Genomic DNA, 115,343 nt, shown 5'->3' with positions numbered 1-115,343 from the left:
CATCGAGCACGCGGGTTGCCGGGGTCAATCTCGCCGTAGGTGTGGAGGTCATCGGGGGTGAAGCGCGTCCGCAGGATCCCGCGCAGCAGTCCGCTGCCGGCGGTCAGCTCCTCGTCGATCCGGCGCTTGACGTGATAGCGCTCCATCATCTCCAGGACGTGGGGAGAGCTGCGCCAGTACTCCAGGCCCTCCGGGGAGTCCAGGGCCCGGGCGACTGCGGCCTGAGCAAGGTAGTCCGACACATCGGTCCGGGTAACGGTGAGCCGGTCCTGACGCGAGGTAAGCATGCCGTCCCGGTCCTTCGTGGCGGCCAGCCGCTCGGTGCGTGCCATGACTCGGCGCAGCTCGACCTGGGCCACGTCCTTGGCGTCAGTGGCAGCCGGCACATCACCGCGAAGCAGGGCGGCGCGCATCTCGCTCATCCTGTCCTGCACGATCTGAGCCCGTTCGGGGCCGGCCAGGACCCGCACGGTGTGTAGGAAGTCCCGGTAGTGGTCATCGCCCTCGGGCTCGTCGGGCAGGGTGTACATCTTGAAGGGCGTGGCCGACAGCAGGAGCGTGCGAGCGGTGCGCTGCTCACCGGGGCGTTCCACCTGTATCGGGCCCAGCAGGGACTGGACCAGGCGTGAGGCGTCATCGTCACCGCTGAGCAGCTGGCTGAAGCGCTGGAACTCGTCCAGGATCACCAGGTCGGGCTGCAGGTGAGAGACACAGATCCTTGCCAGCGCCTGGCGGAGCTGGCCGATCAGCCGGTAGCGGTGAGCCGAGACCTGCCAGGAAACCCTCCCACCCTCCCGCAGCCATCGGAAGTCGTCCGCACCCTCACCGAGGGCGTCGCACAGCCGTGGTCCGTCCGCGCTCGGCAGCAGCAGCGCCTCGCTGAAGGCGTGCATGAGCTGCGGGCTGATGGAGGTGCCACGTGCGCGGTCGATCTCCCGCCGCATCCGCTCCTCGCTCGCAGCTCCCTGGAAGAACCGGGACCACTTCCGCCCGCGGAGGGCCCCGGCGCCCCAAGCCCGTTCCAGCATGACGAAGAGCAGGGCCCGCTCGGGTGCCTGGCCCCCGCTGTTGCCGAGGTGGAAGGAGGTCCCGGGGGTGAAAGAGATGACGTTGACCCGCTGCCGGTCCAGGTCGTCAAGGACTGTTGGGAGCATGGTGAGCCGGTCGGCGTGCGGGATCTCGCCGTGCAGTCCGGCGTGCAAGCGGCGCAGGTTCTGCTGGGCGATCTGGCTGTTGGAGCAGATGTAGACGATGTCGATGCGATCGGCGTGGTCCCACAGGTGGTCCACGGTCTTGGCGAGCACCCCTCTGGCCACCAGGGTCTTGCCCAGCCCGACCTCGTCCGCTACCAGGAATCGGCTCGACGGGTCATCATCGCCCCACAGCCGCTCAAAGGCGGCGTCCACGGTGCGGCGCTGGAAGTCCTTGAGTCCGCTCAGCGCGGCCTCCAGGTCAGGCCGGTCGTCCGTCACGGTCGCCCCTCCCGCGTCGCATCCCAGACCGCCTGCCACAGCTGCAGGAACTCCTGCGGCACCACCCCGGGCTGGTCCGGTCTCACACCGAGGTCCCGCAGCAGCGCCTGGACGCGGTCCAACGCCTCGCTGCCGTCGGCCGCTGCCCGCAGCAGGGGCTCCAGGATGGCCAGGTCCTCGAAGGTCGGCCTCCGAGCCCCGGCACCATCGCCCTGGGCATCACCTAGCTCCAGGTCGTCCCAGACCGACCCGGCGTCAGCCTCGTCGAGAAGGAAGCGAAGGTAGCGCACCAGGCTCTCCTCGGAGCCCAGATAGCTGCGGAGCACCTCGGCTGCCCGCTCCTCGGGGGCGTCCACCAGCTCAGCCTTGAGCACGCTTGCCACCTCCATCCTCTCGGTGTCGGAGATGGGCACCGTGGTGACGACCTCAAGGTATGGGGTGAGCTGCAGCAGCGGGACCCCTTCCCACCGGGCCCGGTCGGGTGGACGCAGCTCGGTGCGGGGCCGGCTGACCAGCCGGACACTCGTGGTGCCCGGATCCCTGGGGAGCGTGTCCTCGAACTGCAGGGTGACCGCATACCCGCTCTCGTCCTGCTCACAGGAGAGTCGGGGGCCGGCCTGCAGAAGGCCCTCGTGGTGGAGTTCGATCTGGCGCTCCGTCTGCCGGGTAGTGTCCTCCTGCGGCTCGGGCTCGACCACATTGTGGTCCTGCAACACCTGGTCGAAGGTGACCCGGTCACGAGAAGGCGCCTCGTCGGGCAACAGCGCCTCAACCCCGCAGGATCGACGAGGGCCGGTGAGCAGCACGCCGAACTCCACGTTGCCGTGGAAGGCCGCGTGCGTGGCGTTCGCCGAACCGGTGAGCAGGTGACCGGTGCGGCCTTCGTCCCACACCAAGAGCTTGGCGTGCAGGCCGTCACGCACCTCGCCGGCACGGGTGGGGGAGTCCGTCCGCGGGTCGGCTACCTGCGTCTCGGCGTGCGGGCTGAGCACCTTGGTGCTGGTGTGGGCGACGGCCTCGGCGCCGACCAGGTCGTAGGACTCAGGGCGGGAGACGAGCACGGGGGTGCGGCGGGCCTTGACTCGAGACACGGTGTCGATGTCCAGGAAGGGAGAGACCACCACGGCGCGCGTCGGGTGCTCCGGCATGGGCCACGAGGCGGTGCCGGCGCGCAGGCCGAGCGGGAGGAGCTCGCCACCGGTGAACGGCGCGGGCAGGTCGAACCAGACATCCTCGAGGGTCGCGGCGAGCGTCTCCGCCTGCTCGGGTCGGCCGGGGGCGACCGGCCCCACGGTCAGGCTGGGCAGCGCTCGAACGAACTCGGCGGCCGGTGCGCCGGAGATGCCCTGGTCAGGCTCGCCCTCGTCGAGGACCAGCAGCGTGTCCCAGGAAGAGTCCTCGGTCAGGTTGCGGCTGCAGACCACGAGCCGGTGGATCAGGTCGTCGTCCTGGCGGAAGCGCAGAGCCCACATCTTGGGGTGGAAGATGTGCCCCGGAGTGCGAGGGAGCACTTGCACCACCGAGTCCTCGGAGAAGGCCAGCAGCCGCGGGTAGCGGCCGGGGGAGGCGATGCCGGAGGCGTGGCAGTAGACCGTCGTCCGGTCGGCATACCGCCGGACGGCCTCGAGCAGGGCGAGCGTGTCGGCGGGGGAGTGCTCGGTCTCCTCCGTGGGGTCGGTGCCGTCCCCGGAATCGCTGAGCTCGGACTCTCGGTCGTGGGCGGCCATGGCCAAGGGCGGCAGGAGCAACATGCGCAGGCTCAACGTGTAGGTGGTGCCGACAGCCAGATCGACGACGTGCCCCGTCGGCGGACGGAAGGCGTCGACGAAGAGGGTGCGGGTGCTCGGCTCAAGCATTGCTGGCCTCCAGTCCCTGCCGGATGTCGGTGACCAGTTGTCTGGCTTCCGACCAGCGGAACGTCATCCGGCCCATGCCGTTGCCACCCTCCCAGGCCTCGAGGGCGTCCGGGTTGACGAAGCGCGAGCGGCGGCCCTTGAGGTTGGTCTCGCGCTCGCGGATCAGTTGCTCGGCTGCCTGGCCGTGAACGAGGTCTGCACCGTGGTGGACGAGGTCGACCCAGGAGCGGACGAAGGACTGGGTGCGGACGTTGTGGCGCCAACCGGCGCGGGCGACGCAGCTCCAGAAGTCGTCCTCATCCCAGGTCGCGACGGCCTGGTGGGTCTCGTCGTCGTCGGCCCAGGCCTCGAGCTGGGCGGTATAGCGCTCGACACCCTCTTCCCAGTCTTTGAGCCGGGCGAGGAGCAGGTTGTAGAGGATCGGCGCGCCCTCATGCAGCCGGCTGAACCGCCGGGCGTGAGCGAGCACACCGGAGATCTCCGCCGGCAGGTCTGCGGTCAGGGCAGGATCCCAGGGCCTTTCCGGATTTCCTGGGAGGTCACGTTGCACCAGCCAGCCGAGGTAGCGCTCCGAGCAGGTGTCGAGGATCCGGTCCCGGAGGAACTCCGCCTCGGCGCGGCTGAGGGTGAAGTTGGCGGTCTGGAGCCAGTCGTCCGGGGGCACGGGGAGCTGGCGGAAGCACGGGTCCCGGTGCCGGACGTGGAGGATGTCCTCGTCCTCGTCGACCGAGGGCGGCGGACGCTCGGTCGAGAAGCGCAGGTGCTGGGCGATGCTGTGCCCGCAGCGTCGGATGTCGTAGGCGCCGAGGGCGCTCCAGTAGACGGTGCTCGGCAGGCGTTGCACGGTGGCGCCGGCGTCCCGACCAATGACCCCACCATCCAGGTCCCCGCTGCGCAACGCCTCGATGAGCTTGCCCTCGAGGCGACGTAGCTCCCGCTCGGCTCGATCGGCCGGCCAGCGATGGGGGGTGGTGCTGGTCACGGCCCAGGGGACGAAGAGCAGGTAGCGGGCGCGTGTGTGCAGGGTGGAGGTGCCCGGGAAGAGATGGTCGCTGAAGGTGTCGCGGAGGGTGCCGATGCCCAGCTCGTCGACAGTCCCTTTGTCGCGAAAGGCGTCCAGCAGTCGGTCCATCTGGTCACGGTGGGCCGACGAGTAGTCGACCCACGCCAGCACCGATGCCATGGCTCTAGCCTCCCTCAACCCGCACGGGAACGTCTGGCTGGGGTTGGCGCAGGCAAGACTCGGTCACGTGCTCTACGCGGTGCCTCCGGCTCGGGCATGCGCCCAGATGGCGTGGTCAAGCTGTGTGGCATCTACCTTGAGCTTCTGAGCGGCGCCCTGAACCAGGGCGTTGGCCCGGGCAGAGTTGATCGAATCCTCGCCGAGAGCCTGAGCCACCCACCGCATCACCCAGGTGTCGGCCTTGACGCCCTGATGACCCAGCAGCATGCAGAAGTACGCCCAGGTCACCTTGCCCAGTCCGTGGACGCGTGTGTACGCAGGTCGGTGGCGTGCGGGGTCCAGGTCCGCTGCGCGATGCACCCCGGCCTCGACGAGGTTGCGCGCAGCCTCCTGCACGGCCTCTGCCTTCGATCTGCCGCTCACCGCCTGCGCGTTCTGCAGGACGCGAGTCAGCCTGCCGGTGTCCATGGACGCGAGACGGTCCAATTGGTCGGGCTTGGGATCCCCGATCGCGTCGCAGTAGCGTCGAACGACCGCCCGGACTCCCGTGGTCTCGCTTCCGTATTTCGATCGGATCGAGAAGACTGCGTCGATCAGCGCCGCCTCGATCTGGTCCGGATAGCCGCCGGGAAACTTGTTCCAGGGCTTTGGGATGTGCTCTACCGCTGCGACAACCTTGTCGACCTCGTCCATTCGATGACCCTATCGGATCAAGCCCTCCGAAGACTTAACACCCCAGAGACCTGGTGTTATGCGGTCTAGGTGATGGTCTCTGCGGGCTGCAATCCGTGGAGCTCGGTAGGCGCCGCGTGATTGGCTGCGGTCCACCCGGGCTCACGAGACATCCGGGGGCACCGAGGGATGCCTTGGAGCACAGCACCCCATTGCGCCATAATGTCTGATGGGTCTCGCCATTGACACGACGTTCGACTTCCTCACGGAGACGCCCCCCGGCAAGGACGCGGACGCCGTTAGCCCCACCCTGAAGCGCTACCACCGACACCTGTGGACCAAGCCGCTGCCCTCAGGACCGGTTTTCGACCTCCAGGAGCGGCCAGGCGCCTACCTCACATACGAGACCGAGGGGCGGACGATCTACCCCGCCAGCGACGCCATCACGACCAACCTCTACGGCAAAGCGGCCCGCATCATCGACCAGATCCCCCCAGCCGAGATCCCTCCGGATCTGGGCTACACGATCGGCAGTTCGATCATCTTCCCGGGCGAGAGGATCGGTCGCCAGATGACGATCAACGGTGCGCGAGGTTTCCATCCTCAGATCGCGGACCGTTTCGACCTAACCCTTGAGTGCATCCGTCGACACTACGAAGGTGAGGAGAGCCCGCTGGCCGTAGTCCTGGGCCGCTACGGCTACTTCTTCGACCTGTTTGTCGACTTCGGCGGCTACGTGGAGTTCTTCCTGCTGCACGACCTCCTCCGAGGACCAGATAAGGTGAAGTTCTTCATGGAGTTCGACGAGTTCCAGCGTTCATCGATACCTCAGGACACCGCGGAGTACCTCTCCTACCGGGCAGCGAGCGACGACTTCATTCGCGCGCGGAATCGTCGTATGGGCGACTTCGTGAGCCAGCTTGGCTAGTGGCTGGCAGTGCTGGGTATGGCGCTGGCATCGATGGGCTGCGCGAAGGAGGCCTCGTGTGCTCGGGCTCTGGGGTACCCCGCTAGTTCTGGCGTCGCGTTAGGTGGCGGTTAGATCAGTCACGTCTGGGCCTGACGGCACGGCCCGCGATCGGAGACGGTGTCCGATCCCTCTTGAGGTGCATCCCGCCCCGTCGGAGGGGTTGTCGGGGGATGCAGGTAGGTTAGTTGGTCAAGAGAAAGCCGATGCCGCAGCGGAGCGCCTCGGGACCGGGCGTGAGGGAGATGGATGAGCCAACTGGCCAATTTCGTGTGGAGCATTGCCGATCAGCTGAGGGGGGTGTACAAGCCGAACCAGTACGGCAACGTCGTGCTGCCGATGACGATCCTGCGCCGGATGGAGTGTGTGCTGGCCCCGCACCGGGACACAATCCAGAAGCTGGCTGGGATGGCGCAGGGGGAGACGCTGGAGCTGTTGGTGCGTGACCGGACGGGTCTGTCGTTCTACAACACCTCCCCGTACACGCTGGCCAAGATTCTGGAGGAGCCGGAGAACCTGCGGAACAACCTGCGGGCCTACCTGGACGCGTTCTCGGGCAATGTGGCCGACCTGTTCGGCAACTACAAGTTCGACCAGGAGATCGACACCCTGGACACGAACGACCGGCTCTACCTGGTGCTGGACCGCTTCGCCAAGATCGACCTCGGGCCTGAGGCGCTGACGAACGCGCAGATGGGCACGATGTTCGAGGATCTCATCCGCCGCTTCGCTGCGGCGTCGAACGAGACCGCGGGAGAGCACTTCACCCCTCGGGACGCGGTCCGTCTGCTGGTGGACCTGCTCGTGGAACCCGATGGTGATGTGCTGACCGGTTCGGCCGTGCGGACCGTATACGACCCGACCGCGGGCACCGGGGGCATGTTGTCGGTGCTGGATGAACGGCTGACGGAGATGAACCCCAAGGCCCAGGTGGTCATGTACGGGCAGGAGCTGAACGCGCAGTCGTACGCGATCTGCAAGTCCGAACTCATCGGCAAGGGCCAAGACGCCAACAACATCGCGCTGGGCGACACCCTGGCCAACGACCACCACCTGGAACGCACCTTCGACTACGTGCTGTCCAACCCGCCCTACGGGGGCGACTGGAAAGCATCCCAGTCCGCCGTCCTGTCTGAGGCCGAGAACATGGCCGGGGGTGGTCGTTTCCCCGGGGGGCTGCCCGCGATCAGCGACGGGCAGATGCTGTTCCTGCAGGTAGTTTCCTCTAAGCTACGCCCGGCCTCCGAGGGTGGTGGCCGGGCCGGGATCGTCCTTAACGGGTCCCCGCTGTTCACCGGAGGGGCCGAGTCCGGACCGTCGAACATCCGCCGCTGGCTGCTGGAGTCGGACCTGGTCGACGTGATCGTCGCCCTGCCAACCGACATGTTCTACAACACCGGGATCTCCACCTTCATGTGGGTCTTGGACAACGCGAAGTCGGAAGAGCGTCGAGGCAAGGTCCAACTCATCGACGGTCGCGAATTCTTCACTAGGCTTCGGCGAAGCCTCGGCTCAAAAGGCAAGGAGATCGAAGACAGGAGCCGGGAGCGACTTCTGCGGATCTACGCAGCTTTCGACGAGCAGGCAGAGGAGGACGCGCCCTACTCGAAGGTCCTCGCTCCAGAAGATTTTGGCTACCGCGAGATCACCGTTGAGCAGCCGCTGCGTCGGCGGTTTGAGATCACCGACGAGACCCTCTCCAAGATGACGTCGGTGAAGCAGATCCAGAAACTTTCTGAAGAGAACCGTGCCAAGCTCAGTGCCGGATTAGAGACCCTGCGGGGTCGGGTGTGGATGGACCGTCAGGAGTTCCTGTCCGCACTGCGCATGGCGAGCAAAGCCGCAGGGTACGCACTTCCGACACCGATGGTAAAGGTGTTGTGGCAGAGCATTGGCGTGCACGACGATGAGGCGGTGATCTGTACGGACAGGGGAGGCAATTGGGAACCCGACCCTGCCTCGCGGAGCACCGAGATTGTTCCTTTTGAGCGCGACATCGAGAAGTACTTCCGAACCGAAGTTCAGCCGCATGCCCCGGACGCCTGGGTCGATCACAGCAAGACCAAGGTCGGCTACGAAATTCCGTTCACGCGCCTGTTCTACAGTGGCCGGCGACTCCGAGGCGCGGGTGTCGTCAGTGATGAAGCAGCGGACGTTATGGCGCAAATCCAGTCACATCAGAGGACGCTCGAGGAGATTCCAGGCTCGAAACTCAGGGAAACGTTTGCGGCCTCATTCGATGCCCCACTGGCCCCCAATTGGCGTCGTGTCCGGCTCGGTAGCATTCTCAAAGAGAGGCGTGAGGTTGGCAGTGAAGACGACTTTCCAGCACTATCGGTGACTCTTGACGGCGTCATCCCCCAGTTGAGTCACGTGGCGAAAACTGCCGACAGGGATGCTCGGCGTATTGTTCGGGCTGGCGACATCGTCATTAACAGTCGATCTGACAGACGTGGTAGTTCCGGTCTCGCGATCAGGGACGGAAGTGTGTCGATTATCTACACGGTTTTGCGCCCTGTTGGGATCCATCCGCGGTATGCGCATCACTTGATCCGATCGATTCCGTTCCAGGAAGAGTTTTATCGGTGGGGCCACGGTATCGTCGCTGACCTGTGGACTACTAGATACTCCGAAATGGCACGCATTCTCGTGCCGCTCCCCCCGCCCGAAGAGCAAGCCGAGATTGTGAGGCAACTAGATGCGTTGGATGAATTGTCCCGCCTGGCAGCTCGCTACGCGGCACTCGTGTCGGAGCAGGTCCGTGCGCTCTCAGCCGAATTGGTGAATCACGGCACAGGAGAGGTCTCTCCATGATGGCCCAGCACAACGAGATCGTGTTCGAAACCGAACTGTGCCAGTACCTATCAGCCCACGGCTGGCTGTACTCCTCCAGCGATGCCGGGTACGACCGGGCCAGGGCTCTCTTCCCGGAGGACCTGCTGGCGTGGCTGGAGCAGACACAGCCGGAGACGTACGAGTCGATCGTGAAGCCATCGATGTCGGACAGGGAGCAGACGGGGGCGCAGGAGAAGATCCTGGACCGGGTGGCCAAGGTTCTCGACACTCCTTTGACCAACGATGGCGGGACGTTGAACCTCCTGCGTGGTGGGTTCAAGGTCGGCACCTCCAAGCGGCTGGACATGTCCTACCCGCGGCCCGCGACGTCGTTGAACCCTCGGGCTGCAGAGCTGTACGGCATGACGCGGGTGCGGGTGATGCGGCAGGTCCACTTGTCGTCCCGAGGTAACGAGACTGTTGACCTGGTGCTCTTCGTCAACGGGGTTCCGGTGGCCACGGTGGAGCTGAAGACGGACTTCACCCAGAGCGTGCAGGACGCGATGGCCCAATACCGGTCCCGGGACCCGAAGTCGTCCCCGTTGTTCGGGTGGGGCTCCCGTGCCATCGTGCACTTCGCGGTGTCTAACGCCGAGGTGTGGATGACCACCAAGCTGGCAGGGAAGGACACCAGGTTCCTGCCGTTCAACAAGGGCGACCAGGGGCGGGCGGGCAACCCGGTCAACCCGCTCGGGTCGGACACGTCCTACCTGTGGGAGCAGGTGTGGGACAAGGACGCCTGGCTGGACATCATCTTGAGGTTCGCGCACGTCGAGACCTCCACCCAACTGGATGCCCAGGGCCGCCCCCGTAGGTCTTCGGCGTTGATCTTCCCGCGGTACCACCAGTGGGAGGCCGTCACGAAGGTCCTCGCTGATGCCAAGGCGCTTGGGGCGGGGCAGTCGTACCTGATCGAGCATTCGGCAGGGTCTGGCAAGACGCGCACGATCGCTTGGACCGCGCACCGGCTGCTGTCGCTGCATGACGAGAGCGACGAGAAGATCTTCGACTCGGTGATCGTCGTGTCGGACCGGACAGTGCTGAACAGTCAATTGCAAGACGCAGTCAAGGAGATTGAGCGCACGACCGGCACCGTGCTAGCCGTCGACGCCAGCAGCAAGTCGGCTCACGGTGTGACATCCAACTCTGAGTTGGTCCGGCAGGGTCTCCTCGGAGGCCGCAAGATCATCGTCGTCACGCTGCAGACGTTCCCCTGGGTACTCGAACTCTTGGAGGGTGATGTCTCGCTCGCGGGTCGTCGGTTCGCGGTGATCGCCGACGAGGCACACTCATCGCAGACCGGTTCGGCTGCGACTAAGTTGAAGAAGGTGCTGTCCCCGGCCGAGTTGGCTGCCCTGGACGACGGGGCCGAGGTCGACACCGAGACTTTGTTGGCGGCGGAGATGGAGGGCCGCGCCCGTCCGGAGCACATCAGTTTCTTGGCGTTCACCGCGACCCCCAAGGGCAAGACGCTGCAACTGTTCGGCCGTCCTGGGGAGGATCGGGACGAGAAGACGGGGGAGCCAATCCCGGTCTCGTTCCACCTGTACCCGATGCAGCAGGCCATCGAGGAGGGGTTCATCCTCGACGTGCTGCGCAACTTCACCAACTACGACACCGCGTTCGAGCTGGCGGTCAAGGTCGAGAAGAGCGGGCAGGAGCTGGTCGGGCAGGACCCGCAGGTCGAGGAGGTGCTGGTCGACCAGCACGCCGCGACCAAGGGCCTGATCCGGTGGGTCAAGCTGCACCCGACCAACATCGCCCAGAAGGTGCAGATCATCGTCGAGCACTACCGGGCCAACATCGCCCACCTACTCCAGGGCAAGGCCAAGGCCATGGTCGTCACCGACTCCCGCAAGGCCGCTGTCAGGTACAAGGTCGCCATGGACTCCTACATCACCAAGATGGGGTACGAGGGTCTGGCCACCTTGGTCGCTTTCTCCGGAGAGGTCAACGACCCCGAGACCGGACCGGAGAAGTTCACCGAGGCCAACATGAACCCCACCGTGAAGGGCAACCTGACCGCGGCGTTCGCTGGAGACGGCTACCAGGTGATGATCGTGGCGAACAAGTACCAGACCGGGTTCGACCAGCCGTTGCTGTGCGCGATGTACGTGGACCGGCAGCTGTCCGGGGTAACGGCGGTGCAGACCCTGTCCCGGCTGAACCGGACCTTTCCGGGCAAGACTGACACCTACGTCCTGGACTTCGTCAACACCGAGAAGGACATCCTGGACGCGTACAAGCCCTACTACGCCGGAGCCCGCCTGGAGGCGGTCACCGACCCCGACCTCATCCACGACCTCCAGAACAAGCTCGACACCACCGGCATCTACACCGCCGACGAGGTCAACACGGTGGTCGACGCGTGGGTGCACCAGAAGGGAAATAACGCCCTCAGCGGCGGACTGGGGCCAGTCGTGCACCGGTTCAGGTCGGACTACGCCTCGGCGATGCAGGGAGATGACCGGACCCGGCTGGACGAGCTGGACATGTTCCGCAAGGACGTCCGCTCGTTCATCAACCTGTACGACTTCCTCTCCCAGATCGTGGAGTTCGGCGACACCGAACCGTTCCGACGGTCCATCTTCTTCAGGCTGCTCGAGCCGCTGATCCACGTCAGCAATCACACACCGGCCACCGACCTGTCCGGGGTCGACCTGGTCGCGATCAAGCAGAAGCACCAGGGCACCACCGACCTGGCCATCGACGAGACCAAGCCTGTCAGGCCCACCGCCGCCGCAGGGTCAGGCAGCGTGCAGGAGATGAAGAAGGGACCACTGGCCGAGGTGGTTGCCCGCCTCAACGATCTGTTCGGGGATGAGGACTTCACCGTCGAGCAGCAGGAGACCTGGCTTGAAGGGTTGATCCGTACCCTGCTGGAGGACGAGCAGGTCCGGGAGCAGGCAGAGCACAACACTAAGGGACAGTTCCTGGCCAGCCCCACCCTGCGCACAAAGGTCCTGCTCGCGGTGCTGGACAACCAGCAGGCCCACGCCAAGATGAGCGACATCATCCACCAAGGCGGGCGACCAGAGAAGATCCTGGTCGAGATGACCGGAGAACTCGTCCACCACATGGTGAGGGAGGGTGCACAGTGACGACCCCAGGACCCTACGACTTGTTCATGTCTGCGTTCAACGACGTGGAGGCACACCTAAAATTTATGGTTTACGGTGGCAAAGACGTCGGCAGCGTCAGTTTCGCGAAACTTCTCGAGACGTTTAAGACTAAGCGGTCACGGGACATAACCCAGAAGCAGTACGACGACCTCCGAGTACTCGCTCAGGTGCGCAACAGTTTGACCCATGAGCGACAGTTTGACGACCAACGCCTAGCGGTCCCCACCGACACCGCCATCGCCGCGATGCGCCACATCCGAGACCGCCTCCTCGACCCGCCCACCGCCATCACAGTGCTCCGAAGCCAGAGGCCGTTGGTCGTTGAGCCAGGTCTCTCAGTGCGTGCAGCGTTGGACCTGATGTACGAGAACGACTTCTCGCAGTTGCCGGTGTATGACGACGACACCTATAAAGGTCTACTGACCACCAACACCGTCGCCCGGTGGGTAGCCGATCAGATGCGCCAGCACGACGGCCTCCTCGAAGACGCATCGATCGCAACAGCGCTGAGCTTCCAGGAGAACGAGCCTGTCCGGCATGTCCCCAAGAGTGTGACCAGCACCCGAGCCGTGCGCACGTTCGTCGAGGCAGCTGAGCGTGGAAGCCCGCTGGCAGCCCTCATCGTCACCGAGACGGGCAAGTCCCACCAGCGACCCGTGGCTGTCGTGACCCCGGCCGACATTCCCAAGCTGACCGATTCTTAGATCTTGCACCAAGAGGGGGAGTCAGCGATTGACGAGCAAAACCCCTGAAGGCTCGGAGCAACATCGGATTGCTTATCCGATCGGCGACGTCGTGACGACGAAGGAAGCCTCTCCGTCTCACTGTCCTCTCACGGGCGGGTAACCATGAGGTTCAGCAAAGTGAGCTAGGTGTCGAAGGCCTGCAGACCCCCGCGCGGTGTCTGCTTGGTGGTGCTGGTACGCCTACTCCTTGGGCAGCGCCGTACCGCGAGGGGTGGGCGTCCCATCTTAAGGGCGCGTCAGGGATAGACCGTAGGGGAACGTGGCGTCAGCGGTCGCGCAGACTGTCCAGCTTGTCTTGCCAGACCTGAGTTGTGACGCCTTAGTCACACCCCGGGGTTGATGTAGTTCAGCAGTTCGCGGGCCTCGTCGGAGATCTCGGGATCGGCGATGATCTGGTGGCCGCCGACGGTGATGGTGGCTGTGCGCAGCGGACGAAGGGTGTTCAGGATCTTCTTGATCGAGGCGCCGGTGCGTTGCTGGGCCTCGCGGGAGATCGCCAGGGCGGCGAAGACGATGGTCAGGTGCGCCTCGATGGAGTCACGCAGCTGGTGGAAGATCGGGCGGGCGCGCAGGTCGGACTTGACCATCCTGAAAGACCGTTCGACCTGGTAGAGGTCCTGGTAGGCGGCCACGACCGCTGGCCCGTCCATCTGCTCAGCGGCGATGTTGGTGACGTAGCCCTTTAGCCCGGTCATCGACCGGGCCCGTTCGACCAGGTCCCAGTCCACGCCCTTGGTCGCCCCGTCGATCCGCACGAACCGGTCACGCTTGAGGGGGCGTCGACCGGCGGCGACGTCCTCGGCCTTCTTGATCATCGCGTTGATCGCCCGGTCATCGTTCTTGGCCCGCTTGAAGGAGTACTGGTACACCACCCGCCGGGTGCGCCGGTCCTTCCCGGCGCCCATCGCCCGGGTCGTCTCCACGCTCTGTCCGTCGGTGAAGTGGTTGCCCTTCGTGGCGAAGTGGTCGGCCAGGTCATAGGGGGTCTTGGCCGCGCGGGAGCCGACGATGAAGCTGAACCCGGCCTCCTCCAGGGCCAGCAGGTTGGCCGCGGACAGCATCCCGGCGTCGGCGACCACGATCATGTCCTGCACGTCGTGCGCGTCCTGAAACTCGGTGAGCACGGGGATGAGGGTCTTGGTCTCTGCCTTGTTGCCCTCGAACAGGTGCACCGCCAGTGGGAACCCTCCGGGATCGCACAGCAGCCCGACCGTCACCTGAGGATCGACCCGCCGCTCCTTGCTCATCCCGACCTTGCGCAGCCGGTCCTCTTTCGGCGTCTCGAAGTGCAGTGTCGTCAGGTCGTACAGCACCGCGGCCAGGCGCCCGGTCGGGGCGGCGTGGGCATAGCAAGCGGCACCGATCTGCTCCCGGTAGTTGCGCTCGACCACGCGGGACAGGCAGCGCATGAACGTCTCCCTGGTCCGGGAGGGGACACCGATGTCTTCCAGCACCCGCACGGTGTCAGCCTTAGACGTCGGCTCCATGATCCGCGCCAGCACGAGCTGCTTGAACGCCTCATCACCCAGAGCATCGAAGCCCAGGTCGGTGTAGACCCGCTCCAGGGCCTGCCAGAGCACCAGCGAGGATGTGCCGGCGACCGTGGCCTGCATCCCCGTGGCCGCAGCCGGAGTGCTGGGCCCGCCGGGCTCGAGGGGAAGCTGTTCCTGGCCGGCGTGCAACCGCTCGTGCGCGATCGCTTCCAGCAGTGCGAGCTCGGCCTCCGTCCGGGCCGAGCCGATGTGATCGATCCCCAGGACCCGCCGACCGCGCTTGTGCATGATCTGTACTGCTGTCGCGCCCGAGGCGGTCTTCACCTTGCGCACGAACGAGCCCACCGGGTAAGGCTACCCACCACACGCCCCGATTAGTCACACCCTGCAGCGCGAATCCGCAGGTCAGCGACACCTCCACCCGCGGAATCCGGCCCAACGTCACAACTCAGGTCTGACGGCGTTGAGCGGATGGCTGCGTCCTAACCGTGGTTTGGGGCGCTGTCTGAACTCGCTGGCCAGGGCGTCCAGGTAGTCGTTCGCCGACTCGGGGGTGATCAGGTGCAGGCGTCGTGCTCGCATGACCATAGCGCTCGGCGTGACTTTGAACCGGTCCGCCAGCGCTCGGAGGTCCTCCATGCCTGAGACGCCGACCTCGGCCACCGTGTCCGCAGGCATAAGGACTTCTTCCGCGATCCTGTATTCGATGTCCTCGATAAGGTCATCGGTGTGATCGTCGAAAGTCAGGGGGAAAACCTCCCACGAGCAACGAATACCGTCAACAACACCAAGGTAAAAAGTCTGCGCCCGGTAGGTTCCAGTCTGATGTCGCCCTCGCCGCCGGTCAGGAAGATGTAGGGGACCTTCCTGTCCTTGATGCACAGGCCGCTGAATTTCACGTGCACCGGGATCCGCTGAGGCATGAAGTCCTGCTGGCTCTGGGACACCAGCACCTGGTTGTCTTCCAGTCGGCGAACAACGAGCTCCAGCGCAGCCTGCCTCGTCGATATCCGCTGTAGGTCGAGGCTGGAGATGCCCAGAAGTTCGTTGAGGCGTTCGGCAGACCTTCGTGGATCACCGCCACGGCGGCCCGCCAAGCATCCGACCAAGGTGTTCTCGACCAAGGACCGATCCAGTTCTTTCAGGGTCGCCTGCTTGCGCAGCAGGTCTTTCACGACGAGTTCGACGTCCCGTAGCTGCACCTGATTACGGGAGTTCATTGAGAAGGCATCCTTCGTCATGCCCGCGAGCAGCTTCTCCGTCTTGTCTTGAAGCTGCCTCTGCACCACTTCCGGTGGGGCGAAAAATAGGACGTAGGGAATCTGTGCCTTGCGAGCCAGCCGAACCAGATCGTCTAGGTGAATCTGCCCAGTTTTGACAGCCGTCCGATAGGCGGCATACTGGCTGACCCAAGAGTTGTCAAAAAGTGCAGTGAATACCGCTTTGCGGATGCTGACGCTCTCCGTGCCGACCTTCACTGCCACGCCAGACGTCGCATCATGGCTCTCGTCCGTCCCGTCGGGTGTAGCAGTCATGATCTGTGTATAGCAGCCTGCGACGACCGGGTAGGCAAAGTTGCCCATAGTCTTGAGAGGTCTGCGCCATCCAGCGGTGTCTTCGAGGGTCGCCCGGGCGTCGGCCTCGGGGGTGATCAATACAGCCCCTTGGGTAGGTTCGCCGATGCACGGTCTGTGCCCAGGGAGATGACGAGGAGACTAAGTGACGGACACTGCAAGGTCTGTGGCCGCTCATGCACGTCTGCGGCGGAGCTTGGCTCCAGGGGCGTCGTCGAGGGCCGCGGTCGAAGCGCACATCACCGACCTACCGGAGCACGAGCAAGATAAGTTCCGGCCCAAGCTCGACAAGCTCGTGGAGGAACTAGCGGAGCCCGACGAGCAGGTTCTTGGGCTCACAACCGTCCCCCAGTACGGCACCTCCAGCAGTAGCGTCCACAGCCTGGGTCCGCGGGTCTTGGCCAACCCAGCCCTGCTTGTCGCGACCACACGGGCTTGGCTGGTGTGGGACCGGCACGGCAGGTACAGGGCCAAGGTAAGGGAGCAGCAATGGGTTAGTGATCACTCGCTCTTCCCCTACAGATCGCTCTCCGATGGCTACGATCCGGCTGCGACTCTGAACATTCTCGATGCGCAGCGTCTCGCGCAGCAGGCTCCCGCGGCTGCGCCATGCGTACAGGCGAAGGAGCGAGCGACGGGCCGTCGACCGCCTTCACGCGCGATTCATGGTGCCGCCGATGCAGAGGTCTGTGCCCTAGAGTGGATGCACTTCATGGGGCACGCCGATGCAGAACTCCGGCACGCTCGGGGGAGGAGGTACGTGGAGTCCCGGCACGCGCTAGCACAGGCAGTTGCGGACAGGCTGCCGGTGGCCACGCCTGCGCTGAAGCAACTGTTCGAGGACGCTGAGGCCATCGGAAAGGTTCCCCACTTCTTCTCCATGTGCCAGTTCACCTCCGAGGCACTGAAGTGGGGCGACGCCGTTGGAATGTTCTTGTTCACCTTCAACCCTGGCGGCCACGTAGTTGGTCTGAACCGCCGAGCGGTCGCCGTGCTAAAGCGGCTCAGCTAGACACTTAGAGCACCGGCGACAGCACGGCACATTCGGCCGGGCAATGGGTGGTGACGCCACTGGAGGCCGCGGTGGCGGTCTACTTTCTCTGTGCTGCAGCCACGGTGCAGGCGCGTCTCCACGCGCCCACTGCGAGACAAGCGGCCAGAGCGCGGAGACGACGGGGAGGCTGGTCGCTCCAGGTAGTGACGTCGAGGGCGCTGTCAGGACAGTAGGTCCAGCGAGCAGTCAGGTCACCCACCCTCGTTACGGGTGCCATCTGCACTCCGCCCGCGCCGATGCGAGGCGGTCTCGAACGCGCTGGGAGGCTAGCCCTCACGGAGCTTGCGCGCCTACGCGGCTCCAGCGACGACGTCCCCGGGCGTTCTCTGGCCATCCTGTACCCATGGCCTGTTCGGCTGTGACCACGTGGGCTAGCCTCCTGAGAACTGCCACCCCAGGCCAACGCGACAAGGAGTACGCCGTGTCTCTCAAAATCGATTCACTCGACCCGAATACTACGGCTCTGCTGCTCATCGACCTGCAGAACGACTTCGTGGAGCCCGGTGCTCCGTTGGAGACGCCGATGGCGTACCAGAACCTGCCTCGGCTGAAAGAGCTCGTCTCCTTCTGCCGCGATCGCGGCATTCAGCTCATCTATACCCGGCATGCGCACGACGCAGACGGCTCGGACATGGGCTTGTTCGCACAGATCTATCCGGGCTTGGGGGAGGGGGCCGCGCTCATCGAGGGTCAGCGTGGGGCGCAGATCTTCGACGAGCTCGCTCCCCAAGAAGGTGACCTCATGGTCCGGAAGCAGCGTTACAGCGGCTTCTTCCAGACAAACCTGGATCTGACCCTGCGGAGCAACGGCATCAGGGACGTCGCCATAGCGGGTGCCACCTCCGAGGACTGCTGCCTGGCCACCGCGCGAGACGCGATGTACCGCGGCTACCGCGTCGCGTTCCTCTCCGACGCCACGGGCACCTACGACTACCCGGACATCGGGTACGGACCGGTGAAGGCTGAGGATCTGCACCGCACGATCCTGACGGTTGTCGGTGTCACCACGGGCCACGTCATGACCGTCGAGGAGTTCCAGGCGCTCGTCTCTGGTGACAGCCAGCCCTGAAAGCAGCGCGGGCACCTGCAGGATCAGCTTTTTTCCGTGTCGCCTGAAAGGACCCAATCGGGCCGGTAGCAGCACACGACGTGATGTGGTCCGCTGGACACCAAGTCGAAGCGTGTAAACAGGAGCATCTGCAGGCTGTCCGGTACCCGCCAAGACAAGATCTGTACGGCGTTGCGCAGGCGAAGTCGCACGGGGCTCACCGCGGATGTGGGAATGGGCTCTCTCCGCCTTGCAGCCCCCATGCGGTACGTTCAGGGCGCTCATCCCGACACGCAAGGAGAACTACCGGTGGCACAGAGGGTCCAGACCATTCTCGTGGACGACATCGAAGGCACGGACATCACTGATGGTGGCCAGACGGTGCAATTCGCGATCGACGGTGTTTCGTACGAGATCGACCTGAGCGACGAGAACGGGGCCAAGATGCGCGAGACGTTCAAGCTCTACACCGACCATGCCCGCCGGGTTGCACGCCGACGTCAGTCGGCTCCTGCTCGCGGCACCACCACCGCACGCACGGACAAGGCCCAACTGGATGCCATCCGTCGCTGGGCGCGGGACAACGGCCACCAGGTCAGCGATCGCGGTCGTATCAGAAAAGAGATCGTCGATGCGTTCGAAGCGGCCCACTGAATCTATCTCGCCTGACTGAACCACAATCACGGAGGTCACGAACGTATGCCGCTCTCAGAGAAGTTCGACGAAGCCTTGGTCTACGCCCACGAACTGCACCGGGATCAGTCTCGTAAAGGTGGTGAACGCCCCTACATCTCGCATCTGCTCGCCGTCTCCTCACTCGTGCTCGAGGGCGGGGGCGACGAGGAACAGGCCATCGCCGGCCTCTTGCACGATGCCCTGGAGGATCAGGGCGACAAGACCTCCTATGCGGAGCTGGAGGATCGCTTCGGGTCACGTGTGGCAGGTATCGTCCGCGCGTGCAGCGACACCGAGGTCCTACCGAAGCCCCCGTGGCGCGAACGTAAGCAGGCCTACCTGGACAGCCTCCAGCACGAAGGGGCCGACGTGCTCCTCGTGTCTGCCGCGGACAAGTTGCACAACGCCAGGGCGACCTTGACCGACACCCTCTACTCGGAGACCGATGTCTGGTCCCGGTTCAAGGCCGGACGGACCGAGCAGGAGTGGTACTACCGGGCTCTGGTGGAGGTCTTCGAGGAACGTCTTCCGCACAACCCCGTCGTGCGCGAACTGAGCCGCACCGTCGACGCCCTCTTCAGCGAGCCGCGCTAACGCCCTCTACCTGGGCGTGCCTGGGTAGGCGAATGCTTGCATGACAGGCCTTGGATCGGATGTCATCTCCGATCCTGGCCCGCTGACCAGCACCGATGGGAGCTTCTCTCACCGTAGACCGGCTGGATCTCACCGCACGAGTGCTGGCCTGGTTCGCGACCCAGTGAGAGGTCGGGGCCGAGGCGCACAGCTCTATCGGTGCGACTACGTCTGCCTGCCACGTTGCCGTCATGATAGGTACGACCTGTGGGGCAACGCCGCCGAAAGGACCGCCTTCGACGAGCTGGGCACACCAGTTCCTGCTCCGGTAGCAGATTCCACCGAGAAGGACGTGCCAGAGCCGGTGCCGTGAAAGACCTGATGAAGGGGCTAGGGAGCTCGAACATTAGGATCGCCTGCATGCGCAGGGTCGGTGTCGTGGGAGCAGTGATCGGGTTCGTCATGTTGAGCGGCTGCTCAGGAACGGACGATGCGGCCGTGCAGGCGGTGACGGAGACTGTCACCGAGACGGTGACTGCCACCGCAACGGTGACTGCCACCGCAGATCCAGTCGAGGTTACAGTCACCGTTGAGGCCGCTGCCACGTCACCGGCTGCAGAGGCGACTTCCACTGGGCCAGTGCCCACGACGTCGACCGAAACAGCGGTGGACTCGGTGACCGGGCAAGACATGGGTGACGGAATTCGGTTGCTGGACACCGGCCTAAGTTTCGAGAGTAGCAGTAACTTTTCCTATTGGGGCGCGACCCTGATCAATACGGGTGGCACGCGACATGGGTGGGTTGTGAGCGCCAAACTCTACGATCGAGAAGGTGCTCTATTGGACGACGGGCAGCATGGGATCACTACGTTGAGAGAAGGGCAAACCTTCCATGTGGGGGGCATTTTCCTTGACGGTGGCCTTCACGCTGACTATGTCGAGATCGACGTGAGGTGGGAGGACAACTTCCGGTCTCTCGACGTAGTGCGGGGGGATCTAGAGATGGCCGGTGAGATTCTGTTGAAGGATGGTGACATCGACGGACTACGACTTCACCTGAAGAACAACACCTTAAGCACGGTGTCGGACGCGGGTGAGGTTTGCTTTGTACTGCGAGATGGCTCGCAACAGAACATGGGTGGGGGTTGTCAGTACGTGTCGGATCCCGTACCTGCTGGGGCGACGTCTCAGGCGCTAATCGATGCTCCTCGGGTGCCCGCCGACGAGACATGGACGGTGGACTTCGCCATCGCTTACGACGAGTTCAACTTTGAACGGTGACATACTAGCCAGTTGATTCCTACGGTTCGGCCTGGAGCCGCACGGGTGCGTGTCACCCGTGTTATCGGGTCTGTTCTCCGATCTAGAGGTCGGCGAACAGGGCGGCGCGTCTTCTCTCTAACTGACATCTCACGAGGGGCCGGCAAATAACCGCGTGGCGCACGAGGTGCCGGACGTGGGCAGGCCGAGGGAGTGGGCACCACCCCCCATACCGGCGGAACTGCCCGGCCTGCAGGGGCAGGAGGCCTGGCACCACGTCATCGGAGCGCTCGCGACACGTCTGATGATTGGCGCCCAGTCCTGAAAGCACTGGGTCGCGGACGTGGCCGGCACCTAGCGGTTGCCTGCCTCGGGCCCGGCGACACTTTCGCGCACGCTATCGCCCCACCGCATAAATGCCCTTGCTCGTGCCCAGCACTGCCTCGACCCGGTCGTCCCTGACGGCGCGGCCCACGATCTGGGCATACGCCCGCAACTGCGGCGCGTAGAACCGCGCCCGCGCATCCCACGCCTCCTGTGGCACGTCGTCCGTCTTGTAGTCCACCACCACCAGGCGCCCATCGTCCTCGCGGTACAGCAGGTCGACGAACCCCTCCAGCACCGTGCCGTCGTTCTGCACCGTGCCCACGTACGACTCGCGCCAATACTCCCGCTGTGCCGCCCGACGGACCACGTCCGACTCCTGCAGCGATTGCGCCAGGTGCCGCACGACGTCCGAGTGGTCCATCACCCCCTCTGCCCAGCACTGCGCCGCCACGGCGTCGTCTAGACCGGCGCCGGTGGCAAGGTCGACCGTCTGCATCACCCCGTGCACGGCGCGACCGATCGCCGAGCCGTACCTGCCCTTGACCCAGGCCGGCCGCTCCACGTCGCGCCCGCCTTTAGCCTTGGATCTCGCCACCTCCTCATCGTCCGCCGTCTGAGCGTCCTGGCCTTGCGCATAGTCGGGCGTTGCTCCGACAGGCAGCCCCGACAGTTCGACTTCCGGGTCTGAGCCTTCCAGCCCGGATGCGCTGCGCGAACTGGCTCGGCGGGACGCGGTGACCGACTCGTCCAAGGCCTCCCGCCAGTCGGCCCACTCCGGCGGCGGCACTGGGGCTGTCCGCGGACGGCCCACCTGCACGGACGGGTCAGGCAGGGCATCCGGCGTCGGCCCGACGGCGCCTCCGGCGTCGGCGGCCCCGGCGCCGGCCAGCAAGTGGGCCAGGGTGCTCTGTGTCCGGTGCGTCGACCGGTGCAGGGAGACGACGAGGTGGTCCTTGGCGCGGGTGGTGGCGACGTAGAGCAGGCGCCGTCGCTCCAGGTCGCCCATCTGCTCGTCCATGGGCTGGGCGTCGGCGAAATCGCCGGTGGTCAGGTCCTTGCCCAGCGAGATCGCGAAGCCGTCGTCGGTCCACAGCAGCTGCACGCCTCGACGGTTGTTGGGCTGCGAGGACAGGCCGGAGACCACCACCATGGGGAACTGCAGCCCCTTGGCGGCGTGCACCGTCATGATCCGCACCGAGTCGACGTCCGACTCCGGCAGCACCGACTCTCCGGCCCGCGAGGTCTCCGACGCCTGCGCCTGCGCCCACGCCAGGTAGGCCCGCAGGCCGCCGTGCTCGGTCTCCGACCACGCCCGGGCCTGGTCCACGACATACCGAAGCCGCCGCCAGGTGTCCCGCGCCCGGGGACCGGCTGCCGCCACCTCGAGCATGCGCCGGTCCGTGACCAGCCGGGTCAGCACCTCGCTCGGGGTCAGCCAGCGCGCCTCGTCGTGCAGGCCGCGCAGGTATCCCGTAGCTCGCCCGACCGGGTGGTCGGCCAGGGTCTCCGGCACCGGCGCGAGGAGGTGGAAGGTGCCGCCGTCGCGGCGGAAGGTGAACAGGTCGTCGTCGCCGCAGCCGAACAGGCTCGAACGCAGGGCGGTGACGAGGGAGAAGCCGTCGGAGGTGTCCGCGATCGCCCGCAGGGCGGCGAAGAGGTCCCGCACCTCCTGTGCCTGGTAGAGGATCGAGCTGGAGTCGGTGCGGTAGTCCACCCCGGCCGCGTCCAGCGCCTCCTCCAGGTAGGGCACCGAGGTCCGGGCGGGCACCAGGATCGCGATGTCGTCCTCCCGCAGCGGCCGCCAGGCTCGGCGCCGTCTCCCGTGCTCGTCGCGCTCGTCGGTTTCCGCCTCGGTCGTCCACCCCTCGTCGAGCGCCCGCCGGATGCTCGCCGCCGCGTCCGCGGCCTCCCGGCGGCGCACCTCGTCGGCGGAGGGCTTGTCCTCGTGCGCGTCGGCACCCAGGACCGCCACGGCCGGACCCACGGTCGCGCCGCTACGGTGGGCGGCCAGCGCCTCGTAGGCCGGTTGACGGTCCGGCTCCTCGGTGATGAGCTGCGCGAAGACTGCGTTGACCCAGTCCAGGACGGGCTCGCCGCTGCGGAAGTTGGTGGTCAGTGACACCCGGCCACCGAGCGTCTCGCGTGCCTGCAGATACATCCGGATGTCGGCCCGGCGGAAGCGGTAGATCGACTGCTTGGGGTCGCCGACGACGAAGAGCGAACCCGGCGGCACCTCGACATCCCTCCAGTCGGGCTGGTCGGCACCGGCCCCGCCGGCAATGCGCACCGCGATCTCGATCTGGATCGGGTCGGTGTCCTGGAACTCGTCGAGCAGCAGCCGGCGGTAGCGCCGGTGCAGCGTGTCGCGCACGTCGGCGTTGCGCAGGAGCAGGTCGCGGGCGAGGACGAGCAGGTCGTGGAACACCAGCTGTCCGTCGCGCCGTCGGGCGTGCGCCGACTCCAGCACCCGCTGGCCGCACCAGTGCACGATGACCCGCAGGCACCGGTCCTTGAGCTCGGCGAGCACCTGCTTGATCTCGTCCTGCCAGTCCTTGCAGTGCTGTTTGAGCTCGGTATGCCGCCCGCGCCAGTTCTGCGCTGTCCCGTGGCGAAACTTGAGGTCGCCTGTGGAGGTGAGGGAGGCCGCGATGTCCGCGGGGTCGGCGCCCAGGGCCTCGTGTCGGTCGGCCCACTTCGTCAGCTCGGCCAGATCCGGCAGGAGCTTGTCGGCGGGGTCCAGGCAGGTCTCGGCCTCTCCCGCCAGCTCCAGCGCCCGCTCCACCAGGTGCCCGATGTCGGGCAGGCTCGGCGGTTCCGGTGCCTGCGCACCGACGACGTGCGACTCGACCAGGTCCCAGTCGGCGTTGAGCTTGGCCACGACCGCCCGCACCTGGTCCACCTTCACGCCGGTGGCCAGCGCGAGCTCGAGCGTCGTGGCGAGGTCGTCGTCATCGAGCAGCTGCCCCCGCAGCTCGGCCCACCGGGCCTCGAAGGCCACCGACGAGCCGACCTCGTCGAGCACCTCGACCAGGGGCGGGACGCCGGCCTCGATCGGGTGCTCCCCGAGGATCCGCTGGGCGAAGGAGTGCAGCGTGCCGATCGCGGCAAGGTCGAGGCCGTCCAGCGCCGCCTCGGCCCTTCCCCGCTCGGCCTCGTCCCCGGACCGGACCGCGTGCTCGAACGCGGCCCGCAGCCGGTCGCGCAGCTCGGCCGCGGCCCGCTCGGTGAAGGTCACCGCCGCCACCGCCTCGATGGGTATGCCGTCGCGCAGCACGAGCGTGGCCACCCGCTCGACCAGGGAGCGGGTCTTGCCCGACCCGGCCCCGGCCTCGACGAAGAGGGTCTGGTCGGTGCGTTGCCGGATCCGCTCGCGGGCGGCGTCGTCGGTCAGCTGCGTCATCGCTCGTCCTCCTCGCTCGCGTCGGCGGGCTCGACCAGGGCGTCCGGCTCGACCAGGGCGGTGTAGTCCCGCAGCTCCGGCGTGGCGCGGAGCATCTCCCACCGCTCGCGGATCGTGGCGTGGCCCCGGCCGTCAGGGTTGCAGGCGGAGCACTGCACCCAGTTGAAGTCGGCCGCCTTCGGCGCACGCTGGGGGAAAGAACCCCGTGCGATGCCGTCGACGAGCAGGCCGAGCGTCTCGGCATACCGCTCCATGACCGACGTGGTGAGCGGCAGCTGCACCCGGCCGGTGTCCCTGCCGGTGAACCAGTAGAGCGCCTCGACGGGGGTGTGCGCCTCGCCGTGGGCTGCCCGGACGGCCACGGCGTAGGCCGGCAACTGCAGCTTGCTGCCCCCGAGGACGGGGTCGTCCTCGTCAATGTCCTTGAACGAGTTCTTCCGACCGGTCTTGATGTCGGTGACCAGCAGCGTGCCGTCGCGGCGCCGGTCGACCTTGTCCGCTGACCCGCGCAGGTGCACTGTGCGCCCGTCGGCCAGGGTCACCTCCACCGGCGGCGCGCCACGGAGCCCGAACGTGAGCTCGCTGGCCACCACGGCGGCCTTGTGCTCGGCCCGCCAGGCGTCGTCGTCGGTCAGCATCCGGTCCAGGACCGTGCGGAGCCACTGCCGGTGTCGGGCCCACAGGCGGGGGTGGCCGGTGCGGCCCTCGGCCTCGTAGCGGGCGCCTACCTCATCGCCGAACTCGAGGAGCCGGGCGCGCTGAGCCGCGCTCCAGGGCTGGCCATATCCCGGGAGCTTCCCGCGCTCAGCCGCCTCCCGCACCAGCCCGTCCATCGCCTCGTGGACGAGCGAACCGAGGTCGCTGGCGCTGATCGTGATGATCTCCTCGGGGGTCTCCACCGGCTCCACCCGCAGCAGCCGCTGGACGAAGTAGGCGTGCGGGCAGGAGGCGTAGCTCTCCAGCGCGGTGGGGGACACGGCGCTGGTGCCTGCCCCGTGGTCGGGCAGGCCGGCGACGCCGGCGAGGTTGCCGTCGAACCGGCTGAAGGTGTCGCCGCGGCGGGCCTGCAGCAGCTCGGTCGTCGCCGTGACGACCGGATCGGCCGGGGCGACACCGGACAGGTGGGCGCGGACACGCCACTCCTGCTCGGTGGCGGGGTGCATCGTGGCGCTCAGGGTGCCGGCGAAGGAGGGGGAGCCCTGGATCGCCTCCCCGGCGGGTGCGGCGCCGCGTTCCCACTCCGTGGCCGGGAGGTCAGGCTGCCCGCTGAGCACGCGCAGGGAGGGCAGCAACCACCGTGAAGGCAGGCGGTGGGAGTGCCGCCGCAGGTCGCCGCGGGGGAAGCTGGCCGTCACCTGGGCCGCCGAGTGGAAGGCGGCCAGCAGGGCGCGGTGGGTGGTCTCGGGGCGGCGCCGGGTGCTGCGGAGGGCCCAGCCGGTGGCCTCGCGGGCGCGCTCGGGCAGCAGGGAGTCCTCCCGCAGCGTGCCGGGGCACAGGTCCTCGGCCAGGCCGAGCACGTGAACCACGTCCAGGTCGAGCCCGACCGCCTGCTCGACCGGAGCGACGAGCACGCCGCGGCCGAAGGTGCCGACCCGGGGGAGGGCCCCGTCGAGTTCGAGGCCCAGGATCTCCTCCACCCCGGTGAGCGAGGGGGTGGTCGGGGTGCCGTCGAGGGCGTGCAGCTGGGACAGCGCGCTCCTGACGGTGACCAGGGCGTGCTGCTCGGCCGGCGGCAGGCGCCGGTGGGTGGCGGGAGGCAGGACCGCGTCGACGATGCCGCGCAGGGTCTCCGCGGCCTCGGTCCAGGTCGCGGCGCGGTCCAGGCCGTCCAGCCGCTCGCGCAGGGTCGTCATGAAGGTCTGCATGGCCGCGGCTGCGTCACGGTGGCGGGTGAGCCGGTCGCGGGTGCTGTCGTAGACCTCGTCTTGGAGCCGGTGCTCCAGCGACTGCTGGTGGAAGGAGAGCCGGTCCTGCCAGTCATCCCCGGCCACGACGCCGGCCTCGCGGGTCAGGCGCTCCCAGAGGGGGAGCGGGACCGGGTCGGCCGAGCCGTCGGAAGCCGGGCTGAAGGTGACGACCGGCAGCTCGCCAATGGTGCGCAGGACGTCGGCCCGCCGGTAGCCGGTGCGGGCGATCTCCAGCAGGCCCAGGACCAGCCGCGCGACCGCGCGTTCGGCGACGGGGCGGACCCCTGGACCGTTGACCTCGATCCCCGCCGCGGCCAGGTGCTCGTGGAGCAGCCGCGCGTAGGGGTCGCGGGCGGCATACAGCACCGCGACCCGGTGGGCAGGCGTGGTGCGCAGGGCGCGGACTACCTCCCGGACGGCGCAGCGGACCTCGTCGTCGGAGTCCGAGGCGTGCGCGATGCGGTCCACCGTCCGCGGGGTGCGCGCCGGCGGCGGGGGAGCCCCGGGCACGACGGCATGTACCGTCTCGAGCACCGCGGAGTCGGCCCGAGGGTCGCCGGTGTGCCCCGCGACGACGTGGGTGTCGGTGAGCTGGGCCAGGACGGCGGCCAGACCGGCCTGGGCGTGCGTGAACTCCTGGGGGAGGTAGATGACGATGCTGCCCAGCTCGGCGGCTCGCCCGACGGTGAGCGTGGCGGCCGCGGTGTGAAGCAGGTCAGTCTCGTCGTAATGACCACCGGCCATGCGCTCCCGCGCCGCACGATGGACGCGGACGACGTCGGCGCACAGGTTGCTGGTGCCAGCGACCCCCTCGCAGGCCATGTCGTCCACGTCGCGCAGGTCGTGGTGGGCGCGGGCCAGGGCCCGGGCGGTGGACGGGTGGTCGGCGACCTCACGGAAGATGCCGGGCCGCTCCTGCAGCACCCCGCGGACCGTCGCGGCCACGAAGGCCCGGGTCGCGGGGCGGCGGCCGGCGCCGGTGAGCCGCGGAGCGGCGAGCTGCTCCGCCAGCCGGGGGAGGGTGGTGACCCACAACCCTGCGACCGCGGGCCGGTCGGGGTGGAAGCCATGGGCGAGGTGCCGCCGAGCGACGATGCCGGCGACGTTGCTCGGGACGACGAGGGTGACGGGATGGAGCGGGTCGTCCTGCTTGAGGTTAGCGACGACGGTTCTGAGCGCGTCCAGCGCGCGGCGGCCATAGGACGTCCATGTCACGTGTGCCGGCACTGGCCCTCCTTCAGCGTGGTGATGACACCGTACACAGGCGCTTTCCTCGTCTCACCCGGGCACCGTCCTTCGTTGCGGTAAGACACCATTCGCGTGACGCAAGACACTTGTGTGTTCGATCACAGGGAAGGAAAACAGGACGGTGCGCTGAGGTGCGGCTTCTATCATTGACGTGTCGCGACCGCATCTTCTGGCGCGCGCCATAGACAGGTGAGAAAGCACGTGAATGACGCAGGGGAGTGGCCGGCTAGCGGTCCAGGAAGCACCAAGCCGGGTTCGGGCCTCCGCACCTTCGGCTTGATCGTCATCGGGGCACTCATCGCGGTGCTCGTCGGCGGGGTGGGTCTCTTTCTCGGCCTGCGGCTGGGCAAGGACGATCCGGAACCGGTCGAGGACCTCGCTGCATCGACGATTCCGGTGGCGGCGACTGTCGAGCCGGCTGCTGTGACAGAGGAGCCACGGGACGAGGTACTCGGGAACGCTGAGCTGGCCGAGCGCTACGGCCGCTCCGTCTTCAAGGTGGAGACCGACGGCTGCGGGATGGAGGGCTGGGGGACTGCCTGGGTGCTGGACGACAAGCACCTCGTAACCAACTGGCATGTGGTCAGCAACGACCCGACGCCGGACCTGGTCAGCCGGGACGGGGTCATACGCTTCTCCGGCGAGGTGATCGGCGGGCAGACCGATCCCGACGTCGCGGTAATCCGGGTTGACGAGACGCTCCCCAACGCATTGCCCTGGGCGGACACGGATGATCTCCGGGAGGGGCAGGAAATCGTCTCGCTCGGGTTTCCTGCACCCGCCGGGGACTTCTCCGTGACCCCGTCCACGATCATCAGCTTCCAGCGGTCCGGTTCCACGCGGGAGGCCATCCGTGGTGACGGTGCTCTCGATCGCGGCAACTCCGGTGGCCCTGCCCTCACCCGAGACGGTGCCGTCGCGGGCGTCGCCACCGTGATGGTCCAGGAGAGGAACCAGCTGCAGATGGTGCCGTTGCTCTTCACCGCGAACGCCCTGCAGCGCTCGGTGGACGACATCGTTGCCAACCCCCAGCAGGTCGAAGCGGAGTGCGACCCGCAGTACGCCGTACTCCCGGACGGATGGGAGTCAGATTTCGACGACTGGTTCACTCATGGCCCGCAGGCCTACGGGGACGACGCGACCCTCGACCGGTTGTGGGACTCCTGCTCGGCCGGAGATCTCGGCGCGTGCGACGACCTCTACTGGGCGTCTGCCTTCGGCTCCGAGTACGAAGCCTTCGCGATCTCCTGCGGTGGCACCTCCGACGGTGCCTTTGGCTCCTGCGAGGCCTCGGCGGAGTGGGACGCCCAGGTGGCCGAGTGGGAGGCGGAGGAGCAACGGCAGGAGGAGGAGCGGCAGCAAGAGGAGCGACGTCAGGAGGAGGAGCGGCAGCAAGAGGAGCGAGCTCAGGCGCAACTTCTTACGGCCCTGCTCACTTCGTGCCAGAACGGCGACATGCAGGCGTGCGACGACCTGCAAGGGGAGGCCGGCTGGGGTACCACGGAGTATGAGGTCGCCTGGTCCTGCGGCGGTCACTACCCCGACGGCTACGGCGCTTGCGTCGACCGCGAGGCCGAGGCTGCTGAGTTGACCGTGCTCGTGGGTCAGTGCCAAGCGGGGGACATGCAGGCCTGCGACGACCTGTTCTGGGCCTCTGGTTACGAAACGCCGGAGGAGGCTGTTGCTGAGGACTGCGGCGGTTTCTACCCAGGACGGGGCGGCATGTGCGTCTACACCGAGGAGAATGGCTGATCGTCCCGTGGGCCGTTTGACGGTTCGAGCCCAGGGTTTGTGGCGTCAGCCTCAGCCTTCAGCCGGGTATGTCGCCGACGGAGACTACGATCGCGACATGGCAGATGCAGGGGAGACAGTCGCGGTCTACGAGGCTGAGGATGGGGTGCTTCTGTTCGGGAGCGAAACGGCTCTCGAACTTCTCGACAACGAGCTCGGTGCGGTGTCCAGGCCACTGTCGACCAAGCACCTGGCACGGGCTGTCGGATACACCGGTAGCGCCGGCGGGAAACTGATCGCGGAGAGCGGGCGGTGGGTCAAGATCACCGAAGAGACCGCCGCTATTGCCAAGGCGGCCGTGGGTGGAACTGAGAAGCTCAAGTCGGGCGTGGTGCGAAAGAATAATGGGCAGATCTTCAAGCACGTAAAGTTTGAGAACGTCTCGAAGGTCGGCGCGCTGACGCCAGCGTTGCCTGCCGTGCTCGGTGCCATGGCGACGCAGTACGCCATCGAATCGGCGCTGGACGACATCACCGCCTACCTCGAGGAGATCGACCGCAAGCTGGACCAGCTGCTCAAGCAGCACAAGACCAAGACGCTGGGGCAGATCGGTGGGGTCTCCCTCGCGATCGACGAGGCGGCCTCCATCTACGCCTCGACCGGGACGGTCTCGAGCACGACGTGGTCCAAGGTGCAAGGCACGTCGCTGGCCCTGCAGACGATGCAGGCCGAGTCGATCGAGCAGCTGCACGTCCTCAGCGAGGACGTCTCGGCAGCGGCCGGCGACGCGGACAAGGCTGCCAAGGTGCTCACCCGGGTCAGGGACGACGTCCAGTTCTGGTTGGGCGTGCTGGCCCGCACGATCGCTCTCCAGGACAGGCAGTACGTCCTCGAGCTGGCCCGGGTCGCCGACGAGGACGAGCTGCAGCTGCAGGCCCACCGCGAAGGGATCACGGTGGCCCGGGCAGAACGGGTCCGACGGATCGTGGCCGGCCTGGAGGTGATCGTGGAGTCGGTGACCGCATCGTCCACGCTGTCCAACGCCGCGAAGGTCGCCAACCCCATCTCCGCACCAAGGGTTACCCGCCAAGCCAATGCCATCACCGAGAGCATCTCGACCTTCGCTCAGCACGCCAACCTCGAGCTCGACGGCTCGGGACCGGTCGACCTGACCCCCTGGGCCAGGGCCGCCCGCGGGCTCCTGGACGAGGCGTCCACGGCCGTGACCACCGCCGGCTCCGGTGTGGCGGGGCGTGCCCGGTTGCTCGGACAGACGGTCGAGCAGCGCCGGGACGAGCGGATCCTGCGCAGAGCGAAGACGATCCAGGAGAAGCGTTCGCGCAACGACTAAGTGGAGCCCGACAGTCTGAGGGCCGGGCGGCGCCGATGCTCACATGCGAAACGACGGCAACACGCCTTGGCGCGCCCGTCATCATGAGTGGAGATCGATGAGCTTCAAGCCGGTGACGGTGCGCCGGGCTGCCGCAGCCCGTGGCACCGCATCACCGTGGCGACCAGGACGTCGTCGAGTCAATGTTGGAGCGCGCCACACACCAGCGCTACACCTCGGTCAGGAGCATCATTGCTCCCGAGGTCACCGGTCCTGTCGTATGCGTTCCAGTTGAAGCCCAAGGCACTCACAGCCACACGATGCGCGTTGCTAGCTCCTTGAGCGACTCCACCGCAACCGCGTTGTCATGGTCCGGCCCGAGTGCCCGCTCGTGTGCCCGTGCCGGGTCCTCGCCGTGCCGGACATGCCGCTCGACCAGACGCGCCTCACGCACCCGCGGGTCGAGGTCGAGGAACCACACCTCGTCCAGAGCGGCGCGCGCCTGGGGCCAGGCGCCGGTCCTGGCGAGCAGGTAGTTGCCCTCGGTGACTACGAGCGGCACCGCTGGCGAGATGGGCAGGGCCGAGCCGATCGAGGTCTCGAGGTCGCGGTCGTAGCGGGGGGCGTAGACGATCTCGTCCGGCGGCTGGAAGCGCAGCCGGGCGAGGAGAGCGGCATACCCGGCATCGTCGAAGGTGTCGATGGCGCCCTTGCGGCCGCGGGCCCCGCGCGCGTGCAGGATCGCGCCGTCGAGGTGGAAGCCGTCCATCGGCGCGAGGGCGACCAGCTCAGACCCGAGCGCGTCCGCCAGGGCGGCCGCGAGCGTCGACTTGCCGGCGCCGGGCGCCCCGGTGAGCCCGAGGATGGTGCGTCCCGGGCGTCCTGCCAGACGGCGGGCGTCCTCGACCAGGGCAGCGAGCGTGTCCGGTAGCGGCTCGGACGTCACGCCAACCCCGGTCGCCCCTGAGGAAACGACGTCACTGCCGCACCCCGTGCATGGTGGCGAGCAGCTCGGCATACCGTCCCTTGACCTCCTCGACCAACGGGTCGACGACCGGCTCCGCGCCGACGACGAGCTCCACGGCGGCCCACTCCGGGCAGGTGTCCTCGCCGGAGAGCACCCAGGCGGCCTGGCGCGCGGCGCCGCGGGCGACGTACTCGCCCGGAGCAGGCACGACGAGCGGGACGCCGATGAAGGTGGCGGCGATCTCCCGCACGGCCGCCGACCCGGTGGCGCCGCCGATGAGGAGGACCCGCTCGACGTCCACCCCCTCACGGCGGAGGGCGTCGACGCCGGCGGCCACGTTGAGCAGCATGCCCTCGACGAAGGCCCGTGCCACGTTGGCCGGGGTGAGGTTGTTGCGGGTCATGCCCGACAGGGTGCCGGTCGCCGTCGGCAGGTTCGGGGTCCGCTCGCCGTCGAGGTAGGGGAGCAGGGTCAGCCCGCCCGCGCCGGGCTCCGCCTCCAGCGCCAGGCGCTCCAGACCGGCTAGGTCGGTGCCGAGCGCCGCGGCCCCGGCCCCGAGCACGCGGGCGGCGTTGAGCGTGCACATGAGCGGCAGGTGGCCACCCGCGGCGTCCGCGAAACCCGCCACCTCGCCCGTGGGGTCCTGGGTGGGACGGGGATGCGAGGCGAAGGCGGTGCCGCTCGTGCCGAGCGAGACCGCCACATCTCCGCCCCTCAGGCCGAGCCCCAGCGCAGCGGCTGCGTTGTCGCCGGCGCCGGGGCCGACCATCCGGCCCGCGGGGCTGCGGCCGGCCGCCGTGGCAGGGCCGAGCACCTCGGGCAGCTCGAGGTCGCCGCGGCCGGTCGCCAGCCGCAAGAGGTCGTCGCGGTAGGTATCCGTCGTGGCGGAGAAGTAGCCGGTGCCGGACGCGTCGGACCGGTCGGTGACCCACCTCTGCACCGGTCCGTCACCGGCGAGCAGCCGGCTGGTCAGCCAGTCGTGCGGCAGCACGACGGTGCGGGTGCGGGCCAGGTGGTCCGGTTCGTTGCGGGCCAGCCAGCGCAGCTTGGTGACGGTGATCGCGGCCACCGGCACGACCCCGATCGCCTCGGCCCACGCCTGCGCTCCGCCGAGCTCGTCGATGAGGTCGAGCGCGTCCGGGGCCGACCGGGTGTCGTTCCACAGCAGCGCCGGGCGGACCACGCGCTGGTCCTCGTCAAGGCACACCATGCCGTGCTGCTGGCCGGCGACGGAGATCGCCGACACCCCCTCCAGCAGCCCACCGGAGGTCGCCTCCTGCAGCGCGGTCCACCAGTGATCCGGGTGCACCTCGGTGCCGTCGGGGTGGGCCGCGCGGCCGGTGCGCACCACCTCACCGGTCCGGGCGTCGCAGACCATCACCTTGCACGCCTGCGTGGAGCTGTCGATCCCGGCGACGAGGGTGGGTGCGTTCATCAGTTCTCAGTCCTCCAGTAGGCGTCGGTCTGTCAAATACTGTCAGTCCCTCCAGGAGACGTGGGTTGCGTCAATTGTGCGGGTGGATCATCGACTTGATGGCCCGCGGGTCGTCCATGGCGGCGGTGAGCGCCTCGGCGGTCTGGTCGAGTCGGAAGTGCCCGGTGACCAGGTCGTCGAGCCGCACCTGCCCGTTGGCGACCAGGGCGATCGCCGTCGGCCAGGTGTTGGCGTAGCGGAAGACCCCGGTGACCAGCAGCTCCCGCTCCTGGACCAGCGAGAGCGGAAGGTCGAGGGTGTCGCCGCCCATCCCGACCAGCACGGCCCGTCCGGCTGGGGCCAGTGACTGCAGGCCGGCCAGCGTCGAGCCGGGATGACCGCTGCACTCCAGCAGCACGTGGGGGGCGGGGCGTCCGCCGTGCCACTCATCCAGTGACACCTCGCGAGCGTCGACGGTGTCCGTAGCCCCGTGCGCGGCTGCCACCGCGAGCCGGTGCGGGTTGACGTCGACGACCACGACCTCGGCCGCCCCCGCCACGCGGGCCACCTGGGCACAGAGCAGCCCGACCGGCCCGGCCCCGGTGACGAGCACGCGGTCGCCGGGGCCCACGGCTGCCTTGCGGCAGGCCCACAGCGCCACCGAGAGCGGCTCGACCATCGCCGCGGCATCGTCACCCACCTCGTCCGGCACGGCATGGGCGAAGGCGTGGTGGTGCACGATGACCTCGCTGAGCGAGCCGTCGACCGGTGGAGTGGCGTGGAAGACCATGTCCGGGCACAGGTTGTAGCGACCGGACAGGCACTGCTCGCACTGGCGGCAGGGCACGCCGGGCTCGATCGAGACCCGCTGCCCGGCGCGGGCGGGGTCCACACCCTCGCCGACGCCGACGATGACCCCGGCCGACTCATGACCGAGGACGAGTGGCGCCGTGACGGCATACGAGCCGATCCGTCCGTGCGTGTAGTAGTGCGTGTCGGACCCGCACACGCCGACCGAGGTGACCTGGATGAGCACCTCGTCGGGTCCGGGCTGCGGACGCGGCCGCTCCTGCACCTGGATCGTGCCGGGCTGAAGGAGGACGGCTGTCCTCGTCGTCTCCGGACCGTCAGCCGTTGACATGGTCCTCCAGGGTCGCGCGGGCACCCTTGTCGTGCAACGACCTGAGGAACCCGAGGTAGGCGGTGGTGAACCGTTCATCGTGCCGCAGGTCGCCGAAGAAGGACTCGTCCTGGAGGAAGGCGAGCGGCTCCTCGCGCTGACGTGCGGCCGCCGCCATGACCGTGTCCTTGAACCGGTCGACCACCTCGATCGGCTGGCCCTGCTCGTCCACGCCCTCGGCATACCGTGCCCAGGAGGCGACGACGAGCGCGGAGGAGTCGATCCGCCCGCCGTGCTCGAGGTTGTGGCGGATGACCGGCACCAACCACTTCGGTATGCGGTCGCTGGACTCCGCGCACAGGCGCGCCAGGGTGTCGCGCACCTCGGGGTTGGCGAAGCGGTCGATCAGCTCGCGGCGGTAGGCGTCGAGGTCGACGCCCGGGACCTCGGGCAGGGTGGGCGCGCCCTCGTGCTCCATGTAACCGAGGAGGAAGTCGACGAACAGCGGGTCCTGGCAGACCTCGTGGACGTATCGGTAGCCGGAGAGGTAGCCGAGGTAGCACAGGGCCTGGTGGCTGGCGTTGAGGAGGCGCAGCTTCATCAGCTCGTAGGGGACGACGTCTTCGACGACCTGGGCCCCGGCCTCCTCGAAGGCGGGCCGGCCGGTGGGGAAGTGGTCCTCCAGCACCCATTGGGTGAACGGCTCGCAGACCACCGGCCAGGCGTCCTCGACCCCGAACTGCTCGGCCAGGGCGGTGATGTCCTCCTGGCTGGTCACGGGGGTGATGCGGTCGACCATCGAGTTGGGGAAGGCGACGTGCTCGGCCAGCCAGGGGGCGAGCGGCTCCCCTCCGGGCGACCGGTCGTCCTGCAGGGCCGCGAAGGCGCCGATCATGTCCCGCGCGACGTCGCCGTTGCCGGGCAGGTTGTCGCAGGACATCACGGTGAACGGCTCCGCCCCGGCTGCGCGGCGACGGCGCAGCGCCTCGGTGACGAAGCCGAAGGCGCTGCGCGGGGTGCCGGGGGAGTCGAGGTCGGCCTGCAGGGCCGTGTCGCCGGGGTCGAACCGCCCGGTCACCTGGTTCACGTGGTAGCCGCCCTCGGTGATGGTCAGGGAGACGACCCGCACCCGGGGGTCGACCATGGCCGCCAGCACCGCCTCGGGGTCGTCGGGGGCGAACAGGTAGTCGACCAGGCAACCGATGACCCGGGGCTCCAGCGTCCCGTCCGGGTGCTTGATCACCAGGGTGTAGAGGCAGTCCTGCCCCTTCAGGGCGTCGCGCATGCGGACGTCGCCGGGCATCGTGCCGACCCCGACGACGGCCCAGTCGTGGTCGCGCCCGTCCTCCATCAGCCGGTCGAGGTACATCGCCTCGTGCGCCCGGTGGAAGCCACCCACGCCGAGATGGACGATGCCGGGTGTCAGGGTCGAACGGTCGTAGCTGGGCCGGGCCACCGTGTCGGGCAGCTGGTCGAGGGTCTCGTCGCCGAGCCGGGGCCTCGTCGTCACTTCACCGCTCCCATCGACAGGCCCTGGACGAGCTTGTCCTGGGCCGCGAAGCCGGCCGCCAGCACCGGGACCGACACGACCAGGCTGGCCGCGCAGACCTGCGCCAGGAACAGCCCCTGGCTGGTGACGAAACCGGTGAGGTAGACCGGTGCCGTCTGCGCGACGGTGCTGGTCAGGACCCGGGCCAGGAGCAGCTCGTTCCAGCTGAAGATGAAACAGATGAGCGCCGCCGCGGCGATGCCGGGCATCACGACCGGGGCGATCACCTGGCGCAGGGTGGTGATCAGGTTCGCCCCGTCGATCTGCGCCGCCTCGATCATCTCCACGGGCACCTCTGCGAGGAAGGAGCGCAGCATCCAGATGGCGATCGGCAGGTTCATCGATGTGTAGAAGATGGTGAGCAGAAAGATGTTGTCCAGCAGCCCGGAGAACTGGGCGAAGAGGTAGATCGGCAGGATCGCGGCGACGATCGGCAGCATCTTGGTGGAGAGCAGGAAGAAGAGCACGTCCTGCCACTTGTTCACCGGCCGGATCGACAGTGCGTAGGCGGCCGGGAAGGCCAGGAGGATGACCAGCGCCGTGGACAGCACGCTGGCCGTCGCCGAGTTCAGGAGCGGGCCCCACGGGTCGGCCCCGAAGAAGTTGCGGTAACCCTCGATGCTGAAGGGGGAGAGCAGCTGCGGCGGGTTGGTCGCGGCGTCGGTCTCGCTGCGGAAGGACACCAGCACCATCCACAGGAACGGGATGAAGAAGAGCAGGCCGATGGCCCAGGCCAGGATCGTCAGCCCGAGGCCCTGACGACCGGCCTTGTCGCGGAACGGTGTGCGGCGTTGGCTCGGGGGCTTGAGTGCGATGGTCATCGTGACTCCTGCTGGAAGACGGTGAAGACGGTCCGCAGGGCGAGCATCGACACGATGAGGGTGCCCGCCACCGTGACGACCCCGGCGGCGGAGGCGCGGCCGTAGTCCTGTGCGGTGTAGAAGGTCTGGTAGACGAAGTAGGGCAGGTTGGCGCTGCCCGTGGCACCAGCGGTGATGGTGAAGACGTGGTCGAAGTTCTGCACCACGTAGATGGTGCCGAGCAGCACGCTGAGCTCGATGTACGGGCGCAGGTGCGGCAGCGTCATGTGGATGAAGATCTGCCAGCTGCTGGCGCCGTCGATGCGTGCCGCCTCGACCACGTCCATCGGACGGCTCTGCAGCCCGGCGAGCAGGATGAGCATCATGAACGGCGTCCACTGCCAGGAGATCGCCGCGATCAGGGCCGGCAGCGGCATGCTGCCCACCCAGTCGGGCTGGGGCGCGTTGTCGCCGAGGAAGAGCGTGAGCAGGCCGTTGAACAGGCCGTACTCGGGGTTGTAGAGCGCGTGCTTCCACAGCAGCGCCGCCGCGATCGGCACGAGGAGGAACGGCGTGATCATCATCGTGCGCACGACGCCCCGACCCGGGAACTTCCGGTCGAGCAGGAGCGCGATGAGCAGACCCAGGACGAGGCAGATGAGCACCACGCTCACGGTCAGCACGACGGTGACGACCACCGCCGAGCGGGCGTTGACGTCGGTGAAGACCCGGACGTAGTTGCTGAACCCGGTGAACCCCCGGTCCTCGGGGTAGTAAGAGTTCCAGTTCATGAACGAGACGATCAGCGTGCCGAGGAAGGGCAGCTGGGTCAGCACGATCACGAAGATGAGGGCGGGCAGCAGCGGCAGCCTGCGGCGCCACGCCTCTGACATCCCGCTCTGTCGCCGCTCGGCGGGCGGGGGTGCCCCCGTCCGGGCGGCGTCCGCGGCTACTTCGGTGCTCATCGGTCGCTCTCCTCTCGTGCCTCGTAGCGCTCGGCGATGTCCTCGGCCAGCCGCTGGCCCTGGTCGAGGGCGTCCTCGACGCTCATCCGTCCCGCGATCGCGGCGCTGATGTCCTGGCTGACCTGGGTGCCCAGCTCGGGGAACTCGGGCAGGCCGATGAACTGGATGCCCATCGCGGGCCGGGGCTGGAGCCCGGGGTTCTCCGGGTCGGCAGCCTCGATCGCCCGCCTGGTCGGCTCGGCGAAGGCTCCTGCGACCTCGAGGTAGTCGGGGTTCTCGTAGGTGGAGGCGCGCTTGCCCGAGGGCACCTGGGCCCACCCGACCTCCTCGCCGACGAGCTCCTCATACTCCTTGCTCGAGGCCCAGGAGATGAACTCCCAGGCGTCGTCCTTGTTCTCCGAGGCCTCCTGGACGGCGAACGACCAGGCGTAGAGCCAGCCCGAGCTCTCCGTCTCGACCACCGGTGCCGGCGCGTAGCCGAGCAGGCCCTGGACGGGCGAGCCGTCCGCCTCGAGCGAGCCGGCGGCCGAGGTGGCGTCGTACCACATCGCCGAGTTGCCCTGGGTCAGGTTGTTGAGGCACTCCACGAAGCCGGCGTTGGGTGCTCCGCGCTGACCGTGCTCGCGGACCAGCTCGACGTAGAAGGTCACCGCCTCGGTGAACTCGGGTGAGTTCACCATCGGGCGCATCCCACTGGTGGAGTTCTGCTCGTCGGACTCGAACCAGGTGCCGCCGAAGGTGTTGACCACGGTGGTCAGCGGGGCGAAGATCTGGCCCCAGCCGGGTTGCCCGCGCAGGCAGATCCCGGACATGCCGGGCTCGGCGCCGTCCACCTGGGCGGCAATGTCGGCGACGTCCTGCCAGGTGGGTTGCTCAGGCATCGTGATGCCCTCCCGGTCGAGGATGTCCTGGCGGTACATCAGGAACGAGGACTCGCCGTAGAACGGCTGTCCGTAGACACTGCCGTCGACCGTCAGCGAGGTCGTCATCGGCGTGAGGATGTCGTCCTGGTCGAAGTCGGGGTCGGAGGCGATGTAGTCGTCGAGGTTGGCGACCCACCCGGCCCGCGCATAGATCGGGACCTCGAAGTTGGAGAGGGTGGCGACGTCATACTGCCCCGACTGGCTGGTGAACTCCTGGCTCACCAGGTCGCGCAGGTCGTTCTCCGGCAGGATCGTGTAGTTGACCGAGATGCCGGTCTCCGCGGTGAAGTGCTCCTCGGTGAGTCGCTGGAGATCGACCATCTGGGGGTTGTTCACCATGATCACGTTCAGCGACCCCTCCGCCCCCGCGTTTCCCCCCGCCCAGCCTGCGGTGCAGGCGCTGAGCGAGAGGGCCGCGGTGAGGGACAGTCCCAGAGCTGTCGTCGTCCTGGTGCGTGGCCGTCTGCGTCGTTGCACTGTCTCCACCCTTCATGAAACTCAAATGAGCAACTCATTTGCACACTTGAGCGCAAGGCCAGAGTCAACTATCCTTCCGCGCAGGTGTCAAGGTCTGCGGCAAGGTCGCCGGGGCTCGGTAGGGAGAGGCGGCGCGCGATGGGACAGGGAGACATCCTGGGCTCGGACGAGCGTCGTGTTGCGGCTGCGGTGGCTCGCCGCTACTACCTGGAGGGCGAGTCCAAGGTGGACATCGCCGCCGATCTGGGCCTGAGCCGCTTCAAGGTGGCGCGGCTGCTGGACCTGGCCAGGGAGACCGGGATCGTGCGGATCGAGGTCGTCGAGCCGGTCGAGGGGCAGGTGCTGGAGCTCGCGGCGCGGGTCAGGAGCAGATGGGGTCTGCGCGAGTGCTGCGTCGTGCCGGATTCGGGCGCGCCCCAGCGCGACGTCGGTCGCGCCGCCGCGGACCTGCTGGGTCAGTTGCTCGGCCCGCAGGACGTGCTGGGTATGCCGTGGAGCCGGTCGGTGCACGCCATGGTGGACTGCCTGACCACGCTGCCGAGGGTGCCGGTCGTGCAGCTCAGCGGCGCGATGGCCACCAACCCCGTCGACAGCAGCACGATCGACATCGTGCGCCGCGCCGCACGGATCGCCGGCGGCGGCCGCCAGGTCTTCTTCGCCCCGTTGGTCATGCCCGACGCGGAGGCCGCCGAGGCGGTGCGCCGTGATCCTGCGGTGCGCGACACCCTGGCCTCCGCGGACACAGTGACGGTGGCGATGGTGGGTGTGGGGGCCTGGGCACCGGGGGAGTCGACCATCTACGACGCCGTCGACGAAGAGGCCCGTGGGGGGGTGGTCGCCGCCGGTGCCGTCGGCGAGATCGCGGCCGTCTTTTTCGACGAGCAGGGGGCTCTGGTCGAGACACCCCTCTCCGGGCGGGTGATCGCCCTGAGCGGGCAGCAGCTCGTCCGGATCCCCACCGTGGTGGCCAGCTGTCACCAGCTGTCCCGGGTGCCGGCGTTGGTCCCTGCGCTGCGAGGCGGGCTGGTCAACGCGCTGGTCCTCACGGCGGAGGTCGCCGAGGAGCTGCTGGTCGTCCCCTGACACCCAGCCGCTTCACGGCCCACTGTAGGCACGTGCCTTCTCAGTCGCTGCGCGGCCGACTGCTCACCCGGATTGCCGTCTCCGGTGTTCTAATGGGGCCGTGCCCCGACGACCTGAGCGCACCCGGGGGACGCACCGACGCGGCGGTCGGCGGCGTGGCCTGCGCTGGGGCGTCGCAGCCGTCGCTCTCCTGCTGGTGCTGGTCGTCGGCGGGCCCCAGCTGGCCCTGTGGTCCTCGGCTCCCGTCGCGGCGAAGGACTGCAAGGTGGGCCCAGCCCCGGACGCGCTGGTCCGGGCTGCGTCCCAGTCATCCGGCAAGCCGAGGCCCGCGGCATACCCAGGCGGTCTGGAGCAGACCGGTGGCACGGTCACCGACGCCAGCTGCCTGACGCGCACCCTGGTGCACGGCGTGGCGCGCCCGCGTGACGAGGAAGAGGTGCGGGCCGCCCTGGCGTATGCCGAGGAGCGCGGGCTGGCGGTCTCCGTGGGCGGCACCCAGCACGCCATGGGCGGCCAGGCGTCATATCCGGGTGGCCTGGTTGTGGACATGCGCGGCATGGACACGATCACCGTCGACGAGGAGACCAGGACCGCCGTCGTGCAGGCCGGGGCGACCTGGCACCAGGTGCTGGAGGCGGTGCACCCCGCCGGGCTTGCGGTCGCGACCATGCCGAGCATCGACGTGCTCAGCGTCGGCGGCACGGTCTCGGTGAACGCGCACGGACTGGACTTCCGGGCGGGCAGCCTGTCGTCGACGATCCTCTCGGTGCGGGTCATGCTCCCGGACGGCAGCGTGCACCGGGCGAGCCGGGACGAGCAGCCTGAGCTCTTCGCGGCCGTGGTCGGGGGCTACGGGCTGGTCGGCGTGATCCTCGACGTCGAGCTCGACCTCGTCGACAGCGAGATGTACCGGCTGCGCACCACCGTCGTGGACTACCAGGACTTCCCGGCCTACTTCGCCACCGACGTAGCCGGCGACGACGCGGTCCGGATGACGTACACGCACCTGTCGACAGCACCGGGCAGCCTGCTCCGGGAAGCGATCGTCTACGCCTACGAGCGGGTGGAGGAGCCGGAGCCGGTGCCACCGTTGCGGGAACGGGCCTCGGACCGCGCGAGCCGCCTGATCTTCAACCTGGCCCGGACCGGGGACCTGGGGCAGCGGGTCCGGTGGACGGCTCAGCGAGAGCTGCTGCCGCGCGTGCGCGGATGCCTGCGCTCGCGCAACGAGTCGCTGCGCGAGGCCGAGGCGTGCATGGTGGGGCGCAACCAGGCGATGTACGAGAGCCTGGGGTTCCTGCAAAACCGGCTGCCGCAGTACACCGACGTGCTGCACGAGTACTTCCTGCCCCACGACCAGATCGTGCCCTTCCTGGACGAGCTGCGGACCCAGCTCGGGGAGCACGACGCCCAGCTGCTCAGCGCCTCGATCCGGTCCGTGCACGAGGAGGACGTCGTCCTCGACTACGCGCAAGGAGAGCGCTTCTCGGTGGTGCTCTACGTGAGTCAGGAGGTGAGCGACGCCGGCAGCGAGGACATGGCGTCGCTCACGCGGGCCCTGGTCGCGGCCTCGCTGGAGCACGGCGGGACGTTCTACCTGCCCTACCAGCAGCACTACACCCGGGAGCAGGTCGCGCAGGCCTACCCGCGGCTCGAGGAGTTCTTCGAGACCAAGCGCCGCTACGACCCTGACCTGCGCTTCCGGAACAGCTTCTCCGAGCGCTTCATGTGAGCTGCGCGCTCGTGGGCCCCGCTGGGGAGGGAGGCCCAGATCCGCCCCTCGACAGCTCAGCGGGTGGCGGTGCGTACGTCTAGTGCCGCCTCGATCGCCTCGACGACCTGCGGGTCGGTCGGCTCGGTGCGGGAGCGGAACCGGGCGACCGGCGTGCCCGTGGCGTCGAGGACCCACTTCTCGAAGTTCCACCCGACGTCGCCGGCCTGACCGTCGGCGTCGGGCACCTGCGTCAGCTCGGTGAAGAGCGGGTGCCGGTCCTCGCCGTTGACGTCGACCTTGTCCATCATCGGGAAGCTCACGCCGTAGGTCGCGGAGCAGAACTGTGCGATCTCCTCGTTGGTGCCGGGCTCCTGGCCGCCGAACTGGTCGCAGGGAAAACCGATCACGGTCAGGCCGCGCTCGCCGTACTCCTTCTGCAGCTGCTCGAGGCCGGCGTACTGCGGGGTCAGCCCGCAGCGCGAGGCGACGTTGACGACGAGCAGGACTCGGCCGGCGTGCTCACCGAGCGTCGTGGAGCGGCCGTCCAGGGTGGTCAGGGGGATGTCGTGGAGCGTCACCCGGCTCACCCTAAGGGGAGCCTGCGCAGCGAACAGGGCAGCCGGACGCATCTGCATGAAAGAACGCGAGACCACCTGTCGATCTCGCAGCCCCTCGTCCGACATGCTGGTGAGGTCGCGATCGGCGCGGCCCGACGAAAGGAAACAACGATGAAGTATGTCGTGCTGCTGATGGCCGATGGTGCCGTCCCGGAGTGGTCCGGGATGACCCAGGAGGAGCAGGCGGCGGTGATGGGCCGCTTCGAGGCGTTCGACGACGCGTGCCGTGAGCGCGAGGGGGTACAGATCCTCGCCGGTGAGGCGCTCGGTGCCGGCGACACCGCCATCGTCGTCCGCACACGCGACGGGCAGCGCACCATCACCGACGGGCCCTTCGCCGAGGCGGTCGAGCAGCTGGGCGGCTTCTACCTGCTCGAGGCCCCGGACGTCGACGTCGTCCTGGAGCTGCTCGAGCAGCTGCCGCCCTACGACCTGCAGATCAGCCCGGTCGTCGACCCGATGTGAGAGCGGTGGATGCGGCGGAGGAGCTCGCGCGCGTGGTGCGCGAGGAGTGGGGGCGCCTGGTGTCCCTGCTCCTCGCGCGCCACGGCCGGCTCGACCTCGTCGAGGACGCCCTCGCGGACGCCGTCGAGGCTGCGGCCCGACAGTGGGAGCGGGACGGTATGCCGAGCAACCCGCCCGCCTGGTTGGTCACCGTCGCCCGGCGCCGCATCCTCGACCGGCTGCGGGCCGAGGCGATGGCGCGGCGCAAGGTGCCGCTGCTGGTCACCGACGTGCACCGCGAGGGCGCGGCGGCGATGGCCGACCCCGGCGACCTCGTCGAGGACGACCTGCTGCGGCTCGTGCTCATGTGCACCCACCCGGCCCTGGCGCCCGAGGCGGCCAGCGCGCTCGCGCTGCGGCTCGTGCTCGGCGTGAGCACGCACGACATCGCTCGGCTGTTCCTCGTGCCTGAGCCGACGATGGCGGCCCGGCTCACCCGGGCGAAGAAGAAGATCGTCGCCGCGGGCGTGCCCTTCGCCGTGCCGGGAGCCGACCGGCTGCCGGCACGGCTGGGGGTCGTCGCGCAGACGGCCTACCTGGCGTTCACCGCCGGCTATGCCCCGGGCAGCGGGCCGGACCCCGTGCGCGTCGACCTGGCCGGTGAGGCCGTGCGCCTCGTCCGGGTGGTGCGCGGCCTGCGGCCCGAGGAGCCGGTGCTCACCTCCCTGCTCGCGCTCGTCCTGCTGCAGCACTCGCGCCGGCACGCCCGCGTCGACACCGACGGGCGCCTAGTCCTGCTGCCGGACCAGGACCGCGCGCTCTGGCAGCACGAGGAGATCGCGGAGGCGGTCGCGCTCCTGGACGCCCCGGTCCTGGCCGGACCGCTGTCGGCCCAGGCCGCGTCATACCTGATCCAGGCGCGGGTCGCGGCCGAGCACGCGACGGCCCCCAGTGCCGGGGAGACCAGGTGGGACCGGGTGGTGGCGCACTACGACGTCCTGCTCGAGGTCGACCCCAGCCCGGGGGCCCGCCTCGCCCGGGCGGTCGCCGTGGCCGAGAGCAGCGGTCCGGCCGCCGGCCTGTCGGCCCTGGAGGGCCTGGACCTGCCCGAGAGTCACCGGCTCGCCGCGGTGCGGGCCGAGCTGCTCGCCCGCACCGGGGACGTGGCGGCCGCGAGAGGGGCTTACAGCGCGGCGCTTGCCCTGTGCCGCAACGGCTCCGAGCGGGAGCACCTCGAGGTCCGGCGTGCGCAGCTCGACGACGCCCGCCCGGCTGGACGCACCTAGACCTGCTGCGGCACAGGGCCCGCAGACCCGGTGGCAATCGCGGACGCGAACCGTCCGCATTCGCCCCTACCGTCGTCACCATGGCTATCGCAAGCATGCCCAGCACGGTGATCGACTGTCCCGACCCCGCGATCATGGCGGAGTTCTACGGGACCATGCTCGACTGGAAGGTGGAGGTCGACGACGATTGGGCCGACATCCGCGGCCCCCACGGACAGTGCATCTCCTTCCAGCAGGTCGAGGACTACGCCGCGCCCGTCTGGCCGGAGCAGGACGTGCCCCAGCAGATGCACATCGACGTCATGGTCGAGGACCTCGACGAGGCGGAGGCCGAGGTGGTGCGGCTCGGCGCGACCAAGGCCGAGCGCCAGCCCGGCGAGACGTTCAGGGTGTTCCTGGACCCCGCCGGGCACCCGTTCTGCCTCTGCGTCGAGTAGGTCACGCCCCGTTGGCACCCGCCGGGGTAGTAGCTGCTGCCGAGCTGACCGCCAGGCAGCAGCGCGCAACGGCATGACCGGGGGTAGCGTCGGGCGACATGGACCGGATTCTTTTCCGTGGTGGTGTCGTGGTCGACGGCTCGGGTGCCGAGCCGTCGACGGGTGACGTCCTGGTGGTGGACGGCCGGGTCGCGGCGGTCGGCAGCGACGTTGTGGGGTTGGACGAGGGGACAGCAGGCGAGCGCACGCGGGTGGTGGACTGCACGGGCGCATTCGTCACCCCCGGGCTCTTCGACTGCCACGTGCACTTCCTCTTCGAGCAGCCCACGATGGTGCAGATCCTGCAGACGCCGTTCTCCCTGCCGTTCTACGAGGCCATCGACCGGATGCGGCGCACGGTCGCGACCGGCATCACCTACGTGCGCGACGCCGGCGGTGCGGACCTGGGGTTGGCGGAGGCGGTGCGGCGGGGGCACGTGCTCGGGCCGCGGATGCAGGTGGCGATCCAGATGATCAGCCAGACCGGCGGGCACGGTGATGACTGGCACGTGTGTGGCGCGCACGTCGGCCTGCTGGCGGAGCACCCCGGTATGCCGTCGGCGGTGGTGGACGGGCCGATCGAGATGCGGCGCAAGGTCCGCGAGCTGGTGCGGGCCGGCGCGGACGTCATCAAGGTGGCCACGAGCGGCGGCGTCCTCTCACCCCGGTCCAACCCCAGCCACGGCCACCTGCGTGACGACGAGGTCGCCGAGCTGGTGCGCGAGGCCACCGCCGCGGGGCTCAACGTGATGGCGCACGCGATCGCCACCGACGGGATCAAGACGGCGATCCGCAACGGGGTCCGCTCGATCGAGCACGGGATCTACCTCGACGACGAGGCCATCGAGCTCATGCTCGAGCACGGCACCTGGCTGGTGCCCACCCTCAGCGCTCCGCGGGCGGTGCTGGCCCAAGCCGATGCGGGCGCCCCGATGTCGGACGCCGTCGTCGCCAAGGCCCGCCGAGTCGCCGCTGTGCACGACGCGTCGGTGCGCCGGGCGATCGAGGCCGGCGTGAAGGTCGCGATGGGCACCGACTGCGGGGTGGGCGTGCACGGCACCAACCTCGAAGAGCTCGGGCATCTGGCCGCCCTCGGGATGCCAGCCGCCAAGGTCTGGGCGGCCGCGTCCGGTGTCGCCGCGGAGCTGCTGGGGGTCGAGGCCCAGCACGGGACGCTGGAGGCGGGCAAGGTCGCCGACGTCGTGGTCATCGACGGTGCGTATGACGAGTGGACCGGGCTGGGGGAGCGGGTCCGGGAGGTCTGGATGGCCGGGGAGCGCGTCAGCTCCCGCGGGTAGCGGTCAGGCCCTGCTCACCCGACTGTGTGCGGGCAAGGCCCGGGTTTGCTCACATCCGCCCCAAGGCTTCCTGACGCTGCCATCGCCCGCCCCACCCGGGCAGCGATCTCCTCCAGGGCGACGACCAGCTCCGGCGGGTCAAGCACCTCGAACTCCGCCTCGAAGAGCAGCAGCCACGCCGCCAGCGACGGCCAGGACCACGAGCCGATCTCCAGCTCGCAGGAGGACTCGTCGCGCGGGGTGACCGTGCCCTGGTCCGGGCGGACCCAGCGCGACACGTCTGCCGCTGACGCGTGGAGGACCACCCTCCCCTTGGCCGGCCATGACGTCTCGCCCGGCGGGCGGACCAGGTCGGCGACCATCTCGTCCGTCAGCTCGCGCGGGGCGAAGCGGGGGCCGATCGGCGTGCGAGGCCGCACCCGGTCGACGCGGAACGTGCGCCAGGCCGCGCGGTCGAGATCCCAGGCCACGGCATACCAACGACCGCGGCGGCTGACCAGCCGGTGTGGCTCGACCCGGCGCAGAGACTGCGCACCTTCGGTGTCGACGTAGTCGAAGCGCAGGACGTGATGGTCGCGGCAACAGGCCCCGACCTGCAGCAGCACCTCGGGGTCGACCGTGGCAGCGGGCGAAGAGGTGGGCGGCACGGTGAGCACCTGCAGCGCGTCGACCCGGTGTCGCAGCCGCGAGGGCATGACCTGGCGGATCGTCGCGAGCGCGCGGACCGCGGCCTCCTGGACGCCGGTCACTCCCAGCGTCGCCGTCTGCAGCGCCACGGCCACCGCCACCGCCTGCTCGTCGTCGAAGAGCAGCGGCGGCAAGTCGCTGCCGGGCGCCAGCCGGTAGCCACCGGCCGGGCCCTTGGTCGTCTGCACCGGGTAGCCCAGCTCCCGCAGCCGGTCCACGTCGCGTCGCACCGTGCGCCGGCTCACACCCAGCCGGTCGGCCAGCGTCTCGCCCGGCCAGTCGCGCCGGGCCTGCAGCAGCGACAGCAGGGTGAGCAGCCGTCCGGACGGAGTTGTCATCTCCTCAGTATGCGATGCAGAAGCGGCCAGGATCTGGCCGCTACTCCTCCTAGCGTGGCTGCGGCAGGACCGAGCGAGAGGAAGAAGACTGACCATGATCGAGACAAGGGGTCTGACGAAGGACTTCGTCGGACGCAAAGACACGGTGCACGCGGTGCGCGGCGTGGACCTGCACGTGGAGCGCGGCGAGACCGTCGCCGTGCTGGGCCCTAACGGCGCCGGCAAGACCACCACCATGCGGATGCTCACCACTCTCACCCGACCGACCGCCGGCACCGCCCGGGTGGCTGGGTATGACGTGGTCCAGCACCCCGCCCAGGTGCGCCAACGGCTGGGGTATGTCGGGCAGGGCAACGGCGCCGGCCACGGCCAGCGCGCCCTCGACGAGCTCGTCGTGCAGGGCGTGACCTTCGGGATGAACCGGCGGGCCGCGCGGGCGCGGGCGCAGGACCTCATGACGGGGCTGGACCTGGCCGGCAAGGAGCGGACCAAGGTCTCCGACCTGTCCGGGGGCCAGCGGCGTCGCCTCGACGTGGCGATGGGGCTCATGCACGCCCCGGAGCTGCTGGTCCTGGACGAGCCCTCGACTGGCCTGGACCCGCACAACCGGGCCAACCTGTGGGAGCACATCACCGCGCTGCGCGAGGAGCACGACATCACGCTCCTGCTGACCACGCACTACCTCGACGAGGCCGACACCATGGCCGCGCGGGTCGTCATCGTCGACGATGGGCAGATCATCGCCGACGACACCCCCGAGTCGCTCAAGAGCAAGCACGCCGGCGACCGGCTCACCGTCACTACAGCGAACGCGGAGCAGACTGCCCGCCTGGCCGCCCGGCTAGAAGAGTGGGAGGCGACCAGCGAGGTGCGCCTCGACGGTGCCACCCTCACCGCGGGCATCACAGCGGGTTCCACCCGGGTGCCCGAGCTGGTGCGCACGGCGGACGCGGACGGCATACCCATCACCGATCTGCAGGTGCGGCGCCCCACCCTGGACGACGTCTTCCTTACCCTCACCGGCCGCAGCCTGCGCGAGGCGCACGCCGCGACCGAGCCCACCCCGGAGGCCGCAGCATGAGCACCACGACCCTGACCCACCCCGGCGCACCCGTCGGCGCACCCCCCGCGGCGTCGCGCCGCAGCGTCGTGCGCGACAGCCTCATCGTGCTGGCCCGCGAGCTGCGCCCCACCCTGCACGACCCGTTCTCGGTGGTCTTCTCGCTGATCCAGCCGATCTTCTTCCTTGCGCTCTTCGGCCCACTGCTGGCCGGCAACCTCGGGGGCGGGCTGCCCGGGGGAGAGGTCTGGCAGTGGTTCGTCCCCGCGATCCTGGTGATGATCTCGCTCTTCGGCTCCAGCACGGTGGGCGCCAACCTGCTCTTCGAGATGCAGACCGGTGCCCACGAGCGGATGCTCGTCACCCCGCTGGCGCGCTCCTCGCTGCTGGTCGGCCGGGCGCTGAAGGAGATCGTCACCCTGGTCGCCCAGGCGGTCGTCATCGTGCTGGTGATGCTGCCCTTCGGCTTCCGCCCGCACCCCCTCGGCGCGCTGCTCGGGCTGGTCCTGCTGGCGGTGCTGGGTGTCGGCATCAGCGCGCTGAGCTATGCGCTGGCGCTCGCCGTGCGCAAGCAGGACTGGATGTTCTGGGTGGTGCAGCAGACGGTGCTCTTCCCGCTGATGATCCTCTCCGGGATGCTCCTGCCGCTCGACGGCGGGCCGGGATGGATGCAGGCCCTCGCCCGGGTCAACCCTCTGTCGTATGTCGTGGAGGCCGAGCGGGCACTCTTCGCGGGCCAGCTGGCGGCCGGGCCGGTGCTGTGGGGTTTCGTCGCAGCCTTGGTGACAGCGGTGGTCGGGCTGGTCGTCGGGGTTCGGTCGATGCGGCGTAGCGACTGAGGCCGCGGTGTCACGCATCCGCCAGCGGCGCTGACGGGTCGCGTCATGGCGCTCAGCTGCATCATGGGACCTCCGGTTAACCAGGCTTCGACCACTCATGTCTCGACCCTTTTCTCCTTGAATTGTGGCTGGGCGGTAGAATCGGAACCAGACAGCAAGATTAGATCTGTCCACACCCCATATAGGAGCCCCGAGCAATGAGTTTTTATGTCTATCTTTCCGGCGAGATCCACACCGATTGGCGTGATCAGATCCAGCGCGGCGCCGAGGCCGCCGGGCTGGACGTGGTTTTCACCGCGCCGGTGACCGACCACCCCGCGAGCGACGCCGCCGGCGACCACCTGGGTGAAACCGCGAGCCAGTTCTGGCGTGATCACCAGTCCGCCAAGGTCAATGCCATTCGCACCCGTACCCTCATCAGGAAGAGCGACCTGGTCGTCGTGCGTTTCGGGGACAAGTACAAGCAGTGGAACGCCGCCTTCGATGCGGGCTACTGCGCCGCCCTGGGCAAGCCGTACGTGACCCTCCACGAGGCCGATACCGTCCATCCCCTCAAGGAGGTCGACGCCGAGGCTCAGGCCTGGTGCACGACCACCGACCAGGTGGTGGAGATCCTGCGTTACGTGCTCAAGGCTTGAGCCTGATTGCCTGGCCGGGCACCGGCCGGGGGTTTGGACTCACGAGCTGTGGACCCGTTCGGACAGATGTGGTGAGAAGTCTCTGACGGCGGGCCCAGGTTCTTAGGCAGCGTCGACTCCAAGCGTAGTGAGAGGCGCGCTGGGGAAGACCTGCGCGGTGAGGGTGAGCGCCCCGTCGAGGGCGTAGACCTCCACGACCGAGGCGTCCACGACGACAAGCACGTCCACCGCGCCGTCGCGGTCCGGCAGCGGCGCCTCGACCACCGTCGGGAAGTCCGGGGAGAAGGTTACGTCGCCGCAGCGGGAACGGTCCAGGGTGATGCGGTCGGCGCCAGCGTCGACGGTGAGGACCAACGGGTCCCTGCCCTCGTCGGTCGTCAGGGTCAGCGTCGACCTGACGCCGGCGGGCACGGCGAGGCGGTGCTGGAGCAGGTCGTCCGGCAGGACGGGGTCCTGGTGCAGCACCGGTCGACCGCCCGGTGAGCGGCGCAAGGACACCTCGCGGGCCAGCGACATGGAGGAGCGCCAGGTCGGTGTCGGCGTGCGGCGGGCGTAGGCCCAGTTGCTCGCCCAGCCGATCATGATGCGCCGGTCGCCGGTGTTGTCGAAGGACACGGCCGCGTAGTGGTCGGGGCCGACATCGAGCCACCGTCCGGTGTCTCCCGGCAGGGGCGTGAAGGTGCGGTCGTCGAAGTCACCGACGAAGTACTGCGTGCCCGAGCCGCCTGCGGGTCCGCCCGCGCCGAGGCTGACGACCAGCACCCACGCGGTCTGCGGCCCTCCGTCGACCGGCAGCTCGAAGAGGTCCGGGCACTCCCACACCCCCTCGGTCGAGCCGAGCGGCCCGAAGGTCGACAGGTGCTCCCAGGCCAAAAGGTCGTCCGAGCGGTAGAGGACCACCTGGCGGTGGTTGGCCTCGACCGCGACCATCACCCACCCGGTGGGGTGCCCGAAGACCTTCGGGTCGCGGAAGTCGGCGCTCTGGCGGCACAGGACCGGGTTGCCCGGGTAGCGGCGCCACGTCATACCCCCGTCGGTGCTCCAGGCGAGCGACTGCGCTTGCGTGCCTGCGCGCGGCGATCCGACCTCGTAGTGGCTGGTGTAGAGCGCGACCAGCGGGGGAGCGTCGCCGTCGCCGAGCCCGGAGGTGTTGCCGTGGTCGACCACGACGCTGCCGGAGAAGACCGCCTCCTGCTCGGAGAATCGCAGCGCGACGTCGTGCTCGGTCCAGGTCAGCAGGTCGGGCGAGGTGGCGTGGCCCCACGACATGTTGCCCCACTCGACGCCCTCGGGGTTGGTCTGGAAGAACAGGTGGTAGACCCCGTCGACGAAGACGAGGCCGTTGGGGTCGTTCATCCACGTCGAGCGCGGGGTGAAGTGTCGGGTGGGGCGAAGGTGGGACGTCACCGGCCCAGTATCCGCCGAGGAACCACACCGGTCTGGACACAGGGCGTGCGGACGCTGCCGACGCGCTCCAGGTCCCTACGGCCTACTCATCCTCTGGCGGCCGCGAGCCGGTCGCGCACCAGCGGCACGCCATCGCCGTCGAGCTGGTCGAGGTATGCCGTGCGCCCGGACATCGTCATCGCCAGCGCCTCGGCGGTGCCCTCGACGAGGGGACCGGCACCCCATACCCGGTCCTGGTCCGTGGCTCGCCACGCGAGCCCGTCCAGGAAGCCCTTGGAGGCGAGGAACGACGCCTGACCGCGGGGCGAGACGATGATGTCGATGACCGTCTCCCAGCGATCGGGTTGGACCGTGACGCCCAGGCCCTGGGGGAGGGTGAGGTCTCGCAGGTGGATGCAGCTGTCGGCGTAGGGGCCGGCGGCGCCGATGTACCAGGGCTCGGCAGGCGTGCCGGCGCGCCGCCGCAGCTCACCGCTCACCTCCGCAAGCGGCCGGTCGGAGAGACGGGCCGCGATGACGTCGCAAGCCCGCGCCATCGAGCGCACGCGCGCGGCGGTGAGCATGAAGCGCCAGGAGGGGACCATGATGGGTTGCAGCATGTGGCCGGTGAGGGTCCGCACGTCCCAGCCTTCGCAGAGCGTCGGGTCGCCCGCGTGCTCCTCGCCCAGGGCGTCGACGGCGTCGGCGAAGAGCAGGCGGTGCTCGGTCGTCCAGGTCTGCAGGTCGCGTGTGTCCACGTGGCCACCTTGGCATGAGGCGCGGTCGAGGCGGTGCGTCAATCGAAGGCGCCTCGCGGTGACGAAATGCTGCCACAGGTTCGTGACATCGCGACTCCGCTCCGTCGATGTGCGCGCACTTATCTGGGATGTGCCGGTGAGCAGCACCGCACCGTGACAGACCGGAGCCGCCGTTGCCCGCGCACCTCTCAGCCGTAGGCGCCGTACCGGTACTACGGTTCTGGGGTGACCGAGGATGTCGAGCAGACGCTGGCTAGCGAGGGTGTCACCCACGTGGTCCGGGTTGGGCAGACCGTGCGCCGTCCGGTGCGGCCGTTCACGGCCACCATCCAGGCGTATCTTGCGCACGTGCGCAGTCGGGGATTCACCGAGTGTCCCGAGCCGCTGGGGTATGACGCACAAGGACGGGAGATCCTCTCCTACGTGGCTGGTGACGTGCCGGTCGAGCCGTTACCTGCCTACGCGACGACGGTAGAGGCACTAGGAGCACTGGGGGCGCTCATTCGTCGGCTGCACGAAGCGGCAGACGGTTGGCTCCCGCCAACTGGTGCGACCTGGGGCGGAACTCCTGGAAGACGGCCTGCCGGGGTGGTCCCCCTGATCGACAAGGCGGAGCTCGTGTCGCACATGGACTACTGCCCCGGCAACGTTGTGTTCGCCGACTCACGCCCGAAGGCGTTGATCGACTTCGACCTCGCCCGGCCGACCACGCGTGTCGCCGACCTCGCCAACGCGCTCTACTGGTGGGCACCCCTTGTCGATCCTGAGGACCGGGCTCCCTCGCTGGTCAAGGCACACATTCCCACCCGGGTGCGCGCCTTCGCCGACGCCTACGGAATGACGGCGGGCCAGCGGGCCCAAGTGATTCCGTCTACCCCTTATGCCGCCATGGGTGACCTCTGCCTGCCACGGCCATGCCGCGTCCTGCGCGCTGGCCCACTTTTCAAGGAATCGGTGACCACGTCGGGAGCACCGCCGCGTGGGAGGCTAGGCCGTGAGCGATCGATGGTGCAAGCCTCGCTCCTCAGCGAGGTGGTCACCCACCTGCTGGTTCAGCCGCTTCGAGGAGCAACGAGCGCCCCGCTACCCATGACTACCAGCATCACGACGCCGGCGGTGACGGCTGCCGCAGCAGCGGCGGTGGCCCCGGTGCCCAGCCAGCCAACGACAAGGCCGATCAGCCCGATGCCGGCCAGCAGCCACCCCAGGGTGCGAAAAACGGGTGCCCGGAAGGCTGCGGCGAACGGCACGAAGTGCAAGCCAACGCCTAGGGCCACCAGGGCAGGCATGAGAGCCTCCCGGTCCGCCTGGGCCAGGGCGACCCCCCGAGGAAGAAGAACAGGAGCATGCCGGCCACCGACCCTAGGTAGACCAGACCAGCCCGGGGGTGCGGCGGCTGCCCGGCCGGTAGCGCCGAGGCGGGGCGGAGCCACACCGCCCAGACGTAGAACGCCACGGCGGCGACGTAGGTGATCAGGGCCACCGTCGGCCACGCTCCTGGGAGGGCTGCCCGGTTGACCAGGACGAAGACCGTGGCACCGATCAAGCCGATGATGCTGCCGAGGCGGTAGGGGTGGCTCACGGATGAAATCCTAAGTACCCGATGGGCCCGGATCAGAATCTGGCTCTTCGCAACTGTGCGCGATCATCGATCCCGTCTTCACGTGGGTCTGCTCACAAGCGCGACCACGCGGCTGCGGAGGGATCTGGGCCACGTTGGCCTGCGGGACGAGTTCGACGCCGTCATGAACACACATCCATGCACCACCTCGCCACTCCTGGCCGACTCCGCTCTTGACTTGCGACCTTGTCGGAGCCCGGAGCGACAGTGACCGACTAGGCACCGTCACCTCCGGCGAACGGGGTTTGTCGGTGCCGCATCGTACAGTTGTTCGCATGAAGCAGAGTTGGACCGGAGAGGTGCTCCGGACCACCGCGGGGGAGGTCCGGGAGGGTCGGCTGCCCGCAACCCGGCTGCCCGGGGAGCAGGTGGTGGGGTGCCTGCGCGAGGCGGGGCGGGAGGCGACATACGCTGACCTGGCCACTCAGGAGGTTGCCCGGCTGCAGGAGGCGGAGCTGCGGTCGGGGTTGGAGGCGGTCTCGACGGTCGCCTCCGCGCTGCAGCGGGCGCGGGTGCGGCTGGCCTGCGAAGCACGCCAGCGAGGGCTGCACACCGCTGAGGGGATGAGCCTGGCCGACTGGCTGGCTTTGCGTTGTCCGGACCTGGCCAAGCCGGTGCTGCACGCCCTGGTCCGTATGGCGCAGGCGGGCCAGGAGCAGGTCCATGCCCCGTTGGTCGACGGTGTGCTGACCGGAGGTATGTCGCTGGAGCGGGCGGCCACTCTGCACCGGGCCCTGACGCGGATCCGCCGGGCAGTGTCGCCCGAGGAGTACGGGCAGGCCGTGGACCTGATGGCGAAGTCCGGCTGCAAGCCGGACTTCGACGACCAAGACATCAGCGCGATCATCAGCAAGCTGCTGCAGGAGTGCCTGCCGGAGAAGGACCACGAGGAGCGACGGCGGGCCCAGCACGAGCTGCGCGATGTGCACGAGTCGTCGCTGGCCGACGGCTCGGTCAAACGGATCATCATGACCTTCGGCGACGACGCCGACTACGCGGCCGTCAAGGCGATCCTGACCTCCCCGCTGGCGGCACCGGCCTCCCGCGAGGAGGTCAAGGCGACCGGTGAGGAAGACCGGCGCACGCCCGGGCAGCGGCGCTACGACGCGTTGATGACCGTGGTCCGCCGCGGCGTCGCCGGCAGCAAAGGTCAACCGACCACCACGAAGGCGACCCTGATCGTCACCCTCGATCTGGAGACCCTGCGGCGCAGCCTGGCCGAGACTGACGGGCAGCTGCCCGGATGCGGCGCCACCGCCGCCGGGGCCACCGTCAGCGCGGAGTCGATCCGGCGGCTGGCCTGCGAGGCCGACATCATCCCGATGGTGCTCGGCGGACCGTCGGAGGTCGTGGACCAGGGCCGACGCCACCGTCTCGTCACCCCCGGGCAGCGGGTCCGCCTGGCCGTGCGTGACAAGGGTTGCACCGTCCCGGGCTGCACCGTGCCCGCGACCTGGTGCGACGCCCACCACGTCATCCCCTGGGCCCGGGGCGGCAGGTCAGACCTGTCCAACTACGCCCTTCTCTGTCCCCGGCACCACACCTGGGTGCACGAACGAGGGCTCAGCGCGACCGTCGACGACCACGGCGTCACCTGGCACCTGCGATGACCCCGCCCCGCGCCCGGCTCCGAGCGAGCCGGGCCGCAGGCATGCCTCGGACTGCGCCAGGTCGTGGACCCGATCGTGCGAGGGCTGTCATGATCCGGGTATGGAGCACCGCACCGTCGAGGAGCACGTCACCGGGCTGCGCACGGCGGTAGACGCCTTCGCACGCTTCGCCGCCCGGTCGGGGGTGGACGCAGTGGTGCCGACCTGTCCGACCTGGACCGTGCGCAAGCTCCTGGCGCACCAGGGGATGGTCCACCGCTGGGCGCGGGCGAACCTGCTCGGGCAGGACTGCCACCCGCCGAGCTGGAACGCTGAGGGCCAGCAGGCCGCCGACCCGGTCGCCTGGCTCCTCGAGGGCGCCGACGCCGTGATCGGCACCCTGCGGGAGGTGCCGGATGACGTCCGGGCCGACGTCTTCCTCAAGGACGCGCCCGCGCCGCGGGTGTTCTGGGCGCGCAGGCAGTGTCACGAGACGACCATCCATGCGGTCGACGCGCTCGCCGCGAGCCTGGGCCGGCTCCCCACGCCGCAGGACGCCGACTTTATCGACCCCCAGGTCGCCCTGGACGGTGTCGACGAGATGCTGACCGGTTTCGTCACCCGGGGCAGGTCGCGCTTCCAGGGCGCGGGGCCGCTGTGTTTCGGCGTGAGGCCGGCTGCGGGGGACCGGGCCTGGGCGGTGGAGGTGCAGGCTGACGGCGCGGTCGTCACCACCCGGCTGGAGGGTGAGGGTGGTGAGATCGGCCCAGGAACCGCCCCCGACAGCCCGGTGGCTGCCGACCCCGATTCCGAAACCGTGACGATCCGTGGGTCAGCGCCTGCGCTCTACCTCGCCCTGTGGAACCGAACCTCGCCAGACGCCGTGGACGACCCCGTAGGGATCCTGGACCGGGTCTGGCGGCAACGGGCCAGGGTGCGCTGGAGCTGACGGGCGGCTACTAGGCGGCGGGAGAGGCCGCACGAGCGCTGGCCGAGGCCGTAGGGTGCGAGCGTCGGGGCACCTGCCGCCACGTGCCGGCACGGCCAGCTCCGGACATCGCATACCTGCTCAAGGAGGAGACAGAGATGACCCTGGAGAACCCGTTCTACACCCCCGAGGTGCAGGGGCCCTACGAGCTGCACGGGCTCGGCCGGTTCGAGCTGGAGGAGGGCGGCGTCGTCCCGGACCTGCAGCTCGCGGTCGCCACCTACGGCGAGCTCAACGAGGCCAGGGACAACGCCATCCTCATCCCCACCTGGTTCTCCGGCACCCACCAGGCGTGGGAGCTGACCTACATCGGGGAGGGTCGGGCGCTGGACCCGTCGAGCTACTTCATCGTCGTGGTCAACCAGATCGGCAACGGCCTGTCGACCTCCCCGCACAACACCGCCGGCGAGATCGCGATGGCCGCCTTCCCCCACGTGCGGATCGGGGACGACGTGCGCGCCCAGGAGCAGCTGCTGCGCGAGGTCTTGGGCATCGAGCGGCTGGCCCTCGTGGTCGGCGGGTCGATGGGGGCCCAGCAGACCTGGGAGTGGGCGGTGCGCTTCCCCGAGAAGGTGCAGCGGGCGGCGATGATCGCCGGCACCGCGCAGAACACCCCGCACGACTTCCTCTTCACCCAGACCCTGATGGACGCCATCACCTCCGACCCGGGCTGGAACGGCGGCGACTACTCATCCCCGGCCGACGTCGCGGACGGGCTGCGGCGGCACGCCGACATCTGGGCGGTGATGGGGCTGTCGACTGAGTTCTGGCGCTCGGAGTTCTGGCGCAACGTGCAGCTGCCGGACGTCACCTGGGACACCTTCGAGGAGTTCCGCGACCGGTTCCTGCGGCCCACGTTCGCGGCGATGGACCCCAACGCGCTGCTGGCGATGGCCTGGAAGTGGCAGCGCGGCGACGTGGCCCGCCACACCGGCGGCGACCTGTCGGCGGCCCTCGGCCGGGTCACCGCGCGGACCTTCGTGATGCCGATCGACGAGGACATGTTCTTCCCGCCGCGGGACTGCGAGCGGGAGCAGGCGCTGGTGCCCGGCAGCGAGCTGCGGGTGCTGCACTCGGTGGCCGGCCACTTCGGGCTCTTCGGTTTCGAGGAGTCCTACCTCGCCGAGCTCGACGAGCACCTCAAGGAGCTGCTCGACACCGAGGTATGACCTCTGGCCGGCTCAGGGGACGAGCCGACCCTTGAGCAACGCCCGGAAGTAGATCACCGGCTCCAGGTAGCGGTCGAAGACCCACAGCGCCCGCCGGGGCACGGTGACGTCGACCAGCCTGGTCGACTGCTGCTGGGCGCCGGAGCGGTCGAACTCGGCCAGGAGCAGCCGCCTTCGGTCGGTCGTGACCGGGATGATCGTGTAGCCGTCGTAGCGCCCCAGCGGCTCGCCGAGCCGCTGGGCGCGGATGTTGTCGGCGAGCACCTCGACCTGCCGCCGCAGGGCCCCGCCCGAGGGGCGGGTCTGCAGGCGGGCGACGTCGCCGAGGCTCCACACCCGCGGCGCGCTGCGGTGGGCCATCGTCCCGGGATCGACGTCGACCTGGCCGACGCCATCCGGGGCGGCGAGCGGGGTCAGCCAGGACGGGCCGCGGTAGTGCGGGACGACGAAGGCGTGGTCGACGTCCTCCAGCCGCAGTCCGCGCCCAGCGCCGTCGAGGGTCAGGCTGCGCGCCTCGTGGTCGACCGCACCGACGGTCGAGCTGTGGTGCACGTTGACCCTGGCCTCGGCCAGCAGCGGCTCGAGCCGGTGGTCGACGAAGGGCAGGTCGAGCACGGAGGCAAAGGGCGTGACCAGATGCACGTCGATGGCGTCCAGCACCCCCTGCTCACGCCAGTGGTCGACGGCGAGGAAGAGCGGCTTGAGCGCCGTCCCGCCGCACGGGGAGGGCTCGGGCGGCACGGTGAAGGCGACCCGGCCACGCGTCATCGACCTGATCGTCGGCCACATGCCCTCAGCCTGGCTCTCCAGGTGGGCGGTGCGTGCCCAGCCGGCGTCCATGGCTTCCGCCAGGCCCGGTATGGCATCCCTGTCCTCCTCGAGCCCGGTCGCCAGCACCAGGTCGCCGTAGCCGACCCGCCGCCCGTCCTCCAGCTCCAGCTCCCGCTGCTCCGGGTGCACCGCGACCGCCGTGGTGGGCAGCCAGGTGACACCCTTCGGCACGACGGAGGCGGCCGTGCGGGTGAGCTCGCTCATCGCGGCCTGGCCGGCGGCGACGTAGTTGAGCATCGGCCGGTAGCGGTGCGGGCGGTCCGGCGTCACGATCGCCACGTCGTGGGCGCCGAGGCGCCGCAGCCGGGCGGCGAGGGAGATGCCGGCGTTGCCGCCACCGACGATGAGGACGTCGTGCCAGGCCATGGGTGCTCCGTCCTTGGGTCGGCCAACGGTCTTGATCGACAGTAGCCGCGGGTCGCCGGGCGCGCCGGTCGAGCGAGGCCCGCTGTCGGGTCGAGCGAGGCCCGCTGCCCCGTCCGACGGCGGGCGCGCCCAACCCCGCGGGGTGGGCAAAGCCCTCCTGGCCCCGCGGGGTGGGTGCACCCAACCACTTAGTGGTGACCGACCTCCTTCAGCACGGCCCCCAGGTCCTGTAGCTGGGGGCTGCCGACCCGGTCGATCAGCTCCAGCGCCGCCTGCAGGACCAGACCCTCGTATGGCGTGCCGAGCTCGGGCAGCAGCCTGTCCTGCTCGGACCACGGCGGCGGGTCGGGCCACGGCCAGGGCCGCGGCGGCCACGGGGGCCGCGGAGGCCAGGGCCACGGGCGCGGCCAGGGCCACGGCGGGCAGATCTCGATGAACTCGGCCACGGCCAGGAGCGTCTCGGCGCGGGCGGTGCGGCTGACCTCCTCACGCGGCTGCGACCCCGACCGCATGGCCGTGGCGGCCGCGTCGGCGACCTTGACGGTGAGCTCAGCGGAGGCGACGTGCGCAAGCTGGTTGACGATGGTGCTGGCCACGAACGCGTCGATCTCACGCACGAACTTGGCCCGGATGAGCAGCTGCCACGGCACCTTGTCGGCGCCGGGAAAGTCCTCAGACGTCCACATCGGAACTCGTCCCTTCTCCCTGCCCCGGCCGGGCGCCGGGGTCTGTGGGAGAAGAGCGGGGACGGCTCCGGGTGATACCTCCGCCACCGGCCCGGGTGGTCAGCCGGGCCAGCGGAGCGCGCCCTCAGTCCACGTCGGCGACGTGCCCGGTGACGTTGGCGTAGAGGGAGTCGTCGCTGTCCGACTGCTTGTCCGTGGGGTCGGTGAGCACGACCTTCACGTCGTGTGGCTGGATCTCGCCGCTGGCGATCTCCTCGGCCCAGTGGCAGGCCACCCGGTGGTGGGCCGGCACGCCGTCGATCTGCACGACCCTCAGCGGGGGGCGCTCGTCGTCGCAGCGCGTCTCCTGCCGCCAGGGGCAGCGGGTGTGGAACCGGCAGCCCGGGGGCGGGTTGGCGGGGGAGGGCAGGTCACCGACCAGCAGGATCTGCTCGCGGGAGTCCTCGACCTCCGGGTCGGGGACCGGCACGGCCGAGAGCAGGGCCCGGGTGTAGGGATGCAGGGGAGCGGCGTAGAGGTCGTCTGCCTCCGCCTCCTCGACGAGCCCGCCGAGGTACATCACCCCGATCCGGTCGCTGATGTGCCGGACCACGGCCAGGTCGTGGGCGATGACCAGGTAGGTCAGCCCGAACTCCTCCTGCAGGTCCACCAGCAGGTTGATCACCTGGGCCTGCACCGAGACGTCCAGCGCGCTCACCGGCTCGTCGGCGACGATCAGCTGCGGGTCCACGGACAGGGCCCGGGCGATGCCGATGCGCTGCCGTTGCCCGCCGGAAAACTCGTGGGGGTACTTCGTCAGCGCGGTCCGCGGCAGCCCGACCGCCTTGAGCAGCTCGACCAGCCGGTCCTTGGCCTTGCCGCCCTTGACCATGCCGTGCGCCTGCATCCCCTCCAGCAGCAGCTGCTCCACGGTCTGGCGGGGGTCCAGGCTGCCCAGGGGGTCCTGGAAGACCATCTGCATGTGCCGGCGCTGGGTGCGCAGCTTCTCGCCCTTGAGCGAGGCCAGGTCCACCCCGTCGAAGTAGACCTCACCCTCGGTGAGGTCCTCCAGGCGCAGCAGCGCCCGGCCGAAGGTGGACTTGCCGCAGCCGGACTCCCCGACCAGGCCGTAGGTCTCCCCGCGGCGGATCTGCAGGTCCATCCCGTCCACGGCATAGACGTGACCAACCGTGCGGTCGAGGATCACGCCCCGCTTGATCGGGAAGTGCACCTTGAGCCCGCGAACGTCGACGAGCAGGTCGTCCTGGGCACCGGGGTGCTGCTCGGCGCGGTCCGGGCGGGGCTGTGCAGGGTCCTCGGCACGGGGCTCGGGGCGCTCCGCTGGGGTGCTCACGGCCGGCCTCCCATCGGGTTGTGGCAGCGCAGCAGGTGCGCCTCCGGGGCATCGGGGTCGGCGCCGGGACGCTCGGTCTCCAGGGCCGGGGTCACGGACAGGCAGGTGTCGAGCGCGTTGACGCAGCGGGGCGCGAACGCGCAGGCGTGGTCCCAGGGCAGGTTGTCGGCGACCGACCCCGGCACCGGGGACAGCCGCTCGCGCCCGCCGTCGAGGCGGGGGATCGAGGCGAGCAGGCCGTGGGTGTAGGGGTGACGCGGGTTGGCGAACAGCTCGTGGCGCTGGGCCCGCTCCACGATCCGGCCGCCGTAGAGGACGTTCACCTCGTCGCAGAGCCCGGCGACCACGCCGAGGTCGTGGGTGATCATGATCAGCGCGGTGCCCGACTCGGTCACCAGCTCCCGCAGCAGCGCCAGGATCTGGGCCTGGATCGTCACGTCCAGCGCGGTGGTCGGCTCATCGGCGATGAGCAGGCGGGGCTCGCAGGCCAGCGCCATCGCGATGAGGGCGCGCTGCCGCATACCCCCGGAGAGCTGGTGCGGGTAGTCCTTCAGTCGCCGGGTCGGGTCGGGGATCCCCACCTTCTCCAGCATGTCCGCGGCCTCCTTGCGGGCCCGGTCACGCTTGGCGCGCTTGTGCCGCTCGATCACCTCGGCCACCTGCACGCCGAGCGCCACAACCGGGTTCAGTGAGGACAGCGGGTCCTGAAAGATCATCGCCATCTCCGCGCCGCGTCGGTCGCGCATCTGCGCATCGGAGAGGGTGAGCAGGTCCTCGTCGGCGAACCGGACGCTGCCGGTGACCTGGTTGCCGCGCTGGGGCAGCAGCCGCATGATCGCCAGCGAGGTCACCGACTTGCCGCAGCCGGACTCGCCCACCAGGCCCACCGTCTGGCCCGGGGCGACGTCGAAGGAGATCCCGTCGACGGCCTTGAAGGGTCGCTTGCCCTTCATGCCGAAGGTGACTGACAGGTCCTCGACGTGCAGCAGGGGCTCCCCGTGGCTGCCGGGGCGGGCCGGCCGGGGGGCCGGCTGGTTCGTGGTCGGGTTGGTCATGGACGCCACCTCACCGTCGGGACTTGGGGTCGAGCGCCTCGCGCAGGGACTCACCGACCAGGGTGAACCCCAGCGCGACGACGATGATGCACAGGGCCGGGTAGTAGGCCAGGTGCGGGAAGGTGTTGAAGTACTGCTGGCTCTGGCCCAGCATCTGCCCCCACTCCGGCATCCGGTCATCAGGGTTGCCCAGGCCGAGGAAGGACAGCGCCGCCGCGTCGATGATCGCGGTGGCCAGCACCAGCGTGGCCTGCACGATGACCGGGCCGATCGAGTTGGGCAGCATGTGCCGGAAGACGATGGGCGCCTTCTTCACCCCCAGGGCGGTAGCCGCGACGACGTGGTCGCTGCGGCGCTGGGCCAGCATGGATCCGCGCAGCAGCCGGGCGAAGATCGGGATCTGCACGATGGCGATCGCGGTGATCAGCGTCCACTGGGAAGGGCGGGCGAACATCGCGGCGATGGTGAAGGCCATCAGCAGCGAGGGGATGGAGAGCAGCACGTCCACCACGCGCATCACGGCCGCGTCCACCCAGCCGCCGAAGGCGCCGGCCAGCGTGCCCAGGGTGACCCCGCCCACCAAGCCGCCGAGGGTGGCCAGGACGCCCACCATGAGGGTCTGCCGGGAGCCGACGATGAGCCGGGAGAGCACGTCACGACCGCGGTCGTCCGCGCCCAGCGGGAAGCCGGGCTGCGGGAGAGGCACCGGGTTGGCCTGGCGGGAGACCTCGCCGATGAGCAGGCGGGCGCTGGGGTCGTGCGGGGCGATCCAGGGCGCGATGATCGACAGCACCAGGAAGGCCACCACGATGGCGGCGCCGATGAGGAAGATCACATTGCGCCGCAGGCGGTGCCAGGCGCTGCGCCACAGGCTGACACCCTCGTCCTCGCCGACGCTGCCGGCGTCGGAGACCTGCACGTCACGCACCGCGATGTCGGTGGCGGTGTCCGCGTCGGCGCGGGGGCCGCCCGCCGAAGACGCCAGCGAGTCGATGCGCTCCTTCTTGGCCTTGGGCGAGAGGGGGTTGGTCGGTCGGTTCATCGATGCCTCACTTCGCCCGGACGCGTGGGTCGATCACGGCGTAGGCGATGTCCACGAGCAGGTTGACGATGATGTAGATCAGGGCCGCCATCATGATGAGGACCTGGAGCACGGGATAGTCTCGCTGCTCGAACCCGCGGGCGAGCGCGTCGCCGATGCCGCGGATCGAGAAGACCCGCTCGGTCAGCACCGCCCCGGCGAGCAGCGCGCCGATCTGCAGACCGACCGTGGTGACGACGGGGATGAGCGCGTTGCGCAGGATGTGCCGCCCCCGGATCACCTGGGAGGTCAGGCCCTTGGCGCGGGCGGTGCGGACGTAGTCCTCGTCGAGGACGTCCAGCACCGAGGCGCGGGTGATGCGGAAGATCACCGCGAACGGGATGGAGGCCAGGGCCAGGGCCGGCAGGATGAGGTGCCTCAGCGCGTCCCAGGCGGCGTCCCACTCCCTGGTCAGCAGCCCGTCCAGGACGAACAGACCGGTGACGTCGGTGGAGTTGATGCCGACCGTGGACCGGCCCGAGGCCGGCAGCCAGCCGAGGTTCACGGCGAAGACGTCCCGCAGCACGAAGGCGAGGAAGAAGACCGGCACGGCGACACCCACCAGGGAGAACATCACCGCACCGGTGTCCAGGGGACGGCCCCTGCGACGGGCCGCGACGTAGCCGAGCGGGATGGCCAGGGTGACGGCGATGAGCAGGGCGAACAGGCTCAGCTCGATCGTTGCCGGGAGCCGGGCGAGGAAGACCTGCAGGGCGTCCTGGCCGGGAGCCACGAAGGTGGAGGTGCCGAAGTCGCCGCTCAGCGCCCGGGTCAGGAAGCGCCAGTACTGGACGAAGATCGGCTGGTCCAGGCCGAGCGCCCGCTCCAGGGCCTCGCGGTCCGCGGCCGTGCTGCGCTCACCGAGCAGCGCCGAGACCGGCCCACCGGGCAGCGAGCGCAGCCAGATGAACAGCAGGACGCTGAGCATGAACAGCGCGATGACGGCCTGGAACAGTCGTCGCACGATGTACTTGGTCACCCGGGAAACCTACCTTTCAACCTGCGCGGGAGGTGTTCACGACACCGCCGGGGCAGCTCTGGACGAGCTGCCCCGGCGGCGGTGAGGCTCACTGCTCAACGAGCAGGGACGCTCACTCGTCGATCGTGACGGTGGAGAAGTCCTCTGCCGCCAACGGGCTGGTGATCAGCCCCTGCACGGCCTCGGAAACCACGATGGCAGGCGGGGAGTGCGAGATCGGCAGGCCGGGGAGGAAGTCCTCGGCGATGCGAGCGTTGATCTCCTTGTACATCTCCTCGCGCGCGTCCGGGTCCGGCTCGGAGTCCGCCTCCACGAGCATGTCGGTCAGCTCGTCGGCGAAGTCGTAGTTGCCGGTGTCGAAGGCGTTGTCCTGCTGGGTGAAGAAGGTGCCGATGAAGTTGTCCGGGGAGCTGTAGTCACCGGTCCAGCCCAGCAGGTAGGCCGCGGCCTGGCCCTGCTCGGTGCCCTCCAGGTAGCCACCGGTCCACGGCATCGGCCGCGGGTTCACCGTGATTCCGACAGCCTCCCAGTCCGAGCGGATGGCGTCGAAGATGCTGGCCGGGTCCGGCATGTAGGGCCGGGTCACCTCGGTCGGCTGCCAGAACTCGATCTCCAGGTCGGCGTGACCGGCCTCCTCCAGCAGCTCGCGCGCCATGTCCGGGTCGTAGGCGTAGGGCTCCAGGTCCTCGTTGTAGCCCGGCAGCGTGTCCGGGAAGAACTGGCTGGCGGCCTCGGCGCCCTCCGGCAGCTGGGACTGGACCAGCTGGTCGCGGTTGATGGCGTGCGAGAGGGCCTTGCGGACGTTGACGTCCAGGAGCGCCTCGTTGGTGGTGGCGTTCAGACCCACGTAGAGGATGTTGAACGCCGGGCGGATCTCGATCGTGTTGCCGTCCTCCTCCAGGCTGTTCCAGTCCACCGGGTTGGGCAGGTCGTAGCCGTGGATCTGGCCGGCCTCGAGCTCCTGGCGACGGGTTGCCTCGTCAGGGATGGACCGGACGACCATCTCCGCGACGCCGGCCTTCTCGCCCCAGTAGTCCTCGAACCGCTCCAGGGTGACGGTGCCGTTGGCCTGGTCGTAGCCGGCGAACTGGAAGGCGCCGGTGCCGGTCGGGTGCTCGGTCGCGTAGGCCGGGTAGGTGAAGCCCTCACCGGCGGCCTCGACGTTGTTGGCGTCGTGCTCCTCCATCGCCGACGGGCTGTGGATCGCGTAGGCGCCGTGGGCCAGGATGTCGGGGAACTTGGAGGTGTAGCGGGTGATGGTGACCTGGGCGGTCATCTCGTCGGTGGCCTCGCAGGACTCATAGAGCGAGTCGCGGTCGGACTGGTCGGCGAACCCACCGAAGTTGTTGTTCCAGTAGTAGGTGACGGCCGAGTTCTGGGCAGCGCCCGTCTGGTTGTACCACCGGTCGAAGTTCGCGCAGACCGCCTCGGCGTCGAGGTCGGTGCCGTCGTGGAACTTCACACCTTCACGGATCTGGAAGTCCCAGGTCAAGCCGTCCTCGGAGCCCTCGTAGGACTCCGCCAGACCCGGGATCGTCTCGGCGGTGCCGGGCTCGAAGTCCAGCAGCTGCTCGTAGATCTGGCGGGTGATGCGGAAGGTCTCGCCGTCGCTGGCGTAGAACGGGTCGAACAGCTTGGGCTCGCCCGCCGCGCCGAAGATGAACGTGGCGTCGGACATTTCCCCGTCGCCGCTTCCGTCGCCGGCCGCGCCAGTAGCGGCGCCGTCGGTGTCGGTGTTCTCGCCATCGCTTTCGCGCTCGGACTCGGCGCAGGACGAGAGGACTAGGGCCAGTGCGGCGGCGCCGGCCACCGCGGCAGCCTTGCGATTGATCATGTGTCTCCTCCTCGAGATGTCGGCCGCGCCACTGAGGCGCCGGCCATGAGCCGGTGCACCGGCGATATCGAACCTCACCACAGGTCGGTCTCCGGCGGGAGATGTCCACGCGGATCTTTACGAGAACGTAACCTGCGCCTCGACGGTCACCGGCGTCCGTCACCGGCGTCGACGGGTGGGCTGCGACGATGGCGGTATGCCAGCGCGCCCGCACCAGCCCTGCGTCTTGGTCTCGGCCGTGGCCCTGGTCGACGACCTCTCCCGCCCCACCCGGGTCCTGGCCGCACGGCGGACCCGGCCCGCCTCGTTGGCGGGCGGTTGGGAGTTCCCCGGGGGCAAGGTGGAGCCCGGCGAGACCTCCGCGCACGCCGCGCGCCGGGAGGTGCAGGAGGAGCTCGGCCTGCGGGTGCGCCTGGGGGAGCGGGTCGGCCCGGGCGCCTGGACCCTGTCGACCACCGCCGTGATGGACCTGTGGTGGGCCACCGCGCTGCCTGGAGAGCCCTGGCCCAGGCCCCTGCAGGACCACGACCAGGTGCGGTGGCTGACCCTTAAGGACCTGTTCGAGGTGGCCTGGCTGACCGCCGACCTGCCCATCGTCGAGCACCTCGCCGGCCTGCTGCATACCCCTTGCTCCTGACCGACGTGGCAGGAGCAGGCCGTCGGACCTGAGAGACTGGAGACTATGCCTCTCGCTGACACCAGCTCCGGCGTGCGCGCCGCCACCCGTGACGACATCCGCAACGTGGCCATCGTGGCGCACGTCGACCACGGCAAGACCACCCTTGTCGACGCCATGCTCACCCAGGGCGGCGCCTTCGCCCAGCACCAGAAGGAGGGGACCGAGGTCGAACGGGTGATGGACTCAGGTGACCTGGAGCGGGAGAAGGGCATCACGATCCTGGCCAAGAACACGGCCATCCGCTACACCGGCACCTCCGCCCCCGAGGGCGGGATGACCATCAACATCATCGACACCCCCGGGCACGCCGACTTCGGCGGTGAGGTCGAGCGTGGGCTGTCCATGGTGGACGGCGTGGTCCTGCTGGTCGACGCCTCCGAGGGGCCGCTGCCGCAGACCCGCTTCGTGCTGCGCAAGGCGCTGGCTGCGCAGAAGCCGGTCGTGCTGTGCATCAACAAGGTGGACCGCCCGGACAGCCGGATCTCCGAGGTCGTGGACGACGTCTACGCCCTGTTCATGGACCTGCTCGATGATCACGACCCCGAGCGCGTGGAGGAGGCCCTTGACTTCCCCGTGGTCTACGCCTCGGCCAAGGCGGGCCGGGCCTCCCTGACCGCGCCCGCCGACGGCGGGCTGCCGGACGAGCTGGACCTCGAGCCGCTCTTCGCCACCATCCTCAACACCGTCCCGGCGCCGACCTATACCCCCGGTGCACCGCTGCAGGCGCACGTGACCAACCTGGACTCCAGCCCGTTCCTGGGTCGCTTGGCCCTGTGCCGCGTCTACGAGGGGGAGATCCGCAAGGGCCAGCAGGTCGCCTGGTGCCGCCGGGACGGTTCGGTCGTGCGGGTCAAGATCACCGAGCTGCTGCTCACCGACGGGTTGGAGCGCAAGCCGGCGCAGGCAGCCGGCCCCGGTGACATCATGGCCATCGCCGGCATCCCGGAGATCACCATTGGCGAGACGCTGGCGGACGCCGAGAGCCCCGTGCCGCTGCCCTTGATCACGGTGGACGAGCCGGCCATCTCCATGACGATCGGCACCAACACCTCGCCCATCGCAGGGCGGGTCAAGGGCTCCAAGGTCACCGCGCGTCTGGTCAAGGACCGGCTGGACAAGGAGCTGGTCGGCAACGTCTCGCTGCGGGTGCTGCCCACCGAGCGCCCGGACGCCTGGGAGGTCCAGGGCCGCGGCGAGCTGGCGCTGGCGATCCTGGTGGAACAGATGCGCCGTGAAGGCTTCGAGCTGACGGTCGGCAAGCCGCAGGTGGTCACCAAGGAGATCGACGGGAAGCTGCACGAGCCGGTGGAGCGGCTGACCGTCGACACCCCCGAGGAGCACTTGGGCACCATCACCCAGCTGATGGCGGCGCGCAAGGGCCGGATGGAGCAGATGACCAACCACGGCACCGGGTGGGTGCGGATGGAGTATGTCGTGCCCTCCCGCGGGCTGATCGGCTTCCGCACCGAGTTCCTCACCGAGACGCGGGGCACCGGCATCGCCCACCACGTCTTCGACGGTTACGCCCCCTGGTTCGGCGAGATCCGCACCCGGCAGTCCGGCTCCCTCGTGTCCGACCGGACCGGCGTGGCCACCACCTACGCGATGTTCAACCTGCAGGAGCGCGGCACCCTGTTCGTCGAGCCGACCACGGAGGTCTACGAGGGGATGATCGTGGGGGAGAACTCCCGGGCCGACGATATGGACGTCAACATCACCAAGGAGCGCAAGCTCACCAACGTCCGCTCCGCCGGCGCCGACGTCCTGGAGCGGCTCGTCCCGCCGCGGCTGCTGTCCCTGGAGCAGAGCCTGGAGTTCTGCCGCGAGGACGAGTGTGTGGAGGTCACGCCCGAGGCGGTGAGGGTGCGCAAGGTGATCCTGGACGCCAACCAGCGGGCCCGGGCGACGTCGCGGGCCAAGCACCAGGGGTGAGCCGTGCCCCAGCGACCCGAGGACCCCTTGCGCCGACCCGACCTGCGTGACGGAGCGCCCGACGGGGGTCCGCTGCGGCTGGTCGCGGTGCACGCCCACCCGGACGACGAGACGCTGGCCACCGGCCTGACCCTGGCCCACCACGTGCAGGCCGGGGACGAGGTCCACGTGGTGACCGCGACCCTGGGGGAGGAGGGGGAGGTGATCACCCCCGAGGTGGCCCGCCTGGAGGGCACCGAGGAGCTCGGCCCGTACCGGCGCGGGGAGCTCGCCCGCGCGATGGCCGCGTTGGGGGTGCGCCACCACTACCTGGGTGGCGACCCGCCTCGCTGGCGGGACAGCGGAATGGCCGGGTCGTCCGCCGCTGCTCATCCCCAGGCCTTCGCCGGGGCGGACGTCGAGGAGGCCGCAGGCGAGCTGGTCGATGTCCTGCAGCAGATCGACCCGGACGTGGTCCTCACCTATGACCCCTGGGGCGGCTACGCCCACCCCGACCACGTCCAGACCCACCGGGTCACCGTGGCTGCCGTGGAGCGGCTGTGGTCGCTCGCCCCCGACCCGGAGGCGGGCGCCGGGGCCGATCGGCGGCGCGGCCAGCGACCGGCTCTCTACGTCACCGTGCTCCCGCGCTCGTGGGCGCTGGAGGATCGGGCCTGGCTGGCGGCGCACGTGCCGTCCGGCATCCTCAGCCCGGCCGGGTGCGAGGCGAAGGTCCCGGCCCCGCACGACCCCTTCCCGCCGAGCGTGGTCCCCGACCACGTGGCGACGCACGCAGTCCAGGATGCTGCGGCCCTGCCGCTGCAGGTCGCCGCACTGCGCGAGCACCCCACCCAGGTCACCGTCTTCGACGGTTTCTACACACTGTCCAATAACGTCGCCGCCCGGCTGCCGGGCCGGGAGGCCTTCGCCCGCTGGCCCGACGCCCAGCAGGCGCTCGTGGACGCCCAGGGGGTGCTGGAGCCCTGAGCACCACCGACCACCTCGAGGACGGCCACGACAGCGACCACCACCGTGACCACCACAGCGACCACCACAGCGACGTCGTCAGCGAGCCGATCGACCCGGCGCGCTACCGGCAGGCCATGGGCCGGTTCGCCAGCGGCGTCGCCGTCGCCACCTCCGTGCTGCGCGGTCACGACGTCGCGCTGACCGTGGACACCCTCACGAGCGTCTCGCTGGACCCGGTGCTCCTCCTGGTCAGCCTGCACAACGAGGCCCGGGTGCTCGAGGGCGTGCTGGAGGGCAGCCCCCTGGGGGTCAGCGTGCTCGCCGCCCGGCAGCGTGGCCTCGCGGAGTGGCTCGGCGAGCCAGGCCGCCCGCTGCACGGCCAGCTCGCCCGGATCCCGCACGAGCGCGGCCAGGTCACCGGCGTGGCTCTGCTCACCGGGGTGCTGGCCAGCTTTGAGTGCCGCACCTACGCCCTGCACGAGGCGGGCGACCACACCATCGCGGTCGTCGAGGTCGTGGGGATGTTGGCGGGTCCTACCGACGAACCCGGTCTGGTCCACTACCGTGGGCGGCTCGGGGAATTACGCTGAGGCGGGGGCACCCCGGCGCGCCCCGCGCGGCTACCAGCCATCGGACCGCAGTATCGGACCGCGGTATCGGACCGCAGTATCGGACCGCAGGGCAGACCCCCGCACGAGAAGGGACGTAGGGCGATGAGCAAGGGCACGCAGAGCCCGAGCGGCCTCCGTGAGGAGCCCGCTGCCGGCCGCGGCTGGTGGTCGGTGTTGCTCGCCCTGGCCGTGGCGGTGGTGCTGCTGGGCGGCGCCTACGTCGCCGCGGCCTACTACTTCAAGGACCGTCAGCCCGCAGGGGTCAGCGTCGCCGGGGTCGACATCGGCAGCCTGACCCGGGAGCAGGCCCAGGACGTGCTCTCCCGCCAACTCGCCGAGCTGACCAGCTCGCCGATCACCGTGCGCACGCCCGTGCCGGGGGCGCAGGAGCCTGAGGAGCTCAGCCTGGTCCCTGAGGAGGCGGGGTTGCGCCTGGACGTGGACGCCACCTTGTCCGATGCGACCCGGCTGTCGTTCGACCCGCGCGAGCTGTGGTCGCACGTGGCCGGGACCGACCAGGAGTTGCCGCTCCGCACCGCGGTCGACCAGGAGGCGCTCGATGCCGCCGTGACCGGCCTGGCGGAGGACTACGACCGCGACCCCGAGGATGGTGAGGTCACGATCGGGCCGGACGGGGTGGAGGCCAAGGAGGCGGCCATGGGGCACAGCCTCGACGTCCCGGCGACCGCGGAGGAGATCCGGGAGGCCTGGCTGACGCCGGGCTGGCCCACGGGGGAGGACCGGGAGGTCGAGGGCCACTCGGCCGAGGTGGTCCCCGAGCTGACCCAGGCTGAGATCGACCGCTTCACCCGCGAGGAGCTGGACCCTGCGCTCGGTTCGCCCGTGCTGGTCACCGCCGCTCGCGGCGACGGTGACGACGAGCTGACCGCGACCGCCGAGCTCGTCGAGCGCGACCTGCGGGCGCTGCTGGCTGTGCGGCAGGAGGACGGGAGGCTATCTCTGGAGCTGGACAAGGAGGGGCTGCTGGACCGGGTCCGGCAGGACCTGGGGCAGCTGGAGGCCGGCCCCCTGGACGCCACCGTCCGGCTCGACGGCACGGAGGTGCAGGTGGTGCCCGCCCAGGTGGGTTACGCGCTGGAGGAGGACGGGGTCGCCGACGCCGTGCTGGCCGCCCTCGCGGAGGAGGGGGAGGGGCGCACCGTCGAGGCCGGGGTCTCGGTGGTCGAGCCGGCCATCCCCACCGAGGTGTCCGAGGGCTGGCGGTTCCGCCCGATGGGCAGCTTCGTTTCCGCCTTCCCGACCGGCCCGGCCAACGAGGCCCGGACGGCTAACCTGCGGGCCGGGGTGGCTCACGTCAATGGCACCGTGGTGATGCCGGGCGAGCAGTTCAGCCTCGGCGCGGCCCTCGGGGACATCTCCGAGGAGGCCGGGTATGTGGAGGCTCCGGTGATCATGGACGGCCGCCTAGTCATGGGTCTGGGCGGTGGGCTGTCGCAGATCTCGACGGTGGTGCTCAACGCGTCGTGGAACTCCGGCGTCCAGCTCGATGCCCACACCCCGCACTCCTTCTACATCTCCCGCTACCCGGCCGGTCGGGAGGCCACGCTGGCCTACCCGGTCATCGACAACCTCTGGACCAACGACACCGACACCCCGGTCGTGGTCCGCGCCTGGATCAGCGGCGATGAGATCCACATGACCTACCTGGGGCAGCGTCAGTACGACGTGCGGACCATCGACGGGGAGCGGCGCAACATCACCCAGGGCGGGGAGGAGGAGGACGACAGCGAGGACTGCGTCCCCCAGGCCAAGTCCGAGGGCTTCACCATCACCGTCGTCCGCGTCCTGTCCCGCGACGGCCAGGAGGCGCACCGTGACGAGTTCACGACGACCTATCAGGCTTCCGACCAGGTGACCTGCACCCACCCGGATGCCGGTCAGCCCTGACCACCTCCAGAGGGCGCCCCGGTGCGTCTGGCACCCCGCTTCACGGCATACTCTGTCCCTATGACCTACGTGATCGCCCAACCGTGCGTGGACCTGAAGGACAAGGCCTGCATCGAGGAGTGCCCGGTCGACTGCATCTACGAGGGCGAGCGTGCGCTCTATATCCACCCCGACGAGTGCGTCGACTGCGGTGCCTGCGAGCCGGTCTGCCCGGTAGAGGCGATCTACTACGAAGATGACGTGCCGGAGGAGTGGGCGGACTACTACAACGCCAATGTCGAGTTCTTCGACGACCTCGGCAGCCCCGGCGGAGCGGCCAAGATGGGGATCATCCCCAAGGACCACCCCCTGGTCGCCGCCCTGCCGCCCCAGTCGCACGACGAGTGACCGGGCGTTGCCCGTCGACCGACTGACCCCCGCCTGCCCCGCCCCCGACCAGGAGGACTTATGACCGACGACACGACCACCGCCCACGAGCCGGCCACCCTCACCCACGCCGGCCAGGACCTGTCGCTGCCGGTCGTGCCGGCGGTCGAGGGCAACAACGGGCTGGACATCAGCGCCCTGCTCAAGACGACCGGAGACGTCACGCTCGACGTCGGATTCGTCAACACCGCTGCCTGCAAGTCCGCGATCACCTATATCGACGGCGACGCCGGCATCCTGCGCTATCGCGGCTACCCCATCGAGCAGCTGGCCGAGAGCTCCAGCTTCCTGGAGACCAGCTACCTGCTGATCTACGGCGAGCTGCCCACCGCCGAGCAGTTGTCGGCCTTCGACAGCCGGCTGCGCCGCCACACCCTCCTCGTGGAGGACATGAAGAACTTCTTCGACGGCTTCCCCCGCGACGCGCACCCGATGTCGGTGCTGGCCTCCGGTGTGGCCGCCCTGGGCACCTTCTACCAGGACAGCCACGACCCGTACGACCCCGAGGCGGTGGAGACCCAGACCTTCCGGCTGATGGCCAAGCTGCCCACGATCGCCGCCTACGCCTTCCGCAAGAGCCAGGGTCGCTCCCTGCTCTACCCGAACAACGACTACAACCTGGTCGAGAACTTCCTGTGGATGACCTTTGGTCAGCCCACCGAGCCTTTCGACCTTGACCCCGACCTGGCCAAGGCCCTCGACCTGCTGTTCATCCTGCACGCGGACCACGAGCAGAACTGCTCGACCTCCACGGTGCGCCTCGTCGGCTCCTCGGAGGCTGACCTGTTCGCCTCGATCTCAGCCGGCATCCAGGCGCTCTCGGGGCCCCTGCACGGGGGCGCCAACTCCGCCGTGCTGTCGATGTTGAACAAGATCAAGAGCGAGGGTGGTGACGTCGCCGAGTTCGTCCGCAAGGTCAAGAACAAGGAGGACGGCGTCAAGCTCATGGGCTTCGGCCACCGGGTCTACAAGAACTACGACCCGCGAGCCACCATCGTCAAGAAGACCGCGCACGAGATGTTCGAGAAGAGGGCGGCGTCCAACCCGCTGCTCGAGCTGGCCATGGAGCTGGAGGCGACCGCCCTCGAGGACGACTACTTCGTCGAGCGCAAGCTCTACCCGAACGTCGACTTCTACACCGGTCTGATCTATGAGTCGATGGGCTTCCCCAGCGATATGTTCACCGTGCTGTTCGCGATTGGCCGGCTGCCCGGCTGGATCGCCCAGTACCGCGAGATGATCAACGACCCCGCCACCAAGATCGGTCGCCCGCGGCAGGTGTACACCGGCTCGGCGGAGCGCTCTTTCGTCCCCGTCGACGAGCGGGGCTGAGCCCGCGACGCGAGCGGACGCACGACACGCCTGAGCGGCGGGGCGGTGGGCAACCACCGGCCCGCCGTTCGCGTCGTCCGGTGCCCTCCCGTAAGGTCGGGTGCCGTGAGCCGACGAGAGCACCGCAAGGGGGCTGTGACCCTGCGGGGGGCGCAGGTCCCCAGGACCACGACCGACCAGCGCCTGCTCGACAGTCGCGGACGCGCCGACTGGGTCCACTCCGACCCCTGGCGGGTGATGCGCATCCAGGCCGAGTTCGTCGAGGGTTTCGGCAGCCTGGCTGAGGTGGGGCCGGCGATCTCCGTCTTCGGCTCCGCACGCACCGCGCCCGGGCACCCGACCTACGAGATCGGGGTGGCGGCGGGCCGGGCGCTGGTCGAGGCCGGGTATGCGGTGATCACCGGGGGTGGGCCGGGTGCCATGGAGGCCGCCAACCGGGGTGCGGCCGAGGCCGGCGGGGTCTCCGTGGGCCTGGGGATCGAGCTGCCCTTCGAGTCCGGCCTCAACGAGTTCGTCAACCTCGGCATCAACTTCCGCTACTTCTTCGTCCGCAAGACGATGTTCGTCAAGTACTCCGAGGGCTTCATCGTGCTGCCCGGCGGGGTGGGCACCCTCGACGAGCTCTTCGAGGCGGTCACCCTGATCCAGACCGGCAAGGTCACCCACTTCCCGATCGCCCTGGTCGGGACGCAGTTCTGGGGCCCGCTGCTGGACTGGGTGCGCTCCAGCCTGCTCGGCGGAGGGATGATCAGCGAGGAGGACATGGACCTGCTGCGGGTCACCGACGATGTGGACCAGGCCGTGACCTGGATGCTGGCGCACCGGGCCGCCCGGGCACAGCGCCAGCTCGGCTCCGATGTGCCGGGGGCGGACTATTCGGATCGTTCCTGACGTGCGAGGATCTGTGCCGTGGTGATCATCGGGGTCGTTCTGCTCGTGCTGATCCTGGGTGCCGTCATGGCCGTGCTGGTGTCACGGATCGACGTGCCCGGGGTGCCCGACGCGGTGACCACGACCGCCGCGGAGCCGCTTGGCTCCGGGCCCTTGAGCCCGGTCGACGTGCACGGTGTGCGCTTCGACATCGCCCTGCGCGGCTACCGCGCGGAGCAGGTCGACGGGGCGCTGGAGCGGCTGGCCGCAGAGCTGGGGGAGCGGGACGCGGAGATCGCCCGGCTGCGGGAGGAGCGGGACCGGCGGGACGTCGACGGCATACAGCGGACAGGAGGGATCGCATGAGCATCACCCCAGCGCACCCCGACCTGACCGTGGGCCCCGACGGGGTCGTCCGCTGCGCCTGGCCCGGTCTGGCCCACGCCGACTACCGCGACTACCACGACCGGGAGTGGGGCAAGCCCGTGCACGGCGAGGCCCCGCTGCTGGAGCGGCTGTGCCTGGAGGGCTTCCAGAGCGGGCTGTCCTGGCTGGTCATCCTGCGCAAGCGTCCGGCTTTCCGGCGGGCCTTCCACCACTTCGACGCCGACCGGATCGCGGGCTTCACCGAGGCTGACGTCGAGCGGCTGCTCGAGGACGAGCAGATCGTGCGCAACCGGCGCAAGATCGAGGCGACGATCCAGAACGCCCGGGCCACGCTGGCGCTGCGCGAGCAGGGCGGGCTGGAGGAGCTGCTCTGGACGCACGCGCCCGAGCCCACCCCTCGGCCGCGCACCTTCGCCGAGGTGCCCAGTCAGACCCTAGAGTCCGAACTGCTGGCCAAGCGGTTGCGCAAGGTGGGTTTCGCCCAGGTCGGCCCCACCACGGTCTACGCCGCCATGCAGGCCTGCGGGCTGGTGGACGATCACCTGGCGGGTTGTTTCCGTGCCGGGGCCTCCCGCTCCGGGTCCAGGGTGACAGGGCTGCACGCCACCTCATGACGGCCACCCTCGCCGCCCGCACCAGGCCCCAGGCCGTGCGGCACCTGCTCGACGTACGCTTCGTGGCCGCGGTGCTGCTGTTGTGGACCGCCCTGCGCCTGATCAGCATGGTCATCCTCTTCCAGGTCGCGCACCACTGGCAGGACCCCGTGGTCTACGACGACTCGGGCACGCCGCGCTACTTCCAGTTCGCCACCCTGTGGGACGGCGCCTGGTACGAGCGGATCGCCACCGAGGGCTACCCCGAGCAGCTGCCGGTCAATGACCGGGGCCAGGTCCGCCAGAACCCGTGGGCCTTCTACCCGATCTTCCCCCTGCTGGCCCGTGGGCTGATGGCCCTGACCGGGTGGTCGTTCGCGGTGAGCGGGGTCGTGGTCGCGACCGTGCTGGGGTATGCCGCGGCGGTGGTGGTCGCCGGGCTGCTGCGCGAGAAGGTCGGCACGGCGGCGGCCCTGGGCGGCGTGGCCCTGCTCGGCGCCTTCCCCAGCGCACCGACCTTCCAGGTCGCCTACACCGAGTCCCTGGCCCTGCTGCTGCTGGCCGGGGTCCTCTGGCTGCTGGTGCGGGAGAGGTGGTGGTGGGCGGGGGTGGTCGCGCTGCTCACCGGGCTGGCGCGGCCGATCGCGCTGCCGCTGGGCCTGGTCGCGCTGGTCTGCGTCGTGGTGCGCTGGCGGCGCCGGGACCAGGCACCGATCTCGCCGCGAGAAGGGGCGGGGATGCTCGCGGCGCTCGCCGGCTGCGGCCTGGCCGGTCTGGTCTGGCCCACCATCGCCGCCTGGCGCACCGGGGTCCCGGACGCCTACCCGGTGACCATGTCCTCCTGGCGGGGTGGGGAGCCGGTCAGGCCCTTCGTGCCCTCGATCGAACGGGCCCAGTGGCTGTGGGGTGACGTCCTGGGGCTGGTGGTGCTGGCCGCGGGGCTGGGGGTGCTGGTGCTCGCTGTGCTCGGTCCCTGGGCGACCCGGCTGGGGGTGGCCCTGCGCGTCTGGTGCCTGGGCTACGCCTTGTACCTGTTCGCGGCGCTGGACCCGTGGACCAGCCTCTACCGCTACCTGATGCTGCTCTTCCCGCTCTATGTGCTCATGGTCGGCGGCGGCTGGCCGCCCGGGGCCCGCCCCGGCGGTGAGCAGCCCCGGTGGCTGCTCGTGGTGCGCACCGTGGTGCTGGCCGCCCTGATGGTGGCCTGGCAGGTGTGGTGGACGTGGTACCTGTTCCGGTTCGTCCCACCCAGCGACTACCCGCCGTGATCAGCGCCCGCTGAACCGAGGGCGCTCCTTGGCCAGGAAGGCATCGACGGCGGCCCGGTGGTCCTCGCTGGTGCCGGTGCGGGTCATCAGCTCGTCCTCGATCTGCAGCGAGTCGGTCAGCCCGTGCCCGGCCGAGAAGGCCAGTGCCTGGCGGACGGCGCCGTAGGCCAGGGTGGGGCCGGCCGCCAGGGTGCGGGCCACCTCGTCGACCCGACCGGCCAGCTCCTCGTCCGGGACGACCTCGGTGGCTAGGCCCAGGTCCAGCGCCTCCTCCGGGCCGACGGTGCGGGGGAAGAACAGCAGCTCCTTGGCCTTCGCGGTGCCGACCAGGCGGGGCAGCGACCACGACGTCCCGGAGTCACAGGACAGCGCGATCCCGGTGAAGGCCAGGTTGAAGCCGGCCGAGCTGGCCACGTAGCGCAGGTCGGCGGCGAAGGCGAAGGCGGCCCCTGCGCCGGCGGCGACGCCGTTGACCGCCGCGACCACCGGCTTGTCCATCGTGGCCAGGAGCTCCACCACCGGGTTGTAGTGCTCGGCCACGGTGCGCCATAGCGCCTCGGCGTCCTGCGCCAGCAGGCCGACGTGCTCCTTGAGGTCCTGGCCCACGCAGAACGCCCGGCCCATGCCGGTCAGCACCACGCACCGGACGTCAGGGTCGGCGGCCACCTCCCGCAGCACGCTCAGCAGCGCCTCCTTGGTCGCCACGTCGAGGGAGTTCATCGCCTCGGGGCGGTTCAGGGTGAGGGTGGCCACGCCGTCGGCGCGATGAAGGAGGACCGGACTCTGCTCAGCGCTCATGAGCGGTCAATCTACCGGTGAGCGCCTGGTCGACGAACAGCCCGGCAGAGGGCGCCAGGTCCTGCGCCCGGGCAAGGAAGCCGGCGCGGGCCCGGCGCCCCACCCAGTCCGACGGCAGCACCTCTTGCGGCAGGCCGGGGTCCAGGAAGAGAAAGCGGCGCCAGGCGTGAACCAGGTGCGTGCGCAGCACGTAGGCCTCCCGGGGGCCTGGGCCGTCCGGCACGATGGGCAGCTCGTCCAGGAACTGCTCGTAGGCCGCCGCCAGGCCCTCTAGGTCCCAGACCGAGCCGGCGAACAGGGCAGGGTCGGCCGGTCCCTCCAGGTGCCCGTGCACCGACAGCCAACGCACGCCCAGCGCGTCGAGAGAGGCTGCCAGCTCAGGGCTGAACCACGGGCTGATCCAGCCGCCGCCCGGGCACCGGCCGTAGCCGAGGTAGCCGAGGGTGGAGGACACCTGGTCGCGGCGGCGGCGCTCGCCAGCCGTGTCGACCTGGACCAGGTGCCAGCGACCGTCCCACGGGGCCGGGCCGGGGGCGTAGATCCGGGCATGTGCGTGCCGCCACCGCGCCTGCGCCCGGGCGGTCGCGGCATACCCTCGCACCCCGTCGCGCAGTTGCGGCCGCAACCAGCCCTGGGCCACCAACCGGCTGATCGCGGTGCGGGTCGCCGGGGCCTGCACCGAGACGCTCTCGGCCAGCCCGATGACCGCTGACACCGGCGCCCACCAGCCGCGACGGCTCAGATGGTCGCCGTAGAGGTCCACGACCGCGGAACGTGCATGCACGTCCGCAAGTGTGCCTGACGCTTCCGCACCCGATTAGGCAGCACCCGCGCAGGTGGGGGATAATGGGGGTCGTTCGACGTCCGCGGCAGAACGTTGCGGTCCGCGGTCTTTCGCCGCGCCACACGAAAGGGTATCCCCCACATGGCAGCAATGAAGCCTCGCACCGGAGACGGTCCCCTGGAGGTCACCAAGGAAGGGCGCGGCATCGTGCTGCGCATGCCCCTCGAAGGCGGTGGACGTCTCGTCGTGGAGATGAACGCCGAGGAGGCCGGCGCGCTGGGTGACGCCATCAAGGAGTGCCTGGGCTGAGACCCACCCGCTGAGGCTGCCCCTGGACCGATCCGGTCCGGGGGCTTCTCCGTCCCTGGTGTCCTGCTCCTCGGGCGCCTAGCCAACGGAGGTGGTGCCTGCGGTGCGGAGGGTCAGCGACGGACAGCGACGAAGAGCCCGTCCCCGACCGGCAGCAGCGCCGGGAGCAACCGGTCGTCCTCGCGCAGCTCTTTGCCCAGGTCCCGCAGCAGGGTCACGGTCTCGTCCCGGGCAGCCGGATCGGCCACCTTGTCGTGCCAGAGCATGTTGTCCACCGCCAGCACCCCGCCGATGCGCAGCAGCCGGATGGCCTCGGTGACGTAGACCCGGTAAGAGGCCTTGTCCGCGTCGACCAGGACCATGTCGTAGGCCCCGTCAGTGAGCCGGCCCAGCACGGCGGCTGCGTCGCCGCGGATCACGCGGGTGCGCTGCGCCGGGATGCCGGCCGCGGCGTACGCCTCCTTCGCCGCCCGCTGGTTCTCGACCTCGCTGTCGATCGAGGTCAGGATGCCGTCGCGCGGCATACCCTGCAGCATCCACAGCCCCGAGCTCCCGGCTCCGGTCCCCACCTCGACGACGTGACGGGCCTGCACGGCGGCCGCCAGTAGGCGCAGCGTCACCCCGACGCCCGTCCCGACGGGGGAAGCGCCGAGCTCCTCGCCCCGGCGCTGGGCCTGCTCGATGACCGGATGCGGGGTAATGAACTCCTCGGCGTAGGACAGCGAGGCGGCCTTGGGTGCGGACATGACCCCAGCCTATATCCGAGCTTTCAGCGGGCTCGGGCTCAGCCCGTTCACAGGTCGAACTGGCACCCTGTGCGGCATGACGACGCCTGACTGGGTGCCGCCCACGTGGGAAGAAATCGTGCGCGATCACTCCGCGCGTGTCTACCGCCTGGCCTACCGGCTCACCGGTGACCCGCACGAGGCCGAGGACCTGACCCAGGACGTCTTCGTGCGCGTCTTCCGCTCCCTGCACACCTTCCGGCCCGGGACCTTCGAGGGCTGGCTGCACCGGATCACCACCAACCTCTTCCTGGACAAGGTCCGGCGCAAGCAGCGGATCAGGTTCGACGCCCTCACCGAGGAGCTGTCCGCGCGACTGCCGCTGCGGGCGGCCGGCACCGACCCCGAGCAGGTCTACGCGATGACGCACCTGGACGTCGACATCCAGCGGGCGCTGCTAGCGCTGCCACCGCAGTTCCGGGCCGCCGTGGTGCTTGCGGACATCGAGGGCTACTCCTACGAGGAGGTCGCCCAGACTCTGGGGATCAAGATGGGCACCGTGCGCTCCCGCATCCACCGCGGCCGGGCGCTGCTGCGCCAGTCGCTGGAGCACCGGCGTCCCACGCCGGCCTCCCGACCAGCGACGGGGCTGACGCGCCCGGCGACCGCCCTCGGGTGAGCGCCCTGGCTGTGGGACCGCGCCCGCCCCTGAGACACTCTGAGCCATGACCGACCCGACCAAGGGCCTGCCCGTGGACAGAACCGTCCCCCTGCAGGGACCCGACCCCTCCACGTCTGCTGCGGACCCCGGTCTGATCCAGCCGTCCGAGGCGTCTGGGGAGTCGGTGCCTTCGTCCACGCCTGCGCCCACGCCTTCGCCCACGCCTTCGTCCACCCGACGCGAGCGCCGGCGGGGTCGCGGCCCGGCCCGGCTGGGCCCGGTGGTGGTCGCTGCGGCTGTCGCCGGGCTCGTGGGGGGCCTGGCCGGCGGGGTTCTCGCCGATCAGCTGATCCGGCCGCCTGAGCAGCCGCCGGCGGTGATCGAGGCTCAGCCGGCCAGCCAGCAGGCTGCCCCGCCGCCCGCAGCCGCGGACGGCTCGATCCCCGGTCTCTCGCGCGCCGCCCTGCCCAGCGTCGCGCTGATCTCGGTGGGGGGCGACGGTCTGGGCTCAGGTTTCGTCATCCGTGAGGACGGTTACCTGCTGACCAATGCCCATGTCATCGCCGACGCCGGCCCCCGGACCCAGATCACCGTGCAGCTGCCAGGTAGCGAACCGGTGCCGGCCGAGGTGGTCGGGGCGGACACTGCCTACGACATCGCCGTGCTGAAGATCGACCGCAGCGGCCTGCCCGTCCTGCCGTTCGCGGACTCGGCGGCGGTCGAGGTTGGGCAGACGGTGGTGGCGGTGGGGGCACCGCTCGGCCTCGACAGCACGGTGACCAGCGGCATCGTCTCGGCCCTGGACCGTCCCGTGGTGGCCGGCGAGGCCTCGAGCGTCAGCTACATCAACGCCATCCAGACCGACGCGGCGATCAACCCCGGCAACTCCGGCGGCCCGTTGCTGGACCTGGGTGGCCGCGTGGTAGGCGTCAACTCGGCCCTGGCCCAGCTGCCTACCAGCGACTTCGGCCGTTCGATCGGCAGCATCGGGCTGGGTTTCGCGATCCCTGCCGACCAGGCCGACCGCACCGCGACTCAGCTCATCGAGACCGGCCGTAGCGAGCACCCCGTGATGGGCGTGCACATCGACATGCAGTACACCGGCGACGGAGCCCGGGTGCTGCCGGCCGACCGGGAGGGTAGCCCACCGGTGATCCCGGGTGGGCCGGCTGAGGCCGCGGGTGTGCTTCCCGGCGATGTCATCGTCTCTGTCGATGACACCCGGATCCGCGACTCGCGGCACCTGCTGGTGGTGCTGCGCTCCTACCGGGTGGGCGACACCGTCGAGATGACGCTGCGCGCCGACGACGGGGCCGAGCGGACCGTGAGCATCACCCTGGCCGGTTCCGAGGGCTAGGTAGGCTGGGCTCCGCGCGGCCCGCACGGGCCGCCTGGGCTGACGAGGGAGCAGGATGATCGGGACGCTGCACGGGGGAGAGATCGTGCTGCTCATCCTGGCCGCCCTCATCCTGCTCGGCCCGTCCCGGCTGCCCGGGTATGCCGCCAAGCTGGGGCAGGGGGTGCGCTACCTGCGCGACCTGGCCGAGGGGGCCAAGGGGCAGATCGAGGAGGAGCTGGGACCGACCTTCCAGGACATCGACTGGCGGCAACTCGACCCGCGCCAGTACGACCCCCGCCGGATCGTCCGGGACGCTCTGGCCGCGCCGCCGTCGCGACCGGCCAAGGAGGCTGCCTCCGGGAGGACGGACCAGGCCGCACCGGACCCGCGTCCGACCCTGCGCGCCTCGGCGCTGCACGACCCGTCGTTGCCGACGCCCTTCGACGTCGACGCGACCTAACGCCACCGGACGACGGGTGCACGCGTAGCGGGGAAGCGGCTCGATCGGCGTGGGCCGAGGCACGATGGGTGCACGTGCGGGGGGCCAGCGCCCCTGTGCGAGGTCAGCGCGATGGGTCAGCGCTGCAGGGTCGGGGTGATGCCCAGCTTGCGGCCGGCCAAGCCGCGTCCGCGGCGGGCCAGCTGGCGGGCCACACCGCGCAGGGCTGCCGCGGCGGGGGAGTCCGGCTGCGTCATCACCACGGGCGACCCGGTGTCGCCACCCTCGCGCAGGGCCACGTCGAGCGGCACCTGCCCCAGCAACGGCACCTGGGCGCCGATCGCCCGGGACAGCGAGTCCGCCACGGACTGGCCGCCACCGCTGCCGAAGAGCTCCTGGCGGGTGCCGTCGGGCAGCTCCAGCCAGGACATGTTCTCCACGACGCCGGCGATGCGCTGGTGGGTCTGCAGAGCGATCGACCCGGCCCGCTCGGCCACCTCGGCGGCGGCCTGCTGCGGCGTGGTGACGATGATCAGCTCGCTGCTGGGCAGCAGCTGGGCGACGGAGATCGCGATGTCGCCGGTGCCCGGCGGCAGGTCGAGCAGCAGGATGTCCAGGTCGCCCCAGTAGACGTCGGCGAGGAACTGCTGCACGGCCCGGTGCAGCATCGGCCCCCGCCAGACCACCGGTTGGTTGCCCGGGACGAACATGCCGATCGAGATCACCTTGACCCCGGACGGCTCGGCCACAGGGGGCAGGATCATGTCGTCGACCTGCGTGGGCTGCTGGGTCACGCCGAGCATGCGCGGCACGGAGAAGCCGTAGATGTCGGCGTCGACGACCCCCACCCGCAGGCCCTCCTCGGCCAGCGCCGCGGCGAGGTTGACAGTGACCGAGGACTTGCCCACGCCGCCCTTGCCGGAGGCAACGGCATACACGGTCGTCAGCGAGTCGGGCCGGGCGAAGGGGACCTCCTTCTCGGCCTGCCCGCCCCGCAGCTGGTTCTTCAGGGCGCCCCGCTGCTCGTCGCTCATCACCCCAAGGCGGACGTCCACCCCGGTGACCCCCTCGACCCCGCCCACGGCCGCGGTGACCTCACGGGTGATGGTGTCCTTCATCGGGCAGCCGGCGACCGTGAGCAGCACAGTGACCTGCACGTGGCCGTCCTCGGTGGTGTCGACGGCGTCGACCATGCCGAGCTCGGTGATCGGCTTCTTGATCTCCGGGTCGTTGACCGTGGCCAGGGCGGCGTGCAGGGCGTCAGTGCTGGGGGCGGGCATGGGGTCCATGGTAGGACGGTTGCCTGGGCGCTCCTGCGGGCGGTGGCGCGGGGTCAACGCTCCGGGGAGCCGCCGGGGTCGGCGTCGTCCAGCTCGGCGAGCGCGGCGCGGCGCCCCCGCTCCTCTGCGCGTGCCTCCACCTCTTCGATCAGGTCGCGCAGCTCAGAGCGCAGGAAGTCACGGGTGGCGACCTCCCGCAGCGACAGCCGCAGGGCGGCCACCTCCCGGGTGAGGAACTCGGTGTCGGCCAGGGTGCGCTCGTCGCGCGCCCGGTCCTGCTCCATCGCCACCTTGTCGCGGTCGTCCTGCCGGTTCTGGGCCAGCAGGATCAGCGGCGCCGCGTAGGAGGCCTGGAGGCTGAGCATGAGGGTGAGAAAGATGAAGGCGTAGGGGTCGAACCGCACCTCTTCCGGCATCACCGTGTTCCACAGCAGCCAGATCACCACGAAAGCCGTCATGTAGACCAGGAAGCGCGCGGTGCCCATGAACCGGGCGAAGCGTTCGGCAAAGGCGCCGAAACTCTCCGGGTCCATGTTCTGGGGGCGCAGGCTCAGCCGGGCGCGCTGGACCAGGGGCTGGTCCAGCGACCCCCGTCCCGGGTCGCCGGTGCGCCACCGGCGGCGGTCCTGGGTCGGCTCAGGCATCGTGCACCTCGCTCAGGTCGTGTCGGTCCTCGCGCCAGTCGTCGGGCAGGAGGTGGTCGAGCACGTCGTCGACGGTGACGGCACCGAGCAGGCGGCCCTCCGGGTCGGTGACGGGCAGGGCGACCAGGTTGTCCGCCGCCAGCGCGCGGGTGATCTGCCCCAGGGTGGCGCCGGGCGGCACCGGATCGATGCCGGTGTCGAGGACCGTCGCGACCGGCTGGTGGGGTGGCTCGCGCAGCAGTCGCTGGATGTGGACGCTACCGAGGAGCCGGCCGGTGGGCGTCTCGTGCGGCGGCCGGGTCACGTAGACGAGGGATGCGGTCGCGGGGTGCAGCTCCTCCTTGCGCACCATGGCCAGCGCCTCGGCGATGCTGGCGTCCGGGCCGAGGATGACCGGCTCGGTGGTCATCAGACCGCCCGCGGTGTTCTCCTCGTAGGTCAGCAGCCGGCGGATGTCGGCCGCCTCGTCCGGCTGCATGAGCTGCAGCAGCTCTTCCTGCGTCTCCTCGGGCAGGTCCGCCAGCAGGTCCGTCGCGTCGTCGGGCTGCATGACCTCCAGGATGTCCGCGGCCCGGTCGGTCGGCAGGTGGGTCAGGATCTCCAGCCGGTCATCGTCGGGCAGCTCCTCCATGACGTCGGCCAAGGTCTCGTCGTCCAGGGCGTCGGCCACCTCGGCCCGACGCTTGGGAGTCAGGTCGTGGATGGCCTCGGCAAGGTCCTGCGGCTTGAGGTCCTCGTAGGCTTCCAGCAGGGCGGTGGCCGCCTGGGCCGGGCCGGCGTCCTGCAGCCCGTGCACGTGCTCGGCGTCGACCAGCACCGTCTCGCCACGGCGCCGGCGCAGCAGGCCCCCGCCACGGGGCGGTCGGCCGTCGACGCCTTTGCGCACGAAGACCTTGGTCAGTCGCCAGTCGCCGCTGCGCTGCCGTTCCATCGCGACGTCCTCGACCACGGCCGGGAACCGGTCCGCATCGTCAACGACCATCACCTGCCGATCCAGCAGCTCACCCACCACCAACGTCTCGCCGGTCCGCTGCTCGAAGCGCCGCATGTTGACCAGCCCGGTGGTGATGACCTGGCCACTGTCCACCGAGGTCACCCGGGTGATCGGCACGAACACCCGGCGCCGGCCCGGCACCTCGACCACCAGCCCGATGACGCGCGGCTCCTCGGTGGCCGCCCGCCCGGTCAGGGTGATGACGACGTCCCGGACCCGACCGACCTCGTCCCCCATGGGGTCGAAGACGCTCAGCCCGTTGAGCCGGGCGACGAAGACGCGGGAAAGGCTCACCCGGGAAGGATATCGACGGTGGCGACGGGCCCCGGGGCGGGCATGGGAATATCCGCGGCCAGTAGCGCGTAGACTGGTATGTGAAGGATCATGTAGTTGACCTTCATGGCATGTTGCCCGCCACGACCAACGAATCATCGAGAGGATGAGCACCACCCATATGGGCCCGCTGATCAGTTACCGCCCGTCCGCCGAGCGCGCCTACCGGCATACGCCGTCTGAGGACGTCGCCAAGCGCGTCGTCCGACCCCGCCGTCGCTTCTTCCGTCGCTGAGGCGACCTGCACACGAGACCCCCGAGGCCCACGGGCCTGGGGGTCTTTCGCATCTCCGGGGGCTGCGCTCGACTGCCGACGTGGCTAGCCGACCCGGCGCGCTAGGGGCACAATGAGCCTGTGACCACCCCCGCCCGACGTCCTGTGCCCGGCCCCGGCCCCGTGCTCGCCCTCGACTACCCGATGAGCCTCGGGGTCTACGACCGCTACGAGGACGCCCAGGCCGCCGTGGACCACCTCTCCGACCACGAGTTCCCCGTCGAGCAGTGCATGATCGTCGGCACCGACCTCAAGCAGGTCGAACGGGTCACCGGCCGGCTGACGACTGGACGGGTGGCCTTGGGCGGCGCCCTGTCCGGGGTGTGGCTCGGCCTGTTCGTCGGTCTGATCTTCGCCCTCTTCGCCGGCCCGCGCGACGCCCTGATGACCATCTTGGGCTGCGTGCTCTTCGGCGCGTTCTTCGGTCTGGTCTGGGCCCTCATCGGGTATGCCATGACGCGAGGCCGCCGGGACTTCACCTCGGTCAGCCAGGTGGTGGCTACCCGCTATGAGGTGCTCACCGAGCACAAGCTGGCGCAGCAGGCGCGCGACCTGCTGGACCGGATGCCCAGCGGCCAGGGGCGCGCAGGAAGCGCCTAACCTGCCGCACGCCTAGCCTGCCTCACCGGGCGCTGCGCACGCCCCCGGCCTGCACCCACGCCTCGACCTCCTCGGCCGTACGTGGCAGCATCGCGGACAGATTGCGGTGGCCGTCGGCGGTGATGACGATGTCGTCCTCGATCCGCACGCCGATGCCGCGCATCTCCTCGGGCACCAGCAGATCGTCGGACTTGAAGTACAGGCCTGGCTCCACGGTGAGGATCATGCCCTCGCGCAGCTCGCCCTCCACGTAGTCCTCGCGCAGGGCCAGCGCACAATCATGCACGTCGATCCCCAGGTGGTGGCTGGTGCCGTGCACCATCCACCGGCGGTGGAACTGGCCCTCCTCGGCGTCCAGGGTCTGCTCCAGGGTGACGCCCTCGGGCAGCAGGTCCCACTCGAGCAGGTGGCGGGCGATGACCTCGATGGCCGCGGCGTGCACGTCCTTGAACCGGTTGCCGGGGCGGGCAGCGGCCAGACCGGCCTCCTGGGCCTCCAGGACCGCCTCGTAGACCCGGCGCTGGGCGGAGGTGAACGTCCCAGACACCGGGACCGTGCGGGTGACGTCCGCGGTGTAGAGCGAGTCTGTCTCCACACCCGCGTCCAGCAGCAACAGCTGACCCTCCTGGACCTCACCGGTGTTGCGGGTCCAATGCAGGGTGGTGGCGTGCTCGCCGGCGGCGCAGATGGAGTCGTAGCCCACGCCGTTGCCGGTGTGGCGTGCGTGGAGGCCAAAGACCCCCTCGATCCAGCGCTCGCCCCGGCCCCGGCGGACGGCCTCGGGCAGCTGAGCGACGACGGCGTCGAAGGCGGTGGCGGTCGCCTCGACCGCCTCCTCCATCTGGCGGACCTCCCAGTCGTCCTTGACCAGCCGTTGGGTCGACAGCGAGCGGGCCAGCTGCGTGTCCGCCTCCGCGACCGTCTCGAGCTGGTCCTCCTGCACCAGGCCGGCCTGCTGTCGGACCGTGTCGACCAGGACCGCCACCTCGCGGTCGGCATCGCGCACCACGCGCACCGACACCCCACCGGGCCCGGTGTCCTTGGCGATGGCGTCGGGGAGCTCGCTCAGATGGCGGGTGGGCAGGCCCAGCTCGGCCGAGGCGGACTCCAGCGTGGGGCGGGAGCCGACCCAGAACTCCCCGACCCGGGAGTCGGCGAAGAACTCCTCGCTGTCCCGGTCGGCAAGGGGCAGGAAGTAGAGCACCGCCTCATGCCCGGGGGCGCCGTCCTCGCCGGTCACCGGGTCCAGGACCAGCACCGCGTCCGGCTCGCGGTCCGCGCCGAGCCCGGTCAGGTGCGCGAAGGCGCTGTGCGGACGGAAGACATAGTCCGTGTCGTTGCTGCGGACCTTCAGGCCACCGGCTGGGATGACCAGACGCTCGCCCGGGAAGGCGGCGGACACTGTCTCCCGACGCGACGCGGCATACCGGGCCGCCTCGGTGAGCGGCGGGAGATCACCGTCCCGGGGGGCCCAGTCCTGGCGCATGAAGGCCATGAACGCCTCGCCGGTGGGACGGTTACGGTGCTCGGGCTTGTGCTGCTTCTCGCTCACGCCGACCATCGTAGGCGCCTATCCCCGCGCGCCCTCCTCGCCCCGCCCCGACCGACCTGCGGCCGTGCTCGGGAGGGACACCGGGGGTGCGGACCCCACTAGGCTGTCCAGCGATGAGCGAGTCACCCCCGACGGGCCTCCGCACCGAGGTCACCGGTCCCCAGCAGATCCCGCCGCGCCAGCTGATGCCCGCCTCCCGCCTGGGACGGCACCTGCGTGATGCCGCGGTGCACGTGGTGCGCACCAGCGCCCCGCCCACGATGACGCTGGGGCAGCGCACCGGGGGCGACGAGGTGAGCCAGCAGCAGGCTCGCGAGGTGATCGACCTGGCTCTGCGGGTGGGTGAGGCCATGCTCGCCACGGGTGCCTCGGCGGCGGACACGGTCGCCACCGTGCTGCGCCTGGGTCAGGCCTACGGTGTCGGCTCGGTGCACGTCGACATCACCTACACCTCCATCACCGTCTCGATCCACCGCGGGCTGGAGGAGGACCCGCTCAGCGTGATGCGGGTGGTCTCGGGCCGCTCCCCGGACTACACCCGGCTGGAAGCGGTGCAGAAGCACATCGAGCGCATCATCGCCTCGGCCGGCCCGGGCGGGCCGACCATGGACGTGACCGCGGCCCGCACGAAACTGCAGAAGCTGCTCGCCTCCCCCCACCCCTATCGCCGGTGGGTGGTCACGCTCGGGTCCTCGATCATGTCGGTCGGGGTGGTCATGCTGTTCGGGGTCGGGCCCGTCATGTGGGCGGTGGCGGCCGTCTCGACGGCGCTGGTGGACCGCGTCCAGCGGGCGCTGTACCGCGCCGGCGTCGCGGCCTTCTTCACCCAGGCGGTCAGCGCGGCGGTCCCGGCGTTGTTCGCGCTGGTGATGTTCAGCTTTGGCGACGTCATCTTTCCGGATACCAACTTCGCCCCGTCGGTGGTCGTCATCTCCGGCATCGTCGTCCTACTCGCCGGCCTCGGCGTGCTGGGGGCAGCCCAGGACGCCGTGGACGGTTACTACGTCACGGCGGCCGCCCGCGGGCTGGAGGTGATGATGATGACCCTGGGGATCGCCGTGGGGGTGGCACTCGTCATCGGCTTCGGGCGCAGCCTCGGGGTGTCCATGGAGGCCTCCGCCGTCGTCTCCCTCGCGGGCTCACCCCTGCTGAGCACGGTGGGGGCGATGCTCATCGCGCTCGGCTTCTGCCTCAACACCTACGCAGGGCTGCGGACCATCATCATCAGCGTGCTGATCTCCGCCCTGGCCTGGATGATCTTCGCCAGCCTGGTGGCTCTGGGCCTGGCCGCCGCGATGGCCACGGCCGTGGCCGCGACCCTGGTGGGTGCCCTCGCCTACATCGCCTACCGCCGCCTGCACGTGGCCGAGGCCGCGGTGGCCACCGCCGCGATCGTGGCGCTGCTCCCCGGCCTGTCGGTCTACCGCTCGCTCTACCTGCTGATGCAGAACTCCGCCGCGACCATGCCGCAGGCGATGGTGTGGCTAGTCGTGGCGATGTCGACCGGCGTCGCCCTCGCCGCGGGGCTGGCGATGGGTGGTTACCTGGCCCGTCGCCGCCTCGGGCTGGACCGGGCCGCGCTGCGGGCGCGCCGGCGTTCGCGCGGCAGCCACGTCACCACCTGAACGATCCCAGGCCTGGAGCGCTCAGTCCTGCCAGCTCCAGCTGGTGAGGATCCCCTCGAGCGCCTCGTCGGCCTCCTCGGCCTGGCTCTCGATGACCGAGAAGGTGACGACGTAGAGGGTGCCGTCGTGAGAGATCCACCGCTGGGTCTGGTGGATGGTCGACCCCTGCACGTCGCGGACCAGGGTGTAACCGGGGGCGCGGTTGCCGTCCACGGGGGCCGGCTCCAGCAGCTCGTACTCACCGTCCTCCCCAGCGAGCTCCTGGGCCGCATCCTCGACGGCGGAGGTCAGGTTGCTGACGTACTCCTCCTGCGTCACCACGACGTTGGTGAAGAACTCGTCCTTGCGCTCGATCTCCTTGGCCGCGAGCAGCACGCCCTCCTGCTCGGCCAGCTCGTAGGCGTCCTCCCAGCCGTCGGGCAGCTCGATGGTGAACCGGCCATCGGTGGCGCTCAGCTCCGACCCTGCGCCCGGCTCGGCGGTCTGGGTCGCCGCCTCGCCGTCCGCCGGCGCGGTGGTGATGTCCACGTCGTCGGCGGGTGCCGTCGTGGCCGACTCGTCCTCGACGGGCGCCTGGGTGGCGGGCTCCTGGGTCGTGGGCGCCGGGGTGGAGGGCTGGGGGAGGGGTTCCTCCTCGCTGCAGCCAGCCAGCACAAGCACCGACAGCAAAGCTGCAGCGCCTGCGGTGCGAAGGGTGGCCGGGGTGGGGATCATGCTGCTCCTACGGATGGGGGGCGGTGTCGGGGACGGCACGGGTCCGGGCATCCAGTATGCCGCCTCCCGCGCGGTGCGGCCCATCTCAACGCCTACGGTGGGGGTATGCCGCCGCGCCGCCCCGTGATCGACCTGCATACCCACTCCTGGTGCAGCGACGGGACCGAACCACCCGCCGAGCTGGTCCGCCAGGCCGCCCGGGCGGGGGTAGGCACCGTGGCGCTCACCGACCACGACGTCACGACCGGCTGGGACGAGGCGGGCGCGGCCGGCCGGGAGCACGGGGTCGTGGTCGTGCCAGGCATCGAGATCTCCTGCAGCTGGCGTGGCATCTCGGTCCACCTGCTGGCCTACCTGCCCGACCCGGACGACCCGGACCTGGGGGCCGAGCTGGCCCGTAGCCGCCACAGCCGGGACACCCGGATCCAGGTGATGGCCGAGCGGCTGGCCGCCGACGGCTACCCCGTCAGCTATGAGGAGGTGCGGGCCGCCAGCCCGGGGGAGGCGTCCCTGGGCCGTCCGCACCTGGCTGACGTGCTGGTGGCCAACGGGCGCTACCTCGACCGCGAGGCGGCCTTCGCCGAGGTGCTCGCCTCCTCCAGCCCCTACTACGTCTCCCACTACGCCCCCGGCCCCGTCGAGGCTGTCGAGCTGGTGGTCGCGGCCGGCGGTGCCGCGGTGATGGCCCACCCGTTCGCCAGCAAGCGAGGGCGGGTGGTCGCCGACCATGCCATCGAGGACATGGTGGAGGCCGGAATGGCCGGCCTGGAGGTCGACCACCGCGACCACGACCGGGCCGATCGCGAGCGTGCGGCTGCCCTGGTCGAACGGCTCGGGCTGGTCCGGACCGGCTCCAGCGACTACCACGGGGCGGGCAAGCCCAACCTGCTCGGGGAGAACACCACCGCCCCGGAGGAGTTCGAGCGGCTGCTCGCCGGCACCTCCGGTCAGCGGCTGCTGGGCGCGTAGTCCGACGACCTCGCGGTTACCCCTGCGCGGCGCGGTTAGTCCTGCGGCGGCGGCGCCGGCCCCCGCCGTCGCCACGCTGCTCGGTGGCGGCGCGGCCCTCGCTGCCCGGGCGACCTTCGCTGCCCGAGCGACCTTCGTTGCTCGAGCGGCCTTCGTTGCCCGAGTGACCCGGGCGGCCCTGGTTGGAGCGTTCCCGGTCCGGGCGGCCACCGGCACCACGACCTCCGCTGCGGCGCTGCTCAGGCCCGCCCAGGTCCTCCAGCACCTCTCCGGACAGGCCCTCCCGGGTGCGGGCCGACCGGGGCAGCCTCCCGCGGGTGCCTTCCGGGATGTTCAGCTGCTCGAACAGGTGCGGGCTGGAGGAGTAGGTCTCCTCCGGCTCGGGGTAGCCCAGTTCCAGCGCCTTGTTGATCAGGGCCCAGCGGTGCAGGTCGTCCCAGTCCACGAAGGTGACGGCCACACCGGCCGCCCCGGCCCGGGCGGTGCGGCCGATCCGGTGCAGGTAGGTCTTCTCGTCCTCGGGGCACTGATAGTTGATGACGTGGGTGACGGCCTCGACGTCGATTCCGCGGGCGGCGACGTCGGTGGCCACCAGCACGTCAACCTTGCCGGACCGGAAGGCGCGAAGAGCCTGCTCTCGCGCACCCTGGCCCAGGTCGCCGTGGATGGCGGCGGCCGCGAAACCACGCTCGGCGAGCTCATCGGAGACCTTGGCCGCGGTCCGCTTGGTGCGGGTGAAGACGATCGTCAGCCCGCGGCCCTCGGCCTGCAGGATCCGGGCCAGCATCTCCACCTTGTCCATGGCGTGCGCCCGGTAGGCGAACTGCTCGACCGCGGCCACCGTCCGACGGTCGTCACCGTCGTCGCTCATCGCGCGGATGTGGGTCGGCTGGGTCATGTACAGACGGGCCAGGGCGACGACGGCCCCCGGCATCGTCGCGGAGAAGAGCATCGTGTGCCGGCCGGCCGGCGTGAGCGCCAGCATCTTCTCCACGTCGGGCAGGAACCCCAGGTCGAGCATCTCGTCGGCCTCGTCCAGCACGACGGTACGTGCGTGAGCCAGCGTCAGGTGGCCCTTGGAGGCCAGGTCCAGCAGCCGGCCGGGAGTGCCGACGACCACCTCGACGCCCTTCTCCAGCGCCTCGATCTGCGGCTCGTAGGCCCGGCCGCCGTAGACGGTGAGGACCCGGATGCCGCGCCGCGACCCCGCCTTGGTGAGGTCGCCGGCGACCTGCACGGCGAGCTCGCGCGTGGGAGCCACGACGAGGGCCTGGGGGGCGCCCGGCCGCTCCATCGCCGCATACCCCTCGTCGCCGGGGGCGACGACATTGTGCAGAAGCGGCAGCCCGAAACCGAGGGTCTTGCCGGTGCCGGTCTTGGCCTGGCCGATGATGTCGTGCCGGCTCATCGCCACCGGCAGCGTCATCGCCTGGATGGGGAAGGGAGCGGTGATCCCGGTGTCGGCCAATGCCGCCACGATGTCGGGGTGCAGACCGAAGTCGGCAAAGGTGCGGGTCTCCTGCATGGTGACTCTTCCTGATCGGTGGGACGGCGCGGCGTGTGTGCTGCGTCGGTCCGGGCCGATCGGAGGACTTCTGGAAGGTATGCCGTAGGGCGAGGAAGCCCCACCAGCAGCAACCGCCGCACGGCGCGGACGGCCGACCGGTCACCGGTGAACGGGAATCAGCCTACCCGAGGGTGTCAGCGCTGGAAGACGTAGAGAACAACAACGGCGCGCCCTTCCGAAAAGGAAGAACGCGCCGAGGCGGACGGGGTGAGGTCAGCGAGTGACCCGACGGTCGGTGCCCTTGTTGCCGGTGATGGCGCCGTAGGCCAAGACGACAATGATCGCGCCGACGACGCCGAGGATGATGCCCCAGAAGTTCAGGGGCCCTCCGTCGTAGTCCAAGAACAGCCGGCCGAGGAAGACGCCGAGCAGGGCGCCGACGGCTCCCAGCAGGACGGTCATGGGGATGGACAGGTTCTGGCGGCCCGGCAGGATGAGGCGCGCCAGTGGCCCGACGATCAGCCCGGCGACCAGGGCGGCGATGATGGTACCGATCATGGTGATGGTTCCCTTTCTGCGATGGTCAGCAAGGTTTGCCCTGCCAAATAGCGGAAGCATGCGCTTCCGCTTGGAACGACGTTTACAGTACTCATCTCCTGTCCCATCCGCCACCTGAGCGGGGAGGGGCAGCCCTTCACGGACCGCCCCCTCCCGCGACGGAGCCGGGCGGGGGGCGGTCGTCGGACGGGGGTCAGTGCGCCCCGAAGCCCACCCGGCCCTTGTCGTGGGCGCCGAGCTCGACATACCCCAGGGCAGTGACGGGGACGAGCACCACGCCGCCCTTCTCGTCGGCCAGCTCCAGCATCCCGGTGCCGGCGGAGACGGCCTCGGCGACGGCGGCGCGGACCTGGTCAGGTGTCTGAGCGGACTCGAAGGCCACCTCTCGGGCGACATCGCGGATGCCGATTCGAACCTCCACGGACATACCTCCTAGAGATCGTGGTCGAGGCCCTGGGCGGGCTCCGACGCAAGTCGCCAGCCTAACGCGCGTCTTGGTGTGCGCCGGTGGCACCCTCGACGGGCAGACCGTCCAGTCCACGCCAGGCCAGGGCCACGACCACGTCCGTGGCCCGCTCCTTAGAGAGGTCGCCTGGGGACCGGTACCAGTGCATCGCCGCGGTCTGCGCCACCCCGGCCAGGGCCATGCCGACGAGCACGGCCTCCTCCCGCGGCACGTCAGTCGCCTCGGCGACCTCGGCCGCCAGCGCCTCGCCGCACGCCCGCCGCGTCTCCTCGAGCAGCGCGGCAACGGCCGGCTCCTGGCCCATGTCGGAGGCGAAGAGTAGGGGGAAGCCCGACCCCGGGCGGTCGACGAAGTCGAAGAAGGTGGCCACGCACGCCCTGATCCGCTCCGGGTTGTTGTCCGAGGAGGCCAGGGCAGCGGTGAGGGTGGTCAGCACCTCATCGGCGACCCCGCGGGCGATCCCGAGGTAAAGGTCGAGCTTGCTGTCGAAATGTTGGTAGAGCACCGGCTTGCTCACCCCGGCCCGATCGGCGATGTCGTCCATGAGCGTCTGGTGGTAGCCGCCCTGGGAGAAGGCCTCCAGGGCAGCGTCGAGCAACTGGACGCGGCGCTGGTCCCGACGCAGGCGCGGACGGTTCTCGGGGCTGGTGCTCACGGGTGGCTCCTCGGGTGCGGTCCGCTCATCCTAGGGGCGGTCATCAGCCGGATGGCGCGGGGTCCAGCGCTGGCGCCACCGGGGTGTGTCAGGGCGCGATGATGTGATGAGCCCATGTCTCTCTCCCCGCGCCCGCGTCTCGACGCCGGCCAAGCCACCGTCGTGGGCCACCGCGACGGCGTGCTGCTCGTGCTCGGTGCGCCCGGCACCGGGCGCACCACGGCCTTGGTCGAGCACGTGCGGCACCGGGTGGGTGCGGGCACCTCCCCGGACCGGTGCCTGGTGCTGGCGCCGACGCGCCCGGCCGCGGCCCGGCTCCGGACCCAGATCGGCTCCGGGCTGGGGCGGACCCATACCGAGCCGATGGCTCGCACCGCCGCATCCCTCGCGTTCGCCGTGCTCCGCCTGGCTGCTGCCCGGTCCGGGGAGCCCGGTCCGCGACTGATCTCCGGTGCCGAGCAGGACGTCGTCCTGCGGGAGCTGCTCATCGGCCACCAGGAGCTGGGCACCGGCCCACGGTGGCCGGAGCGCCTGGTCCCGGCGCTGCCGACCACGGGCTTTCGGGCCCAGCTTCGGGACCTGCTGATGCGGGCCGTCGAGCACGGGTTGGCGCCGGCCGACCTGGAAGAGCTGGCCCAGCGACAGGACCGGCCCGAGTGGGCGTGCGCCGCGCAGGTGCTCGCCGAGTACGACCAGGTCACGGCATTGTCCGACCCGGGCAGCTATGACCCGGCCTGGATCTGCACGGCGGCCGCGGATGCCCTCGAGGACGACGAGGAGCTGCGATGGGTGGTCCAGGAGCAGGTGGAGGTCGTCGTCGTCGACGACGCCCAGGAGCTCACCGCGTCCGCGGTGCGACTGCTGGACGTCCTCAGGCCCGCGTCAGCGGATGCGGTCCTGGCTGGCGACCCGGATGCCGCAGCCCAGGGGTTCCGGGGCGCGCTGCCGGGCGCCTTCGTCGACCTGGCCAGCCGTTGGCACGAGCGGTCCCCGCGCACCGGTTCGGGGGAGCCGGCCCAGACCGTCCCCACCGTTCTCCTGCGGCACCGCCACGGTTCTGCGGGCGAGGTCGCGCGGGTGGCCGACCGGGTCGCCGAACGCGTCGGCGTGACGAGCAGCCGGGCGCACCGTCGGCCGGAGCCCGGGTCCGGCCCCGGCGACGTCTCGGTGGCCCTGGCGCGCAGCGCGGCCCAGGAGGCGGCGCACGTGGCTCGCTGGTTGCGTCGGGCGCACCTGGTCGACGGCGTCCCGTGGGAGGAGCTGGTGGTCCTGGCCAGGTCGGGCCGGCAGCAAGAGACGGTCCGACGCGCGTTGGCGACCGGCGGGGTGCCCGTGCACCTGGACCGCTCCGGCGTCCCGCTCGGTCAGGACCCCGCCGTGCTCCCCTTCCTGCTGGCCTTTGACATCGTCACCCGCGGGCCCCGAGAGCAGGATGCCGGCCGGGCCTGGTGGGTGACTCCCGAGGAGGCGGTGGAGCTGCTCGGCAGCCCGCTCGGAGGTTTGGACCCGCTGGCCCTGCGTCGGCTGCGCCGCCGGGTGCGGGCGGCCGAGCTTGCCGCCGGTGGGACCCGACGAGCGGACGAGCTGCTCGCCGAGCTGGTCAGCGACCCTCAGTTGTGGCGTGCCCCCGATTCCGACGTGGACCCCGGTCTGGACGGGCTGGCACGGGTCGGGCGGGTGCTCGAGGCCGGTGCCGCCGCCCACCACGGGTCGTCCGAGGGTCCGCAGGGCACCGCGGAGGAGGTGCTGTGGGCGCTCTGGCGGGCCAGCGCGGTAGCCCGGCTGTGGGCCTCCCAGGCGCTGTCCGGGGGCGCCCTGGGTGCCCGCGCCGACCGGGACCTGGACGCCATGCTCGTCCTCTTCGGAGCCGCCGAGAGCTTCGTGGAGCGGCTGCCCGGCAGCCGCGCCCGCAGCTTCTTGACCTTGGTGCGTTCCGCCGAGGTCGCCTCCGACACCCTGGTGGTGGGTGCCCGACGCCAGCGCGCGGTGGAGGTGCTCACCCCGCAGGCGGCGGCGGGCCGCAGGTGGCGCCGGGCGGCGATCGTGGGTGTCCAGGAGGGCGTGTGGCCGGACCTGCGCCTGCGGGACACCCTGCTGGGTGCGGAGGCGCTGGTCGCCGCGCTCCAGGGGCGGGCCGTCGAAGGCGCCGGAGCCTGGCGCGCCGCCCAGGCGCAGGTGCGGGCCGACGAGCTGCGGCAGTTCCACGTCGCGGTCACCCGGGCCCGGGAGGCGCTGCTGGTGACTGCGACCAGCAGCACCGAGGAGCAGCCGTCCGTCCTGCTCGACCTGGTGGACCCGGACTACCGCGACCACCCCCCGGTCGAGGTGCCCGCGCCGATGACCCTGCGCGGGCTGGTGGGTGAGATGCGGCGCACGGCTGTGCGCTGCCAACGCGAGGGGGATCTGGCCGGCCGCGACCGCGCGGTCGACCTGCTGGCGCGGCTGGACGCCGAGGGGGTCGCCGGCGCCGGCCCCGGGTCCTGGTGGCAGGCCAGGGACGTCTCGGTGGACCGGTCGGTCCGTCCCGACGGCCCGGTGCGCGTGTCCCCGTCCAAGGTGCAGACCTTCCAGGATTGCCAGCTGCGGTGGTTCCTCACCGCGCGCGGCGCCGAGACGGGGGAGGCGAGGGCAGCCGAGATCGGCACGCTTGTGCACGCCGTCATCGCCGATGCGCCGTCCGCGACGGTGGACGAGCTGTGCGAGGACCTCCTGCGCCGTTGGCCCGACCTCGAGCTGCCCACCGGCTGGGTGGCGGACCGGGCGTTGGGTCAGGCCCAGGAGATGCTGGGTCGTTACGCGACCTATGTGCGCGAGGCGGCCGCGGCGGGGCGCGAGCTGCTCGGGACCGAGCTGGAGCTGGCGGTGACAGTTCCCGACGGTGACGCCGACCTCACCGCGGCGCAGCACGGCGCGCCCGACGGCGTGGGCGGTGCCCAGCCCGACGGTCGAGCCGAGAGCTTTGCTGCCGAGGCCGATCGCGCCGTCCGGCTCGTCGGGGCGGTGGACCGGTTGGAACGGGACGGACAGGGACGCCTGGTCGTGGTCGACCTCAAGACGGGGCGGACCAAGCCGACCCAGGCCGAGGTCGAGGAGCATGCCCAGCTCATGGCCTACCAGGTCGCGGTCGAGGCCGGCGCCTTCGACGCGGGGACCACCAGTGGCGGCGCCCGCCTCGTCCAGCTGGGTGCCGCCGGGCCGGTGGCCCAGGAGCAGCCACCCCTCGGGGACCGCCCGGACCCCGACGCCGCCCGTCGCCTGGTCCTGGAGGTCGGGACGGGCATGCGGGGGGCGCGGTTCACCGCGCACGACCTGGAGCGCAGGTGCCGGTCCTGCCCCGCGCGGTTCGCCTGCCCCCTGCAGCCCGAAGGAGCCCAACGATGACCGCGACGACGGCGGAGCAGGGGCTGCGCTTCTCGGCGCTGGACCTGGCTGCGGCGCTGGGCACTCCACCGCCCACCCCGGAGCAGCAGGCCGTGATCGAGGGGCCGTTGCGGCCCACCGTCGTGGTGGCCGGGGCCGGGTCGGGCAAGACCGAGACGATGGCCGCCCGGGTCGTCTGGCTGGTCGCCAACGGGCTCGTCGCGCCCCAGGACGTGCTCGGGCTGACCTTCACCCGCAAGGCCGCGCTCGAGCTAGGTGCGCGGCTCAGCAGCAAGCTGCGCCGGCTGCGGGAGGTCGGGTTCTGGGTGGACACCGACCAGGCCGAGGACGACGCCTCCGCGGACGGCATCGGTTTCGACCTGCCCACCATCTCCACCTACCACGCCTACGCCGGCCGGCTCGTCGACGAGCACGGGCTGCGGCTGGGCGTGGAGCCGGACTCGGTGCTGCTGTCCGAGGCCGCCTGCTGGCAGCTCGCCCACGACCTGGTGCACCGGCACGAGGGGGACCTGCCGGGTCTCACCTCGGCCCCCGCCACGGTGGTGCGGGCGGTCCTCGCCCTGGCCGGTGAGCTGGGCGAGCACCTGGTCGAGCCGGAGGAGGCCGCCCGCTTTCTCACCCGGGTGGCCGACCGGCTCGTCGACCTCGGGCACGAGGGCCAGCCGCTCAAGGTCGGGGAGAAGACGGCGGAGACGCTGCGGGTCCAGGCGCTGCTCTACCCCCTCGTCGAGGACTACCGACGGGCCAAGGCCGCCCGTGGTGCCCTGGATTTCGGTGACCAGATGGCGCTGGCGGCCCGCCTGGCCCGGGACGTCCCCGACGTGGGGGAGGCCGAGAGGACACGGTTTCGGGCCGTGCTCCTCGACGAGTTCCAGGACACCTCCGAGGCCCAGATGGTCCTGCTCACCTCGCTGTTCGCCGGCCACGACCTGAGCGTCACCGCGGTCGGTGACCCGCACCAGTCCATCTACGGCTGGCGCGGCGCGAGCGCCACCACGCTGACGCGGTTCCCGACCGAGTTCGCCCTCGACGGCACCCCGGCCGCGGTGCTGCAGCTCACCACCTCCTGGCGCAACGACCGGCTGATCCTGGATGCGGCCAACGCGGTCGCAGCCCCGCTGCGTGAGGCGACGGAGGTGCCGGTGGCCACGCTGCGCCCCGGCCCGGGGGCGGAGGAGGGCATGGTCGAGGTGGCGCGGGTGCTGGACCACATCGGCGAGGCCGAGCTGGTCGCCGACTGGGTGCAGGAGCGGTGGGCCGAGCCGACAACAGCCACGGCGGCGGTGCTCTGCCGGGCCCGTGCCCAGTTCCCGGCGGTGGTCGACGCGCTGCGCCGACGTGGGCTGCCGGTCGAGGTGGTGGGTCTGGGCGGCCTGCTCGACACCCCCGAGGTGCTCGACCTGGTGGCCCTGCTCTGGCTGGCCCAGGAACCGACCAGGGGCGACCAGGCGATGCGCCTGCTCGCCGGCCCGGTGTGCCGGCTGGGGGCAGCGGACATCGATGCGCTGTGGGCCTGGGCCCGCGTCGATGCCCGGCAGGGTGGCGCCGAGGCGGCCGGCGAGCGCGGGCACGCTCCTGTCCTGGCCGAGGCGGTCGAGCATCCTCCACCGGACGGGTGGGTGGGCCCGGGGGGCGAACACGTCAGCCCAGAGGGTCAGGCGCGGGTCGGGTGGTTGAGCGGCGTGCTCGGCGCCGTCCGCCGCCTGACCGGCCTGCCGCTGCCCGACCTCGTCACCGAAGGGGAGCGGCTGCTGGGGCTGGACATCGAGGTGGCCTCCGACCCCGACCTGCACCCCAGCTGGGGGCGGGCACCGCTGGACGCCCTGGCCGACGTCGCGGCAGGGTATGCCGCCGGGGCCGACCGGGTGACCCTCGGCGGCTTCCTGGACTGGCTGGACGCGGCGCGGGAGCACGAGCGCGGCCTGGAGGGTGTCGAGGTCCCCGAGCTGGCCGAGGTCAGCGTGGACACCTCGGCCGTCCAGGTGCTGACCGTGCATGCGGCGAAGGGGCTGGAGTGGGACGCCGTCGCGGTGCCCGGGCTGGCGGAGGGCACCTTCCCGTCCGGCCGGGTCACCCCTGTCTTCGCCGACGGGCGCTGGCAGGTCAAGGAACGCCGCGAGAAGGGCTGGTTGGCCGGGATCGGGCGGCTGCCGACCCCGCTGCGCGGCGACCGGCAGGGCCGTCCCGACATCGGCTGGCTCTCGGTGCCGCACACCCGAGCCCTGCGCAGCGAGCTGGAGGAGCTCGAGCTCGCGCAGGGACGGTTCTCGGTGCAGGAGGAGCGGCGGCTCGCCTACGTCGCCTACACCCGGGCCCGGCACCGGATGCTGCTGACCGCGCCCATCTGGTCCACGGGCACCCGTCCACGGGTCACCTCCCGGTTCCTGGAGGACCTGCGGATGCTCCCGGGCGTGCGTGCCCGGGCGTGGCTGGAGATGCCCGACCCCGACGACCCGGACCAGATGTCGAACCCGCGCCTAGCCGAGCAGCTCACGGCGACCTGGCCGTTGGAGCGCGGCGAGCGCCGACGGGCCGTCCTGGACGTGTCGACCGCGCTGCTGTCGGCGCGGGAGGCGTCGAGCCAGGGTGTGCTGCCCCTGGAGATGGAGGGAGACCGCTGGGCTGAGCTCGTCGAGCTGCTGTTGGCCGAGCGGGCCGAGCGCTCCCGCCACCTGGACGGCACGGTTGTGCCGGAGCACCTGTCGACCTCATCGCTGGTCGAGCTGGCGAGCGACCCGGACGGTTTCCGTCGGCGCTTGCGGCGTCCGCTGCCCACCCCGCCGGCGTCGCAGGCCAGGGTAGGCACCGCCTTCCACGCCTGGGTCGAGCAGCACTACGCCGCCGCGACGCTGGTGGACCTGCACGACCTGGAGCTGGATGACACACAGGAACCCGCCGACCTGGAGCAGCTGCGGCGGGCCTTCCTCGCCAGCGAGTGGGCCGACCGCTCACCGGTGGCGGTCGAGGTGGCCCTCGAGACCGTCGTCGGCGGACGCAGCGTGCGAGGCCGGGTGGACGCCGTCTTCCCGGACCCCGACGGGGGAGTGACCATCGTGGACTGGAAGACCGGCTCACCCGGCTCCGCCGGCGAGCAGCGGCAGCGCGCACTGCAGCTGGCCGTCTACCGGATCGCCTACGCGCGGCTGACGGGCCGCGACCCCGAGCAGGTGCGCGCAGCCTTCTTCTACGCGCGCAGCGGTGAGACGGTCCGACCGCCCCTCCCCGGGGAGCCAGAGATCGAGCTCCTGGTGCACGAGCTGGTCGCCGGCGGGAGCAGCGACCTCGCCTGAGCCGAGCGGTCAGTCGCCGTCGCGGGGAGGGCTGGGCATGCCGTACAGCTCGTGCAGGCGCCCCTCGTCGTCCAGCTCCGCGACAGCCTCGTCCCCGGCGCCGGTCCTGAGGTCATCGTCGTCGGCGACGCTGCCCTTGGCGCCCTCCGCGTCGGCGTTCGCCCGGGGACGGTCATCGTCGTTCTCGGCGCGCTCGTCGTCACCGTCGTCCTCCGCAGGCTTCGCGTCACCGGCGTCCACGTCGTCACCGGCGTCCACGTCGTCCCCGGCGTCCACGTCGTCCCCGGCGTCCACGTCGTCCCCGGCGTCCACGTCGTCACCAGCGTCCACGACGTCCACGTGGTCACCGTCATGCACGACGTCCACGTCGTCAGTGACGGCGCCCGCGGCCTCGTCGTCCTTGCCGTGCTCGTCCTGCGGACCACCCGCGTCCGGGCGGTGAAGGCTGTCCCGGCCCACAGGCCCCTCCTGGTCGTCGGCCGGATCGTCGACTGCGCCGTCGGTGGCGGTCGGCTCCACGCTCTCCCAGGACAACACGGGCACCTCGGCGGTCGCGTCCGCCTCGCCCTGGTCGACGGGTTGCTGGGCCGCCGCGCGCACGTCTGCGGCCGGGATGTCGTCAGGGTCGTCGCCGCCGCGGTCCCCGACGACGTCCGTGCCGAACGGGACGCCGGATCCGGCCCCACGGGCGGTCACGGGCACCAGGGAGTCCTCGTCCTCGGTGAGCCGGTCCATCCGGCGCAGCGACTCCACGATGTGCCGGACCCGGTCCTCGTCGTGCTCGGCCACCGCCTGGGACAGGCCGCTCAGCCGGCTCGTCTCGGAAAGCAGTCGGGCGCGGGCGTGCAGGTAGGGGTCGGGACGCTGGGCCCGCGCCAGGACGTAGCTGTCCAGGATCGACTCCCAGGTGGCGGGGGACGTCCTGGCGCACAGGTCCGCCAGGTCCAGGGCCGGATCGCCCACCATCGCCTCCTCCCAGTCCGTGACGGCCACGACTCGCCCGCTGCTGGCGTCCTCGTCAGCGAAGACCACCAGGACCGCGCCGCCCCGGAACGCCCCGTGCACCGGGGTGGTGGCGAACTGCCACAGCGGGGCGGCGTCGAAGGCCTCCTCCCAGCGGGCCAGCAGCCCGGTCGGGACCCGGCCCGTCTCCGCAGCACGGTCTACGACGGCGGTGAGCCGCTGCCGGGTCCCGGTCGCGTCGAAGACCGGCACGTCCTGCGCCTCGAACACCTCCCGCGGGATGTTGTGCACGGCCGCCACGGCCCGGCCGATGGCGCTGGCCAGCCCCTGACCGGGCGGCAGCCGGGTGAAGTCCAGGGAGAGGCCCTCCACGTGCGGATACACCACGGCATACCCGTCCGGGCCCACCTGAGCACGACCGACAGGGCTGGGCACCTTGAACGGCAGGTGCCGCGAGAGCTGGCGGACCAGCTCGTCGTTGCGCAGCAGCCGTGCCCCGGCGACCGGGGTGAGGGGGGAGCGGATGACCCATCGACGTCCGGTCGCATCCTCCACCACGGCGCGCTGGTGGTCGGGCTGCTCGTCGAGCGGGAGGGCGAGACCCGCCACGGCCACCGGCTTCATGCCGGGCACCGCGGCGCTCGCCAGGGCGGCCAGGGCCAGGTCGCTGCGCATCACGGACCCCACCGTATGCGGTGGCGCCGCCGACCGGGGGCAGGTGGCCCGGCACGTCCTGACCTTGTCGCGCCGGACGCCTACAGTGGCCGGGTGAGCGGACCTGACGAGACCTTCCTGGACCTGTCCCTGTCCCGGTCGACGGTCCACCGCGCGGGGGCGCTGCGCACGGACCCGGCGGCCATCACCGCTGCCCTCTCCGACCCGGACACCCGGGTTCTCACCCTGCGCGCCGGCACGGCCGCCGTCGTGGGCGGCGAGCACCCGCGGCTGGCGCTGCGCCCGCCGCGGCCAGAGGACGTCCCACGGCCGTGGCTCCTCGGTGTCGAGGACGGTCGCACCTTCCTCGCGGTCGAGGACGAGCCGGGCGCCGCCGACGGGACAGAGCCACTGGGCGCCGCCGACGGCCCCGAGATCGTCTGGCGCGGGCTGCGGGACGTCGGCGCCGACCTCGACGACCGCGACGCGGGTCTGCTGACCACCGCCACGGCGCTGGCGGAGTGGCACCAGCGTCACCAGCACTGTCCCCGATGCGGGGCCCGGACCGTCAGCGAGCAGGGCGGGTGGGTTCGTCGCTGCCCGGCGGACGACTCCCAGCACCACCCGCGCACCGACCCGGCCGTGATCATGGCCGTCACGGATGCCGACGACCGGTTGTTGCTCGGCTCCGGCGTGGCCTGGCCCGAGCACCGGGTGTCGGTGCTCGCCGGCTTCGTCGAGGCGGGCGAGTCGCTGGAGGCCGCGGTGGTCCGGGAGGTGCAGGAGGAGGTGGGCATCACCGTCACCGACCTGGTCTACCGGGGCAACCAACCGTGGCCCTTCCCGGCCTCGCTGATGCTGGGTTTCCGTGCGGTCGCCACCTCGACCGACATCGTGGTCGACCCGGTGGAGCTGCGGGACGCGCAGTGGTATGACCGGGCGCGGCTCGCGGGTGAGGTTGCCTCGGGGGCCGCGACCCTGCCCATGAAGGTCTCCATCGCGCGGCGGCTGATCGAGGAGTGGTTCGGGGGCCCGTTGCCCGAGCCGGCACGGGAGCGGCGGTGAGCACCTCCGACGCCGACCGCATCCTGCAGTCCCTGGACCCCGAGCAGCTGGAGGTCGCCACCTCACCGCTGGGGCCCATGGTGGTCCTGGCCGGCGCCGGGACGGGCAAGACGAGAGCGGTGACCTCCCGTATCGCCTACGGGGTGATGTCCGGCGCCTACAGTCCGCGCCAGGTGCTGGCGGTGACCTTTACCGCGCGGGCCGCCGGCGAGATGCGCACCCGGTTGCGCGGTCTGGGGGTGCAGGGCGTGCAGGCCCGCACCTTCCACGCCGCAGCCCTTCGGCAGCTGCAGTTCTTCTGGCCCCAGGCGGTCGGCGGCGCCCCGCCGAACGTGCTCTCGCACAAGGTTCAGGCGGTGGTGGAGGCTGCCGGCCGCCTGCGGCTGGGCCTGGACCGGACTGCGCTGCGCGACGTCGCGGCGGAGATCGAGTGGGCCAAGGTGTCCATGCTCACGCCCCAGACCTATCTGGAGCGGGCGCGTGCCGAAGGCCGTGGCGCCGCTGACCTCGACGCGACTGCGATGTCGCGGCTGATGGAGGTTTACCACGAGGTCTGCGGCGAGCGACATGTCATCGACTTCGAGGACGTGCTGTTACTGACGGCGGGCATCCTGGCCGAGCACCCTCAGGTCGCGGCCCAGGTCAGGGAGCAGTACCGCCACTTCGTCGTCGACGAGTACCAGGACGTCAACCCACTCCAGCAGCACCTGTTGGACCTGTGGCTGGGGGAGCGCCACGACGTGTGCGTGGTCGGCGACCCCGCCCAGTCCATCTACTCCTTCACCGGAGCCTCGGCCGACCACCTGCTCGCTTTCGCGACCCGGTACTCCGGTGCTCGCACCGTGCGGCTGGTGCGCAACTACCGCAGCACCCCCCAGGTGATCCACCTGGCCAACCTCGTCCTCGGAGCCGGTTCCCTGGTGGCGCAGCGCCCCGCCGGCCCCGCGCCCGTGCTGCAGTCCTACCCGGATGACGAGGCCGAGGCCGAAGGCGTCGCGGAGGTGGCCCGCGATGCGCTCGCGCAGGGGGTCTCGGCCAGCGAGATCGCCATCTTGTTCCGCACCAACAGCCAGTCACAGGCTCTGGAAACCGCACTGGCCCGCGCGGGGGTCCCCTACCTCGTCAGGGGCGGGGAGAGGTTCTTCTCCAGGGCCGAGGTGCGCAACGCCCTGGTCCTGCTGCGCGGAGCGGTCCGCTCCGACGACGGGAGCAAGCCCCTGGGTGAGCTGACCAGAGACGTGCTCGCGGGTGCCGGGTATGCCCCGGAGGCTCCCGGGCAGGGTGGTGCGGTGCGGGAGCGCTGGGAGAGCCTGCAGGCGCTGGCCGTGCTCGCCGACGATCTGGCCGCTTCGACACCAGGGGCTCGGATGGTGGACCTGGTCACCGAGCTGGAGCGCCGGGCCCAGGACCAGCACGCACCCACGGTCGAGGGGATCACCCTGGCCTCACTGCACGCCGCCAAGGGGCTGGAGTGGGACGCGGTCTTCCTCGTCGGCTGCAGCGAGGGCCTGCTGCCCATCACCCTGGCCGACACCCCCGAACGGGTCGAGGAGGAGCGCCGGCTGCTCTACGTCGGGGTGACCAGGGCCCGGCATCGACTGCACCTGAGCTGGGCCCAGAGCCGCTCGGGCGGTAGGTCCAGTCGCACGGTGTCCAGGTTCCTGGCCCCGGCCGTCGATGTGCTCGGCCCCGCCGCGGGCGGCCGTCCGGCACGGGCCCGCGCCGGGGGACGACGGCGGCAGGCGGCGGCCAAGGCACCCCGGACCTGTCGCACGTGCGGCACTCTGCTCTCCACCGCGGCCGAGCGCAAGGTCGGCCGCTGCACTGCGTGCCCGCCGACCTATGACCCGGAGGTCTTCGAGGCGCTGCGCGAGTGGCGCCGTCGCACGGCGCAGGGGGCTGGCGTCCCGGCGTACGTGGTGTTCACCGATGCCACCCTCACTGCGATCGCCGAGACCGGCCCCGCCGATCAGGCTGCCCTGCAGCGGATCTCCGGGGTGGGTGAGCGCAAGCTGGACCTCTACGGCGAGGACGTCCTCGCCATCCTGCAAAGGTCGACCGCCGGGGGCGCATAGGCGGGGAGCGGGAGCCCCACAGCCGCCCGTCGACCGCGGGCGAGAAGCGACGTCGTTAATACCGTTGCGCGCCGACCTCGGCAGGTTCTACAGTGGCTGCGTTCAGCCCACGGCGGTATACGTCCGTGGGGTCACGCGCAGGACGAGAGGAGGGTGGAAGACATGGAGAACGCGATCGTCACCGGCATCGGCACCGGCGTGCAGGGCTCGACTCTGCCCACCCTCCGGGCTTTCCGTCTGCGCGCCTCCGGCTTCGTCCCGGGCAGCGTGGGCGGCAGTGTCCGTCTCTTCGACCACACCGTGCCCGCGCCCCAGCCGATCTTTGACCCCACCCACGACGTGACCCCCGTCCGGATCACCTAGGCACCTACCGCCTTCCTTCCGGCCGCGAGTCCTCGTCCAGGATTCGCGGCCGTTGTCGTTGTCTCGACCAGAGTCGACCGGCGTCACGGTCATCGCGGATCCGCACCCAGGAGCCACGCCATGACGATCGCCCCGCACCGCACCGACAACCAGCACCGACAACGCCAGGAAGGACTCGACGTGGACACCCTCGTCGCGCAGAACGCACCGGCTCTCAGCGCGCTCCTTGGCGCCGGCCCGGCCCGGACCGGCCTGCCCTGCCAGGAGCACCCCGCCGACCTGTGGTTCGCCGAGCTCCCCCACGAGGTGGAGGAGGCCAAGGCTCTGTGCCAGGCCTGCCCCCTACGTCAGGAATGCCTGGCCGGGGCACTGGAGCGCCGTGAGCCGTGGGGCGTCTGGGGTGGTGAGCTGGTCCTGCAGGGCACTGTGGTGCCGCGCAAGCGGCCTCGCGGGCGGCCCCGCAAGGACGAGGTTGCCGCCTGAGCCAGGCCCGCCTCATCCCCCAACCCGCCTGCCCGTGGCACCCGTTCCGCCCGGGTGCCACGGGCAGGCCGCATGGGTGGGCCACCGCCGCAGGACCAGGTGCGGGCGCTGCGCCCCTACCTCGTAGGCCAGCCCGTCCGCATCCCGCCCGTCGCACCGAAGCCCGTCAACCAGCAGACCGGCCAAGGCGGTCACCAGAGCCATCACGTCAGCACCGTGGCGGGGCGGAGGTGGACAGGTCACGGGGTCGTCCAGGGCGGCGGCGAGCGCTGGCCAGGCGGGGTCGGCGTCGACGCGGTGCAGGTCCAGGCAGTGCAGGCACGGGCCGGTCCGCAGGCCTGTCCACGGGCCGACCACCACCCTGCTGCTCTGGGCCACCACGGGCAGGACGGGGGTGGACACCAGGTCGGGGCGCCGTGCCGTGCCGACCGGCACGGCATACGCGGTGACCAGCACCACCGGGCCGCCGGCAGCTCCTGGATCTGCCGCGGAGCCCAGGTGTCGCCGCATCTCGACGGCGAGCTCGCCGTGGCCGACGACGCGGCAGGGTCGGGCGAGCGCCGGGGGGCCCGGGGGCCAGGGCCGGTCCCCCGAGAGCGCCCGCACGAGCAGCGAGGCCGGGCTAGCCGCGGGCGAGGACGCGGGGGACCATCCATGCACCACCCAGGAGCGTGGCCCGACGCCCACTTGGAGCTGGCCGTCCGGGCGCCGCAGGTGGGCCACCACCCCCGGGCCCTCGACCGGGCCGTCTGCGGCAGCAGCCGACCATCCGCCCGACGACCCCGAGGGGCCGCGGGCCGGCCAGGTGGGGCGTTCCATCCCCCGAGCCTGTCATCCCGCCCGCACGTCCCGGCCGGTTGTCCACAGGACAGCAGCCAGGGCGGCGCGGGAGGCCCGGCGCACGGGGGGAGGCAGGACGGGCCTCTTGGCTCAGCGCTCGGAGGAACCCTCCTGCGGCTCGTCGTCGGAGCCGGGCCGCCGCTCGTCCTCACCTCCGCTGAGCAGCCGCTCGATCTCCTCGTCGGTCACCGCCAGGTCGGAGGCCACGGCGCCGTGCCGCTCGACATACCCCAGCGGGTCGTCGAGGTCGGCCCCGCTCGGGGCGACGTCTGGATGGCCCCACGCCTCGTCGCGGGCGTCGCGACCGTGCCGGTCCTCCAGCGCGGCCCACAGGTTGGCGGCGTCCCGCATCCGGCGGGGCCGCAGCTCCAGCCCGACCAGCGAGGCGAACGTCTTCTCTGCCGGCCCGCCGGTGGCTCGGCGGCGGCGTACGGCCTCGGCGAGCGCGTCCGCGTGGGGCAGGTGCTGCGTGGCCGCCTGTGCGGTGACGACGTCGACCCAGCCCTCGACCAGGGCCAGGAACGTCTCCAGCCGGGTCAGCGCAGCCTGCTGGGCAGGGCTGGGCTCGGGGGCGAAGAGGCTCTCGCCGACGGCCTGCTGCATGGCCTCGTGGTCCTGGGGGTCGATCTGGCGCACCGCCTCCTCGATGCCCTCGGTGTTGATGGTGATGTCGCGGGCGTAGTCCTCGACGGCGGTGAGCAGCTGCGGACCCAACCAGGGCACGGCGGCGAAGAGTCGCACGCGGGCGGCCTCCCGGACAGCCAGATAGAGGTGCACCTCACCCGGGTCGACCTCCAGTCCCTCGGCGAAGGCGGCGACGTTGGCCGGCAGGATGGCGACCGACTCGTCCTCCAGCATCGGCAGGCCGACCTCGGTGCCGGAGAGGATCTCCCCGGCGAGGGTGCCCACGGCCTGCCCCACCTGGCCGCCGAACATGGCGCCCGACATTCGCCGCACCATGGGCTCCATCTGGCCCATCAACGCCGCCGGGTTCATCCCGGGCGGCATCCCCGGGATCTGCGGAGCACCCTCCTCGCCGAAGGAGGACAGCTGCTGCTGCACGGCGGAGGTCATCGCGGCCTGCAGGCCCTCGGCGACCGGCGTGGTCAGGCGCAGCCACAGCGGCAGGGTGCGCTCGACCCACTCGGCCCGGCTCAGGGCCACCCCGTCACCGTCCGGCCGGGGCAGGTCGGTGACCTGGTCCAGCCACAGGTTCGCGACCTGCACGACCTGGGCCACGTCACGTCGGGTGCTCTCCCCGATCGAGGAGTCGCCGTTCTGGGCGACCAGCTGGCGGGCCACGTCGTGCGCCAGCGTCTCATCTACCGGCCCCTGGTCCTCACCTGCTGCACCCCCCATGAGCATCTGGATCTGGGCGCGCATCTGCGCCACCTGCGAGGGGTCCAGGTCGGTCAGCCCCATCGCCTCCAGCGCCTCCCTCATGGGCGGCGGGACCGGGCCGCCGAAGAGCGCCTCCAGCGGGTCCGGCTCGTCGGGACGGTCGGCGGGCTGATGATCGGACACGTAGTGTTCCTTCCTAGGTCTGGTGCTGACCCCAGCCTGCCACGGCGACCGCCTGGCCGCGACGGTCGGTGGCAGACCGACGTCCTTCTCGTCCTTGTCCAACACCAGGAGACCCTCGTGAGTTCCGCGAGTGCCCCGGCATCCCGCCGCGGCCCGACGCCGCCACGTCATCAGCAACGGCGTCTGGCGCTCACGCGGGCGGCCTCGACCTTTGGCGGCGCACTCGCCCAGGAGCTGATGGCCGCGGGCGTGCAGGTGGTCGGTCTGGACGCCCGGGCAGGTCGCGTGGAGGGGGTCGACTGGCGACCGGGGGACGTCGCCGCCCCCTCTGTGGTGGCCGCTCTCGACGACGTGGACGTGCTGGTGCACCTGGCCTTCGACCCGGACCTGATACGGGTGCTCGAGGTGCAGCCCGCGGTGCGACGAGCACGGCAGATCGACGAGATCCGGACCCTGGTGACCGCTGCCGCGGCGGCGGGGGTCGGTCACCTCATCGTCGTGACCAGCACGATGGTCTTCGGCGCGCGGCCCGACAACCCCGTCCCGCTGCCGGAGGACCACCCGGGGCGGGCGGCTGAGACCGAGGGTCTGGTCGCCGACCTGGTGGCGGTGGAGCAGGAGCTGCGCGGTCTGGCCGCCGCGCACCCGGGGTTGCGCACGACGGTCGTGCGGCCGGCTGCCCTGGTGGGGCCTGGGGTTGACACGATGATCACCCGGCACTTCGAGGCGCCACGGCTCTTGCGGTTGCGGGGGACCGAACCGCTGTGGTCCTTCTGCCACGTCGCAGACCTGGGGACCGCTCTGCTGGTGGTGGCCGAGGGCGACAGCGAAGTGCCTGACCAGGTGAGCGTGGCCGCCGGGGGTGCCCTGACCCAGGCGCAGGTCGAGGAGCTGTCCGGAATCCGGGGTATCGACGTCGCGGAGGGCACCGCCTACGCCGCCGCCGACCGGCTGCACCGTCTGGGCGTGGTCCCGGTCCCGGCGACCGACCTGGCCTACGTGGCCCACTCGTGGATCAGCTGGCCCGGGTGGCTCACCCAGGTGGGGTGGAGTCCGCGCTACGACAACGCCGCCTGCCTGGCCGTGCTGCTGGAGGAGGTCCGGGGGAACCGGGCGGTGATGGCGCGCCGGGTCGGTGCCCGTGACGCGGTCGGGGCGGCGGCCGCCGGGGCGGCCAGCGCTACGGTGGCCGCGATCGCGACAGCTGCGCTCCTGCGTCGTCGCCGGGGGCGGGGCCCGACCGGCCAGAGCAGGTGAGGGTCGCGGGGCCCGCACGCCGCGCTCACCGAGGCGGGTGCTCAGCCGGTTCCCAGCCTCGATGCGGCATGATGACGCGGTGAGTGCTGAGCAGATCGTGGTCGACGTCTGGGACCGCCCGCTGTCCCTCGACGAGGCGCTGGAAGCGGTGCGGCATCCTCGTGCCGGAGCGGTCGCCATCTTCGTCGGCACGGTGCGCAACCACGACGGCGACCGGGACGGCGTGAGCAGCCTGGGCTACTCCGCGCACCCCGATGCCATCACCGCCTTGCGCGCCATCGCCGAGGACGTGGCCGCCGGCGAGCAGATCCACGGGGTGTATGCGGTGCACCGCACCGGTGACCTGGCGGTGGGGGACCTCGCGGTTGTGTGCGCCGTCTCGGCCGAGCACCGGGCCGAGGCGTTCGAGAGCGGGCGGCGGCTCATCGAGGAGCTCAAGGCGCGGGTGCCGATCTGGAAACGGCAGGAGTTCGAGGAGGGTGGGCACGAGTGGGTCGGCCTGTGATGGAGGGGCCTCCGCATACCCGGGTCGGGTTCCGGGCTACGGCGCTTCTGGTCACGGTGGCCCTGGCTGTCCTCGTGGGCGGCCTGCTCAACCTGGTCACGGTGCCCCGGGTGGTCTACCACCCCGGGCCCGTCTACGACACCCTCGGCACCATCAGGGACGCCGAGATCGTGCAGCTGGACGAGGAGCTGGAGACCCACGAGGACACCGAGGGCCACCTGTTCTTCACCACCATCCGGCTTGAGGGTGGTCCGGGCAGCCCGCTGACCGCCTGGGAGTGGCTGCGGGCGCAGTTCGACCCGGCCACCACCATCGTGCCCCGCGAGCTGGTCTTCCCCGAGGACGTGACCGCCGAGCAGGTCCGGGAGCAGAACACCGCGCTGATGCAGCACTCCCAGCAGGACGCCGCCGTGGTCGCGCTGCGAGCCCACGGGGTGCAGATCCCCGAGGACGTCGTGGTGGCCCAGGTCATGGTGGGGGCGCCCGCGGACGGGGTCCTGCACGTCGATGACCAGATCCTGGCGGTGGCCGGCGACGAGGTGACCAGCACTCGCGCGGTTCAGGACAGCATCCAGGCCATCACCCCGGGGGAGGATGTCGAACTCACCCTGTTGCGGGAGGGTGAGGAGGTCACCCTCGACGTGCCCACCACCCGCGCCGAGGACACCGGACGGACCATCGTCGGGGTCTACCTGGCGCCGCGCTACGAGCTGCCCTACGAGATCACCATCGACGCCGGCAACGTCGGCGGGCCCAGCGCCGGGCTGATGTTCTCCCTGGCCGTCTACGACAAGCTGACCCCTGGCCCACTGACCGACGGGCGGTCGGTCGCGGGCTCCGGCACGATCACCGGGACCGGTCAGGTGGGCGGCATCGGCGGGATCACCCAGAAGATGTACGCCGCGCAGGAGGCCGGGGTGGAGCTGTTCCTCAGCCCCGCCTCCAACTGCGACGAGGTGGTCTCGGGCCAGCCCGACGACCTGGTCGTGGTGCCCGTGCAGACCTTCGAGGACGCCGTGGACACCCTGGAGCAGGTGGAGGGCGTGCAGGACCTCTCGGCGCTGGACCTGCCGACCTGCCAGGCCGTGCTCGACGACGCCTGAGAACGCCGTACCCGAGGACGCCGTACCCGAGGACGCCTCACCGGTCGGGGCCAGGGTCCGGCCCCGCCCTTCAGTCCCGCAGGGTCATCGCCAGGGCGTGGGTCAGCCCTGGGGCGATGTCCTGTCCCACGGCCACCGCGTCGTCGCTGTCGTGGTCGCGCTGGCGGAGCAGACAGATGCTGCGGCCATCCCGGAGACAGGCCGCGAGCAGCCGGACGTCCTTGCGGTCCGGATGTGCTGCCAGCTGGCCGGCCGCTGCGTCGGGGTCCTCCGGAAGGTCCCGCTCGGCCTCGGGGGGGACCACGATCCGCTCGATGGCCAGGGCGACGCCCTCGACGTCCTCCGGCCAGGCCACCCGGCCCAGCAGCGACTCCAGGTCCGAGGTAGGCGGCAGCCCCTCCTGCTCCACGGCTGTGTAGCCGCCGTCGTCGGCCTGCTGCAGCTGCGGGGTCAGGCTAGGCTCGCGCTCGCGCAGCAGCCCGGTCCGCACCAGGGCGAACAGGCGGGGCGGCTGGTCCCACCCGAGCCTGGCCACGTGCCGCTCGGTGTCGACGGCCGCCCTCAGCAGCGGATCCTGCGGCTGGGCGGGTGCGGTCTTGGACGAGGGTGTCGAAAGGTCAGCCACCCGCCCATCGTCCCATCCCGCCCGCTGGTCGGGATGTGAAGGTTCGGCGGTTAGGCTGAAAGCGTGAGTGATCGTGACCCTGACCCCCGTCCCGGCCCGGACGACCCGACCGGCCGACCCACCGGCGGCTCCACGCCACGGTCCGGAGGACCGACGGGTGGCCCCGGCGCCGGCGGCACTCAGGGCCCTGGCGGCCCCGGCGGACCGGGTGGTCCAGGAGGGGCAGGAGGGGCAGGAGGGGCAGGAGGCCCCGGCCGTCCCGGTGGCGGTGGCCCGTCCGGGCCGCGACGCCCCGGTGGACCCGGTGGGCCCGGCCGGCCCGGTGCCCCGGGCCGGCGTGGCCCGCGCAACCGGCTCATCCCGACCCTGGTGGTCGTCGCGGTCGTCCTGGGCCTGCTGACCTGGGGTGCAACCTTGTGGACCGAGTTCCTTTGGTACGAAACCGTCGGCTTCCGCGAGGTGCTCGTCACCCGCCTCCTCACCCAGGTCTCGCTCTTCCTCATCGCCGGGGTGTTCACCGCCGGCCTCATCTGGTCCGCCCTCTGGCTCGCCTGGCGGCACCGGCCCATCTACGCCCCGAGCACCCCCGAGCAGGCGGCGCTGGACCGCTACCGCAGCGCGCTGGACCCCGTGCGCAGGCTGGTCTTCGTGGCGGTGCCAACCGTGCTCGCCCTCTTCGTCGGCACGGCCGCGGCGGCCCAGTGGCAGACTGTCCTGCTCTTCATCAACCGTCAGCCGTTCGGCGAGGTCGACCCCCACTTCGAGATCGACATCGGCTTCTTCGTCTTCAGCCTGCCGTTCTGGCAGATGTTGGTGTCCTTCGCCACCCTGGTGCTGGGCCTGGGCCTGATCGGGGCACTGCTGACCCACTACATCTACGGCGGCCTGCAGCTGCAGGGCCAGCCGCGCGGCTCGCGCACCACCACCGCCGCCCGGATCCACCTCTCGGTGCTGCTGGCGCTGCTGCTGCTGGTCCGAGCCGGGGGGTACTGGATCGAGCGCTACTCGCTGTCGATGACCCAGCACGCCCGGATCACGGGTATGACCTACACCGACGTCAACGCGCTGCTGCCGACCCGCACCATCCTGGCTGTCGCCGCCATCCTGGTCGCCTTGTTCTTCCTGTCCACCATCTGGAGCAAGACCTGGCGGCTGCCGATCGTAGGGCTCGTCGGACTGCTGGTGGTCGCACTGCTCCTCGGCGGGCTCTACCCCTCGCTGATGCAGTCCCTGCGGGTGCGACCCTCGGAGGCGCAGCTGGAAGAGCCCTACATCCAGCGCGCGATCCAGAGCACCCGGGCCGCCTACGGCCTGGAGAACATCGAGAGCACCGACTACGACCCGCGGGTCGAGGTCGAGCCCGGCCAGCTGCGCACCGACGCGGACACCATTCCCGGCATCCGCATCGTCGACCCCTCCGTGGTCTCCCCGACCTTCCGTCAGCTCCAGGGCGTGCGTAACTACTACCAGTTCGCTGACGCCCTCGACGTGGCCAGCTACGAGATCGACGGGGAGTTGGTCGACACGGTCATTGCCGTGCGCGAGCTGAACCTGGACGGCATCCCGGCCGACCAGCGCAACTGGGTCAACGACCACACCGTCTACACCCACGGCTTCGGCGTCGTCGCGGCCTACGGCAGCCGCCGATCGGCCGAGGGCGAGCCGATCTTCTACGAGCGCAACATTCCGCCCGTCGGGGAGTTGGGCGACTACGAGCCGCGCATCTACTTCGGCGAGAACTCCCCGCCGTACTCGATCGTGGGTGGCCCGGAGGACGGGCCCGACCGGGAGCTGGACTACCCGGCGAGCGCCGACGGCGCCGGGACCGGTGAGGTGCGCAACACCTACCAGGGCGACGGCGGAGTCATGATGGGGACGATGGTGCGGCGCCTGGCGTACGCCATCAAGCACCGCGAGGTCAACATCTTGCTCTCCGACTCCATCAACAGCGAGTCACAGATGCTCGACCACCGCGAGCCCCGCGAGCGGATCGAACGCGTGGCGCCGTGGCTGCGCCTGGACGGCAACCCCTACCCCGCGGTCGTAGACGGCCGGGTGACCTGGATCGTCGACGGCTACACCGTCAGCAACCGCTACCCCTACAGCCAGATGGAGGAGCTGGGCGAGGTTACGACCGACTCGCTGCAGACCCAGGCCAGGAACGTGAACAGCATGGAGGGTCAGGTCAACTACATCCGCAACTCGGTCAAGGCCACGGTGGACGCCTTCGACGGTACCGTCACCCTCTACGCCTGGGACGAGGAGGACCCTTTGCTGATGGCCTGGTCACAGGCCTTCGACAACTCCGTCCAGCCGATGAGCGAGATCAGCGCCGAGCTGATGTCGCACCTGCGCTACCCCGAGGATCTGTTCAAGGTGCAGCGCGAGATCCTCTCCCGCTACCACGTCGAGACCGCGGACGCCTTCTTCACCGGGCAGGACTTCTGGCGGACCTCGGAGGACCCGAGCGTCGGTGGGGACAACCCGCCGGACATCCCGCCCCACTATCTGTCCATCCAGATGCCGGAAGAGGACGAGCCGCAGTTCAGCCTCACCACCACCTACATCCCGCGCGGTGCAGGGCGGCAGAACCTCACCGGCTACCTGGCCGTGGACGCGAACGCCGGCGACCAAGCGGGCCAGCGTCGCGAGGACTTCGGTCAGCTGCGGCTGCTGACCTTGCCCCGGGAGACCACCTTCCGCGGCCCCGGCCAGTTCCAGAACGACATCGAGTCCTCCCCGGAGAACTCCGAGGCCTTCGCCCAGACCCTTTCCCAGTTCCTGTCGCTGAACCGGCAGCAGGGCTCGGAGGTCATCCTGGGCAACCTGCTCACCCTCCCGGTCGGTGACGGGATGCTCTACGTCGAGCCCATCTACGTCCAGGCGCGGGGCGGGACGGCCTACCCGCTGCAGCGCGTGGTCGTGGTTGCCTTCGGCAACGAACTGGCCTGGTCGGACACCCTGGACGGGGCGTTGGACGAGCTCTTCGGCGGTGACTCCGGCGCGACCGCGGGCGACGCCGACGCGGCTGGCGAACCCGGACAGGACGCCGTCGTTGACCCGGGTGAGTCGGAGGACACGGGTGAGTCGGAGGAGCCGGGTGAGCCGGCGGAGCCGGTCGACCCCGCCAGCGAGCTGGGTCAGGCGATCGCGGAGATCGAGGCGGCCTACGAGGCCGGTCAGCAGGCGCTCGCCAGCGACCCGCAGGACTGGGAGGCCTACGGCGAGGCCCAGGAGCGTCTGCGCCGGGCGATTGACCGAGCGGTGGCGGCCAATCCCACCGGCGGCTCGGTGACCATGCCGGGTGGCTCGGGAGACGCCGACGACGCAGGTGAGACCGAGGCTCCCTGACCCAGGGACGCCACCACCACAGACCGGGGCTTGCACCAGGATTTGGTGCGGGCCCCGGTCACGTCGTAGAGTGAGGTGTCGCAACGACGCGGGGTGGAGCAGCTCGGTAGCTCGCCGGGCTCATAACCCGGAGGTCGTAGGTTCAAATCCTACCCCCGCTACTGGACTCGCGTCTGCGAGACGAAGGCCCGGACCGCATGGTCCGGGCCTTCGTGCATCCGTCGCGAGATCCCGTGGTTCATCTCTCATCTGGCCCCCACGACACCGTGACTTCCGCCGGGTCCTGCGCACGGGGCGGTGCCTGGAGCTGGCGCAACGGCGACTAGGGTAAGTCGTCTATGTCCCTGCAGTTCCCGATCGCCGAAACGACCTTGGACAACGGCCTCCGGGTGGTCGTGAGCGAGGACCACGCGGTGCCCCAGGTGTCCATCAGCCTGTGGGTCGACGTCGGCTCCCGGCACGAACGGCCCGGCCGCACCGGGCTGGCCCACCTCTTCGAGCACCTCATGTTCGAGGGCAGCGAGCTGGTGGGGGAAGGGGAGCACATGTCGCTGCTCATGGCGCATGGGGGCCGCGCCAACGCCACCACCAGCTTCGACCGCACGGCCTACGTCCAGTCGGTCCCGACCGGAGCCCTCGAGCTAGCCCTGTGGCTGGAGGGCGACCGGCACGGTCACCTGCTGCCCGCGGTGACCCAGACCAACCTGGACGTCCAGCGCGACGTGGTGGTCGAGGAGAAGCGGCAGCGCTACGACACCGTGCCCTACGGTCAGGCCCTAGCCCACCTGTGCAGGTTGGTCTTCCCCGAGGGACATCCCTACCACCACACCACGATCGGCT

Annotated in this window: 100 protein-coding genes, 1 tRNA gene and 1 pseudogene (2 of these 102 running past the window's edge); 57 read left to right on the top strand and 45 right to left on the bottom strand. The window is 70.4% G+C overall.

The features are described from left to right. The 4 genes from FY030_RS11490 to FY030_RS11475 form a co-directional block, all read right to left on the bottom strand. Positions 1-1,472 carry the 5' end (the start) of a helicase-related protein gene (locus FY030_RS11490; RefSeq protein WP_158061628.1) on the bottom strand. 1,654 nt of this gene lie to the left of the window's left edge, so only the first 1,472 of its 3,126 coding nucleotides appear in the window; it begins with the start codon at positions 1,470-1,472; the stop codon falls past the left edge of the window. Then, entirely contained in the window at positions 1,469-3,328 is a 1,860-nt protein-coding gene (locus FY030_RS11485) for a phospholipase D family protein (RefSeq protein ID WP_158061627.1), read from the bottom strand. Before FY030_RS11485 ends, FY030_RS11490 begins: the two co-directional genes overlap by 4 nt. Next, positions 3,321-4,511, bottom strand: a complete 1,191-nt coding sequence (locus tag FY030_RS11480; RefSeq protein ID WP_158061626.1) for a DUF6361 family protein — start codon at positions 4,509-4,511, stop codon at positions 3,321-3,323. Before FY030_RS11480 ends, FY030_RS11485 begins: the two co-directional genes overlap by 8 nt. A gap of 72 nt (positions 4,512-4,583) precedes the next feature. Beyond that, a complete protein-coding gene (locus FY030_RS11475; RefSeq protein ID WP_158061625.1) occupies positions 4,584-5,204 on the bottom strand; it encodes a hypothetical protein in 621 nt (206 codons plus the stop codon). Between the two features lie 208 nt (positions 5,205-5,412). Here FY030_RS11475 and FY030_RS11470 point away from each other — a divergent pair, with 208 nt between their 5' ends. The 4 genes from FY030_RS11470 to FY030_RS11455 all read left to right on the top strand — a co-directional run bounded on the left by FY030_RS11470 (position 5,413) and on the right by FY030_RS11455 (position 12,811). Beyond that, entirely contained in the window at positions 5,413-6,111 is a 699-nt protein-coding gene (locus FY030_RS11470; protein ID WP_158061624.1) for a DUF6994 family protein, read from the top strand. Positions 6,112-6,399: 288 nt separating this feature from the next. Next, positions 6,400-8,964 (top strand): N-6 DNA methylase, encoded by a 2,565-nt coding sequence (locus FY030_RS11465; RefSeq protein ID WP_158061623.1) that lies wholly within the window; start codon positions 6,400-6,402, stop codon positions 8,962-8,964. Further along, positions 8,961-12,086, top strand: a complete 3,126-nt coding sequence (locus FY030_RS11460; RefSeq protein WP_238348250.1) for a type I restriction endonuclease subunit R — start codon at positions 8,961-8,963, stop codon at positions 12,084-12,086. Before FY030_RS11465 ends, FY030_RS11460 begins: the two co-directional genes overlap by 4 nt. A gap of 26 nt (positions 12,087-12,112) precedes the next feature. Beyond that, positions 12,113-12,811, top strand: a complete 699-nt coding sequence (locus tag FY030_RS11455; RefSeq protein ID WP_158061622.1) for a CBS domain-containing protein — start codon at positions 12,113-12,115, stop codon at positions 12,809-12,811. Positions 12,812-13,176: 365 nt separating this feature from the next. On the opposite strand, the gene FY030_RS11450 is transcribed toward FY030_RS11455, so the two are convergent. From FY030_RS11450 to FY030_RS16900, 3 genes are all read right to left on the bottom strand, one after another. Further along, positions 13,177-14,691 carry an IS1634 family transposase gene (locus tag FY030_RS11450; RefSeq protein ID WP_192498579.1) on the bottom strand — a complete coding sequence of 505 codons (1,515 nt, stop codon included), beginning with the start codon at positions 14,689-14,691 and terminating at the stop codon, positions 13,177-13,179. A gap of 96 nt (positions 14,692-14,787) precedes the next feature. Beyond that, positions 14,788-15,024 carry a hypothetical protein gene (locus FY030_RS16905; RefSeq protein WP_337692450.1) on the bottom strand — a complete coding sequence of 79 codons (237 nt, stop codon included), beginning with the start codon at positions 15,022-15,024 and terminating at the stop codon, positions 14,788-14,790. Positions 15,025-15,089: 65 nt separating this feature from the next. Beyond that, a complete protein-coding gene (locus FY030_RS16900; RefSeq protein ID WP_238348249.1) occupies positions 15,090-16,001 on the bottom strand; it encodes a hypothetical protein in 912 nt (303 codons plus the stop codon). 64 nt (positions 16,002-16,065) lie between these two features. Here FY030_RS16900 and FY030_RS11440 point away from each other — a divergent pair, with 64 nt between their 5' ends. The 5 genes from FY030_RS11440 (at position 16,066) to FY030_RS11420 (ending at position 20,551) form a co-directional block, all read left to right on the top strand. Then, positions 16,066-16,932, top strand: coding sequence for a hypothetical protein (locus tag FY030_RS11440; RefSeq protein WP_158061620.1), 867 nt, complete (start codon positions 16,066-16,068; stop codon positions 16,930-16,932). Positions 16,933-17,332: 400 nt separating this feature from the next. Further along, the gene (locus FY030_RS11435; RefSeq protein WP_202879698.1) at positions 17,333-18,043 is read left to right on the top strand and encodes a cysteine hydrolase family protein; all 711 of its coding nucleotides are present in this window, start codon (positions 17,333-17,335) and stop codon (positions 18,041-18,043) included. Positions 18,044-18,283: 240 nt separating this feature from the next. Then, positions 18,284-18,676: a histone-like nucleoid-structuring protein Lsr2 gene (locus FY030_RS11430; protein ID WP_475475130.1), complete on the top strand. Its 393-nt coding sequence runs from the start codon at positions 18,284-18,286 to the stop codon at positions 18,674-18,676. 45 nt (positions 18,677-18,721) lie between these two features. After that, on the top strand, positions 18,722-19,291 hold the full coding sequence (locus FY030_RS11425; RefSeq protein ID WP_158061618.1) for an HD domain-containing protein: 570 nt from the start codon (positions 18,722-18,724) through the stop codon (positions 19,289-19,291). 417 nt (positions 19,292-19,708) lie between these two features. Then, the gene (locus tag FY030_RS11420) at positions 19,709-20,551 is read left to right on the top strand and encodes a hypothetical protein (RefSeq protein WP_158061617.1); all 843 of its coding nucleotides are present in this window, start codon (positions 19,709-19,711) and stop codon (positions 20,549-20,551) included. Between the two features lie 376 nt (positions 20,552-20,927). Here the strand turns inward: FY030_RS11420 and FY030_RS11415 are convergent, their stop codons facing one another. Together FY030_RS11415 and FY030_RS11410 are read right to left on the bottom strand one after the other, a co-directional pair. After that, positions 20,928-24,257 carry a UvrD-helicase domain-containing protein gene (locus FY030_RS11415; protein WP_158061616.1) on the bottom strand — a complete coding sequence of 1,110 codons (3,330 nt, stop codon included), beginning with the start codon at positions 24,255-24,257 and terminating at the stop codon, positions 20,928-20,930. Continuing rightward, positions 24,254-27,391: a PD-(D/E)XK nuclease family protein gene (locus FY030_RS11410; RefSeq protein ID WP_158061615.1), complete on the bottom strand. Its 3,138-nt coding sequence runs from the start codon at positions 27,389-27,391 to the stop codon at positions 24,254-24,256. Before FY030_RS11410 ends, FY030_RS11415 begins: the two co-directional genes overlap by 4 nt. Positions 27,392-27,601: 210 nt before the next feature. Between FY030_RS11410 and FY030_RS11405 the strand changes: the two genes are divergently transcribed. Both FY030_RS11405 and FY030_RS11400 read left to right on the top strand, forming a co-directional pair. Then, on the top strand, positions 27,602-29,164 hold the full coding sequence (locus tag FY030_RS11405; protein WP_158061614.1) for a trypsin-like peptidase domain-containing protein: 1,563 nt from the start codon (positions 27,602-27,604) through the stop codon (positions 29,162-29,164). 97 nt (positions 29,165-29,261) lie between these two features. Continuing rightward, positions 29,262-30,494 carry a hypothetical protein gene (locus FY030_RS11400; protein WP_158061613.1) on the top strand — a complete coding sequence of 411 codons (1,233 nt, stop codon included), beginning with the start codon at positions 29,262-29,264 and terminating at the stop codon, positions 30,492-30,494. Positions 30,495-30,780: 286 nt separating this feature from the next. Here the strand turns inward: FY030_RS11400 and FY030_RS11395 are convergent, their stop codons facing one another. The 7 genes from FY030_RS11395 to FY030_RS11365 all read right to left on the bottom strand — a co-directional run bounded on the left by FY030_RS11395 (position 30,781) and on the right by FY030_RS11365 (position 38,688). Then, the gene (locus tag FY030_RS11395) at positions 30,781-31,419 is read right to left on the bottom strand and encodes a nucleoside/nucleotide kinase family protein (protein ID WP_238348248.1); all 639 of its coding nucleotides are present in this window, start codon (positions 31,417-31,419) and stop codon (positions 30,781-30,783) included. A 31-nt stretch (positions 31,420-31,450) separates the two neighbouring features. After that, positions 31,451-32,875 (bottom strand): xylulokinase, encoded by a 1,425-nt coding sequence (gene xylB, locus FY030_RS11390; RefSeq protein WP_158061611.1) that lies wholly within the window; start codon positions 32,873-32,875, stop codon positions 31,451-31,453. Between the two features lie 70 nt (positions 32,876-32,945). After that, entirely contained in the window at positions 32,946-33,995 is a 1,050-nt protein-coding gene (locus FY030_RS11385) for an NAD(P)-dependent alcohol dehydrogenase (RefSeq protein WP_158061610.1), read from the bottom strand. Continuing rightward, positions 33,982-35,484: a mannitol dehydrogenase family protein gene (locus FY030_RS11380; RefSeq protein ID WP_158061609.1), complete on the bottom strand. Its 1,503-nt coding sequence runs from the start codon at positions 35,482-35,484 to the stop codon at positions 33,982-33,984. The genes FY030_RS11385 and FY030_RS11380 overlap by 14 nt, the downstream gene beginning before the upstream one ends. Further along, the gene (locus FY030_RS11375) at positions 35,481-36,344 is read right to left on the bottom strand and encodes a carbohydrate ABC transporter permease (RefSeq protein WP_158061608.1); all 864 of its coding nucleotides are present in this window, start codon (positions 36,342-36,344) and stop codon (positions 35,481-35,483) included. The genes FY030_RS11380 and FY030_RS11375 overlap by 4 nt, the downstream gene beginning before the upstream one ends. After that, positions 36,341-37,288 (bottom strand): carbohydrate ABC transporter permease, encoded by a 948-nt coding sequence (locus FY030_RS11370; RefSeq protein WP_158061607.1) that lies wholly within the window; start codon positions 37,286-37,288, stop codon positions 36,341-36,343. Before FY030_RS11370 ends, FY030_RS11375 begins: the two co-directional genes overlap by 4 nt. Continuing rightward, positions 37,285-38,688, bottom strand: a complete 1,404-nt coding sequence (locus FY030_RS11365; RefSeq protein WP_238348246.1) for an ABC transporter substrate-binding protein — start codon at positions 38,686-38,688, stop codon at positions 37,285-37,287. Before FY030_RS11365 ends, FY030_RS11370 begins: the two co-directional genes overlap by 4 nt. A 138-nt stretch (positions 38,689-38,826) precedes the next feature. Here FY030_RS11365 and FY030_RS11360 point away from each other — a divergent pair, with 138 nt between their 5' ends. Both FY030_RS11360 and FY030_RS11355 read left to right on the top strand, forming a co-directional pair. Then, complete coding sequence (locus tag FY030_RS11360) at positions 38,827-39,771, top strand: sugar-binding transcriptional regulator (protein WP_158061606.1); 945 nt, start codon at positions 38,827-38,829, stop codon at positions 39,769-39,771. Between the two features lie 100 nt (positions 39,772-39,871). Further along, entirely contained in the window at positions 39,872-41,503 is a 1,632-nt protein-coding gene (locus FY030_RS11355) for an FAD-binding oxidoreductase (RefSeq protein WP_158061605.1), read from the top strand. A gap of 56 nt (positions 41,504-41,559) precedes the next feature. Here the strand turns inward: FY030_RS11355 and FY030_RS11350 are convergent, their stop codons facing one another. Continuing rightward, the gene (locus FY030_RS11350; protein WP_420371857.1) at positions 41,560-42,072 is read right to left on the bottom strand and encodes a glutathione peroxidase; all 513 of its coding nucleotides are present in this window, start codon (positions 42,070-42,072) and stop codon (positions 41,560-41,562) included. A 141-nt stretch (positions 42,073-42,213) separates the two neighbouring features. Here FY030_RS11350 and FY030_RS11345 point away from each other — a divergent pair, with 141 nt between their 5' ends. The 4 genes from FY030_RS11345 (at position 42,214) to FY030_RS11330 (ending at position 45,606) form a co-directional block, all read left to right on the top strand. Continuing rightward, positions 42,214-42,567 carry a YciI family protein gene (locus tag FY030_RS11345; RefSeq protein WP_158061603.1) on the top strand — a complete coding sequence of 118 codons (354 nt, stop codon included), beginning with the start codon at positions 42,214-42,216 and terminating at the stop codon, positions 42,565-42,567. A gap of 5 nt (positions 42,568-42,572) precedes the next feature. Then, the gene (locus tag FY030_RS17105) at positions 42,573-43,832 is read left to right on the top strand and encodes an RNA polymerase sigma factor (RefSeq protein ID WP_158061602.1); all 1,260 of its coding nucleotides are present in this window, start codon (positions 42,573-42,575) and stop codon (positions 43,830-43,832) included. 80 nt (positions 43,833-43,912) lie between these two features. Further along, a complete protein-coding gene (locus FY030_RS11335; RefSeq protein ID WP_158061601.1) occupies positions 43,913-44,269 on the top strand; it encodes a VOC family protein in 357 nt (118 codons plus the stop codon). Positions 44,270-44,367: 98 nt separating this feature from the next. Next, positions 44,368-45,606, top strand: a complete 1,239-nt coding sequence (locus FY030_RS11330) for a metal-dependent hydrolase family protein (protein WP_158061600.1) — start codon at positions 44,368-44,370, stop codon at positions 45,604-45,606. Between the two features lie 14 nt (positions 45,607-45,620). Here the strand turns inward: FY030_RS11330 and FY030_RS11325 are convergent, their stop codons facing one another. Next, a complete protein-coding gene (locus FY030_RS11325; protein ID WP_158061599.1) occupies positions 45,621-46,631 on the bottom strand; it encodes a helix-turn-helix transcriptional regulator in 1,011 nt (336 codons plus the stop codon). Positions 46,632-46,725: 94 nt separating this feature from the next. Here FY030_RS11325 and FY030_RS11320 point away from each other — a divergent pair, with 94 nt between their 5' ends. The 3 genes from FY030_RS11320 (at position 46,726) to FY030_RS11310 (ending at position 49,168) form a co-directional block, all read left to right on the top strand. Then, positions 46,726-47,712, top strand: coding sequence for an ATP-binding cassette domain-containing protein (locus FY030_RS11320; RefSeq protein WP_158061598.1), 987 nt, complete (start codon positions 46,726-46,728; stop codon positions 47,710-47,712). Further along, positions 47,709-48,530 (top strand): ABC transporter permease, encoded by an 822-nt coding sequence (locus tag FY030_RS11315; RefSeq protein ID WP_158061597.1) that lies wholly within the window; start codon positions 47,709-47,711, stop codon positions 48,528-48,530. The genes FY030_RS11320 and FY030_RS11315 overlap by 4 nt, the downstream gene beginning before the upstream one ends. A 197-nt stretch (positions 48,531-48,727) precedes the next feature. After that, positions 48,728-49,168: a YtoQ family protein gene (locus FY030_RS11310; protein WP_158061596.1), complete on the top strand. Its 441-nt coding sequence runs from the start codon at positions 48,728-48,730 to the stop codon at positions 49,166-49,168. Positions 49,169-49,270: 102 nt separating this feature from the next. On the opposite strand, the gene FY030_RS11305 is transcribed toward FY030_RS11310, so the two are convergent. Both FY030_RS11305 and FY030_RS11300 read right to left on the bottom strand, forming a co-directional pair. After that, entirely contained in the window at positions 49,271-50,575 is a 1,305-nt protein-coding gene (locus tag FY030_RS11305; protein ID WP_238348245.1) for a glycoside hydrolase family 32 protein, read from the bottom strand. Positions 50,576-50,661: 86 nt separating this feature from the next. Beyond that, positions 50,662-51,312, bottom strand: coding sequence for a maleylpyruvate isomerase mycothiol-dependent enzyme family protein (locus FY030_RS11300; RefSeq protein ID WP_158061595.1), 651 nt, complete (start codon positions 51,310-51,312; stop codon positions 50,662-50,664). Positions 51,313-51,537: 225 nt separating this feature from the next. Here FY030_RS11300 and FY030_RS16890 point away from each other — a divergent pair. After that, a pseudogene (locus FY030_RS16890) lies at positions 51,538-52,080 on the top strand (phosphotransferase); the annotation flags it as partial. A 284-nt stretch (positions 52,081-52,364) separates the two neighbouring features. Here the strand turns inward: FY030_RS16890 and FY030_RS16885 are convergent. Both FY030_RS16885 and FY030_RS16880 read right to left on the bottom strand, forming a co-directional pair. Further along, a complete protein-coding gene (locus FY030_RS16885) occupies positions 52,365-52,601 on the bottom strand; it encodes a hypothetical protein (RefSeq protein WP_238348701.1) in 237 nt (78 codons plus the stop codon). Continuing rightward, the gene (locus FY030_RS16880; RefSeq protein ID WP_238348700.1) at positions 52,580-52,894 is read right to left on the bottom strand and encodes a hypothetical protein; all 315 of its coding nucleotides are present in this window, start codon (positions 52,892-52,894) and stop codon (positions 52,580-52,582) included. Before FY030_RS16880 ends, FY030_RS16885 begins: the two co-directional genes overlap by 22 nt. Before the next feature lie 314 nt (positions 52,895-53,208). Here FY030_RS16880 and FY030_RS11290 point away from each other — a divergent pair, with 314 nt between their 5' ends. The 3 genes from FY030_RS11290 (at position 53,209) to FY030_RS11280 (ending at position 56,679) form a co-directional block, all read left to right on the top strand. After that, complete coding sequence (locus FY030_RS11290) at positions 53,209-54,543, top strand: HNH endonuclease signature motif containing protein (RefSeq protein WP_158061594.1); 1,335 nt, start codon at positions 53,209-53,211, stop codon at positions 54,541-54,543. A gap of 100 nt (positions 54,544-54,643) precedes the next feature. After that, positions 54,644-55,471: a maleylpyruvate isomerase N-terminal domain-containing protein gene (locus FY030_RS11285; protein ID WP_158061593.1), complete on the top strand. Its 828-nt coding sequence runs from the start codon at positions 54,644-54,646 to the stop codon at positions 55,469-55,471. A gap of 83 nt (positions 55,472-55,554) precedes the next feature. Further along, positions 55,555-56,679: an alpha/beta fold hydrolase gene (locus tag FY030_RS11280; RefSeq protein WP_272950516.1), complete on the top strand. Its 1,125-nt coding sequence runs from the start codon at positions 55,555-55,557 to the stop codon at positions 56,677-56,679. 12 nt (positions 56,680-56,691) lie between these two features. On the opposite strand, the gene FY030_RS11275 is transcribed toward FY030_RS11280, so the two are convergent. The 7 genes from FY030_RS11275 to FY030_RS11245 form a co-directional block, all read right to left on the bottom strand. Next, positions 56,692-57,876: an NAD(P)/FAD-dependent oxidoreductase gene (locus tag FY030_RS11275; protein WP_158061591.1), complete on the bottom strand. Its 1,185-nt coding sequence runs from the start codon at positions 57,874-57,876 to the stop codon at positions 56,692-56,694. A gap of 188 nt (positions 57,877-58,064) precedes the next feature. After that, positions 58,065-58,562: a hypothetical protein gene (locus tag FY030_RS11270; protein ID WP_158061590.1), complete on the bottom strand. Its 498-nt coding sequence runs from the start codon at positions 58,560-58,562 to the stop codon at positions 58,065-58,067. Positions 58,563-58,686: 124 nt separating this feature from the next. Beyond that, entirely contained in the window at positions 58,687-59,895 is a 1,209-nt protein-coding gene (locus FY030_RS11265) for an ABC transporter ATP-binding protein (protein WP_158061589.1), read from the bottom strand. Further along, positions 59,892-60,950 carry an ABC transporter ATP-binding protein gene (locus FY030_RS11260; RefSeq protein WP_158061588.1) on the bottom strand — a complete coding sequence of 353 codons (1,059 nt, stop codon included), beginning with the start codon at positions 60,948-60,950 and terminating at the stop codon, positions 59,892-59,894. Before FY030_RS11260 ends, FY030_RS11265 begins: the two co-directional genes overlap by 4 nt. Before the next feature lie 10 nt (positions 60,951-60,960). Further along, positions 60,961-61,992 (bottom strand): ABC transporter permease, encoded by a 1,032-nt coding sequence (locus FY030_RS11255; protein ID WP_158061587.1) that lies wholly within the window; start codon positions 61,990-61,992, stop codon positions 60,961-60,963. A 7-nt stretch (positions 61,993-61,999) separates the two neighbouring features. After that, positions 62,000-63,010 (bottom strand): ABC transporter permease, encoded by a 1,011-nt coding sequence (locus FY030_RS11250; protein WP_158061586.1) that lies wholly within the window; start codon positions 63,008-63,010, stop codon positions 62,000-62,002. A 112-nt stretch (positions 63,011-63,122) separates the two neighbouring features. Further along, entirely contained in the window at positions 63,123-64,844 is a 1,722-nt protein-coding gene (locus tag FY030_RS11245; protein ID WP_158061585.1) for an ABC transporter substrate-binding protein, read from the bottom strand. A 196-nt stretch (positions 64,845-65,040) separates the two neighbouring features. Between FY030_RS11245 and FY030_RS11240 the strand changes: the two genes are divergently transcribed. From FY030_RS11240 to FY030_RS11190, 11 genes are all read left to right on the top strand, one after another. After that, the gene (locus FY030_RS11240; RefSeq protein WP_158061584.1) at positions 65,041-65,481 is read left to right on the top strand and encodes a (deoxy)nucleoside triphosphate pyrophosphohydrolase; all 441 of its coding nucleotides are present in this window, start codon (positions 65,041-65,043) and stop codon (positions 65,479-65,481) included. A gap of 45 nt (positions 65,482-65,526) precedes the next feature. Further along, the gene (gene typA, locus FY030_RS11235; protein WP_158061583.1) at positions 65,527-67,455 is read left to right on the top strand and encodes a translational GTPase TypA; all 1,929 of its coding nucleotides are present in this window, start codon (positions 65,527-65,529) and stop codon (positions 67,453-67,455) included. A 3-nt stretch (positions 67,456-67,458) separates the two neighbouring features. Beyond that, positions 67,459-68,421: an N-acetyl-1-D-myo-inositol-2-amino-2-deoxy-alpha-D-glucopyranoside deacetylase gene (mshB, locus tag FY030_RS11230; RefSeq protein ID WP_238348244.1), complete on the top strand. Its 963-nt coding sequence runs from the start codon at positions 67,459-67,461 to the stop codon at positions 68,419-68,421. 116 nt (positions 68,422-68,537) lie between these two features. Beyond that, on the top strand, positions 68,538-68,993 hold the full coding sequence (locus FY030_RS11225) for a flavin reductase family protein (RefSeq protein WP_158061582.1): 456 nt from the start codon (positions 68,538-68,540) through the stop codon (positions 68,991-68,993). Between the two features lie 123 nt (positions 68,994-69,116). Continuing rightward, positions 69,117-70,922 carry a VanW family protein gene (locus tag FY030_RS17100; RefSeq protein WP_158061581.1) on the top strand — a complete coding sequence of 602 codons (1,806 nt, stop codon included), beginning with the start codon at positions 69,117-69,119 and terminating at the stop codon, positions 70,920-70,922. A gap of 60 nt (positions 70,923-70,982) precedes the next feature. Next, positions 70,983-71,309 (top strand): ferredoxin, encoded by a 327-nt coding sequence (gene fdxA, locus FY030_RS11215; RefSeq protein ID WP_158061580.1) that lies wholly within the window; start codon positions 70,983-70,985, stop codon positions 71,307-71,309. A 60-nt stretch (positions 71,310-71,369) separates the two neighbouring features. Then, positions 71,370-72,680: a citrate synthase gene (locus FY030_RS11210; RefSeq protein WP_158061579.1), complete on the top strand. Its 1,311-nt coding sequence runs from the start codon at positions 71,370-71,372 to the stop codon at positions 72,678-72,680. A 105-nt stretch (positions 72,681-72,785) separates the two neighbouring features. After that, positions 72,786-73,571 carry an LOG family protein gene (locus FY030_RS11205; protein WP_238348243.1) on the top strand — a complete coding sequence of 262 codons (786 nt, stop codon included), beginning with the start codon at positions 72,786-72,788 and terminating at the stop codon, positions 73,569-73,571. A gap of 18 nt (positions 73,572-73,589) precedes the next feature. Further along, positions 73,590-73,916, top strand: a complete 327-nt coding sequence (locus FY030_RS11200; RefSeq protein WP_202879697.1) for a DivIVA domain-containing protein — start codon at positions 73,590-73,592, stop codon at positions 73,914-73,916. Next, complete coding sequence (locus FY030_RS11195; protein ID WP_158061578.1) at positions 73,913-74,551, top strand: DNA-3-methyladenine glycosylase I; 639 nt, start codon at positions 73,913-73,915, stop codon at positions 74,549-74,551. Before FY030_RS11200 ends, FY030_RS11195 begins: the two co-directional genes overlap by 4 nt. After that, positions 74,548-75,798 (top strand): hypothetical protein, encoded by a 1,251-nt coding sequence (locus tag FY030_RS11190; protein ID WP_238348242.1) that lies wholly within the window; start codon positions 74,548-74,550, stop codon positions 75,796-75,798. Before FY030_RS11195 ends, FY030_RS11190 begins: the two co-directional genes overlap by 4 nt. On the opposite strand, the gene FY030_RS11185 is transcribed toward FY030_RS11190, so the two are convergent. Continuing rightward, complete coding sequence (locus FY030_RS11185; RefSeq protein WP_158061577.1) at positions 75,799-76,596, bottom strand: enoyl-CoA hydratase/isomerase family protein; 798 nt, start codon at positions 76,594-76,596, stop codon at positions 75,799-75,801. After that, the gene (locus tag FY030_RS11180) at positions 76,586-77,380 is read right to left on the bottom strand and encodes a PaaX family transcriptional regulator (RefSeq protein ID WP_158061576.1); all 795 of its coding nucleotides are present in this window, start codon (positions 77,378-77,380) and stop codon (positions 76,586-76,588) included. Before FY030_RS11180 ends, FY030_RS11185 begins: the two co-directional genes overlap by 11 nt. A gap of 141 nt (positions 77,381-77,521) precedes the next feature. Here FY030_RS11180 and FY030_RS11175 point away from each other — a divergent pair, with 141 nt between their 5' ends. Next, positions 77,522-77,689 carry a DUF3117 domain-containing protein gene (locus FY030_RS11175; protein WP_131105430.1) on the top strand — a complete coding sequence of 56 codons (168 nt, stop codon included), beginning with the start codon at positions 77,522-77,524 and terminating at the stop codon, positions 77,687-77,689. A 113-nt stretch (positions 77,690-77,802) separates the two neighbouring features. Here the strand turns inward: FY030_RS11175 and FY030_RS11170 are convergent, their stop codons facing one another. Beyond that, positions 77,803-78,435, bottom strand: coding sequence for an O-methyltransferase (locus tag FY030_RS11170; RefSeq protein WP_158061575.1), 633 nt, complete (start codon positions 78,433-78,435; stop codon positions 77,803-77,805). Between the two features lie 76 nt (positions 78,436-78,511). Here FY030_RS11170 and sigE point away from each other — a divergent pair, with 76 nt between their 5' ends. From sigE to FY030_RS11155, 3 genes are read left to right on the top strand one after another with little or no spacing between them, the layout of a single operon-like run. Then, positions 78,512-79,093, top strand: a complete 582-nt coding sequence (sigE, locus tag FY030_RS11165) for an RNA polymerase sigma factor SigE (RefSeq protein WP_158061574.1) — start codon at positions 78,512-78,514, stop codon at positions 79,091-79,093. Positions 79,094-79,139: 46 nt separating this feature from the next. Then, positions 79,140-80,432, top strand: a complete 1,293-nt coding sequence (locus tag FY030_RS11160; RefSeq protein ID WP_158061573.1) for a S1C family serine protease — start codon at positions 79,140-79,142, stop codon at positions 80,430-80,432. 55 nt (positions 80,433-80,487) lie between these two features. Continuing rightward, the gene (locus FY030_RS11155; protein WP_158061572.1) at positions 80,488-80,874 is read left to right on the top strand and encodes a twin-arginine translocase TatA/TatE family subunit; all 387 of its coding nucleotides are present in this window, start codon (positions 80,488-80,490) and stop codon (positions 80,872-80,874) included. Between the two features lie 116 nt (positions 80,875-80,990). On the opposite strand, the gene FY030_RS11150 is transcribed toward FY030_RS11155, so the two are convergent. The 3 genes from FY030_RS11150 to FY030_RS11140 are packed head-to-tail and all read right to left on the bottom strand — an operon-like array spanning position 80,991 to position 84,065. After that, positions 80,991-82,133 carry an Mrp/NBP35 family ATP-binding protein gene (locus FY030_RS11150; RefSeq protein ID WP_158061571.1) on the bottom strand — a complete coding sequence of 381 codons (1,143 nt, stop codon included), beginning with the start codon at positions 82,131-82,133 and terminating at the stop codon, positions 80,991-80,993. A 53-nt stretch (positions 82,134-82,186) separates the two neighbouring features. Further along, positions 82,187-82,777 carry a DUF1003 domain-containing protein gene (locus FY030_RS11145; RefSeq protein WP_158061570.1) on the bottom strand — a complete coding sequence of 197 codons (591 nt, stop codon included), beginning with the start codon at positions 82,775-82,777 and terminating at the stop codon, positions 82,187-82,189. Continuing rightward, a complete protein-coding gene (locus tag FY030_RS11140) occupies positions 82,770-84,065 on the bottom strand; it encodes a magnesium transporter MgtE N-terminal domain-containing protein (RefSeq protein ID WP_238348241.1) in 1,296 nt (431 codons plus the stop codon). Before FY030_RS11140 ends, FY030_RS11145 begins: the two co-directional genes overlap by 8 nt. 145 nt (positions 84,066-84,210) lie before the next feature. On the opposite strand from FY030_RS11140, the gene FY030_RS17095 reads away from it, so the two are divergent. Both FY030_RS17095 and FY030_RS11135 read left to right on the top strand, forming a co-directional pair. Beyond that, positions 84,211-84,339 carry a hypothetical protein gene (locus FY030_RS17095; RefSeq protein WP_272950515.1) on the top strand — a complete coding sequence of 43 codons (129 nt, stop codon included), beginning with the start codon at positions 84,211-84,213 and terminating at the stop codon, positions 84,337-84,339. Positions 84,340-84,459: 120 nt separating this feature from the next. Further along, on the top strand, positions 84,460-84,978 hold the full coding sequence (locus FY030_RS11135) for a YflT domain-containing protein (protein ID WP_158061569.1): 519 nt from the start codon (positions 84,460-84,462) through the stop codon (positions 84,976-84,978). 22 nt (positions 84,979-85,000) lie between these two features. Here the strand turns inward: FY030_RS11135 and FY030_RS11130 are convergent, their stop codons facing one another. Continuing rightward, on the bottom strand, positions 85,001-86,530 hold the full coding sequence (locus FY030_RS11130; protein ID WP_158061568.1) for an aminopeptidase P family protein: 1,530 nt from the start codon (positions 86,528-86,530) through the stop codon (positions 85,001-85,003). A gap of 113 nt (positions 86,531-86,643) precedes the next feature. Between FY030_RS11130 and FY030_RS11125 the strand changes: the two genes are divergently transcribed. Beyond that, positions 86,644-88,155 carry a threonine/serine exporter family protein gene (locus FY030_RS11125; protein WP_158061567.1) on the top strand — a complete coding sequence of 504 codons (1,512 nt, stop codon included), beginning with the start codon at positions 86,644-86,646 and terminating at the stop codon, positions 88,153-88,155. Between the two features lie 21 nt (positions 88,156-88,176). Here the strand turns inward: FY030_RS11125 and FY030_RS11120 are convergent, their stop codons facing one another. Beyond that, entirely contained in the window at positions 88,177-88,869 is a 693-nt protein-coding gene (locus FY030_RS11120) for a hypothetical protein (protein ID WP_192498577.1), read from the bottom strand. Here FY030_RS11120 and FY030_RS16410 point away from each other — a divergent pair. Further along, on the top strand, positions 88,859-88,996 hold the full coding sequence (locus FY030_RS16410; RefSeq protein ID WP_192498576.1) for a hypothetical protein: 138 nt from the start codon (positions 88,859-88,861) through the stop codon (positions 88,994-88,996). The genes FY030_RS11120 and FY030_RS16410 overlap by 11 nt on opposite strands. After that, positions 88,975-89,838, top strand: coding sequence for a PHP domain-containing protein (locus FY030_RS11115; protein WP_158061565.1), 864 nt, complete (start codon positions 88,975-88,977; stop codon positions 89,836-89,838). Before FY030_RS16410 ends, FY030_RS11115 begins: the two co-directional genes overlap by 22 nt. Before the next feature lie 16 nt (positions 89,839-89,854). Here the strand turns inward: FY030_RS11115 and FY030_RS11110 are convergent, their stop codons facing one another. The 4 genes from FY030_RS11110 to FY030_RS11095 form a co-directional block, all read right to left on the bottom strand. Beyond that, the gene (locus FY030_RS11110; protein WP_158061564.1) at positions 89,855-91,363 is read right to left on the bottom strand and encodes a DEAD/DEAH box helicase; all 1,509 of its coding nucleotides are present in this window, start codon (positions 91,361-91,363) and stop codon (positions 89,855-89,857) included. A 255-nt stretch (positions 91,364-91,618) separates the two neighbouring features. Beyond that, positions 91,619-91,903, bottom strand: coding sequence for a GlsB/YeaQ/YmgE family stress response membrane protein (locus tag FY030_RS11105; RefSeq protein ID WP_158061563.1), 285 nt, complete (start codon positions 91,901-91,903; stop codon positions 91,619-91,621). Positions 91,904-92,096: 193 nt separating this feature from the next. Then, positions 92,097-92,330, bottom strand: a complete 234-nt coding sequence (locus tag FY030_RS11100; protein ID WP_337692449.1) for a DUF3107 domain-containing protein — start codon at positions 92,328-92,330, stop codon at positions 92,097-92,099. A gap of 55 nt (positions 92,331-92,385) precedes the next feature. Further along, positions 92,386-93,024: a TetR/AcrR family transcriptional regulator gene (locus FY030_RS11095; RefSeq protein ID WP_158061561.1), complete on the bottom strand. Its 639-nt coding sequence runs from the start codon at positions 93,022-93,024 to the stop codon at positions 92,386-92,388. Between the two features lie 114 nt (positions 93,025-93,138). On the opposite strand from FY030_RS11095, the gene FY030_RS11090 reads away from it, so the two are divergent. Together FY030_RS11090 and FY030_RS11085 are read left to right on the top strand one after the other, a co-directional pair. Further along, positions 93,139-96,405 (top strand): UrvD/REP family ATP-dependent DNA helicase, encoded by a 3,267-nt coding sequence (locus FY030_RS11090; RefSeq protein ID WP_158061560.1) that lies wholly within the window; start codon positions 93,139-93,141, stop codon positions 96,403-96,405. Then, on the top strand, positions 96,402-99,695 hold the full coding sequence (locus tag FY030_RS11085) for an ATP-dependent helicase (RefSeq protein WP_158061559.1): 3,294 nt from the start codon (positions 96,402-96,404) through the stop codon (positions 99,693-99,695). Before FY030_RS11090 ends, FY030_RS11085 begins: the two co-directional genes overlap by 4 nt. 9 nt (positions 99,696-99,704) lie before the next feature. Here the strand turns inward: FY030_RS11085 and FY030_RS11080 are convergent, their stop codons facing one another. After that, a complete protein-coding gene (locus FY030_RS11080; protein ID WP_238348665.1) occupies positions 99,705-101,333 on the bottom strand; it encodes a phosphotransferase in 1,629 nt (542 codons plus the stop codon). Between the two features lie 93 nt (positions 101,334-101,426). Between FY030_RS11080 and nudC the strand changes: the two genes are divergently transcribed. The 4 genes from nudC to FY030_RS17225 all read left to right on the top strand — a co-directional run bounded on the left by nudC (position 101,427) and on the right by FY030_RS17225 (position 105,298). After that, on the top strand, positions 101,427-102,377 hold the full coding sequence (gene nudC / locus FY030_RS11075) for an NAD(+) diphosphatase (protein WP_238348240.1): 951 nt from the start codon (positions 101,427-101,429) through the stop codon (positions 102,375-102,377). Further along, complete coding sequence (locus FY030_RS11070; RefSeq protein WP_158061556.1) at positions 102,374-104,452, top strand: ATP-dependent DNA helicase UvrD2; 2,079 nt, start codon at positions 102,374-102,376, stop codon at positions 104,450-104,452. The genes nudC and FY030_RS11070 overlap by 4 nt, the downstream gene beginning before the upstream one ends. A gap of 162 nt (positions 104,453-104,614) precedes the next feature. Beyond that, the gene (locus tag FY030_RS11065; protein WP_158061555.1) at positions 104,615-104,815 is read left to right on the top strand and encodes a hypothetical protein; all 201 of its coding nucleotides are present in this window, start codon (positions 104,615-104,617) and stop codon (positions 104,813-104,815) included. A 120-nt stretch (positions 104,816-104,935) separates the two neighbouring features. Beyond that, entirely contained in the window at positions 104,936-105,298 is a 363-nt protein-coding gene (locus tag FY030_RS17225; RefSeq protein WP_158061554.1) for a WhiB family transcriptional regulator, read from the top strand. Positions 105,299-105,310: 12 nt separating this feature from the next. Here the strand turns inward: FY030_RS17225 and FY030_RS11055 are convergent, their stop codons facing one another. Continuing rightward, a complete protein-coding gene (locus FY030_RS11055) occupies positions 105,311-106,117 on the bottom strand; it encodes a hypothetical protein (protein WP_158061553.1) in 807 nt (268 codons plus the stop codon). Between the two features lie 111 nt (positions 106,118-106,228). Next, positions 106,229-107,662: a zinc-dependent metalloprotease gene (locus FY030_RS11050; protein WP_158061552.1), complete on the bottom strand. Its 1,434-nt coding sequence runs from the start codon at positions 107,660-107,662 to the stop codon at positions 106,229-106,231. A 117-nt stretch (positions 107,663-107,779) separates the two neighbouring features. On the opposite strand from FY030_RS11050, the gene FY030_RS11045 reads away from it, so the two are divergent. From FY030_RS11045 to FY030_RS11030, 3 genes are all read left to right on the top strand, one after another. Next, positions 107,780-108,919 carry an NAD-dependent epimerase/dehydratase family protein gene (locus FY030_RS11045; RefSeq protein ID WP_202879696.1) on the top strand — a complete coding sequence of 380 codons (1,140 nt, stop codon included), beginning with the start codon at positions 107,780-107,782 and terminating at the stop codon, positions 108,917-108,919. A 79-nt stretch (positions 108,920-108,998) separates the two neighbouring features. Further along, entirely contained in the window at positions 108,999-109,424 is a 426-nt protein-coding gene (locus FY030_RS11040) for a molybdenum cofactor biosynthesis protein MoaE (protein ID WP_272950514.1), read from the top strand. Next, positions 109,409-110,527, top strand: a complete 1,119-nt coding sequence (locus tag FY030_RS11030; protein ID WP_192498575.1) for a YlbL family protein — start codon at positions 109,409-109,411, stop codon at positions 110,525-110,527. Before FY030_RS11040 ends, FY030_RS11030 begins: the two co-directional genes overlap by 16 nt. 70 nt (positions 110,528-110,597) lie before the next feature. On the opposite strand, the gene FY030_RS11025 is transcribed toward FY030_RS11030, so the two are convergent. After that, the gene (locus FY030_RS11025; protein WP_158061547.1) at positions 110,598-111,152 is read right to left on the bottom strand and encodes a PPA1309 family protein; all 555 of its coding nucleotides are present in this window, start codon (positions 111,150-111,152) and stop codon (positions 110,598-110,600) included. Between the two features lie 73 nt (positions 111,153-111,225). Here FY030_RS11025 and FY030_RS17090 point away from each other — a divergent pair, with 73 nt between their 5' ends. The 4 genes from FY030_RS17090 to FY030_RS11005 form a co-directional block, all read left to right on the top strand. After that, complete coding sequence (locus FY030_RS17090) at positions 111,226-111,552, top strand: hypothetical protein (RefSeq protein ID WP_192498808.1); 327 nt, start codon at positions 111,226-111,228, stop codon at positions 111,550-111,552. Next, the gene (locus tag FY030_RS11015) at positions 111,522-114,503 is read left to right on the top strand and encodes a UPF0182 family membrane protein (protein ID WP_272950513.1); all 2,982 of its coding nucleotides are present in this window, start codon (positions 111,522-111,524) and stop codon (positions 114,501-114,503) included. Before FY030_RS17090 ends, FY030_RS11015 begins: the two co-directional genes overlap by 31 nt. 87 nt (positions 114,504-114,590) lie before the next feature. Continuing rightward, a tRNA-Met gene (locus tag FY030_RS11010) sits at positions 114,591-114,664 on the top strand. Positions 114,665-114,841: 177 nt separating this feature from the next. After that, positions 114,842-115,343 carry the 5' portion of a M16 family metallopeptidase gene (locus FY030_RS11005; RefSeq protein WP_158061546.1) on the top strand. 770 nt of this gene lie beyond the right edge of the window, so the window shows 502 of its 1,272 coding nt (coding positions 1-502); its start codon is at positions 114,842-114,844; its stop codon lies off the right edge, out of view.

The organism is Ornithinimicrobium pratense, from assembly GCF_008843165.1.
Taxonomy (GTDB): Bacteria; Actinomycetota; Actinomycetes; order Actinomycetales; family Dermatophilaceae; genus Ornithinicoccus; species Ornithinicoccus pratensis.
This window is presented reverse-complemented; position numbering and strand designations above follow the sequence as displayed.

Coding starts and splice junctions, on each gene's coding strand:
- FY030_RS11485 (WP_158061627.1), bottom strand. CDS start 3,328: ATGCTTGAGCCGAGCACCCGCACCCTCTTCGTCGACGCCTTCCGTCCG.
- FY030_RS11480 (WP_158061626.1), bottom strand. CDS start 4,511: ATGGCATCGGTGCTGGCGTGGGTCGACTACTCGTCGGCCCACCGTGAC.
- FY030_RS11475 (WP_158061625.1), bottom strand. CDS start 5,204: ATGGACGAGGTCGACAAGGTTGTCGCAGCGGTAGAGCACATCCCAAAG.
- FY030_RS11470 (WP_158061624.1), top strand. CDS start 5,413: ATGGGTCTCGCCATTGACACGACGTTCGACTTCCTCACGGAGACGCCC.
- FY030_RS11465 (WP_158061623.1), top strand. CDS start 6,400: ATGAGCCAACTGGCCAATTTCGTGTGGAGCATTGCCGATCAGCTGAGG.
- FY030_RS11460 (WP_238348250.1), top strand. CDS start 8,961: ATGATGGCCCAGCACAACGAGATCGTGTTCGAAACCGAACTGTGCCAG.
- FY030_RS11455 (WP_158061622.1), top strand. CDS start 12,113: ATGTCTGCGTTCAACGACGTGGAGGCACACCTAAAATTTATGGTTTAC.
- FY030_RS16905 (WP_337692450.1), bottom strand. CDS start 15,024: ATGCCTGCGGACACGGTGGCCGAGGTCGGCGTCTCAGGCATGGAGGAC.
- FY030_RS11430 (WP_475475130.1), top strand. CDS start 18,284: ATGCGGTACGTTCAGGGCGCTCATCCCGACACGCAAGGAGAACTACCG.
- FY030_RS11425 (WP_158061618.1), top strand. CDS start 18,722: ATGCCGCTCTCAGAGAAGTTCGACGAAGCCTTGGTCTACGCCCACGAA.
- FY030_RS11415 (WP_158061616.1), bottom strand. CDS start 24,257: ATGACGCAGCTGACCGACGACGCCGCCCGCGAGCGGATCCGGCAACGC.
- FY030_RS11400 (WP_158061613.1), top strand. CDS start 29,262: ATGGCAGATGCAGGGGAGACAGTCGCGGTCTACGAGGCTGAGGATGGG.
- xylB (WP_158061611.1), bottom strand. CDS start 32,875: ATGAACGCACCCACCCTCGTCGCCGGGATCGACAGCTCCACGCAGGCG.
- FY030_RS11385 (WP_158061610.1), bottom strand. CDS start 33,995: ATGTCAACGGCTGACGGTCCGGAGACGACGAGGACAGCCGTCCTCCTT.
- FY030_RS11375 (WP_158061608.1), bottom strand. CDS start 36,344: ATGACCATCGCACTCAAGCCCCCGAGCCAACGCCGCACACCGTTCCGC.
- FY030_RS11370 (WP_158061607.1), bottom strand. CDS start 37,288: ATGAGCACCGAAGTAGCCGCGGACGCCGCCCGGACGGGGGCACCCCCG.
- FY030_RS11360 (WP_158061606.1), top strand. CDS start 38,827: ATGGGACAGGGAGACATCCTGGGCTCGGACGAGCGTCGTGTTGCGGCT.
- FY030_RS11345 (WP_158061603.1), top strand. CDS start 42,214: ATGAAGTATGTCGTGCTGCTGATGGCCGATGGTGCCGTCCCGGAGTGG.
- FY030_RS11335 (WP_158061601.1), top strand. CDS start 43,913: ATGGCTATCGCAAGCATGCCCAGCACGGTGATCGACTGTCCCGACCCC.
- FY030_RS11330 (WP_158061600.1), top strand. CDS start 44,368: ATGGACCGGATTCTTTTCCGTGGTGGTGTCGTGGTCGACGGCTCGGGT.
- FY030_RS11325 (WP_158061599.1), bottom strand. CDS start 46,631: ATGACAACTCCGTCCGGACGGCTGCTCACCCTGCTGTCGCTGCTGCAG.
- FY030_RS11320 (WP_158061598.1), top strand. CDS start 46,726: ATGATCGAGACAAGGGGTCTGACGAAGGACTTCGTCGGACGCAAAGAC.
- FY030_RS11315 (WP_158061597.1), top strand. CDS start 47,709: ATGAGCACCACGACCCTGACCCACCCCGGCGCACCCGTCGGCGCACCC.
- FY030_RS11310 (WP_158061596.1), top strand. CDS start 48,728: ATGAGTTTTTATGTCTATCTTTCCGGCGAGATCCACACCGATTGGCGT.
- FY030_RS16885 (WP_238348701.1), bottom strand. CDS start 52,601: ATGCCTGCCCTGGTGGCCCTAGGCGTTGGCTTGCACTTCGTGCCGTTC.
- FY030_RS11290 (WP_158061594.1), top strand. CDS start 53,209: ATGAAGCAGAGTTGGACCGGAGAGGTGCTCCGGACCACCGCGGGGGAG.
- FY030_RS11285 (WP_158061593.1), top strand. CDS start 54,644: ATGGAGCACCGCACCGTCGAGGAGCACGTCACCGGGCTGCGCACGGCG.
- FY030_RS11275 (WP_158061591.1), bottom strand. CDS start 57,876: ATGGCCTGGCACGACGTCCTCATCGTCGGTGGCGGCAACGCCGGCATC.
- FY030_RS11270 (WP_158061590.1), bottom strand. CDS start 58,562: ATGTGGACGTCTGAGGACTTTCCCGGCGCCGACAAGGTGCCGTGGCAG.
- FY030_RS11260 (WP_158061588.1), bottom strand. CDS start 60,950: ATGACCAACCCGACCACGAACCAGCCGGCCCCCCGGCCGGCCCGCCCC.
- FY030_RS11255 (WP_158061587.1), bottom strand. CDS start 61,992: ATGAACCGACCGACCAACCCCCTCTCGCCCAAGGCCAAGAAGGAGCGC.
- FY030_RS11245 (WP_158061585.1), bottom strand. CDS start 64,844: ATGATCAATCGCAAGGCTGCCGCGGTGGCCGGCGCCGCCGCACTGGCC.
- FY030_RS11240 (WP_158061584.1), top strand. CDS start 65,041: ATGCCAGCGCGCCCGCACCAGCCCTGCGTCTTGGTCTCGGCCGTGGCC.
- typA (WP_158061583.1), top strand. CDS start 65,527: ATGCCTCTCGCTGACACCAGCTCCGGCGTGCGCGCCGCCACCCGTGAC.
- FY030_RS11225 (WP_158061582.1), top strand. CDS start 68,538: ATGGGCCGGTTCGCCAGCGGCGTCGCCGTCGCCACCTCCGTGCTGCGC.
- FY030_RS17100 (WP_158061581.1), top strand. CDS start 69,117: ATGAGCAAGGGCACGCAGAGCCCGAGCGGCCTCCGTGAGGAGCCCGCT.
- fdxA (WP_158061580.1), top strand. CDS start 70,983: ATGACCTACGTGATCGCCCAACCGTGCGTGGACCTGAAGGACAAGGCC.
- FY030_RS11210 (WP_158061579.1), top strand. CDS start 71,370: ATGACCGACGACACGACCACCGCCCACGAGCCGGCCACCCTCACCCAC.
- FY030_RS11195 (WP_158061578.1), top strand. CDS start 73,913: ATGAGCATCACCCCAGCGCACCCCGACCTGACCGTGGGCCCCGACGGG.
- FY030_RS11190 (WP_238348242.1), top strand. CDS start 74,548: ATGACGGCCACCCTCGCCGCCCGCACCAGGCCCCAGGCCGTGCGGCAC.
- FY030_RS11185 (WP_158061577.1), bottom strand. CDS start 76,596: ATGAGCGCTGAGCAGAGTCCGGTCCTCCTTCATCGCGCCGACGGCGTG.
- FY030_RS11175 (WP_131105430.1), top strand. CDS start 77,522: ATGGCAGCAATGAAGCCTCGCACCGGAGACGGTCCCCTGGAGGTCACC.
- FY030_RS11170 (WP_158061575.1), bottom strand. CDS start 78,435: ATGTCCGCACCCAAGGCCGCCTCGCTGTCCTACGCCGAGGAGTTCATT.
- sigE (WP_158061574.1), top strand. CDS start 78,512: ATGACGACGCCTGACTGGGTGCCGCCCACGTGGGAAGAAATCGTGCGC.
- FY030_RS11160 (WP_158061573.1), top strand. CDS start 79,140: ATGACCGACCCGACCAAGGGCCTGCCCGTGGACAGAACCGTCCCCCTG.
- FY030_RS11155 (WP_158061572.1), top strand. CDS start 80,488: ATGATCGGGACGCTGCACGGGGGAGAGATCGTGCTGCTCATCCTGGCC.
- FY030_RS11150 (WP_158061571.1), bottom strand. CDS start 82,133: ATGCCCGCCCCCAGCACTGACGCCCTGCACGCCGCCCTGGCCACGGTC.
- FY030_RS11145 (WP_158061570.1), bottom strand. CDS start 82,777: ATGCCTGAGCCGACCCAGGACCGCCGCCGGTGGCGCACCGGCGACCCG.
- FY030_RS17095 (WP_272950515.1), top strand. CDS start 84,211: ATGAGCACCACCCATATGGGCCCGCTGATCAGTTACCGCCCGTCCGCC.
- FY030_RS11125 (WP_158061567.1), top strand. CDS start 86,644: ATGAGCGAGTCACCCCCGACGGGCCTCCGCACCGAGGTCACCGGTCCC.
- FY030_RS11120 (WP_192498577.1), bottom strand. CDS start 88,869: ATGATCCCCACCCCGGCCACCCTTCGCACCGCAGGCGCTGCAGCTTTG.
- FY030_RS11115 (WP_158061565.1), top strand. CDS start 88,975: ATGCCGCCGCGCCGCCCCGTGATCGACCTGCATACCCACTCCTGGTGC.
- FY030_RS11110 (WP_158061564.1), bottom strand. CDS start 91,363: ATGCAGGAGACCCGCACCTTTGCCGACTTCGGTCTGCACCCCGACATC.
- FY030_RS11105 (WP_158061563.1), bottom strand. CDS start 91,903: ATGATCGGTACCATCATCGCCGCCCTGGTCGCCGGGCTGATCGTCGGG.
- FY030_RS11100 (WP_337692449.1), bottom strand. CDS start 92,330: ATGTCCGTGGAGGTTCGAATCGGCATCCGCGATGTCGCCCGAGAGGTG.
- FY030_RS11090 (WP_158061560.1), top strand. CDS start 93,139: ATGTCTCTCTCCCCGCGCCCGCGTCTCGACGCCGGCCAAGCCACCGTC.
- FY030_RS11085 (WP_158061559.1), top strand. CDS start 96,402: ATGACCGCGACGACGGCGGAGCAGGGGCTGCGCTTCTCGGCGCTGGAC.
- FY030_RS11080 (WP_238348665.1), bottom strand. CDS start 101,333: ATGCGCAGCGACCTGGCCCTGGCCGCCCTGGCGAGCGCCGCGGTGCCC.
- FY030_RS11065 (WP_158061555.1), top strand. CDS start 104,615: ATGGAGAACGCGATCGTCACCGGCATCGGCACCGGCGTGCAGGGCTCG.
- FY030_RS17225 (WP_158061554.1), top strand. CDS start 104,936: ATGACGATCGCCCCGCACCGCACCGACAACCAGCACCGACAACGCCAG.
- FY030_RS11055 (WP_158061553.1), bottom strand. CDS start 106,117: ATGGAACGCCCCACCTGGCCGGCCCGCGGCCCCTCGGGGTCGTCGGGC.